Genomic DNA, 114,491 nt, shown 5'->3' on the forward strand with positions numbered 1-114,491 from the left:
TACTCAGCCGCGTTGTTCGTCGTAGGACTCCGCGGCCCGGGCCGCGCCCGCGGCGGCGTCGGCGGCCTCGGCCCAGCCGATCCAGCGACCCGCGCCGCAGGCGGGTTCGGCGTACCCGTCGGTGGTGCGCACGATCCGCACACCGGGGCGTTCGAGCCAGCGCGCGATCACCGCGACCTCGTCCGGGGACGCGCCCAGCAGGGGCGGTAGCCGGAGATCGGTGCCGGTGAAAGGTAATTCGTCCGTGGTCGGCTCCCCCGCCTCCGGCCCGGTGGGGCGCACGGTCTGCGCGACAGCGACGATCTGCTCGACCACCGGCATCGGCGGGACGCCGCGCGCGGCCGTGCCCGCCCCGGCGAGGCGGCCGTGCCGGATGACGGCGAATTCCCAGCCGCCGGCGCCGTCGGGATGCGCGGCGATCAGTTCGGCCGGACGGGCCACCGCGGCCAGCCGCTGGGTGCGGCGCAGCGCGCGGACGAGAGCCGCGGTCCGGTCGCGCAGCCGGGCCGCGGATTCGTACTGTTCGTTCGCCGCGTAGTCCTCGATCCGGGCCAGAAGGGCGCGGACCGCGGCGTCGTCGGCTCCGGTGAACAGGGCGCGCGCGGCCGCGGGGGCCGCCGCGTAGGCCGCCGCGGCCCGCGGTTCGGGGGCCGCGGCCGGGCACCCGCCGACGGCCTCCGGCGCACAGGTGTGCAGGGCCGTCCGGGACAGGCGGGTGGTACAGGTGCGCAGACCGCAGTACTCGGCGAGCGTGGCGGCGATCTCGGCGGCCGCGGCGCGGGCGTGGAACGGTCCCACCGCCGGGCCGCCGGGGTCACGCACCAGGGTCAGCCGCGGGAATGCCTCGGCGGTGAGCGCGATCCACCAGGCCCGCTTCGGGAATTTGGACCGCCGGTTGTAGGGCGGGGCATGCGCGGCGAGCAGCCGCAGCTCCCGCACACCGGCTTCCAGCCCGTGCGCGCACACCACGTGGTCGACCCGGGTGGCCAATCGCACCATCTCCCGGATCCGGCCCCGGGTCTCCGAACCGGTGAAATAACTGCGTACCCGCCGACGCAGATTCACCGCCGTGCCTACGTAGAGGACTTCATCCGACGGTCCGCGGAACAGGTACACACCGGGCGCGGCGGGCAGGTCGACGGCGAGGGCGCGTTTGGCTCGCTGCCCGGCAGTGACCTCGGGCAGGTAGTCGATCAGTTCGGTGAGGCTGTGGACCCCCTGGTTCCCCACCCGGCCGATCAGCGCGTGCAATACATCCACTGTGGCGCGGGCGTCGTCGAGCGCGCGATGGGTCGGGGTAGTGCTCGCGCCGAGCACCTGGGCCAGCACCCCGAGCCGGACCGACGGCGCCTCGTCGCGGCCGAGCACCCGCCGCGCGAGCCGGACCGTGCACACCACCTGGGCGCGCGGCCACGGGGTGTCGCAGCGGGCGGCGGCGGCTTTCAGGAAGCCCATATCGAATCGGGCGTTGTGCGCGACGAAGACCGCCCCGGCGGCGAACTCGAGGAACCCGGGCAGGACCGCGTCGATAGGTGGCGCGGCCCGTACCATCGCGGTGGTGATGCCGGTGACCTGCACGACTGCCGGCGGTATGGACCGGCCGGGGTCGACCAGGGTCGCGAATTCACCGAGCACTTCGCCCCCGCGCACTTTGACCGCGCCGATCTCGGTGATCGCGTCGTCGGCCGGACTGGTGCCGGTGGTTTCCAGGTCCACCACCACGAAGGTCGTGTCGTAGAGCGGAGTGTCGAGTTGGTCGAACGCCAGTTGCCGGGCAGGCAGCGGGGCGGGTTCGGACACGGCGGCAGGTTACCGACCGGGTACGACAGAGTTCGCGATACCGGTTCGTTGTGCGTGATCTTCAGCGGGCATCGAATCCATCCGTATTCCCCATCCCGCACCGTCCACCACGAAACTGTGCGCCAGTTCACATTCAATGCTCGTTTGCTATTCAATTGCTCTATTCGGCACAAAATGGTCGAGGCATCCAAAACAGAGAGGTCGCTGCGGAGCAAACCGGAACGGGCGTCCCAGCGCGGCCACTGCCCCGGCACGGACATCCGCCCGCTCGAACTGGGAAAAATAGCCCATCGCGCCCCCGCCGCCCCCTCCGCGAGAGACGACCACACACCCCTGTCTCATCCCCACGTAACCTCGGCGCAATTCGCCGAGTCCCTGTGATTTCGCTCGCACAATTTGCCGAGCGAAAGCTGCGCGCCGCACGTTTATCGAGCCCAAGGGCTTTACAAATGACCGTGATCAGTTCGTAATCTTTTCGAGACCTCGCGGAGTTCGGCGCACCACCGGCGGTGCGACCGGGCGGGGAGATCGGAAGGACCGCATCATGGCGTTCAACACCGTCAAGCGACAGGCACGGCGCGTAGCCGTAACCGGAGCCGTCGGCGCTGCCACCCTGGGCGCATTCCTGCTCCCCGCCGCACCGGCCGCCGCCCAGCCGGTGACCATCGACGGCTTCGGCACCTTCGAGGTGCCCAACGAAATCCCGATCCCGGCGGGCATCCCCGGCGTGCAGGTGCCCGGCGCCGCCGTCGCACCGCCCTTCATCACCCCCACCAAGACCGCGGGCCGGCTGGCGCTCGACGCCGCGCTTTCCAAGGTCGGCGCCCCCTACGTCTACGGCGCGGCCGGCCCGAACGCCTTCGACTGCTCCGGTCTCGTGCAGTGGTCCTACAGACAGGCCGGGCGCGAACTACCGCGCACCAGCGACGCGCAGCTGGCCTCGGGCGCGCCGGTCTCCATGAACGACCTGCAGCCCGGCGACGTGGTGTCGTTCTACGGTGGCGGACATTCCGGCCTGTACGCGGGCGACGGCAACGTCGTGCACGCCTCCACCGCCGGCTCCCCGGTCGCCGTCGCGCCCATCTCCTCCATGCCGGTCGCCGGCGCGCGGCGCTACTGAGCGGCATCCGCGGGGTCTCCGGCGCGACCTTCCCGGTTCCGGCCGCAGGCCGGACGACCGTACCGGGTCGTACTGGACACCCCGCGGACCCGTCCGTAATCTAATCGAGACCTTTACGGGCTACTTCGCACAGGGCGTCATACGGAGAGCGGGGCACGGCAGGCTGTGGCAGGACACGAACAGCGGCAACGACGTCGACGGGATCGGCGTCGCGGGCCCGGCCACAGGCGAGACCGGCATCCGGGGCGTACCGCGCTGGCGGCCGGCCTCCTGGCCGCGGCCCTCTACGGCGGCGGTCCGGCCGGAGCCGATCCGGCCCCCGCCCCGACCTCCGCGAGCGAAGCCGTCCAGCAGATGATCGACCTGTCCCGGCAGGCCGAGCAGCTCAATCAGCAGGCCCTCACCGCACAGGCCGACCTCGATGCGAAACTGGCCGTCCAGCGCGACGCCGACGCCAAGGTCGCCGCCGCCGGCGCCGCGGTCGACGCCGCGCGCAACGAGGTGGCCCGCTATCGGCCGATGATCGACCGCACCGCGATCGCGGCCTATCAAGGCGCGCGTACCAACCGGTTGTTCTCGGTTCTGGTCAGCGACTCCCCACAGCAGCTGCTGGACCAGATGTCCACGCTGGACGTGGTCGCCACCCAGACCTCCGACCAGTTGAAGCAGTACAAGCGCGCCACCGACGCCGCGACCGCCGCCCAATCCGCGGCCCGCGCCGCCGCCGATACCGCCCGCGCCGCCACCGATCAAGCGAACAGCGTGCGTGACGACGTCGGACGCAAACAGACCGATCTGCAGAACGCGGTGGCGCGGGTCATCGAAGTCTGGGGCAGTTTGTCGACCGCGGACCGGACCGCGCTGGCCGGTTCCCCCTTCCCACCCGGCTTCGATCGCGACAGCCTGCTGCGCGACCTGGTACCCGGCAGCGGCACCAGCGCCCTGGCCGCCGGACTCACCCGCGTCGGCGACCCCTATGTCTGGGGCGCCACCGGACCCGACCAGTTCGACTGCTCCGGGCTGGTGCAGTGGGCGTTCAGGCAGGTCGGCAAGGAGGTGCCGCGCACCAGTTCGGCGCAGGCCGCCTACGGCACCCCCGTGGACCGCGACGAACTACAACCCGGCGACGTCGTCTTCTTCTACGACGACATCTCCCACGTCGGCATCTACGCCGGAAACGGCCTCATGCTGCACGCGTCGACATTCGGCGTCCCGGTGGCCGTGGCCCCCATGGATTCCACGCCCTATCACTCCGCCCGGCGCTACTGACACCCGGAGCGACCCGGCCGACAGCGCGCCAATACTGTGAGTCGTATGGCTCGAACTCTGCTGGTTACCAATGATTTCCCGCCGCGGCCGGGAGGTATCCAGTCGTATCTGCAGGCGCTGGCCGGGCAGCTGCCCCCGGACGATCTGGTCGTCTACGCACCTCGGTGGCGCGGGGACAGCCACACCCGATTCGACGCGAACCAGCCCTTCCAGGTCGTTCGCCACCCCACCACCCTCATGCTGCCCACCCCCGCGGTGCTGCGCCGCGCCCGGAAGGTACTGCGCGCCGAGGGCTGTGAATCGGTATGGTTCGGCGCGGCCGCGCCGCTGGCCCTGCTCGCCGCGCCGCTACGGCGCGCCGGCGCCCATCGCATCCTGGCCAGCACCCACGGCCACGAGGTCGGCTGGTCGATGCTGCCGGCCGCCCGGCAGGCGCTGCGGGTCATCGGGGACCACACCGATGTCGTCACCTATGTCAGCAAATACACGCGCCGCCGGTTCGCCGCCGCGTTCGGACCCGACGCCGCCCTCGAATACCTGCCGCCCGGCGTGGACACCGAAACCTTCCGTCCTGATCCGGCCGCCCGCGCCGAACTGCGGAAACGCTACGGTCTCGGCGACCGGCCCACGGTGCTCTGCCTGTCCCGGCTGGTCCCGCGCAAAGGTCAGGACGTACTGCTGGTCGCCATGCACCGGATCAAGGAACGCATCCCGGGCGCGGTCCTCGTGATCGCCGGCAGCGGCCCCTACGAAGACCGGCTGCGCGGCTTCGCCGACGCCCTCGGCCTCGCCGACGACGTGGTGTTCACCGGCCGGGTACCCGCGGCCGAACTGGCCGCCCACCACACCTTGGCCGACGTATTCGCGATGCCCGCCCGAACCCGCGGCGCCGGCCTCGATGTGGAAGGTCTCGGCATCGTCTACCTGGAGGCCTCCGCCACCGGCGTCCCCGTGGTGGCCGGAACCTCGGGCGGTGCCCCGGAAACGGTGCTGGACGGGAAGACCGGGCGCGTGGTGGACGGCCGCCGCGCCGACCACGTCGCCGACGCGATCGCCGATATCCTCGCCGACCGCGACGCGGCCGCCGAAATGGGCACTGCCGGAAGGGCCTTCGTCGAACGCCGATGGCGCTGGGACACCCTCGGCGCCCGCCTCCGGCAGCTCGTGTAATTTCGGCGCCACAGGCGGCGCCATATACACAGCTCGCCATCTACTACGCTCACCCGGGTGAGCAGTATCCAGGTCGCGGACCAAACCTTCCTCGCCGCTCCCGGCGCCGCGGTGGCGGCTGCGCTGGCAGGCCCGGGACACTGGCGGCGCTGGTGGCCCGATCTCGAACTGGAGGTCCGGGAAGATCGCGGCGACAAGGGAATTCGCTGGTCGGTGTCGGGCGCGCTGTCCGGCACCATGGAGGTGTGGCTGGAACCGTCGCTGGACGGTGTGATCCTGCACTACTTCCTGCACGCCGAGCCGCCGCATCCGCTGCCGCCGCGCAAACTGGCCGCCGCCAACCGGGCTCGCCGGGTGGCGGGCAAGGTGATGTCGTTCGACATCAAGGACCGTCTCGAGGACGATCGCCCGGCCGGAGTCGCTCCACACGAGAACTGACGGATTTCGTACCGTACCGCCGAAAGGAACCCCTGAACCCCTATGGCCGACCGGACCCAGAGATCGATCGTCATCGCGGCACCCGCGCGGCAGGTGATGTCAGTTATCGCCGATCTGGCGTCCTACCCCGAGTGGGTATCGGCGGCCAAATCGGTGGAAGTCCTGGAGACCGGGCCCGACGGCCGGGCGCGTACCGCGCGCTTCGTGCTGGACGCGGGCGTGGTCAAGGACACCTACGTGCTGTCCTACACCTGGCAGCCGGACGATCTGGCCGTGAGCTGGACGCTGGTGAGCGGTGAACTGCAGAAGGCGCAGGAGGGCCGCTACGAACTCGTCGAGCAGCCCGGCGGCGGCACCGAGGTGCGATACGAGCTGACCGTGGATCTGACGATCCCGATGATCGGCATGTTCAAGCGCAAGGCGGAGAAGGTGATCACCGATACCGCGCTCAAGGAACTGAAGAAACGGGTCGAAGGCTGACCGGGCCGCAGCGCTCGGGAGACGATGCCCGCGGCGGTGGCCGGCCCGCACGCGGCGCCCGGTCGCGCACGCGGGTCGAATTGTTCGTCGGCAAGGGCGGTGTCGGCAAGACGACACTGGCGTGTGCGCGCGCCATGAGTTGCGCCCGGGCGGGTCAGCGAATTCTGGTGGCTTCACTCGACCAGGCGCATTCACTCGGTGACGCGCTGGGCTTCCGGTTCGCGCACGATCCGGGCGCCGTCCCCGGGATCACCCAGGTCGTTCCGGGCCTCGAGGTGATCGAACTCGATTCGCTGGCGCTGCTCGAGGAGCGTTTCGGCGCGCTCACCGAACTGCTGCGGACGGATCCGGGTCACGATCACGGTTTCGATCTGGCGGCGCTGGATCCGGCCGAACTCACCGGCCTGCCGGGTGTCCAGGAGCTGCTGATGCTGGTGGAGATCGCCCAGTACGTGGCCGACGACGAATGGGACGCGATCGTCCTGGACTGCCCGCCGACGGCCGATATGCTGCGCATCGTCACCATGCCCGAGACGGTGCTCGGGTATCTGGACCGGGTCTGGCCGCCGCATCATCGGATGATGAGTTCGATCGGTACCGATATCCGCCGGGCCGTCCTGGCGGCGACCGTGCAGCGGGTCGTCACCGCGGTCGGCGAGGTCCGGGATCTGCTCGCCGACTCCGACCGCACCAGTGCCCGGCTGGTCACCCTGGCCGAACGGGTCGCGGTCGCCGAATCGGCCCGGGTGCGTTCGGCCACGGCGCTGCTCGGGTTGCGGCTGGACGCGGTGGTGGTGAACAAGGTGCTCGCCTCGGTACCGCCGCCGGGGCCGGAGCCTCAGCATCCCGCCGTGCGCTGGTATCTGAACCGCTGCGCCGAACAGTGGGATGTGATCTCCGGGTTGCAGCGGTCGATGCCGGAGGTCCCGGTACTCGTCGCGGGACATACCGGCGCCGAACCGGTGGGGCTGGGCCCGCTGGCGGCGCTGTCGTGCGTGGTCGCGGAGTCGGATGTGACGCCCGGGAGCGGATACGACGGTGTCCGGCTCGACAGCGGGGGCGCGATACGCGACGATCCGGATTCGGCGCCGATACCGGGAGACGGCACCGCGCACGCCACGCACGCCGTACGCCTGGAATCCGGGGCGGGGTTGCAGTCGGTGTACGCGATGCGAATCCATCTGCCGATCGCCGATCCGGCGACACTGCGCCTGGGACGAGTGGAGGACGATTTGATCGTGGGAGCGGACGGCGTCCGCCGCCGGCTACGCCTGGCGCCCGTCCTACGCCGCTGCACCGTCAGCACCGCCGAGCTGGATAACGGATACCTCGTCATCCGTTTCCGCCCCGACCCGCAGGAGTGGCCGAAGTGACCGGAACCCGCTACCGCCAGCCCGAGGGCGTCGCCGAATTCGCCGACGAACTGCGGCTGCTCGCCCAAGCCGTGCTGGAACGCGTCGAACCGGTCCTGCGCGAGGCCGCGGCCGAGGGGCAACCCGAGTGGAACAACTGCACCTGGTGCCCACTCTGCGCCGCGGCCGCGCTGGTCCGCGGCGAACATCACGAGGTGCTGGCCACGGTGGCCGCGCACGGCACCGCGATCGTCACGGTCCTGCGTGAGGCCCTGGCCGGGGTACCGGTGGAACCGGTGGTGGCGCATCGGCACGGGCCGGAAAGCGGCACCGCGCACAAGGATTCCCGCCCCGCCGCTACCGGAGCCGACGAGGCGCCCGGCGAGGCCGACGGAGCCGATGATCCCGGCGCGGTGGCCGGCGGCACCGACGCCGCGAACCCGCCCGGCGGCCGCTCCGCGAATGCCGGAAAAGCGCGCTATGTCGGTATACCCGTGAACATCAAGCAGTGACCGGTTTTCGCTCCGGCGCCCCGCTGACCGTCGGTATCGATATCGGCGGCACCAATATCCGCGCGTCGGTGGTCGACGCCGCGGGCGAGGTCCTGGACACGGTGCAGTACCCGACCCCGCATTCGGCGGTCGCGCTGGAGGCCGCGCTCGACCGCGCGGTCCGCGAACTCGCCGACCGGCATACGCTCGACGCCGTCGGACTGGCGGTCGCCGGTTTCATCTCCCAGGACCGCACCACTGTGCGCTTCGCCCCGCATCTGCCGTGGCGGGACGCGCCCGTGGCGAAACGGCTCACCGACCGCCTCGGCCTGCCCGTGCTGCTCGAACACGATGCCAACGCGGCGATGTGGGCCGAGTACCGGTTCGGCGCCGCCGCCGGCGGCCACAATGTGGTGCTGGTGGCGATCGGTACCGGAATCGGTGCCGCGTTACTGGTCGACGGCACCCTGTATCGGGGCACCTACGGCGTGGCCCCCGAACTCGGGCATCTACAGATCGTCCCCGGGGGGCGCGACTGCGGATGCGGGAAACGGGGCTGCTGGGAGCGGTACTGCAGCGGGACCGCTCTCGCCGAAACCGCTATCGAACTGCTGGCCACCGAAACCGCGCCCTCGGCGCTGGCCCGGGAGCTCGTGGCCGACCCCGGCGCGGTCACCGGCCGCCGCATCGCCGACGCGGCCCACGACGACGACCCGCTCGCCGTCCGGGTGATGGCCGATTTCGCCCGGTGGCTCGGGCTGGGACTGGCCTTCGTCGGCGATATCTTCGACCCCGACCTGGTCGTCATCGCCGGTGGGGTGAGCAGTTCGGCGCCGCTGTTCCTCGACGAGGCCCGCGAAGAATACGCGGCGGCGGTCACCGGCCACGGTCACCGGCCGCTGGCCCGGATCCGGACCACCCAGCTGGGCGAGGCGGCGGGCATGATCGGCGCCGCCGAACTCGCCCGCGCCGCGCTCGACGCCGGAGCCCGAGACCGGGGCACCGGCTCGGGACATCCGGTTTGCCCGGAAAAGGGTCTCGGCACGTTCACGTAACCGATACGCGCTGGTGAAATCTCGGCAGCGAGTGTGAGTGACATTGTTCGCGGGGCTTGGATGTGATCTGCGACCGGCGGTAGAGTCGGCTGGCAGAGGCATCCCCCAAATTCCATCCCGGTTCTCGGAGTAAGGACGTCATGTTCTACTGGCTGCTTAAGTTTGTGCTGCTGGGTCCGTTCATCCATCTCTACAACCGACCCGAGGTGGAGGGCGTGGAAAACATTCCGGCCGAGGGCGCGGCCATCATGGCGGGGAACCACCTCTCGTTCGCGGATTGGCTATTCGCCCCGCTATCGAGTCCGCGCCGGATCAGCTATCTCGCGAAGGCCGAATACTTCAACACCCCTGGCCTCAAGGGGCGGTTCCAGAAGTTCTTCTTCAGCGCCTCCGGCCAGTACCCGATCGACCGCAGCGGTGCCGATGCCGCCGAGGACGCGCTCCTCGCGGCACGCGCACTGCTCGACCAGGGCCGTCTGGTCGGTCTGTACCCGGAGGGCACCCGCTCCCCCGACGGCCGGTTGTACAAGGGCAAGACGGGGATGGCCCGGCTGGCCCTGGAAACCGGAGTCCCGGTGATCCCGGTGGCGGTGATCGGCACCGACGAGGTGAGCCCGCCCGGACCGTTCCGGTGGAAGCGGCGCAAGGTGACGGTGAAGTTCGGTAAACCGATCGATTTCTCCCGCTACGAGGGTATGGGCGGTAACCGGTTCGTCGAGCGTGCGGTCACCGACGAGGTCATGTACGAGCTGATGCGGATGTCGGGCCAGGAATACGTGGACGTCTACGCTTCCAGCTTGAAGAAGAACGTCCCCTCGGGCCCTTCCTCCCACCTCCCGCGCATTCCGGAGTCCGCCGCGAGCTGAGCGCGACGCGTACCATTGATCGGATGACGGTTCGCGCCAAAATCTGCGGTATCCGATCCCGATCGGACCTGGAAACGGTGGTGACCGCCGGTGCGGACGCCGTCGGATTCATCTGCGGGACAACCCATTACAGCGAAGACGCGTTGACGGCCGAGGTGGCCGCGGAATTGTCCGCGGCCACCCCGTCGTTCGTGAACCGCGTCCTGGTCACCCATCTCGAGGAGGCCGGCGCCATCCTCGACCTGGCCGACCGGGTCGGCGCGGACACCATCCAGGTGCACGGTCTGGTCGATCGCGCGACACTGCGGGCCGTCCACACCGCGGCACACGGGCGCACCATCGTGCGCGCGGTCCACGTGACCGGCGCGGACGCGGTGGCCCGGGCCCGGGAGATCGCGGCGGACTCCGACGCGGTGCTGCTCGACTCCCGGACCGCCGACCGTCTGGGCGGGACCGGCCGCACCCACGACTGGTCGGTCAGCGCCCGGATCGTCCACGAACTCGCCCGGATGGGGCGGCCGGTGATCCTGGCCGGGGGCTTGAGCGCCGAGAATGTGGAGCAGGCGATCGCCGCGGTGCACCCGTTCGGTGTGGATGTGAACAGCGGGGTCGAAACCGAGACCGGGGACAAAGATTTCACGGCCTGCCAGGCCTTCGTCAAGACGGCACACGAAAGCGATCGGGGCCGGCCAGTTCCAGTCCCACCGCGCCGAGTACCAGAGCTCCAGCGAGCAGGGTCGCGGCGCTGACAGCGGAGCCCACGACCGCCGCCCCGATCACCGTCGCCACCACCGCCTCGTTGAGCCCCACCAGTCCCGCGACCACTTCGTCCAGGTCGCGCAGCGCCAGCCAGTAGCAGGCGAACCCCGGGCCCAGGAGCACCGCGCCGATCCCCGCGAGGGCGAGCGCCTCGCTCGGCGCCGGTCCCGCTCCGGTGAGCGCGGCGAAGCCGAGCAGCGGGGCGCCCAGCACCGATGCGGTGAGCAGCTGCAGTCCGGCCGCGGCACCGCTGGACCGGCCCGCCGATTCCCGCGCCACCAGCGTGATCAGCCCGGCCACACAGGCGGCGCTGGCGACCGCCAGGACACAGCCGACCAGCGCCGATCTCCAGCCGGTCTCCGCCGGTTGATGCGCGGCGACCAGCCAGATCGCCGCGCCCACGGCCACCAGTTCCGCCGCGACGGCGACCGTGATCGCCCGCCCACCCCGCACGATCTGCGTGATGATCATCAGCACCGGGGCAGTGAGGTGCAGCGCCACCACCACGGGCAGCGGCCCGATATGCAGCGCGGCGACGTAGCACACGAGATTCAGTACCTCGAGGACGCCGAGCCGCAGGAACAGGCCGGGTGAGTCGCGCAGATCCCGCCACGGGTCGGTGCCGCGCACCGTCGCGAAGGCCAGCAGGGCCACCGCACCACCCGCCGCGACCGGCGCCGCCGCGAACCCCTCGGCGCCCACCCCCGCGATTCCCGCGCTGGAGGCGCCCCACAGGCTGGTCGCCACGACCAGCAGGGTCAGGCCGCGACCGGTGCTCTTCATGACAGCAGGAAGGTCACCACGGGCAGGATCACCGCGGTGAACGCCGCGAATACCACCGCCGCGGTTCGCGCCTTGGGCACCGACGGTAGCCGGGTCGCGATCCCGGTGTAGGTACCCAGCGCCACGAACAACGTTCCCCACACGACCAGCGACCGGCTCACCACGACACCGAGTTCGTCGGCGAACAGCACGGCCAGCATCGCGATGGTGACGCCGGCGGGCAGCGCCGCGGCCAGGGTCATCGCACCGGCATAGTTGTTCATCAGCACGACGTTTCCCTGGTACCCCACCACCTCCTGCGCGTCTCTGGGATGCACGCCCTGTTCCCGGCAGATCATGTCGAACACCGTGGCGGGGTTGACCCGCTCGTTGACCACGCGGCGCACCGCGGTCATCGCCTCCAGTCCCTGCACCGTCGCGTACGAGGTCACGAAACCTTCGGTGGAGGTGCGGAAACCGCCACGGGCCGCCGCCAGGTCCTGCGTCTCCTGTAGTTCCAGGAGTTCCACCAGGCCGCGACGCACCCCGGGGTCGAAAACCGTCCGCTCGTCGGCGGTGACCACCGCGCAAACCGCCAGATGCAGGCTCAGATGCCGCCAGGTGTCGGCGACCTCGCCGCGGCGGAACGGTTCCTCCTCCACGCGTGCCTCGCCCCGCCGCAGTCCCTCCAGCATCCGCTCGACGGTCAGTGCCCGGACCCGGTCGACCCGTTTCCCGCCCACCACAGCGATTTCCGGCCGGGACAGCAGCAACGCGGCGTGCGCACAGGCGTATATCGGCTGAATGCGGGGATCGTCCTCCAGCAGTAGCGAAACCACGAGGGAGGTGCCGTGCAGCAATGCCTCGGCGACCGATTCGTCGGTGGCGGCCAGACCCGCGAGCGCGTGCAGCGCGGCGGTGGTGGCGGTCAGCGATACCGGTCCCACCGGGCCGGACAACCGCCAGCCCCGCGTCTGCGGGTCACGTTCGGACTGCAGTGCGCGCAGACATCCCACCACCGCCGGATCGGTGGGTGCGACACCCAGGCAGCTCAGCGCCCGCAAGCGCCACGACAGGTCGATCGGGGACCGGAATTCCCAGGCCCCGCTCTCGGTGTCCACCACATCGCGTCGCACCAGGGCGCGCACCTCGTCGGCGCGCGGCACCGGACGGCCCGCGGCGGTGAGAGCGACCACCGCCTCGGCGGTGTTCTGCGGATTCGGTGGAACATCGGAGACCCAGCCCCAGCCGACGCCGCCGTGCCGGTCCCCGAGCTGGCCCCGATGCAGCCAGTCCACGGCCCACCCGATCCGCTGATCGATATTGGACACGCCGACCTCCCTCCCATCCATCGAGCCGTATTCCACAGGCGCTCAAGGACTTCGACCACCCTACCGCCAAGGCAGCGCGCGGACGGACGTTTACGTCTACGCTGTGCACCGAGGCACGGCGGCGGGAGACGTGCGGGCGGGGCCGGAGGGAGAATTTCGATGTTCAGGACATTGCTGGGCGCACTGGGCGCGCATACCGCCGAGGTGGAGACCGAGTTGTCCACCCCCGGAGTGCAGCCGGGGCAGGCGGTGCACGGGATCATCCGGATGCGCTGTCACGATCGGCCGATCCGAGTGAAAGGCGTCGCGGTGGAATTGATCACCCGGGCCGAACGCGAATACGACGACGGCGAGGCGCTGGTGGATATGGCGTTCGCCCGGCAGCCGGTGTTCGGCCCGTTCGAACTGCTGCCCGGGTATCCACTGGAAGGCCGGTTCGAACTGCTCGCTCCGTGGGAGACGCCCATCACCTTCTACAACGGCCGGCATCTGCACGGGACCGCCGTCGCCGTCCGCACCCGGGTGGACGTGGACGGCGGCCACGACGCCACCGATACCGACCCCATCGGCGTGGGTGCGCTGCCGCCTCAGCACGTCGTGCTGGCGGCGGTGGAAGCCTGGGGGTTCGGCCTGCGGCACGCCGATGTGGAGGCCGGCCGGGTGGACCGGATCCCGCATTCGCTGCCGTTCTTCCAGGAGATCGAATTCGGCCCGTCACCGCGCTTCCCGCGCCTGAACCAGCTCGAGGTGACCTTCCTGGCCGACCCGCACGGTATGTACGTCGTCATCGAAGCCGACAAACGCGCCGCGCTCTTCGCACCCGGCCGCGATGTCATGGACGCGATCCGAGTCGATTTCGCCACATTCGAGCACGTGGACTGGGTGGAAGTGATCGGCCGGCGACTCCACGCCATGGCTTGAGCCCCACCCCACCGACCAGCCGCACCGCCCCGGCCCCGACGCCGCCCCGGCGCCGAGTTCGGCGAGGCCCACAAAGGGTCGAGGCCCGTCCCGCCGTTCAGGCCTCGAAAGCGCATGAGCCGAAGGCTCGAGTCTCGAGGCCTGAACGGCGGGACCGAGGGGGCCTCGACCCCGCGGCGCCGCAGGCGCCGCAAATAAACACAGCAAAACCCAGTATCGCCACGGCAGCCCAGCTGTGGTTAGCTTTCGTGCCATGAGCACGCCGCACATCGTTTCTCCTACCGAGTACCTGCCTCGCGACACCGCGGATGTCGTTCGCACCGTGCGGAATTCCCGGGACCGCTCCAGGCCGCTCACCGTTCATGGGGGCGATCCCGCCACCGACGGCCTCACCCTGCCCGACCAGCAGACCGTGGTGTCGCTGCGCCGGATGAACGCGATCGTCGATCTGAATCTCGGCCGTCGCACGGTGCGGGTGCAGGCGGGGGCGCGCCTGTCCGATATCGACCGGCGGCTCGGCGCGCACGGTCTGGGTCTGCCCGTGGTCGGCGATCATCGGGATATCACCGCGGGCGGGTTCGCCTCGGTGGGCGGGGTGAGCACCGCCTCGCACCGGCACGGCCTGTTCATCGATCAGATCGTCGACCTCGAGTACGTGGATACCGACGGCCGGATCGGCACCTGCGGGCGCACCCACCACACCGAGCGGTTCCATCGCATCCTGGGGGCCGGCGGCCGGGCGGGCATCATCACCGCGCTCACCCTCGACACCGTGCAGGTCGACAAGGAAAACACCTGGCTGTCCACCGATTCGCACCGCTTCCTGGATTTCGACAGTTTCGTCGACTACGCCTACGCCGAGGTCACCCGTCCCCGGGATGCCGTGCTGCAGGTGGGCCGCTGGGTGGATACCGCCCCGCTCAAGGTGTCCCGTCCGGTGATCGCGGGTCAGGTACAACTGGGCACGGTGCGGTTCGGCCAGTGGTCCAGCCTCTACCCCACCGCGCCCACCCGCTCACTGCGGGCTCGTCGCGAGGTCGGCAGCCGGGCCCGGAAATCGCTGGGCGCCATCGCCTCGGCGACGCCCGGTAAGGCCGGTATGCCGGTCCGCAACGCCGCCGCGGGTGCGGTGATGTTCACCCCCAAGATCCTCACCCTGCGCGACGCGGAGTACCTCGCCGATACGGTGATCAGTTCCTCCGAGCGCGGCCCGGCCTACCGGGTGGGCGTATTCGCCCCGCTGTCCAACTACACATCGGTGTTCTACCGGCTGCACGATCTGTTCAACGGCCATCGGGAACGCACCGGCTGCTTCACCGTGATCTCGGCCATGACCTACGGGGTGCGCTCGCCGTATCTGCGGGCCGAATCCGCCGCCAACAACCTGCCCGCCACCGACCACGGGCTGATCACCTTCACCTGCCGGCTCCGCCCGCACGCCCTGCCGTCGGAACAGCTGCGCGATATCGTCACCGGTATCGAGGAGATCTGCCGCTCGGAGAACAGCATCCGCTACGAATCCGTCTACTGAGCTGTGTCTATTTGCGCGCCTCCGGCGCGCGGGTCGGCCATCCGGAATGGGCAGAAGGTGGATGCTGTCGTGCGCCTCGACCAGCCTGGGTAGGTTCACGACTCTGTAAGTGCTCAATGGTCGCCACCCTCTGGACGGTCGGCCGCACACGCTCAGTCGCTGCGCTCCTTCGCTCCGTCGGTCCAGAATCGGGGGCGGGCCCCGACCACTGAGGTAGACCATCCGGAAAAGACAGAAGGTGCATGCTGTCATGCACCTCGACCAGCCCAGGTGGGTTCACGACACTGTGAGTGCTCAATGGTCACCGATCCATGGACTGTCGACTGCACGCGCTCCAGAACCGGGGCGGGCCTGACCATGGACCGCTGACCACCCGGAGTAGGCGGAAGGTGTTACGGGCGTGTGTCGGCCGAGCACGGGCGGACCGACACACCGTCAGTACTCACCGGTCGTCGCTCTACGAACGGCAGACGCCCCGCCCACGGACCCCGCCCCTCCGGGTAACACCTGAGGGGCGTGCCGACGTACGTCTTGGTCGGCGTGGGCGGGCTCACTTCACTGTAAGTGCTCAATGGTCGCCGATCTATGGATGGCCGACTGCACACCGCGGGAGACCGCCATCCATGAGACGAGAAAACCCCGCTGCCCGGAAGGTCAGCAGGGTTTTCGTCGTGGCGGGTACCGGCGCCGGCAGCGCCGCCACCGGCTCAGTGCTTCTCGGGGCCCAGGTAGTACTCGAAGACCAGGCCGCCGGCGGCGGTCAGGACCAGGATCACGCCGAGCGCGAGCAGCCACGGCTCGAAGAAGGCGAAGCCCAGGGCCGTCACCGAGGCGGCACCGGCCAGCAGGATGGGCCAGAAGCTGCCGGGCGAGAAGAAGCCCAGGTCTCCGGCGCCGTCCACGATCTCGGCGTCTTCGTAGTCCTCCGGGCGCAGGTCGAGCCGGCGGGCGACGAAGCGGAAGTAGGTACCGATGATCAGCGACAGACCGGCGGTCAGCACGATCGCCGTGGTGCCGGCCCATTCGATACCGGTCCGCGACTGGGCGGTGAAGAAGCCGTAGATGACGCCCACGAGAATGAAGAACACCGTGAGCAGTTCGAACAGCCGTGCTTCGATCCTCATCTCAGATCAGTCCTCACTTGCTTTCGGTGGTGTCGGTCTTGACCGTGCGATCGGTATTGAACGGCTGGGTCGAGGTGGCCACCGGCGACTCACCGATGGACTCGAGCGCGGCGGCATTGGTCATACCCGATTCCCGCGCCTGGATGTAGCGCTGGAACTTGTCCGGCGAGACCGCGCGAACCTCGAAGTTCATCATCGAGTGGAAAGTGCCGCACATCTCCGCGCAGCGCCCCACGAAGGCGCCTTCCCGGTCGATCTCGCTGATCTGGAAGACATTGTCGGAGTTGTTCTCCTTCGGGTTCGGCATGACGTCCCGCTTGAAGAGGAACTCCGGAACCCAGAACGCGTGGATGACGTCCGCGGCGGCGAGCTGGAACTCGATCACCTTGCCGGTCGGGAGCACGAGGACGGGGACCTCGGTGCTGCTGCCGATCGTTTCGATCTTGTTGTAGTGCAGGTAGGACAGGATGTCGTTCTCGGGACGGCCGTGCACCGGGCCGGGCTGTTCGTGGCCGTGCTCGTTGACGCGCTCGGCGTACTCCTGCAACTGCTCCTGGTTCGCGTCCTCCCGGACGGTGTCGACACCGTTGTAGGTGAACCCGTTCTTCAGGTCGACCTCGCGGTAGCCGAACTTCCAGTTCCACTGGAACGCGGTGACGTCGACGACCACGTCCGGGTTGTCGACCTTCTCGTGCACGTAGTTCTGCACGACCACGGTGAAGTAGAACAGCACCGCGATGATGACGAACGGGATCGCGGTGTAGGTCAGTTCGAGCGGCACATTGTAGCCGGTCTGCCGGGGGAACTCCGGCGAATCCTTCTTCTTGCGGTGGAAGACCACGGTCCAGAAGGTCAGGCCCCAGACGAGCACACCCATGATGAGGGCGGCGACCACCGACCAGGTCCACAGTTCCCGCATCCGATGCGCCTGCGGGGTGACACCCGAGGGCCAGCCGAACCGCAACCACACGTTGTCGATCGAGCAGCCGGATACGAGCATGGTAGTGATCCCGAGGGACACCACCAGTCCGGCCCGCCGCAGGACACGACCCTGCCACCGGGCAGGCCGTGCCCCGATCTCGTCGCTCGCCTTGTGCGCCACGCTCAACGCCTTCCTGGTCGCCACACATTCCGACACCGCATCCCCGTGGCGGGACCCGCCGCCGGGGATACTGACAAACAGCTCGTCCGGGCTTCCCGGGCGGCTCCGCGCACCGCGCGACACCACCCGGAACAGTCCGAGTACTACGCAGCGTAGACCAAACACGCGCCCGGTACGCCGTCGGGTCGGCTTCGACACTCCGTACAGTGGCGCACGGGGCGGACGGAGGTGTATCGCACGGGGAATCGATGCGTGCGGCATACTCGGACACTAGATTTCGCCCGCCGCGCCGGCTCCCCCGGGCGCGGATCCCCGACCAGTGGAAACGAGGTTAGCGCCGCAGTGTGTGGACTGCTCGGATTTCTGACATCCGATACCGCAGCGCCGGAAACGGTGCAGCGGGTATACGACGCGCTGCACTGTGTGCGGCACCGCGGGCCGGACGAGCGCGGCACCTGGCACGACGACCAGCTGATCTTCGGTTTCAACCGGTTGTCGATCATCGATATCGAGCATTCGCACCAGCCGCTGCGCTGGGGTCCGGCCGATGACCGGCAGCGCTACGCGCTGACCTTCAACGGCGAGATCTACAACTATCTGGAACTGCGCGAAGAACTCGCCCGTGAGCACGCGGCCGAATTCGGTGCCGAGCCCATGTTCGCGACCGAGGGCGACGGCGAGGCCATCGTCGCGGCCTTCCACTACTGGGGCCCGGCGGCGGTCCGGCGGCTGCGCGGCATGTTCGCCTTCGCGATCTGGGACACCCACACCCGGGAGCTGTTCGTCGCACGCGACCCGTTCGGTATCAAACCGCTGTTCCTGGCCACCGGTCCGGGCGGTACGGCGTTCGGCAGCGAGAAGAAGAGCCTGCTGGAACTGCTGCCCGATCTCGGCCTCGACGAATCCCTCGACCACCGGGCGCTCGAGCACTACACGGTGCTGCAGTACGTCCCGGAGCCGGAGACGCTGCACGCCGGTATCCGCCGGCTGGAGTCGGGCAGCTACGCGGTGGTACGGCCGGGGGCGCAGCCGGAGATCACCCGCTATTTCGTCCCCGGATTCGGCGTACGCCCCTTCGCCGCCGGGTCCGAACAGGCCCGCTACCGGGAGATCGCCGCGGCGCTCGAGGATTCGGTCGCCAAACATATGCGGGCCGATGTCACCGTCGGCTCCTTCCTGTCCGGTGGTATCGACTCCACCGCCATCGCGGCGCTGGCCATGCGGCACAACCCGAAACTGATCACCTTCACCACCGGCTTCGAGCGGGAGGGCTATTCCGAGGTCGATGTGGCCGCGGAGAGCGCGGCCGCGATCGGGGCCCGGCATATCGTCAAGGTCGTCTCTCCGGCGGAGTTCGCCGCCGCCATTCCCGAGATCGTGTGGTATCTCGACGACCCGGTGGCCGATCCGGCGCTGGTGCCGCTGTACTTCGTCGCCAAAGAGGCACGTAAACACGTCAAGGTGGTGCTGTCCGGCGAGGGCGCCGACGAACTGTTCGGCGGCTACACCATCTACCGGGAGCCGTTGTCGCTGGCACCGTTCGAGAAGCTGCCCCGCGGGCTGCGCCGGCTGGCCGGAAAGGTCTCCGACCTCATCCCGGACGGCACCCGGGGCAAAAGTCTGCTGCACCGGGGGTCTTTGCCCCTCGAGCAGCGGTATTACGGCAATGCGCGCAGTTTCAGCGACGCCCAGCTGCGGTCGGTGCTGCGGGAATTCCGCCCGGAGTGGACCCATCAGGACGTCACCGCCGCGATCTACGGCCGATCGGCCGGCTGGGACCCGGTCGCCCGGATGCAGCATCTGGATCTGTTCACCTGGTTGCGCGGCGACATCCTGGTCAAGGCCGACAAGATGACCATGGCGAACTCGCTGGAACTGCGGGTGCCGTTCCTGGACTCCGAGGTCTTCCGGGTGGCCGAGCAGATCCCGCTGGAGCAGAAGATCACCAAGGACACCACCAAGTACGCGCTGCGGCAGGCACTCGAGGGCATCGTCCCCGGTCATGTGCTGCACCGCGCGAAGCTCGGCTTCCCGGTGCCACTGCGGCACTGGCTGCGCGGGACCGAACTCTACGACTGGGCCCGGCAGCAGATCGCCGAATCGCAGACCGATCACCTGCTGGACAAGGCCGCGATCACCGCCATGCTCGACGCGCACCGAGCCGGGGATTCCGATCACAGCCGTCGCCTGTGGACACTGCTGGTGTTCATGATCTGGCACGGGATCTTCGTGGAGGAGCGGATCAAGCCGGAGATCTCCGAGCCCACCTATCCGGTCCAGGTCTAGCCCTACCGACACCGAGGGCCCCGCTCACCGAGGTGAGCGGGGCCCTCGTTCGTTGGCACCGGCGGTTCAGCGCAGCAGTGACTCCAGTTCGGCGGCCGCGTCCGCGCCGTAGGCCTCGCCGAGCCGTTTGAGCGCGGCATCGGCGTCCAGCGTCCATTCCTGGGTGCCGACCGTCTCCAGCACCAGTACCGCGACCAGCGAGCCCAGCTGCGCCGCGCGTTCGAGGCTCAGGCCGGCGGCGTGGGCGGTGAGGAACCCGGCCCGGAACGCGTCACCGACACCGGTCGGATCGACCTTGGCGTATTCCGGCACGGCCTCGACGCGTACCTGGCTGCCGTCGGTGTCGACCACCAGCACGCCGTCCTTGCCGAGGGTGGTGACCCGCACACCCACCCGGGCGGCGATCTCGTCCTCGGTGAGGCCCGTTTTCTGCTTGAGCAGGCCCCATTCGTACTCGTTGGTGAACAGATAGGCGCTGCCCTCGATGAGCTGTACGGCCTGGTCGCCGTCCAGACGCGCCAGCTGCTGGGACGGATCGGCAGCGAAAGGAACGCCCAGTTCCCGGCATTCGGCGGTATGCCGCAACATCGCCTCGGGATCGTTCGCGCCGACCAGGACCAGGTCGAGTTTCCGTTCCTCGGCCAGCGCCGTGAGCGAGATATCGCCCGCTTCGCTCATCGCGCCGGGATAGAACGAGGCGAGTTGAGCCATGTCCTCATCGGTGGTGCAGACGAACCGGGCGGTGTGCGCGGACTCGGATACCCGGACCACCGAGCAGTCGACACCGTGGGACTCCAGCCACTGCCGGTATTCGTCGAAATCACGCCCCACCGAACCGATGAGCAACGGCGACTGCTTCAGTAGACCCATGGCGTAGGCGATGTTGCCGGCGACGCCGCCGCGGCGGATCACCAGGTCGTCGACGAGGAAACTCAGCGAGACATGCTCGAGCTGATCGGGCAGCAGTACATCGGCGAAACGGCCGGAGAAACGCATGAGGTGGTCGGTCGCGATGGATGCGGATACAGCTATGGACACGTAGGTGGGCCCCTTCGGAATCAGCGCGAACAAGAAAGTGAACGGGGCCTTGCCCCCAGGCTCACCGTATCAATTCGCCGGGGCTACGACTACGTGTCGTAACCGGCCTCGTGACAAATAAATGGTCACGTAACCCGGGTGTATCAAGAATGCCGGGCCGGCGCTGTCACCGGCCCGGAAGCATTCAGTTGAAGGAGTCGCCGCAGGCGCAGGAGCCGGTGGCGTTGGGGTTGTCGATGGTGAAGCCCTGCTTCTCGATCGTGTCGACGAAGTCGATCGCGGCGCCCTGGACGTACGGCGCGCTCATCCGGTCGACGGTCAGGGTGACGCCGCCGAATTCGGCGGTCAGATCGCCGTCGAGGGTGCGATCGTCGAAGAAGAGCTGGTAACGCAGACCCGCGCAGCCGCCCGGCTGCACCGCGATCCGCAGCGCGAGGTCGTCCCGGCCCTCCTGATCGAGCAGCGCCTTGGCCTTACCCGCGGCAGCATCGGTCAGCTGCACACCGTGGGTGGTGGTGGCGGTGTCGTTCTGCACACTCATGAACTCTCCTATGGACAGCGTGGTCGGTCCGTGAACAGCGCACGGTTCCGGGTGTCACAACACCCTCGGACGGGCTGCTATTCCCCATCTTGCCATCTCCGGGGCCCGAAGCCACACCGCCCGTGCCGCATCTGACGCCGCCTCCGGGTGAGCCGGGCCACGACCGGCGCGGCGGGTGATCGGCCACACCCCGGCTACCGCCCCGTTCACTGCCGGGAAGGGTGACCGATTAGCCTGGTTACCGTGAAGTTGTTCCGACGCGGTGAGCCCAGTGGTACCGACGTGCCCGCTGACGGCTCGCGGGCCGCGACCGCCACCGCGAGCGCCACCGAGGCCGATGCGGCCCCGGCCAAGGCCGCGCCCACGGCAGGCAAGGGCCGGCCCACCCCGAGTCGGCGCGAAGCCGAGGGCAGGCGCCGCGGCCCGGTCGCCCCGCCTCCCATGACATCGAAGGAAGCGCGCGCCCGGCGCAAGGAGACCCGCGGTTCCAAGGAGGACCGCAAGGCGGCCTCCGCCGAGCGTCGCGCCGCCGCCCAGGACCGTCGCGCCCGGATGCTGGCGGGTGAGGACAAGTACCTGCTGCCCCGCGATCAGGGCCCGGTGCGCGCGTTCGTCCGCGATATCGTCGACGGCCGCCGCAATCTGGTCGGCCTGTTCATGCCGATGGCGCTGCTGCTGATCCTGTCCATGTTCGCGGCTCCCGCGTGGCAGTCGATCGTCACGCTGGCCATGCTGGTCATGATGGTCTTCATGATCGCCGAGGGTTTCCTGCTCGGCCGGGTCGTCAACCGCCGGGTGCGGGAACGTTTCCCGAAATCCACCGATACCGGGTTCCGGCTCGGCTGGTACGCGTTCGTGCGCGCCTCCCAGATGCGCAAGATGCGCGCGCCCAAGCCGCGGGTCTCCCCCGGCGACGCGATCTGATCCACGGGTGCCCGAACCCGTCTCTCCTCCTGGACAGCGCACCCTCGTGCTCGGGGGTGCGCGCTCGGGTAAATCCGCGTTCGCCGAATCCCTCGTCGCCGGCGGCACGGTGCGCTACCTGGCCACCGCGATCCCCGACCCCGCGGATACCGATTTCGCCGCCCGGATCGCCGCGCACCGGGCCCGCCGTCCCGTGGAGTGGACGGTGATCGACGCCGCCGACCCGGCGGCCGAACTGCGCACCGCTCATCCCGGCGCCACTCTGGTCGACGATATCGGCACCTGGCTGACCGCCCGGCTCGACGCCCGCGCGGGCTGGGATGCCCCGCGTGGCACGATCGGCCCGGATACCGATGTTCTCGTCGACGCCGTCGCCGGCTATCGCGACCGGCTGGTGCTCGTCACCCCGGAGGTGGGACTGGGCGTGATCCCCGCGACCCGGTCGGGGCGGTTGTTCCGCGACGAGATCGGCACCTTGAATCAGCGGCTCGCCCAGGTCTGCGACGAAGCCTTTCTCGTGGTCGCCGGGCTGCCCCTGCGCCTGAAATGAGCCCCGGGCGGTCGGGCATCACCCACCCTCTCGCGGCCGTCCGGCCCGGGCGCCGCTCCCTTGTCGGAGTGCGCTGCTTGAATCGTGCGGTGCAGACCATGCCGCGCGCCGAAATCTGGGCAGCGATCCATCGCGAACGAGCCGCCCTGGCCGACGAACTCACCTGCCTGACCCCACAGCAATGGTCGGCTCCCTCCCTGTGCGGCCGGTGGTCGGTGCAGGAGGTCGTCGCTCATCTCACCGCGGCCGCGAGCACCGGGCGGCTGCGCTGGATCCGCAGCATGCTCGGCGCACGCTTCGACGCCGACCTGCACAATCAGCGCCGTATGCGGGAACATCTGGGCACCGGCCCGGCCGAGACACTCGAGCGGTTCCGCGCGACGGTGACGAACACCACGGCACCATCCGGGCACACTCCGGCGTGGCTCGGTGAGGTCGTCGTGCACGGCAGCGATATCCGGTACCCGCTCGGACTGGCCGGAACCCCCGCACTGTCCGCGGTGACCGAGGTCGCCCGTTTCTTCGCCGCGCGCGATTTCACGGTCTCCGGCCGCACCGCCACCGCGGGCCTGCACCTGCAGGCCACCGACGGGCCGTTCGACACCGGCACCGGACCCTCGGTGCGGGGCAGCACGCTCGCCCTGGTCATGGCGATGGCCGGGCGCGCCGAGTACTGCGCCGAACTCAGCGGTCCGGGGGTGGCCACCCTGCGCGAACGGATCGGCGGCTGACCCTCGCCGCGTACCCGGGACCGCCGGCCCCGGCCCCGGGCAGGTGACGGTCGGCCGGGTACCTCACGACCGGCGCCGCGCACCGGGCAATATTGTCCGGGAGGTGGACACGCCCGCCGAGACAGATCCCGGCGCGGTGCCGCCGCGACAGCACCCGATCGGAAGGCTCGAACAGTGACAGAGGGATTCGCACCCGTCGCCCCGCCGGATGCCGGTGCCCGCGCGGCCGCCGAGCAACGGCAGGCGTCGCTGACCAAACCGCCGGGGTCGCTGGGGCGGCTGGAAGAACTGGGCAACTGGGTGGCGTCCTGTCAGGGTGTCTGCCCGCCGAAACAGTTCGAGCAGGCGCGGGTGGTGGTGTTCGCCGGTGACCACGGGGTGGCGCGGCACGGCGTCTCGGCGTTTCCCAGCGAGGTCACGGCGCAGATGGTCGCCAACTTCCGGGCGGGCGGGGCCGCGGTGAACGCTTTGGCCGGGATCGCCGGTGCCACCGTGCGGGTGGTGGATATCGCGGTGGACTCCGACACCGATCCCACGGTGAGTACCCACAAGGTGCGCCGGTCCAGCGGCGCGATCGACCGCGCGGACGCGCTCACCGCCGATGAGGTCGCCGCCGCGCTCGCCGCCGGCGCGACCATCGCCGACGAGGAGATCGACGCCGGGGCCGACCTGCTGATCGCCGGGGATATGGGCATCGGTAACACCACCCCCGCGACCGCGCTCATCGCCACCCTCACCGGTATCGAACCGGTGCGGGCGGTCGGCCGGGGCACGGGTATCGACGATCACGGGTGGATGCGCAAGGTGGCCGCCGTCCGCGACGCCATGTGGCGGGCCCGTCCCGTCGCCCGGGACAGTGTCGAATTGCTACGGGTCGCCGGTGGCGCCGATATCGCCGCCATGACCGGCTTCCTGGCCCGCGCCGCCGCCCGGCGGACCCCGGTCCTGCTCGACGGGCTCATCGTCACCGCGGCCGCGCTGATCGCCGAGGATCTGGCGGCGGGCGCGGTGCACTGGTGGGTGGCCGCCCACCAGTCCACCGAGCCCGCGCACGCCGAAGCGCTGAGCAAACTGAAACTCACCCCGGTACTGGATCTGGACATGCGGCTCGGTGAGGGGTCCGGCGCGCTCACCGCGCTACCCGTCCTGCGCGCCGCTGTCGCCGTGCTCGCGGAGATGGCGACCTTCGCCGACGCCGGAGTCAGTACCGCGGACGCCGAACCGGCCACCGTCGACCTGCAGAAATGACCGCCGCGACGAGCCGAGCGCGATGCTGACCCCGCTGCGTCTCACCTTCTCCTGGCTCACGGTGCTGCCGGTGCGCGGGCCCGGCGAAGTGGACCGCCGTGCGGCGGGCCGGGCCATCGCGCTGGCACCGGTCGCCGGAATCGGGCTCGGGCTGGTCGCGGCGGCGCTGCTGTGGGTGCTGGCGCCCGCGGGGGTCGCCGCCGGATTCGTCGCGGTCGCGGCCCTGGCACTGCTGACCCGGGGTATGCATCTGGACGGGCTGGCCGACACGTTCGACGGTCTCGGGGTCTACGGACCGCCCGAACGCGCGCGCGAGGTGATGAAGAGCGGGGGCGCCGGGCCGTTCGGGGTGGCCGCGATCGTGCTGGCCGCCGGCGTCCAGGCGGGCGCGTTCACCACACTGGCGGCCACCGGTCATTGGGCGGCGGTCGTCGCGGCGGTGGGTTTGGGCCGCGTCGCGGTGGTCGCCGCCTGCCGCCGCGGGATCGACCCGGCGCCCGGCGCCTGGTTCGGCGCGATGGTCGCCGGAACCCAGCCCCGTTCCGCGATTCTCGGCTGGGCCGCCGCGGGAACGGCGGCGGCGGTCTTCGCGATACCGGAACTGCCATGGGCCGGGCCGCTGGTCGCGCTGGTCGCGCTGGCCGCCACGATCCATCTGGTGAGCCACGCCGTCCGCCGGATCGGTGGGCTCTCGGGTGATCTCCTCGGCACGGCGGTGGAACTCACCACCGCACTGGCGGCCCTGGGTTTCGCGCTGGCCGCGAACTCTGTCTGAGCCACCGGAACTCCGTCCGGCCCACAAAGCCCGGTCCCGTCCGATGCCGCCAGGCCTCAATAGTGCGAACGCAGCGTCTCACCGGTCCACCCCGCCCCATAGGGTGGGGGTATGTCAGCCGAGCGCTTCTACTTCCGTCAACTCCTGGCCGGCCGTGATTTCGCCGTCGGGGATCCGATCGCCACGCAGATGCGCAATTTCGCCTATCTGGTCGGTGACCGGGACACCGGTGACTGTGTCGTCGTCGATCCCGCCTACGCGGCCGGCGATCTGGCCGATATCGCCGAGAACGACGGACTGAAACTGTCCGGGGTACTGGTCACCCACCACCACCCGGACCATATCGGCGGCACCATGATGGGGTTCACCCTGCGCGGAGTGCGGGAACTGCTCGAGCAGGCCACGGTTCCGGTGCACGTGAACGATCAGGAGAAGACCTGGGTCGCCGATGTCACCGGTATCGCCCCCAGCGAGCTCACCGGCCACGGACACGGCGACAAGCTGAGCGTCGGCGCCTTCGACATCGAGTTCTTACACACCCCGGGTCACACCCCGGGCAGCCAGTGCTTCCTGGTCGACGACAAACTGATCGCCGGCGACACCCTGTTCATCGACGGCTGCGGGCGTACCGATTTCCCCGGCGGCGACTCCGACACCATGTTCCGCAGCCTGCGCTACCTGGCGGATATGCCGATCAATCCGGAGGTCTACCCGGGGCACTGGTACTCCCAGGACCCGCACGCCTCCCTGGACTCGATCCGCGACAACAACTATGTGCTGCGGCCGCGGACGCTCGGCGAATGGCACGCCCTCATGCCGGGCTGAGCGGCGAAGACCCCGGGCACCGGGCCCCGCGCTCGGTACCCGGGCGAGCTGCGGCTCCGGCGGACGGTCAGAGCACCCGCATCCACTGGTGCACATCGGCGAAGGTACCGCGCTGGATACCGGTGAGCGTGTCGCGCAGCGCCATGGTCACCTCACCCGGTTCACCTCCGCCGATGGTGAATTCACCGTCGGGTCCGAACACGGAACCGACCGGGGTGATCACGGCCGCGGTACCGCAGGCGAAAACCTCGGTGATCTCGCCGGATTCCGCACCGGCCCGCCAGTCCTCGACGGAGATCTTGCGCTCGGTCACCGGATAGCCGGAATCCGCCGCCAGGGTCAGCAGTGAATCCCGGGTGATACCCGGCAGCAGCGACCCGGACAGTTCCGGGGTGACCAGCCGCGCATCCGATCCGGAGCCGTAGACGAAGAACAGGTTGTTGGTGCCCATCTCCTCGACATAGCGGCGTTCGACCGCGTCCAGCCACACCACCTGATCGCAGCCCTTGGCGCCGGCCTCGGCCTGCGCCAGCAGCGAGGCCGCATAGTTACCGGCCACCTTGGCCTCACCGGTGCCGCCGGGCGCGGCCCGGACGTACTCCGTCGACAGCCACACCCGCACCGGTTTCACACCGCGCGGGAAGTAGGCGCCGGCCGGGGAGCCGAGCAGCAGGTATTTGTACGCGGAGGCAGGCTTGACGCCCAGCCCGGCTTCGGTGGCGAACATGAACGGCCGCAGATAGAGCGACTCCTCGCCGCCCGCGGCGGGCACCCACTCCGCGTCGACGTCGAGCAGCTGGCGCACCGATTCGATGAACAGCTCCTCGGGGAGTTCGGCCATCGCCATCCGGCGTGCGGACCGGCGGAACCGGGCCGCGTTGGCGTCGATCCGGAAACAGGCCACCTGCCCGTCCGGCTGGCGGTAGGCCTTGAGCCCTTCGAAGATCGCCTGGCCGTAGTGGAACACCATGGTGGCGGGATCCAGGGTCAGGGCGCCGTAGGGTTCCACGACCGCATTGGTCCAGCCGTCGGCCTCGGTGTAATCGATGGTGACCATATGGTCGGTGAAATAGCGGCCGAAACCGGGGGCCGACAGAATCTCCTGTACCCGCTGCGCCGGGGTGGGCGCAGGATGAGGGATACGGGTGAACTGTGCAGCAGCGGTCATGACCAGCAGTCTATGTCCTGGGTCCGCGCCGAATCCGCGGTGGTCGGTCTCGCGCGCCGGGCCGGTCCGCACCGGCCGCGCCACAGCCGGTCACAGTGCCGGCCCGACCGTCTCAGCTGGTGTGCGCTTCGACGAACGGAGGCCGCACCACCGTGCAGCGCAGCGACCGGCCGCGGACGTCCACCGCGACCTCGGTGCCGACCTGCACCGTCGGATCCAGCAGCGCCAGCGCGATCCCGGCCTGCTTGGTCGGCGAGAAGGTGCCGGAGGTGGTCACCCCGACCTTCGCGCCGTCCAGCAGCACGTCCTGGTTCTCCCGCGGGATCCCGCGGTCGAGTGCTTCCAGGCCGAGCAGGGTGCGGCGCGGGCCGGCCGCCCGTTCCGCTTCCAGCGCGGCCTTGCCCCAGAAATCCGGTTTGGCCCAGCCCACCGCCCACGACGCGCGCGCCTGCACCGGCGTGATCTCGGGGGACAGTTCGTGCCCGTGCAGCGGATAGCCCATCTCGGTACGCAGGGTGTCGCGGGCGCCGAGCCCGGCGACCTGACCGCCGGCCGTCCGCACCTGCTCCACCAGGGCCCGGAACAGTGCCTCGGCGCCGTCCCAGCGCGGCAGCAGTTCGTAACCGTGTTCACCGGTGTAGCCGGTCCGGCACACGCGCACCGGCTGCCCGGACCAGTCCGCGTCGGCGAATGCCATATAGGACAGGTCCACCGGGAGTCCCAGCGCGGTGAGCACCTCCGCCGACCGCGGGCCCTGGACGGCGAAGACACCGTAGGCGCGGTGTTCCCCCGTCACCGTGATCGCCGGCGGCGCGGCCGCCGCCAATTTCTGCACCACCGCGGCGGTATTGGCCGCGTTCGGCACCAGGAAGATCTCGTCGTCGCGCACGAAATAGGCGATCAGATCGTCGACCACGCCACCGTCGGAGTTGCAGCACAGCGTGTACTGCGCCCGGCCCGGTCCGATCCGCCCCAGATCATTGGTCAGCGCCGAGTTCACGAATTCGGCGGCCCCCGCCCCGCGCACGGTCGCCTTCCCGAGATGACTCACGTCGAACAGTCCCACCGACTCCCGCACCGCGGTGTGCTCGGCCACCGTGCCCGCATACGAGACCGGCATCTCCCAGCCGCCGAACGGGGCGAATTTCGCCCCGAGTCCGACATGTACTCCGTGGACAGGGCCCTGCTGCAGCTCGGCGTCACTCACCGGGCGAGCTTAGCCCGGCCCCGGCCGGGACCGGGCTCCCACCGAGCCGGATTCGGTCGGCGGCAGCCGCGCCGGGACCGGCGGGTCAGGCCTCGAACCACATGGGGATCAGCGTGGGCCCCTCCTCCGGCAGCGTGTGCGTTTCGCCGGTGCGGACGAAACCCTGCCGGGTGTAGAGCCGCGCGGAACGTTCGGTGCTGGCCTCCAGATACGCCGGGAGCCCCGCGGCGCTGAACTGCCGGGTCCGTTCGGTGAGGATGGCCGCGCCCGCACCCCGGCCCCGGTACTCCGGCACCGTGATGATCAGCTCCAGGTAGCTGTGCGGGAACCTGCGCGGATGCTCACGGGCCAGGAATTCGGTCACATAGGCCGAGCGCTGCAACGGACGCAGTTCCGGCGCCCGGTCCGCATGCCCCCGCGCGGTGGCGGCATCGGCGATCAGCCGGTCGGCCGAGGTGAGCTGCTGCCAGAACGAGATCGCCCAGATCTCGTCGTCGCCACCGGCCACCCAGACCTCGTCGTCCCGCAGGCCCCGGTCGATGATCAGCGGAACCCACTCGTCGAGGAACTGATCCATCGGATGATCGCGCATGATCCACTCGGTGACCGCCTCGTCGACGGTCGCCTGTCGAAACGCCTTCGTCAGCGGTTCGAGATCACTCGTTCCGGCGCGCCGCACGGTCAATTCTGTTGCCATACCGCCTCCTGTGAATGGTGTTACCAACAGCGAACGTATGTCCTCCATCTGCGGAAAACCACTATTTCGTCACGATTTTTCGTGTGATGGAATAGCGCTGTGACAGCGTGTGCGATATGCGGTGGAGTCCTGCGGCAACCGGACCGCGGCCGTCGGCGGCAGTACTGTTCCCGCTCCTGTCAGGCCCGCGCCTACCGGGCCCGGCGCCGGGCACCCGCCGCGCCGCCGCGGCCGCGGCCCCAGCGGTTGTCCAAACTCGTGATCGCCCACGCGGCGGTCGCCCTGGCCGACCGCGCGGGCACCGACGGCCTGACCATGCGCCGGCTGGCCGGCGAGCTGGGGGTGGCCACCGCCGCGCTGTACCGGTACTTCGACGACCGGGCGCAACTACTCGTCGCGATGACCGATCTCGTGCTCGCCGAAACCCCGCCCCCGCCGCCGCATCTGGTCGACCGGCGGGCCCGGATCAGGTACGAGGCGCAGCAGGAATGGCAGATCTACCGGCGGCATCCGTGGATCCTCACGGTGCTGGCGCGGATCCGCCCGCCACTGGGCCTTTCCCTGTTCGACACTCTGGAACGGACGCTGAGCGCGCTCGACGCACCGGACATGTCCAGGACACAGCTGATCTCGACGTATCTGAGTTACTCGGCGCTGGTGCAGGGACTCGCCCTGGTGTGGACCGCCGAACGGTCGGACCGGATCGGTGGCCCGGAAGCGGCCGCCGAAGTACCGGCCGAGGTGGCCGCACTCGTCGACCCGGTCACGCGCCCGGCCCTGTACAAGGCGTTCGGCCCCACCGGGCCCCCGCCCGACCTCGATTTCGACGAACTGCTCACCGACGCGGTGGACATGCTGCTCGACGGCGTCGCGGTACGCCGTGCGGGGTCCACCGAATAGCCTGGGGCCATGACCGCAGTCGCAGATCGTCCGCTCGGACCGGAATTGGCACGTACCCAGACCATCGAACCCGGCACCGATGTCCTCGTCGTCGGCCTGGCCACCACCGACGACGGTCCCGTCCTCGTCCCCGGGGACCTCTTCGGCGATGTGCTCGACACCGACGTGCGCACCCGGTTGCTCGACCAGCTGACCGCGGTCGGCGCCACGGGCAAGGCCGAACAGCTGGTCCGGGTTCCGGCTCCCGCCGGTTTGGACGACGTCGCCAGTGTGCTGGCCGTCGGGCTCGGCGGCGCGGCGGATATCGACGCCGAGCAGATCCGCCGTAGCGCCGGGGTGGCCGCCCGCTCCCTGACCGGGGTCGCGCGCGCGGTCACCACCCTGTCCGGCCTGGATATCGGCGCCGCCGTGGAGGGTTTCTACCTCGGCGCCTATTCCTTCACCGAGTTCCGCTCCGCGAAATCCGCGCCGAAGCCGGAGGCCGCGTCACTGGCCCGCGTCGAACTGCTCGTCCCGGAACCCGAATTCGGCGGCGACGCGCTGCTGCGCGCCGAGCTCAGCGCCGAAGCCGTGGCGACCGCCCGTGATTTCGTCAACACCCCGCCGAGCCATCTGTACCCGGCCGAATTCGCCCGCCGTACCGCCTTGCTGGCCGAAGGCGCCGGCCTCGAGGTCGAGGTACTCGACGAGAAAGCCCTGGAAGACGGCGGTTACGGCGGAGTGCTGGGGGTCGGCAAGGGTTCGTCGCGTCCGCCGCGCCTGGTCCGGCTCACCTATCGGGGCGGCGAGAAGAAGGTTGCGCTGGTCGGTAAGGGCATCACCTTCGACACCGGCGGTATCTCCATCAAACCGGCCGCGAACATGGAGAACATGACCTCGGATATGGCCGGCGCGGCCGCGGTCGTGGCGACCACGCTGCTCGCTGCGCGGCTGAGTCTGCCGGTCACCGTGATCGCCACCGTCCCGATGGCGGAGAACATGCCGTCGAGTACCGCCCAGCGGCCCGGTGATGTGCTCACCCAGTACGGCGGCACCACCATCGAGGTCACCAATACCGATGCCGAGGGCCGGCTCATCCTGGCCGACGCCATGGTCCGCGCCGGTGAGGACGACCCGGACTACCTCATCGATGTCGCCACTCTCACCGGTGCCCAGATGGTGGCGCTGGGCACCCGCACCCCGGGTGTGATGGGTACCGACGAATTCCGCGACCGGGTGGCCCGGATCTCACAGGGTGTCGGTGAACACGGCTGGCCGATGCCGCTGCCCGAGGAGTTGCGCGCCGATCTGGACTCCAAGGTCGCCGATATGGTCAACGCGACGTCGCATCGGTGGGGCGGCATGCTCGTCGCGGGCACGTACCTGAAGGAGTTCGTGCCCGAGGGCGTGGAATGGGCCCATATCGATATCGCGGGCCCGGCCTACAACACCGGTGGGCCCTTCGGCTACATCGGCAAAGGCGGCACCGGTGTCCCGGTCCGCACCCTCATCGCGGTGCTGGAGGACATCGCCGCCGAATAGCGGCCCGCGGTTTGCCGGGCGGCCGTCCGGTCGCCCCAGCAACCGGAACGGGGTGGGGCGTCGCGCCGCCGAGTCGCGGCGGCGCGACCCCGGCGATTTCCGCCGGCGGATCGGCGGTGCTGCATGCGCGACGGTGTGCCGCCCGGCGGCCGGGCTCACCGGCCCTGTTCGCGCCGGTTACCCACGATCGGCGTCGGCAGCCGAACCGGCCGCGAGATCCGGCAGGACGCGCTGTTCCGGGCGGCTCCGGACATGCGGGCCGGTGCGGTGGCACGCCTGCCGGGTGCCTGCCCGGCAGGCGTTCACGGCTCGCCGAGTTCGCGCTCGGTGGCACGTCTGCGCTCGATCCGCCTGCGCGCGTCGTAATCGCGCATACGCTGCGGATATCCGGTCCGCTCGACGTCGTACACCGGGATCGACAGATCCCGCGCGAGGCGGCGGGCGCCGCCTTCGCCGACGACCCGCCGGGTCCATTCACCATCTGCGGCAACCAACACCACCGTGACATCCGTCACAGTGGTCTTCGGTTCGACGAAGCCCTCGACCCCGCCATGCGTGCGGACCCACTCGCGCAGGTAGCGGGTCTCCGCGCCCCGACCTCCGGAAACTCCGCTGCGCCCGGCCGTGACACGACGAAAACGGTCCAGCAAACCCATTGCCCCCGACCTCCTGCCGACCACCCGAATCCCGCCGCATCCGGCGGTGATTCCATGGTGCCAGCTACCAAAATTGGATGCCCTCCGGTAAACGCGTCGCGCGGCGAATGCAAGGATGGTGGACGGAACAACAACCACACGGATCTCCGGCGCCGCGCAGAATGAACGCCGGCTGGAACACCGCCGCGACCCGCGACAGGATCCACCGGAACGAACTGTTGTAGACCCGTCGAGCAGTTAGAGGAGTCAACGGACATGGCCTTCTCCGTCCAGATGCCCGCTCTTGGTGAGAGCGTCACCGAGGGAACGGTGACACGGTGGCTGAAGCAGGAAGGAGACACGGTCGAGGTCGACGAGCCGCTGCTCGAGGTCTCCACCGACAAGGTCGACACCGAGATCCCGTCCCCCGCGGCGGGTGTGTTGACGAAGATCGTCGCCAATGAGGACGACGTCGTCGAGGTGGGTGGCGAACTGGGTGTCATCGGTGACGCCGGCGAGGCCGCCGAGCCCGCCCCGGCTCCCGAACCGGCCGCCGCCGAACCCGCGTCCGCTCCCGCCGAGCAGACCCAGCAGGCCTCCACCGCACCGGAACCGGAGCCCGCCCAGGCCCAGGCGCCCGCCGCCGCCTCCGCCGCCGCCGGTACCTCGGTGAAGATGCCGGAGCTCGGCGAATCGGTCACCGAGGGCACCGTGACCCGGTGGCTGAAGGCGATCGGCGACGAGGTCGCGGTCGACGAGCCGCTGCTCGAGGTCTCCACCGACAAGGTCGACACCGAGATCCCGTCCCCCGTTGCGGGCACCCTGCTGGAGATCACCGCGCAGGAAGACGACGTGGTCGAGGTCGGCGGTCAGCTCGGTGTGATCGGCTCCGGCGCTCCCGCGAGCGGTTCGGCCCCCGCCCCCGCCCCTGCCCCTGCCCCCGAGCCCGAACCGGCTCCCGCGCCCGCTCCGGAACCGGCTCCCGCGCCGGCCCCGGAACCGGCACCGGCGCCTGCCCCCGCGCCCGCGGCTGCCGCTCCGGCCCCCGCCGCCCAGGCTCCCGCGCCGGCTGCCTCCGGTAACGGCGCCACCCCGTACGTCACCCCGCTGGTCCGCAAACTGGCCGAGGAGAACGGCGTCGACCTGGCGTCGGTCACCGGTTCCGGTGTCGGCGGCCGGATCCGCAAGCAGGACGTGCTCGCCGCCGCCGAGGCCAAGCAGGCTCCGGCCGCCGCGGCTCCGGCGGCCGCCGCTCCCGCCGCCGCGGCACCGGCCAAGGCGGCCGCCGCCCCCAGCCCCGCGCTGGCGGCCCTGCGCGGAACCACCAAGAAGGCCAACCGGATCCGCCAGATCACCGCGACCAAGACCCTGGAGTCGCTGCAGACCACCGCGCAGCTCACCCAGGTACACGAGGCCGACGTCACCAAGATCGCCGCGTTGCGCAAGCAGGCCAAGGCCGAATTCGCCAAGCGCGAGGGCGTGAACCTGACCTTCCTGCCGTTCTTCGCCAAAGCCGTGGTGGAGGCGCTCGGGGTGCACCCGAACGTCAATGCCAGCTACGACGCGAACAGCAAGGAGATCACCTACCACGCGTCGGTGCACCTGGGTATCGCGGTGGACACCGAACAGGGTCTGCTCTCCCCGGTGATCCACAACGCCAGCGACCTGTCGCTGGCCGGTCTGGCCCGGGCCATCGCCGATATCGCCAACCGGGCCCGCACCGGCGGGCTGAAGCCGGACGAGCTGGCCGGTGGCACCTTCACCATCACCAATATCGGCAGCCAGGGCGCCCTGTTCGACACCCCGATCCTGGTCCCGCCTCAGGCGGCGATGCTGGGCACGGGTGCCATCGTGAAGCGCCCGACCGTGGTCACCGACGAGTCCGGTAGCGAGTTCATCGGCGTCCGCTCGATGTGCTACCTGCCGCTGACCTACGATCACCGCCTCGTCGACGGTGCGGATGCCGGCCGGTTCCTCACGACCATCCGGCACCGCCTGGAAGAGGCGGCGTTCGAGGCCGATCTCGGCCTGTAAGGGGCGACGACGATGTCGGTTGTGGTGGCCGGTTCGTCCGGACTGATCGGAACCGCGCTCGTCGCGGCGTTGCGCCGCGACGGAGAGCAGGTGATCCGGCTGGTCCGGCGACCGGCCGCCGCGCCCGACGAGCGTCGCTGGGATCCCGCACAGGGGGAGCTCGATCCGCGGATCCTGGACGGCGTCGACGCGGTGGTGAACCTGTGCGGGGCCGGTATCGGCGGCAAACGCTGGACCGGCGCGTACAAACAACTGCTCCGCGACAGCCGGATCACCCCGACCGATGTCCTCGCGACGGCGGTGGCGCGGGCCGGCGTCCCGACACTGGTCAATGCCAGCGGAGTCCACTACTACGGGGACACCGGTGTGCGCGCGGTGGACGAGAGCGGCCCCCTGGGAACCGGTTTCCTGCCCACGCTGTGTCACGACTGGGAAGCCGCGACCCACGCCGCCACCGAGGCCGGGACCCGCACGGTGCTGCTCCGCAGCGCGGTCGTACTCACCGGCGCCGGTGGCATGCTGCCGCAACTGCGCACACTGTTCCTGCTGGGTCTGGGCGGCCGGCTGGGCAGCGGACGCCAGTATCAGCCGTGGATCTCGCTCGACGACGAGATCGGCGCGATCCGGCATGCGCTCACCAACGGATCGGTACGCGGTCCGCTCAATGCCGTGGGTCCCGCTCCGGTCACCAATGCCGCCTTCACCCGCGCGCTCGGTAAGGCCCTGAATCGGCCGACACCGCTGTTCGTCCCGGGTATCGCGCTGCGCCTGGTGATCGGCGAGTTCGCGGAGGAAGCGATCCTGCACAGTCCGCGGGCCCTGCCGCGGGTGCTCGAGGAAACCGGGTACGAGTTCCGCCATGCCACCGTCGGTGCGGCACTGGCCGCCGCGGTGGGCCGATGACCGCCGGCGCCACCTCGGTCCGGGAGGCACGGACCGAGGATCTTCCCGCGATCCTGGAGATCCACAACCGCGCCATCGCCGAGACCACGGCCATCTGGGACGACGAACCCGTGGCACTCGACGAGCGCATCGCCTGGTTCCGCAACCGCACCGAACACGGCCGTCCCGTACTGGTCGCCGAGGTCGGCGGCGAACTCGCCGGGTACGCCAGTTACGGGCCGTGGCGGCCCAAATCCGGCTATCGCCACACCGTGGAGAATTCGGTCTATATCGCCGACCGGTTCCAGCGACGCGGGATCGGTGCCACCCTGCTGGCCGAGCTGATCGCCCGCGCCGAGAAGGCCGGTGATATCCACGCCATGGTCGCGGCCATCGAATCGAGCAATACCGGTTCGATCGCCCTGCACGAACGATTCGGTTTCCGTACGGTGGGCGTACTTCCGGAGGTCGGCCGCAAGTTCGGCCGCTGGATGGATCTGACGCTGATGCAGCTCACCCTGGAGATGAGCGTAACGTCATGAAGGTGAACAACACCCGCACCGCAACCCGGTCGGCTCGCCACGACAGCACCCCCGTCGACGTGCGCGAACTGGGTCTCATCGACTATCAGCAGGCGTGGGATCTGCAGCGTGAACTCGCCGCCCTCCGGGCGGACGGCGCCGGCACCGACACGTTGCTCCTGCTCGAACACCCCTCCGTCTACACCGCGGGCCGCCGTACCGAGGAGGCCGATCGGCCCACCGACGGCAGCCCCGTGATCGATGTGGACCGGGGCGGCAAGATCACCTGGCACGGTCCGGGACAGCTGGTCGGCTACCCCATCATCCGGCTCGCCGAACCGATCGATGTGGTCGACTACGTCCGGCGCCTCGAACAGGCCCTGATCCGGACCGTCACCGATCTCGGCGTCGAATGTGGACGGGTCCCCGGCCGCTCCGGCGTCTGGTTGCCCGCGTCCGGGTTGCTGCCCGAGCGCAAGATCGCCTCGATCGGGATCCGGGTGCAGCGCGGGGTCACCCTGCACGGCATCTCGCTGAACTGCAATGCCGATCTCGGCGCGTTCGGCGCCATCGTCGCCTGCGGGATCCGTGATGTCGGTTCGACCAGCCTGAGCCAGGAACTCGGCCGCGAGGTCACCGTCGCCGAGGTCACACCGCGTATCGCCGAGATCATTCCGGCCGCACTCGACGGTGATATCCCGGTCACCGAGCACGATATCCCGCGGGCCGCCACCCCGGCCGTCGCGGACCCCGCCGCCGCCACCGCGGCACGCGATCCGAAAGGTGCCACCGCATGACCTCCGCCCAAGCCCCCGCCGGCCGCAAACTGCTGCGCATCGAGGCCCGCAACGCCGAGACCCCGATCGAGCGCAAACCCGGCTGGATCCGCACCCGCGCCACCATGGGCCCGGAATACACCGAGCTCAAGGGCCTGGTGAAACGCGAGGGCCTGCACACGGTCTGCGAGGAAGCGGGCTGCCCCAATATCTTCGAATGCTGGGAGGACCGCGAGGCCACCTTCCTCATCGGCGGCGAACAGTGCACCCGGCGTTGCGACTTCTGCCAGATCGACACCGGCAAGCCTTCGCCGCTGGACCGTGACGAACCCCGCCGGGTCGCCGAGAGCGTCCAGGCCATGGGCTTGCGTTACTCCACCATCACCGGCGTCGCCCGCGACGACCTCGAGGACGGCGGCGCCTGGCTCTACGCCGAAACGGTGCGCGCCATCAAGAAACTCAACCCGGCCACCGGCGTCGAATTGCTCATCCCCGATTTCAACGCGAAACCGGATCAGCTCGCCGAGGTCTTCTCCTCCCGCCCGGAGGTCCTGGCCCACAACCTGGAGACCGTGCCCCGGGTGTTCAAGCGGATCCGCCCCGCCTTCCGCTACGAACGGTCCCTCGAGGTACTCACCGCGGCCCGCGCCGACGGCCTGGTCACCAAGTCCAATCTGATCCTCGGTATGGGCGAAACCCCCGACGAGGTCACCCAGGCCATGCGCGACCTGCACGAGGCGGGCTGCGACATCCTGACCATCACCCAGTACCTGCGCCCCTCGCCGCGCCACCACCCGGTGGACCGCTGGGTGAAACCCGAGGAGTTCGTGGAACATTCGAAGGTCGCCGAGGAGATCGGTTTCGCCGGAGTGATGGCCGGGCCGCTGGTCCGCTCCTCCTACCGCGCGGGCCGGTTGTACGCCCAGGCCATGGCCCACCACGGCCGCCCCATCCCGGAAGCCATGGCGCATCTCGCCGCCGAGGGCACCGCGACCCAGGAGGCCAGCGCCGTGCTGGAACGGTTCGGGTCCCGGGTCTGAGAATCCCGCTCCGATTCGCCGGTACCGCCGGCGGATCGGAGCCCGCTCCGCGAACTGCCCTACCCACGATGGAGAGTCCGGGCCCGGCTCGCCGGATCGGGCCGTGATCTCTCGTGGAACCGGCGAGTCCGCCCGGGCCGACGAGGCACCGACAGGACGAAGCGCCTCCGCCGCACACGCCCCCGGGTCCGGATGGTCATGATGGCCATTTTCGCTCATACCCTGCAGCGCATCACCACCGTCCCTCGACACTCGGTCGAGAAACCGAACCGGGAACACCGCATGCAGTACAATGAAGGCATTGAAGTCAATGACGCTGTTGACGGCAAGCGAAGGCGGGTGAGCATCTATGGCGAGACTGACAGTCCGGGATCTTCCCGATGACGTGCGTGAGGCGCTCCGCGTCCGAGCGGCCCAGCACGGACGCAGCACCGAAGCCGAGGTCCGGGCGATCCTCATCGAAACCGTCTCACCCACACCGCAGGTCGGCCTCGGCACTCTGCTGAGCGATATCGGCAAGGAAATCGAACTCACCGATGACGAGGTCGACGCACTCGCCCTCCGAGACCGCCGACCTACCGACCCGCTGGAGTTCGGGTGATCATCCTCGACACCAATGTCATCTCCGAACCGTTACGCAAAGCACCCGAGGCCGGAGTGGTCGAGTGGATCGACGCGCAGCCCCTTCACACCTTGTACCTGTCGGCTGTCACCGTGGCCGAGCTGCGTTTCGGGATTGCCGCCATGCCCGCGGGACGCCGCAGAGACCTCCTGAAAACCAGATTCGAGACTCGTGTATTGCCGTTGTTCACAGGCCGTGTGCTCGCCTTCGATCTAGCCGCTTCAGCCGCTTACGCCGAGGTCATGGCCGCCGCCCGCGCGGCCGGGAAGGCGATTGCCACCGCCGACGGCCTGATCGCGGCTACAGCCGAGGCCGTGAGCATGTCCGTGGCCACCCGGGATACAGCTCCCTTCCGAGCCGCTGGAGTGCGCGTAATCGACCCATGGGGGTAGTCACGCTCCGCACGACAGCACGGCCCCCGCGACGATCGACGAGAAGATCGGTTCCACCAGGGCAGTCGGCTCGCCCCCGGCCGCCAGATTCACAGCCCACTCCGGTGAGAAACGGGGTTCCGGTAGAACTCGCCGAAAAAACAACGGATATGGTGTAGTCCCTGGTCAGGGATGGGTGCGGCGTTGAAGGTTCCCGCTGGCTACTGGTTGTCTGGACGCTGGAGGACTTGGGCCTGAAGGCGGTCGCGGAGGTCGGATTCCTCGGGCGTGAGCGGGTCGCCGGGGCGGCGGATGCGGGCCGGATCGCCATGCCATTGTGGACCCGCGAAACGCCACCATCGGTTTGTCCGCGAGCATCTGGGCGGGAGGTACGAGGCCGCGAATGCCACCTCAGCGACCTAGGGTTATCGTCCAGCTATTTAACTGGCGTGTAATGGGCCATCCACGTGTCGGTAAGTGTGGCACGACTATCGGGCCACCTTGTATACCTCATTACCACCCCACTGGACCGAACAACGCTTCCTTCTTGAAGAAGTTCCTGCCAAAAACTCAGTTGAACCCCACCCGGCAGCGATATTGACATGGTCGTCTTGAAATAGGACGCCAAATCGAATCCAGAAAAATCCGGAAGATTAAGCTCTCTTACATACTGGATGGCGTTGATCTCGGCGGCCACCCTAGCCTGTTCGGCCTGTTCGAATTCAGGATCGAAAACCGGGGAATACCCGCCGCCCTTGAATCCGACCATGCTGCCAGCGGTCGATACTGCTGACCGGCGTTGAAGACGATCAGCAAGGGCAATTGTCTCCGGATGAAACTTCAGAATGCCCCCGCCATTGAGATCCAGCAAGGGGTTTGGAACGAACTCGGGCTCTCCAAAGACATTCTTCTTTCGCGGTACCATAACACTGGATTTCTCTAACTGCATACCAGTGTGCGAAGCTACCAAAATTTCCATTACGCGGCCGTCGTCTGCATAGTGCTTCTCTCGGATATCAATATCGAATCCATCTTGCCAGGGAGTTCCGGTAGGTCGGATCCAGAGAACCACATTCGGTCTCGCTGACGATGAGGATGGGTAATCGGCCCAGCTCCCGCTCATCTGTTTAGGATCGATCGAATCGAGTTCGAGATGGCGCTTGTCGACCTTCGGCGTACTACCAAAGGGCGGGTAGGGGACGGTGCGCACGACTTCGTAGCGGACACGCCCTGAGAAAGTTCCACAACTGGTTCCTGGCCTTAACCCAGATTGAGGAAACGACAGTGAGTACTTCTCACTGTAGAAATAGCCTTGAGGCGTAGGGGCGGTCGCGTTGTACGGGAGCTTGTCCAACGAGTCGGGAGAGATGCTCACATCCTCGTCATATACGAGACCCACACAATTCGGCGGATCCTTGAATATATCTTCGACGACCTTGTCCAGCCCAAAACCGGTAAGACCGAAGAATACGGCTAGGGCAATTTCCGCCCCTTTAGTTGCGCCATGAACAAGTGCTCCCGCGGCGACCTCGGCTCCGATTATTGTCAGCTGGGCAACCAGTCGCTCAACCTCTTTGTCTTCCAAGTTTCGAACATTGTTGAGAAGTACCCTCACCCGAAGGTCGCCGTCTTGCTCCGGAACAGGCACATCGAAGTTCCAAGGTGATCCATCCCCAGTTGTACGCGATCGGATGTCTATAGTCTGACCTGGACCACAGTATCCAATGTCGCCTGATTTTGAAGCTAGGATAATTCGTTCGTAACCCTCAGGTCCTATTACAATATGTTCTATATTCACTGTCATGAGAAGGCGGTCCCAATAGGGTCGCTGCATTCCACAGGACGCGACGTTGACGGATTCGATTGCGAAGCTGTAGTTCGACACAGATCCTCCCACGGGTTTCGCTCTTCATGGCTCTACCTCGGTTTGCTGTGATTCGCGCTCCGGCCGGTGCGGCATAGCGACCATTGGTGCAGCTGCCAACCAGCGGTTTGACATCTGCGTGACCGGTTCCCACTTGAATGCCGACATCGAGCCTCCTCGGAGGAACTGAATACCTTGCAGCTCGCCAGTGACAGCAGATAGACAAGACCGTTCGGTTCCAGTCTGATCATCCTCGCATGCAGGGACGGTGTCACGGGTGATTTGCGTACCTAACAGCAATTCAGCGGCAACCGTCGCCGCCAAGTCTCGGGCGACAGCGCCGCCACTGTGAACTGGTCTGTCCGGCTCGATCCGGCCGACGCCGAGAGCTGGGACGATCTCCTGCACGCTCTCCGTCGCGAGACCGGCCGGCGCACGCTCACCAAAGCCACGCTCTTCCGGGCCCTGATCGACACTGCCGAGGACGCCGCCGCGCGGCGCCGGCTTATCGAGATCCTCACCGCCTGAGTACTGCCGCGCGGGCTCCGCCCGCTTGCCACCGGAGGCGCTGTTCCCGGTACGCCGTCGATAGTCGGTGTCACCGGTCATGATGGTGCGTATGGACCGCACACAGCCGTTCCGGTTCGGGCCCGGCTCCTACCCGTGCCAGAATCCGCGGTGCCACATCGCCTACCACCCGATCCCGACGTGCCCCTACCAGCTGCCCGAGCCGTCCCGTCCGGTCAACCCGCGCGCCCTCGATGGCCGGCGCCGGATAGAGCAGTTGGAACGGGAAGGGCGTCTGCCGCATGTGGAGCCGTTCCCGATGTGGTGGATCTACCTGATACCACCGGCGCTCGTGGTCCTGCTCCTGCTCATGCTGTTCTGACCCGCTCCGCTCAGGGCTTCCGGTCCTCGTTCTGGGTCAGCGCGTGGGCGGGGCACCACTGGCGGGTTTCGACGTAGCCGCCGCGGTTGCCGGTCGGGATGGCCATATGCACGTATCCGATCCACCCGCCGGTCACGGACCTGGCCCAGGCATAGAGCAGGCCGGGCACGGTGGCGGTGGTGTCCAGGCCGGCGGTCTTGGTGCGCATCGAGATGGCGTCGCGGCGGAAACCTGGCTCGGGTGCGAGGACGACGTTCAGATCCACCAGGACCGGGGTCGGCGGGTCCAGGACACGCCGCAGGGGCGCGGAGAACTCGTCGTTCCAGGATTCGAACATACTTGCGAGTAAACTCCTGTCCGTGATCGAAGTCGGCGACCAGGTCCGTATCGGTGAGTCCGGTGCGTTGATCTTCGTGGTGCACGAGGTCGATCCCGACGAGGGCCGGGCGGTTATCGAGTCGGTAGACGACTCCGCCGCTGGTCGGTACCCCTTTTCCATGCCGCTGGGCGCCCTGGTCCGGGTGGACTCCACCGGCTGACGGCGTCTCTACGACTGGCCGGTGTCGGAGGGGCGTGCGATCCTCACGGCGTAGCTGACCTGGCCGGAGGAGAGAGATGGCCGAAACCGAGGAACGGCCCACCGTGAAGCTGGTCGCGGTCTGCCGCCGTTGTCATGGCTGGCTGTTGTCGCCGCGCTCAATCGCCGAAGGGATCGGGCCGACCTGCGCGGTCCGTGAGCGGGCCGAGCAGCGGGCGGCTGCGGCTCCGCCGCCGCTGGCTTTGTTCGACGTCGCGGCGTGAGACCCTCCGGGGTTCACCGGTAGCGCTGCTGGGCTGAATGACTGGACCTGTATCCGGCTGGGTGTCACAGGCCGTATCCGTGGCTGCGGCTGGGCCCGGAATTGGGGGACGGGCCGCTGCGGTGCATCCGTATATCGACGGCCCGGCCGGCCTGGGCGCGGGCCGACCCGCCGAACATGTCATCGATATCCCAGTAGGGGTGGGGTTCGGACGCTTCGGGTGGGTGTGAGAGCGCGTCGCGGAACGCGACATGCCAGGCCTCGGGGTCGTGCGCGTCTTCGTGGGTGCTGCCGGGGGCGTCGTCGCGGAGGGCCTCTTCCATGCGGCGCTGCGGTTCGGGCATGTCGATGCGGCGTTGTTTCTCGTCGAGCATCTGTTGCATGCGGGCGCGGAGCTGCTGGTCGGCCTGTTCGTGGTGGGCTACCCGCTGTTTCTCGCTGGCTACTCTCTCCAGGCGCGAGGCCCGTTCAGTCTCGTAGTTCTCGATGAACGTCTGGGCTTTGGTGAGTCTGGTATCCCAGTTGTAGGAGGCGCCCGCGGTCTTCTCGGCCTTGGTCTTTGCTTTGCGTGCTGCGTCTTTGGCCTTCTCGAATCCGGCCTGGGTTTTTTCGTAGCGGGCCAGGCTTTCGTCGTGCGCGGCCTGGCGGTCGGCTTTGAGCCACCACTGCCAGCGCTTGACCTCACCGAGCAGTTCTCGGGCTGTCCACCACTGTCGGTGGTCGGCTTGTGCGACCTGCTCCCACTTCTCCCGGGTGCTTTCGGCTTTGCGGGCGGCGGTGATGTCTGCGATTTTCGCTTTCTCGCGGTCATGGATCTTGTCGAGGTCGCCGACGGAGGTCTGGGCGGAGGCGAGGTCTTTGTTGGCCCGCCACCGATCCCGGTTGCTCTTGCGCCACTTCTCGTAGAGCTGGAGCCCCTTGATGCCGAGCAGGAACTCGGGGGTGGCGCGCAGCGGGTCGGCCTGGAGATACCGGCGGAGATGTTCTCGGTCACCGGGTTCGCCGCGGGTGTCGGTGAGCCGCCAGTGCAGGGCGGCCGCCGGCTGTTCGTAGGGCAACGGTCGCAGGGCGGCCGCGGCCCGGACGTCGGTGGCGGTGTCGTGGCCGGTGTCCTGGGCTTGGGACAGCTCGGCGGCCAGCACCGGCCAGTACGGGTCGCCGAGTAGGCGTTCGTCGACCTCACGCGCCAGCGGCGCCCACCGGCGGGTGTGGGTGTCGAGGCTGCCGATCTTCTCGGCGACCGTGGTGTCGAGGCGTTGCTGGGCGGTGCGTTCGGCGGTGGGGTAGCAGGGCGGTCCGGTGGGGCGGCGGTCGCTGTCGGGTACGGCGTGGGCGTAACGCCAGATGGCCAGTTCGGCGAGCAGGTCGGGCCCGACTCCACCGATCGCGGCCGCCCACGTCGGCGCGCTGTCCGGGGTCCAGGCGCGGGCGGCGCGGTCGATGTCCTTGACCGCGTGCGCGATCGTGAACCACTGGCCTTGCAGGTATTCGCCGTAGGTCGGTTCGGTGCGCAGCTGGTCCGGGAGTGCGGGCAGCCAGTCGATCGGTCCGCCGCCGGTGGGCCGGCCGATCCGCCAGTCCAGCACGGCGGCTTTGTCGTCGGCGGTGTCGAGCTCGCGAGCGTTGACGGCGGTGGTGAGTTCAGCGATCGGGTCGCGGCCGTCCAGGGCGACCAGGTGCAGGGTTTGGCGCAACACCGGCCAGGCTTCTTCGTCGGTGATCCCGGGCACCAGCCGTTCGGCGGCCGCGGTGAGCCGGGCGCGGCGCTCATCGCCCAGGACCGCAACAGCGGTGAGGCCGAGGGCATCGAGGTAGGCGTCGACCGCATGCGCGAACTGCCGGCGTGGGTCACTCGCTTCGCGGGCAGTGGTGGTCGCCGAGGTTTGTGTGCCGTCGCGAGACAGGATCTCGGTCATCAGGTCCAGCGCGGTCGGCGGATGCAGGGCCCGCCAGGCGTGGGCGTTGTCGAGGTCGTCGACGGGCTCGGCGGTCGCCAGGTACAGGTGGGAGCCGTTGCGGGCCCGGGTGGCCAGCACGTAGAGCTGGGCGCGGGATTCCCGGCCGGTGAGTACTCCGTGGCAGGTGTCGACGGTGAGGCCTTGGGCGGTGTCGATGGTGGTGGCGTAGCCGAGGTCGACGTGTTCGGCGACGTAGTCGGCGGGCAGGGTGACGTGTTTCCCGGATCCCAGGTGGGCGGCGGTGATCCGGCCGTCGTTGTGGACGGTGCGGACCTGCCAGCGGTAGCCGTTGCGGACGTGGTCGGTGCGCGAGATCCACAGCGAGTAGTTGTTGCGGCGGGTGGTGATGATGTCGCCGGCCGAGGCGGCCAGGCCGTCACCGAGCCGGACTTCGGGCCCGGCCGGTCCGCCGGTTCGGGTGAGTCGTTCGTCGCGGGCCAGGGCGTTGAGCTGGCCGACCAGGTCGCGGGTCGGGGCGAGCAGGATGCTGTCGCGACCTTGGGCGGTATCGGCGCGCCAGCCCCGCCAGGCCGAGGAGACGGCGTCGCCGAGGGCGCCGACATGGATCCGGTTGTGGTCGGCGTAGTAGGCGATAGCGGCCGGATCGCCCTCGCGCAGCGCGAGGCTGGCAGCCTGCTCACCGGGATCGGAAAAGCGCACGACACGGGTGAGGGTGGGGGCCCCGGCGTGGTGGACGATATCGCGGATCACGCCGCCGGCGGCCACCGACGCCAGCTGCCGATCATCGCCGACCGCGCGGATACTGGCACCACGTTCCAGCAGCCACGACACTGCCGAGTCCAGGGCCAGGGTGGGGGTTTTCGCGGCCTCGTCGAGGACCACCATCGTGTCGGGCCCGATCGAGCGCACCCACTCGGGCAGTTCGGATTCGGCCCGGTCGGTGCGGGTGAGGGTGAGCAGCATATCGACGGTGGCGCAGTGGTGGCCGAGCTCGTCTTGCAGGTTCGCCGCGGCCGCGCCGGTCGGGGCCAGACCGACCACAGTGCCTCCGTCGCCGGTCCAGGCCCGGGCCAGGGTGGCGACCGCAGTGGTTTTACCGGTACCGGCGGGCGCGATCGCGACCTGCAGCCGAGCCCCGGATCCGGCGAGCTCGCGGACCATGGCCTGTTGTTCGGGGTTGAGTTCGGCGCCGTCGTGGTTGGCCGCGAACTCCACCAGGGCGGCATCTACTGCGGTCGTAGGGAGGGTGCGGCCGCCGGTGCGCAGGCTCGCCGCGATCAACCTTTGTTCCGCGGCGACGATTGCGGGGCTGGTGAAGAGCTGGGCCTTGGTTGTGGTGTAAACGGAGGTGCCGTCGCTGCGGGCCAGTACCCCGGGCGCGGTCTCCGGGTCCGGGGTGCCGCGCGGGATCGACAGCGGCGGCGCGAGCGCGGCCGCCAGGACCGCATCGACGGTGGTGGCCCACTCGTCCGGATCGACCAGACCTCGGAGCTGGCGTTCGGTCTCCGCACGTACGTGGTTGAGTTCCCAGGTCGCCCGGGTTTCGGCAACTACCGCCACGACCTGGGCGGCGACTGCGCCCGGGTCCACGGGATCGCGGTCGGGTGCCGGGCGATTCAGCGCCTCGGCCAGCATCGTCTGGACCGTCTCGGGGCCCAGGACCTGGGCGGCGTCGGCACGCCACTGCTGGCGCTCCTCGGCGCGGGTGCGGGCTTCGGGCTTGTGACCTCGGGTTTTCAACGTGGCCTCTTGGGCCAGGTCGTAGAGATTGTCCGGGGTGGGCTCGCGGCCGTGATCGGCGATGAACTGCGCGGTGCGGCGGGTGAGTTCGGCGTCGATCGCCGCTGACCGTTTCGACCATTCCTCGGTCAGTCGCAGGTCCACACCCTCGACTTCGCGGACCGGGCGTTTCCCTCGGCGGGCGGTGCGTTCGGTGAACTGCATCCCGAGCCGAATCTCGAGATGGTGTTCGAGTCGCGTGTTGTACATCTCGGAGGCGGCGACCTTGAACCGGTACATCGCGCGGCCGTCGATGCACCCCCATTGCCCGTCGAAGCGTTTGACCAGGTTCGAGATGACGACGTGGGTGTGCAGCAGTGGGTCGCCGGCGCGGGAGGAGCGGTGGTCGAACAGGGTGGCCATCAGCCCGAGCACTTCGACCTGGCGCACGCTGTGGCGACCCACCCGGGTCCGCAGCACATCACGCTCGATGAAGGCGATCACGTCACGGATCGCGGCGTGGTGGGCGGCCTCGATCTCGGCGGCGACCTCGCGGGATGCCAGCGCCCACACCGCTGCCACGCTTTTCACCGGCGTGAATGTGAGGTCGAACCCGGACACCGTTTTGCGTGAGGGCCGCGAAGCACGCGCTACCCAGCCCGACAGTTCCTGCGCGTTCAGTGGCGCCCGACCGGTTTCCACGGTGAACATCTCCACGGCGACCTCGGTGGCGATCCTGGCCCGCTGCACCGCCGGGACCGGGGCGTACTCGACTCGGCCCTGCTCGGCGTTGTAGGCGGCGTAAGCGCGGGTGCACTCCTGGCGGTAGGAGTAGTCGGCCTCGGTGTGGACGCTGAACGGCCGGCCCAACCGGGCCATCCGGATCGCTGAGAGCTTCGCCGCCCTGTACGAGATGCCCTCGGCCATCAGCGCTTCGATCTGGGCGGCGATCACCGCGTCGGCGTTCGGGTGCAGGCCGTGCCCGAACAGGGCCCGCATCTGCGATTCGGTCACCCGCTCGCCCTCGGCGATACCGACCTCGCTCAAGCCCGATCCGATCCAGCGGCCGGGAGCCTCACCGCGCTCGCTGTAATAGCTCGAAAGATCCTGTGTTGCGCCGCGATCGTCGATGTCGTTGGTCGCGATGTTGCGAAGGTAATAGCGGAACCCGTCTCCGGTACCGAGTTTCGCTAACGACATCACTTCACCGAAAGTACGCCCGAAATCGGAGGTTTCGCCGTGATCTTTTCGTGACCTGGGAGCACCAGGTGTGCTGGAAAAGTTATAGAGAGGATGAATTAGAGGAGGTAGGTGGCTGTGAGAGAGGTTGATGGGAGGGAGATTTGAAGTGAGGGGAAGGGCAGGGAAAGGAAAAGGATGGCATACAGGAAGTGTGGAATTAGGGATAGGTGAGAGGTAGCTCCCTCCTCCCCGGACCCACCGATATTGCCGGCCTCGGCTTTTCGGCGGCAAGGGCCGCAGGCCCGCGGCAGTACCTCCCCCACCGAGCCGGGCCGGGAGCGGAGGCGCGGCACCTGTCGGTGGGCCGATGCACCATCGAGGGATGAGCGAGCACGACGCCGTCAACACCGCCAACGCGAACGCGGCCCGCGCCGCCGGGTGGCCGGAGACAGGGTCGCCCAAACAGGTCGAGTGGGCGATCACCATCCGGGCGGACAAGATCCGCGAGATGCAGAACTCCAACATGAAGGGGATCGACCACGACTGGTACCGGGAGATCATGCTCCGCGAGACCTCCGCCGGCGCCTGGATCGACAGTCTCCGCCAGCCCTGGCAGGCCCGGTTCATTGGCAGCCTCACCCATGAGGAGCTGGAAGGGCTGAAAGCCAAAGCCGTGCAGGACGCTGCGCCGGCGGAGTGAGTCGCCGAACTTCTGGCACGGTGCCCCGGCAACGAGAAGGTGGCGCGGACCTACGCGGTCTGCGCCACCTTCGCTGTGTTCAGTTGGTCGGTGTAGCCGATCCGGTAGCCGGGGCTACCCCTTTCCGGACTTGTTCTTCGTCGGGTCCACCAGCTTCCAGCCCTGGCCCGGCTTCGACGTCGGCGGCAGCTTCTTGCCCTTCACCCCGGTGGATTCTTTGCCGGTATGACCGCCGCGCGGGCCGACCTCTTCGTACTGCCCTGAGTTCGGAGCGGTATTACCGGGCTTCAATGGTTTCTTGGCAGGCACGATGGCCCTCCTTGTGCATGCTGAATGCCGCCCACCGCACATGCGATGAGCAACGAGGAGATGGCGCGATATGCCGCCCAGGGCCCGAAGGCTGGGCGGCATACGCGAGTTCAGGGGACTACCGCGGCTTCACCGGGCGAATGGTGATCTTGCGCACCGGCCCGGGCAGCGTGATCGTCTTCTTCTGACCCGGTCGGATCGTGATTCGACGCGTGCTCACCCTCTTACCTCCTTCCCGCCGATTCCGTGCCGGCGGGCTTCCCAATCCCTACTGGGCAAGCCCATCTGCGGTACGTTGGCGGGGCACCCCATCACAAGTGCATTGCCAACGAGCCTCACGCCGGAGCCCCCGATGTGAGGCTCGTTCTGTTCAAACGCTTCGACGAGATGAAGACTACCCCTTGGGGGTCGAATCGCCGAGCGCCACCACAACTTGTGTTTCACGCGTCGAATGCGCTACGAAACGCAAGTTTTCGAGATCACTCGACCGCGTGCGCCGAACGGACTTCAGTCACCGCAGCGATCTCCCCACCGGATCTGCGGGCGCCCTCGGGACCAGGCCTCGGCGACACGCCGATTCCGGCACAGAACCCCATCGGATCACCGCGTTACTCTGGGGCCGAACACTATTTGCGCCGCTGGCCGCGGGCCGGGCTCTTGAGACCATCCACCCGATTCGGTTCCGGAGGCCCCGCCATGCTGGCATCACGCTATCCAGCTCCACCCAAAGTCCGAGGTGGCAGGCTGTTTCATCCCCTTCACCTATCTTCTGCGGCCATGCACACGAAAGATCGCCGCAGCATCGCGGTTTCCCCTGCCTGCACCCGGAACGGATGGGGGCAGGCATGAATCTCTCTCCTGTGGTGATCGCACTGGTCGCCGCCACCGTCATACTGTCCAGCTGCATAGCCGGTCTCGGCGCGGTCATCCTGGCGCAGCGCCGGAACCTGGGCGGCACAGTCGCCATCGGCGCGGGGTTCGCGGCGGCGGCCACGGCGCTGCTCGTCGGGTGCTCGGTGGTCGGGATGATCGTCGACCTGTCCTGAGGATCATCCGCTTCGGTGTATGCGACCCTGAAATACGAGAACCGGCCGGGTAACGGCCGGCCGGTTCTCTTTCATTCGGGGATATCAGGCGTCCAGCATCCAGAACCAGGGTGCCTGCTCGTAGCGCAGCCGGTCACGCGGGCGCCCGCTGTCCACCAGGATGTCGTCGACCTGGCGGCTCAGCGCGAGGTCACCGGGTTCTGACCACATCGCGGTGGGTTCGACGGAGAACCGTCCGTCCAGCCCGAACCACAGGCAGACATCCATGTACGGGTAGAGGCCGTGAGCGTCCAGGAGCTGGTAGGCGGCGGTGATGCTGTTACCGCTGGCGCCCATGTTGGCCTCCAGCATGCCTTGGTCCCAGGTCAGATGGTCGGGGTCTGCGGTGATCAGCGTGGGCCAGTCGATCGGGTGATCAGTGCGGGCCCAGTTCGGCCACGGGCCTTCGGGGAGTTCCAGCGGTACGCCGGCCAGCGCGGCCGCCAGCGGGCCCGGCATCTCCAGCAGCAGTTCCACCGGCAGCAGGAACTCGGCGCCGTGCCCGCACGATCCGCCGCCCTCGGCACCGCCGAACGCGGCGACTCGCAGGGCGTCGGCCCACATCACCGTCTCCTGGCCGAAGTAGGACCGGCACTCGTCCCAGTCGCTCTGCGCGATATCCAGCACCTCCGGGTCGGCGGTGCGGAGGTTGTTTTCCCAGTTGATCACTGGTCTTCCTTTCTTCGGTTTCCCGGCGCCCGGTCGAGCGCCGGCGGTTCTACGGGTCGCGCTACAGCAGCGCGTACTGCTCCTGCTCCTGGCCGAGGTATCGCCACTCGATCCGGGTGACGGTGCTCTCCGGGGTGCAGCCCTTGTGACTGCCGCAGAAGAATTCGATGAACTCGGCCGGGCTCATCTCCGGGAACCCCTCGGCCAGGACCTCATCGGCAGTGATCTCGTCGAGGCGTTCCCGACGGACCGCGAGCACCCGCACATCCACGATCCGCACCAGCGGCTCACCGCGGCGACGGCCCATGACCTTGCGGCATAGGGTCAGCCGGTCTCCCGGCTGGAGGACGTGCCACCCCATCCGCCGGGTGACGGTTTTGCTTCATGCTCGGACCTGGGGTTCGGTCAGCGCTACTGACATGAGCCGTGCCATGGGCTCACTCCTTCTCTTCCATCTCGATCTGGGTCTGTTCTGCGTCCTGGGCGAGGTAGCGGTACAAGGTGGCCCGCGAGACCCCGAATGCCTCGGCGACCTGCTCGATGGGCTGCTCCTCGCGCAGCGCGGCCCGGGCCATGGCGAGTTGGGCCGGGCTGAGCTTGCGCGGCCGGCCGGGCTGTTTGCCCTGGGCGGCAGCGACTTCACGCGCGTGAGCGGCCCGTTCCCGCATGAAGACGCGCTCCATATGGGCGAACAGCGCCAGCATCGCGACGCTGAGTTCGGCCATGCCTGAGGTGTCGGTGGTGTCGATCGGCAGCGGGTCCCGCAGGGTCTTCACCCCGATCCCGCGCTCGGACAGGTCGTGGATGACGTTGAGACACTCGCGCAGGTTGCGGCCGAGCCGGTCGAGGTTGGTAGCGACGATCGTGTCGCCCTCCCGCGCGTACTTCAGCATCTTCTTGAATTCGGGCCGGTCGACCGTGGCGCCGGTCTTCTTGTCGGCGTAGACCCGGTCGGCGTCGATCCCGTGTTCGGCGAGTGCGACGAGCTGGCGTTCGAGGTCCTGGTGGGTGGTGGAGACGCGGGCGTAGCCGAGATCCATCTATGCGACCACCTGTCCATTCTGGGCGTGCACGCTGTCGAGTGCTCGCGCGAACAGCAGTTCCTCTTTGTGCCGCAGCGCCACCCCGCGTTGTGCGGTGTGGACTGGTCCGCGACGCCCGTGCACGAGCACTCCGGCCTGGTGGAGGTGGGCGTGTATGACCCAGATCCCGGCGAGGTTGAATTCGGCGAGCGTCAGGGTCCGCGGCCGGCGGGGCCCGGTGGCGATCCAGAGACCGGCGCCATATCCGGCCAGTGCGTCGAGGGTTTCCAGCGCGGTCGCGGCGCGGGTGGCGGTGGAGACGAATCCGACGATCGAGACGGCCGGGCGCGGTGGTGGTGCGCCGAGATCGGCGGTCCATGCCTCCCAGAGAGCGAGGGTGGACCGGTCGAGCTCCGGACGCTGGCCCGCGGTCACGCGGTCGGCCCAGATGTGGGCATCGATGGTGACCATCGGGTGCACCGTGTAGTCGCTGACCTTCGTCCTGGGAAGTACGACGCCGTTCCATCCGGCCGCGCGAACTGCGTCGCGGACGTGGTCGGGTACGCCGGTCGGAGCCGAATTGCTTGTCATACCTGCCTCGCTCACCTCGAAACTGTCTCATAATTTTACCATGTGACGAGATTTTGAGACGGAATTTCGAGATAAGAATATGCGACTAGTTGACGTGGGATTACCCTCCGGCACCGGCGGTCTCGGCCGGGTGTCTCGAAACCTTCACACAGCTCATGTCAGGTTTTTTGCAGGCATAGGCGCCCGTGCCCGAAGCTGCACCCCGCGTGCGGCGACCGCGGAGATCGGCGAAGGCGTTACGAGTAGGTACCAGATTGACCGGCACGTGAAAACTGCCATCGGACCAGCGGGTTCACGATGCTCGGGTGTGGGTTTGGCGTGGGATGGTCCGCCTGATAGCCTGTCTCATCAGGAGGATCTGTGTCCTCAACCAGCCTCAGTCTGCGGACTGAGGCTTTTTGTTTCCCACAATCGAACCAACATCTGAAGCCCTCGGCGCCGTGCCGGGGGCTTTCGTCGTTTTCGGAGGTCTCTTGTACAGCAGCATCGTTCATGCCCTTAGTTCGACCGCGGCAGCCGGTGTATGGCCGGCAGTCCTCTTTCTCGCCGCCATCACGCTGGTGACGGTTACTGCCTTGTTCCGGGCACCACGAAGCGAGGCTTCGAGTATCTTCGCGGCGTTCGCGGCCGCGTTCGGGTTCCGGCGTCTCGGGAGGCAGGGCGAGGAGGCAGGTCCCAGCGGGGATCACACCCCTTTGGCCACGGAATCTTCCATGCAGTCGATGGAGTCGGGAGAGACCGAATGAGCGAGCGCTTCGCGAATCGCGGTCCAGTGGAAAGGGCGATCACCTCGTCGGAGGCTGCGCAACAGTTCTTCCGACTCTTCACCGACAATTTCGAACGTGAATTTCGTTCTCCAGAGACGCAGAACGAAATCGAACGCCTACGCCAAGCGGCTGGGAAGTGGCGTCAAGACCACATCGCACGGAACTTCCGGAGCATCGTGTGGGGGATCATCCTGGCGATACTGAGCCGCAGAGGAGAGCTGAGTTCGATGCTCGCTGAGCTGGACTCCGCCGCGCGTGATCGAATGCTCCAGCGGATCGGGGACTTCGCCGCGGATATCGCTGAGCCCACCATCGGGATAGAGTCGATGCCGATCACCTGGTGCGAGCACCATGGCTACACCTCTTCACTTGGGCGTCGACGCTGCCAGGAATGCCCGTGTGAGCTGCCTGTTCGGTACAGTCTCGATCGGTCGGACACTGAGATCTGGACCGAGATCATCTACCGCCGACGCATATACCCGCAGGCGCCGGGTCGACGTCCCAAGTACTGCAGCAATGCCTGCCGACAACGCGCATACCGGCAGCGGCTGCGGGTCGCCAAGATCCAGCAGGCCAGGAAGTGAATGTGGTTCGGGTCGTACCAAAGCCCGGGCCCCAGTAACCCGAGTCTGTCAGCCTTTTGTGGTCATCTCCGGAAGGTACTTGTACAGGGTGGTCCGCGAGACTCCGAGCAGCCGCGCGATCGAGGACACCGACTCGTCGGGCCGGGTCAGCAGCGCGCGGGCTTGCCGGATCTGCTCCTCGCTCATGGCCGGTGGCCGGCCGAGGCGCTGTCCGCGGGCCCGGGCGGCGGCGAGGCCTTCGTGGGTGCCCTCGACGATGAGCTCGCGGATGAACTCGGCCAGCGCAGCGAAGACATGGAACACCAACCGGCCACCGGGGGTGGTGGTGTCGAGGGCTTCATGCAGGGACCGGAACCCAATACCGCGGCGGCGCAGGTCGGCCACGATCGAGATCAGGTCCTGCAGGGAGCGGCCGAGGCGGTCGAGCGATTTATTGGACAGTTGGAATGCTTCGGTAGGGCGGATGACGAGTCGCGGGACCGGGCACAACTGGTAGAAAGGCTCGGTGCCACCCGAATTCACCGCGCCGTATGGCCTGGAATGGTCGTCTGAGCTGGCAAGAACTGTCGTGCGGGTTCTGAGTGGCCTGGTCGATACCCATGGTGACAATCCGATCCAGGCTCCCTACCATTTCGCTGTAGTCAGCCGCATCCTCGCAGGCAGTGCAGATACCGAGTTGGTCGAGAACGCCGACACCGTCGCTGCCGCACTGAAACTGGGGAAAATTCAGTGGGCTCGCCTGGTCGGACGGATAGGGGGCGTGGCCCTGCGAGCCGTTTCCCCGGTCGTCTCCGATGAAGAGCGGACCGCACTGCTGCGTTTGCTGGAGGTGTGGTCGCATACCCCCATGGCCGACCGGACCGCCCGGTTGCGCCGCGGGGCGACGAGAACTTCGACCACCTCCATCCGGACCGGGACCGGCGCAGTAGTGGTTCTCGGCCTGGCTTACTCCGGTGGCGCGCCCCGGCCGTTCGTGGACCGGGCATTCGGTCCTGACGACCCGCCGATCCTCGGCGAGGTCGACCACGTCGCCGAGGCGCCCCTGGTATGGGGCGATGCCGATCAACTCGCCCGGCTGATCGCATCGGTTCGGGAGAACGGACCGATCCGCTGGGATCGGAAGGCGGTGGATTTCCTCGCCGAAGCCATCGGCGTACCCCGGGGGACCGCGGCGCTGTTGCTGGCGGGGGCCCTCATCCGTTCCACCGGTGGCGGCGAATTCCCGACCGTGCACCAGCGCAAACGCCTCGGGCTCACTGTCGGCGAGGTCGAATCCGCGGCAGCGAAGGAATTCCGTGGACTCGACTGTGACACTCGGCTGGACCTACTCGCGACAGCTCTGCCCGAGGACCCGGAAATTCTGTGGGAGTCCGATGGTCTTCACCGCGTCGCCGAACGGATAGTGCCGGTCTGGCATCAGAGGTTCGGACGCAGGCCCGCGGTGCCGGTGACCACTCTCACGGCCGTCGACTCACTGCACTGGAACACCCCGGCCGGCGAGCTGTCCTCCTGGCTGGCCGAGCCGCACAACGAATCATTGCTGACCGATGATCTACCTACCTGGGTGAACGATTACGGGAACGGATGCAACCCACGTGCTGAATGGGTGCGCTTCACAGCGATAGTCGAGTCCGTCACGGCCGGCCTGCGCTTGGCCTACGCCGAGCTCCCCGCCGGTGACCCGGTGCGCGATGGCGTTCCACAGGCCCGGGACCTGCTCCTGCGCCGTCTGGACAATCCCGGCCTGCTGCTGCGCAGCCCGGCCCGCCACCTGGATTCGGACACCGTAACCGGCAGATTCGGCACCACTCCCTATCTTCGCCTGGCCGAACACGACGCCGATTTCGTCGACGACGGGCTCACCATCATTCGAATCGACAGAGCGGGAAAGCCCGAACTGTTCTTCCGGCCTGCTGAACTCGACAAAGACGAGCGAACCGATCACCTCGACCGCACCGTAACCGACCACCTCGATACCGATCTGGCCCGAGTCCGCCGACTGCGAAGTGACGCGGCCCAAGCCCTGGCGCAACGCATCCGCGCCAACGCTCTACCCCAAGGAGACTACGAAACCAACCCTGCGGCTTCCGCACCTGATCTGGTACGGGAGGCCGCCGACGAGCTCGGCTCGACCACCGACGCCGCCGCGCTCTATCTGCAACTTCTGGCCCTTAGCGAACCCACCGATCACAATGTCCGCACTTGGAACCACTGGAGCCGGACCCGGCACAAGAAAGCCGGCACCGAACTCCTGGACCGGAAGCTGGTGGTGCACGGCTCACGAACCCGCGCCAACCGCACGCTGTTCCTACCGGGCGAGTGGATCGAATACGACTGGCTCGGCTCCGGCTCCCCTCGCGAAAAGTTCAAGGATAACCTGACCGCCGCCGCCGAAACCGCCGATCGCCCCGTCGGTTTCGACTGGTGGCTGCTGCCGGCCCGCTTCGCCTTCGCCTGGAACAACCGCCCGACATCCTGACCGAGCTACCTGGCGGCCTCACCAACCGGTCAGAAGAGATCCCCGATAAAACCACATCCCTTCCCCGATGCGCAGAGGTGAGGTGCCTGCACACCGGGGAAGCTCGACGAAGGGCCCACCGGTTCGAACCAGATCGCGACGAAAGCCTGTGCGCACCGGATGTCCCTGAAACGCGCTGCGCAGCCCTGTCTATATAAGGGCTATTTCTGGACGGTGAATGCGGATTGATGATCGCTGACCAGCGAGAATTCCCTTCGGGGTGTCCATTAATGCATCGTTTTACGACACCAGGTCGACCAGCTCAGCAGCGGCCGTTCAGCTGGGGCTCAGTAGATAGTGAATACGAACGAATACCAGTCTCCGGAGATACTTTCGAACTGTTGGGTGCCACTCCCCAGTGGCTCGGCGCCAGGTGAGTAGACCCAGCCGGAAACCGTGGAGCCCACATATCCGTCGGCGTCGTAGAAGTAGACGCGTTCATCGGGCGCGCGGTGAACCAAACTGATTTCGAGCCCGGCGAGACTCAAGTCCTGTCGGGTATGTGGCCTATCCTCGCGCAGCATCTCGATCGCGACCTTGTCCATCTCCGGGCGTGCGGAATCGAAGCCCGCCGGCTGAAAGACCGAACCGGCGACCAGCCCCGCGAGCACAATCACCGGCACCACGGCGATCTTCCAGGACCACCGATGCTCCCTGCCGAGCAGATACAACGTCTTGATTGCCCACACCAGCAGGGAAACACCCAGGAGAAGCCCGCCGGCCAACAGGGCAACAAGCTGGTCGGGCCCGGTCAGATTCTGAACGAACGGAGCCCAGTCGAGGTGGACGCACATCAGAACCGCAACACCGAGAGCTGTCCCCGCCAAGACCACGGAACCCGGGGCGGTGGCAGTGCCACGTTCGACCTCGGTATGCCCGAGCTGCGCACCTGATGTTTCGATCGGGGGCCTCCTCACCTCTACGACCGTGACCTCACGCCCGATTCGCGTTCGGCGTCTTCAACCGCACTTTACGGCGGGATAAGCCCACTGACCGGACCGCTACAGGGCAGAGCGTTCGCCCGGCCCCTCACCCCCCGGGTGCTGCTGCGTGCAGCACTCGCTCAACCTCTCACCGACCTGCGCCCGCATCCCGACCTCGACACCACCTGACCACACGAGCTGGACGTGTCTCAAAACCTTGGTAATGAGACGCCCCGCCACGCCCAAACTCAGGCATGTGCTGGTGTCGATACCGTCGTCGGCATGAGTGAGGCAGGTTTCGACGATCTCGAGTTCGCGCGCCAGCAGCTGCATCTCGCTGTTGCAGAGCTCTCCGGTGCCGAGATGACACCCCAAGATCGGATTCAGCTGGGACTCCTGGCCGCGCAGGTCGCCCTCGGCGATCGCTTATCTGCGCTGCTCCCCGGTGACGTGACCGCCGACGCCTCTCCCACGGAACATCTGTCGGCCGACGATGGACTGGCGGTCGTCGATGAGTTGGCGCTCGCCGCTGGGAAGGCCTCCGACGATGTGCAGTGGACTCCCGCGCTGTGCGAGCGGATCCTGCGGACCTCGACACCTGCCGGCCATCGACTGGTACAGGCCCTGATCGCCGAAGGTGGCTCTGCTTCTATCGCCCGGCTCACCGAGCTGACCGGCGACACGACGTTGCGGGCGGCCACGCAGTCTCTCAACATGGCGGCCCGCAGGGAAGGCGTCGCTCACGCACTGCCGGAGAGGCGGGTGGTCCAGGCTCACCGCTACCCGAACCCGCTCACCTCCAACGTGACCGCCTACTCACTCCCGCCCGAAACGATCCCATCGTTCACCACCGCGGTGAAGCTTCTCGGCGAGCTGCACCGCCGACTCTATGAGCCGCCTACCCCATAGCCACCCAGACGCGGTGATCTCGTTCAGTCCAGGTAGCCGAGCATGCTGAACTGTGCGATCCAGCGCTGGCGTTCCTCTCGGTTCAACAGCTTGCGGACCGCGAGCAGCTGGGCTTCGTCTGCGTCCGGGTCTGCGTGCACCGCGAGCTCGCAGGGGTCCGACCCCTCGTCGTCGGTGAAGAACCAGTGGTCGATCTCTCGCACCGTCAGATACAGCGGTGTCCGGCCGGCGGCGAAATGGAGCCGGTCACCAACACGCGGCAGGGCCAATGCATCGACCAGGAAGTGAATCGACTCGCCTGTGGGCACTCCCTCATCGTTCTTGGCTGCTATGTAAAGGATGTATCGCACGGGATGGGTTGGTGTAGTGCCGATTTCGGTGTCCGCCTGCCTGCTGGTCTTCATGAGTGCTCATCCTGGCCCCGCCGGGTGTCAGGGCTGGGCGTCTTTGGGTCCTTTGCCGTCTCGTATCCGGGAGATGTACTCCCGGGAGAAGTCGGCGTCGAGAGCGGCGCGGATGGGGGTTCCGGTAGTAATCGCCGAAAATCCAACGAAGTTCGTGTGGTCGCTGGTCAGTGGCCATAGAAACGGGGCGGCGGGGTAGCGGTACGGAATGAGCCGCGATACCCCGATGGTCTCCGGCGGTTCATTCCTGCTCGTCGACGACGGCGCGGGCGCGATCGGTGTCGTGGAACTTCCCGACGTACTTCTCCTGGTCGGCGATCTTGCGCTTGTACCAGTCCAGGGCGCCCTGTTTGGTCACGCCGAGCGCGTCGCCGATGACGGTCCAGGAGTCCCCGGCCTCGCGGGCCTCCTGCATCACCGACCAGCGTCGCCCAGTCAGGAACTCGACCAGCCGCCGGTTGGCCTCCAGCGCCTGTGCCGGGGTGAGGGCAGCGACCGAGTCGATATCGCGCTGCAGGGCTGCACGGCTGGCGTCGGGGTCGTCGAGATTCAGGGTGCCGGCGTCGAGCTGGGCCAGGGTCTCGCGGAGCAGTCGGAGGTGACCGTAGGTGTTCCACGCCGCGTACAGCGGGCGTTCGTCGCCGTGACGCAGGACTGCGGCGATGTCGGTGCCGACGGGCAGATGGCCGCGGGCGTCGGTCTCGAAGTACTGAAATCCCATACGACAAGTTTACTTGACATGACCAGTTTTCTTGACGTTTTCGACAAGAAAACTTACCGAACAACCGTGTGATTCCGGGCGGTTCCCGGCCGCCGATAAACGACCGTTACCGGCGGCCAGAACCGGGAGCCAACCGCCGACGCTGACCAGAGAATTCGCCGTATCCGTTGATTTTTCGGCGGTTACTACCGAGACCCCGAAACAGGACAGCGGATCAGCGATGAGTCCGGCACTGCCCACCCGTCCTGAACGGTGACACCACCGGAAACTCGAGGGAGACTCACCATGCTCATCGTCGCCGGACATCTCATCGTCGATCCGCCCGCCCGTGCCGCCTACCTCGACGGTTGTATCGGGGTGGTCGATCGGGCCCGCTCGGCACCCGGCTGCCTGGATTTCGCGTTGAGCGCCGATCTCACCGATCCGGCGCGCATCAACGTCTTCGAGCGCTGGACGGACCGGAAATCGGTGGAAGCGTTCCGCGGCTCGGGGACCGGCGACGAGCAGAATGCGGCGATCCGCAACGCTTCGGTGGTCGAATACGAGATCGGCGAGATCCGTTCGCTGACCTGACCGCCTGGCTAGAACCCGAGGCGCTGCAGTAACGCCGGGATCTTCGACGCCGACATGAGCGCCTTGAACTGCCAGCTGTCGTCGCGCGGGAGGATTCCGCCGCGCTGGGTGACATCGAAGGCGTCGTAGAGGGTTTCGCCCTCCTCCATCAGCCCTTCGGCGTTGAAGTGGTAGCGGTCGACCGCGGGACATTGGATGAAGCGGCCGTTGCCGTAGAGCACGGGGGCGCTGCTGTCGTAGGGGTAGAGGCGCAGGGGGCCGTCCCAGTGACCGCTGCCTATGTAGCGGATGACGACCCGCACGCGCCCCTCGGGGGTCACGTCGAGGTAGACCTGGCCGGGCAGTGGGTCGTAGCGCCAATCCGGGATGGCGTCGAAGAAGGCGAAATTGTATTTCACGAATTCGTCGATCCCGACGATGGTGCGGCCGAAGGTGGTGACATCGGTGTAGCGGACGTCGGGCGCGTAGAGCTCGTGATTGATGCTCATATCCCGCACCAGGAAACTCCACCAGTACTTCTTCGCCCACTCCATGAGCCAGGACAGGTCCTGGCCGAGTGCGCGGTAGAGCTCCAGTTTCCGGCCGAATTCGACGAACCACTCCTGGGTGGTGGCCTGCAGTTCCGGTTCCGGGATGACCCGGATGGGCACCGCGCGGTTCGCGTCGAGGTATTCGGGGGCCGGCCGGGCGAGGCGGGGACGGCGCAGGGCTTGCTGGAACTGTTCGTCACTGAACACGGCACGAGCCTTTCGACGAATGCGACCCGGGGTCGCGGTCGAGCTTCAACTTGAATCGTATGATTCATGTTGAATCAAATGATGTCAATCAATCCCGGTAGACCGTTGCGAGGATGAATCGTGAACGCACCCAAGCTGTGGCGCGGCCGGACGCTGGACGCCAGATCCGCGGAACGTCGCGAGCAACTCGTGGACGTCGGTGTCGAGTTGCTCGGTACCGACGGCTCGGCCGCGGTCACCATGCGGGCGGTGACCCGCCTGGCGAATCTGAGCCCCCGCTATTTCTACGAGAGTTTCGCGGACCGCCGGGCCCTGATCGTCGCCGTCTACGACCGCCTGGAAACCGAGCTGCTCACCCGGTTGAGCACGGTGGACCCCAGTGGGGACCTGCACACCACGGTCCGTGCGGCACTACAGATCTGCGCCGCCTACTTCGAGGAGGACCCGCGCCGGGCCCGGGTCCTGCTGCGTGAGCCCCTCACCGACGACACTTTGCGCCGCCACAGCGCCGACCGGCTACCCGCGTTCCTGCGCAGCGTGGTGCCGGCACTCGGCACCGCGGCCGGTGCGCTGATACCGGACAGCGAGGAAGCGCTCGCGGTCGCCGGTACGGCGCTCGGCGGCGCTCTGGTGGCTCTCTACCTCGACTGGATCGACGGACGTCTCCCGGTGGAACGCGATCGCCTGGTCGACCACGCCACGGCTGTCGTGCTCGCCCTCGCCGCCATCGGCCGGTAGCGGGAACCACCTGTTCCGGTGGGAACCCGGCAGGCCGGACGTGGCCGCCGCGCCTGTTCACCAGTCGTGTTCGCGCACGAGCTCCACTTTCGCCTGTGCCAGCAGCCCCGCCTGCAGTGACTCGCAATGCACCCACCAGTCCGGGTGGGCCGCGGGGTCACGGACGGCGGCGTGCAGGCCCTCGGCATGGGCGACGATCCTGGCCCGCAACGCGTCCGAGCAGATGATCTCGACCCGCTTCTCGGCCAGCCAGACACTTTCGATCAGCCGCTTCAGATCCTCCGGCACGCCGCCCCGCTCGCGCACATCGAGCTCCGATTGCAGCCGCTGCGCCGTCTCCAGATAGCCGAGAATCGCGGACTTCAGTTCTTCCCGGTGCGCGAGGCGGTTCTCGGCCAGTAGTTCGAGCTTCGACTGCCGCGCCGAACTCCGTTGCACGAGTAGCGTTGCCGAGGCACCGAGCGCGGCACCCAGTAGGGGCATCAGACTTGTGAGCAACGTCGAAACCACACCCGGCGACATGGCTTCATCCTTCACCATCGGCAGCCCTGCTGCCGCCGACCCGATACCGCTCACGGGCCGACCGCGACGACGTCGTAGGCGGTACCCGGGGTCGGCGCTGTGCCGAACCGGGCATTGGGCAGGTAGAGGCGCTCACCGAAAGCCGCCACCGTCGTCGGGACATCGAAACGCGGGTCACGCAGGCGGCGCTCGACCGTGCCACGGGTGCCCGTGAGGTCGAACCTCACCTCGGCGATCGAGCCGATCCGGTTCTGCACCACAAGTAACCTGCCGTCGCGCCACAGCAGTCCGTCACCGTAGGGCACCGATTCGGCACCGAGGTCGACCGCCTGCGCCGCACCCGTCGCCGGGTCGACGCGGTAGAGCCGCCCGGTCGCCGACTGCACCACGATCAGCCCGGCGCCGCCCGGTGCGCCGACGATCCCGTTGGCGTTGATCGCGTCCGGCGAGAACTCGATATCACCGGTCAGCCGTAGCGTCACCGCCGCCTCGGGCCGCGGCAACCCACCCGAGGGACCGAGGGGCAGGTGGTACAGCACAGGCGTATGCGAATCGGTGAACCACGCGCCCGCAGCGGTGAGCGCCACATCGTTGACGAACGGATCGGCCGAGCCGAACCGGTAGCGCGCCAGTACTTCACCCGTCCCGGTATCGATCACGCGAGCGTCACCCCCGGTGCCACCGGCGACGAACAGCCGGCCGTGCGGGTCGAGCGCGAGCCCGAGCGCCGGGGTACCCGGTCCTGGACTCAGTACCGCGCCACGACCGGTCCGGAGATCGACCCGGTAGATCGTGCCGTCTACGCGTGATCCGAGGTAGGCGACCGGCGCCGAGCCGATCGCGATACCTTCCGGCGCGAACCCGGCGGGTAGTCCTATCGTGTCCGGAAAGTACTGCGGCTGTGCGCAGCCGGGCACGAGGAGTGCCGCGCCGAGCACCACGAGAGCGATCACGATACCGAGAACCTGCCGCATCCCGAATCTCCGCTTCAGTAGCCGACCGTGAAATGCCGTACCCCTCCGGAACACTCGAGTTCGTCGACGATCGCGACGGCGAGATCCTCGGCCGAGATCCGAGAGTTTCCGGCAGCATCGACCAGGAGCGTGGTGGTCCCGCGCCGGTATTTTCCCGTGCGCGATGCCGGCTCGAGGACGGCGGGCGGACTCAGATAGACCCAATCGGCCGGATGGGCGCGGCACGCCTCCAACTGCGCGACACCGGCACCCGCTATCGCCCGGATCGGCTCGGGTACGTATTCGGGGCTGTCCACCACGAGCCGTTCGGGATGCGCCGGGTTACGCAAGGGCGCCGCACCGCCCACGACAAGGACGCGCGTTCCGTGTGCGGCCGCCGCGTCGAGCACCGCGACGGTGCTCGCGGCCACCGTATGCTCCTGCCCGGGAACCGGCCGGGTGGCGACCACCACGGCATCCGCACCGGCCGACAACTCGATCATCCGGGAGTGGTCGTGCGCGTCGCCCTGGACCGCGACCACCCCGGGCGGCAGGAGGACCGGCCGCGCGTTCCGGAAGACGGCCACCGGTTCGTGTCCGCGGTGGGCGGCTTCGGCGACGACCCGGGATCCGACCATCCCGGCGGCTCCGACGACAACGATCTTCATCGCGATATCTCCTTCGTGGCGAGGGTGACAGGGTTGCCGCGCCGCCGCGCCGGCGCGGGTAGCTGGCCCGCGACGATCGCCGCCAGCGAGAGCCCGAATCCCCCGAGCTGGATCGGGCCGAGGGTCTGACCGAGCAGTACGGCACCGAGCACGGCGGCGACGAGCGGCGAGAGCAGCGTGAGGATCGCCACGGAGTTCACCGGGAGGGTGGTGACTCCGCGGAACCACAGCACGTAGGCGATGAGCCCGCCGAACAGGCCGAGCCAGAGATATCCGAGAGCAGCGGACAGGCCGATCGGCGGCGGCGGGCCTTCGACCAGGACCGTGAGCGGCGCCAGGAACAATCCGCCCGCCGTGAGCTGCCAGCCGGCGAAAGCGGTCGGACCCACCCCGGCGGGCCGGCCCCAGCGTTTGGTGAGCGTCAGACCCAGGGCCATCGAGGCCGCACCGCCCAGACCGGCGGCGACCCCGACGGGGTCGAAGGCCGCGGCCGGCCCGAGCACCACCAGACCGACGCCCGCCAATCCGATCACGCCCCAGGCCATTCGCCATCCTGAAGGACTTTCGTGCAGTACGGCCACCGCCAGCACCGCGACGACCAGCGGTTGCGCGGCCGCCAGGGTGGCGGCGACGCCGCCGGGCAGCCGTTCGGCCGCAATGAACAGCAGTGGGAACAGTAGGCCGATATTGAGTACGCCGAGTACCGCGGCTCTGCCCCACCACGCGCCACGCGGCAGGGTCCGGGTGAGAGCGAGCGCGATCAGTCCGGCCGGTAGTGCGCGCAGCAGGCCCGCGAACAGCGGATGCCCCGGCGGGAGCAGTTCGGTCGTGACGATATAGGTCGTGCCCCAGGCGACCGGCGCGAATGCGGTGAGCGTGGCCCGGGGCAGATCACTCCCGCGGGGGACCCCGTCCCCCGCGGGGCTCCTCAGTGCAGCTGGACTCTTCACCCTCGAAGTCTCGCTCCGCGGCTATTGATGAGTCCAACACATGTTTGTCACTCGAACGATCTCGATACAAGATTGATCCATGGAGCTGCAACAGCTGCGCTACGTGCTCGCCGTCGCCGAAACGCACAACTTCACCCGGGCCGCCCAGCGCTGCCTGGTCGTCCAATCCGCACTCAGCCACCAGATCGCGCGCCTGGAACGCGAACTCGGCGCGAAACTGTTCGAGCGCACCAGCCGCCGGGTCCGGCTGACACCCGCGGGCGTTGCGTTCCTACCGGCCGCGCGCCAATGCCTGGACGCCGCCGAACGCGCCGCGGCCGCGGCCGCCGCCGCCGTGGGTGAGGTGCGCGGCCGGCTCGCTGTCGGCCTGATCCCCTCGGTCACCGCGGTCGACCTCCCCGCCGCGCTGCGCGTTTTCCGCGGCCGCTACCCCCGTGTCCGCATCAGCCTCCGGGTCGGCGCGAGCGACGAGCTCACCGATCAGGTCCGCGAAGGCGCCCTCGATATCGCCTTCCTCGGACTCCCGACCACGGCACGACCGCGGGGTGTCACAGCGCACGAACTCGCCCGTGATCGCCTTGTCGCCGTGGTCGCCCCCGAGCATCCGCTCGCCCGCGAAGCCTCGGTCGACCTGCTGCGCCTGTCCGCCGAGACCTTCGTCGACCTTCCGGCCGGGACCGCCGGGCGCGCGCAATCCGATCAGGCCTTCGCCGCCGCCGGAATCGATCGTGACGTCGCCTTCGAGGTGTCCTCCGCCGAATACATCGCCCGCCTCGTCGAACAGGACCTGGGCGTGGCCATGCTGCCTTCCGCCTACGTTCCGCAGCTCACCGGCGTGGTCACCGTCGAGGTCTCCGACGCCCCCGCCCGGGTGGAGTACATCGTCTGGAGCAGCTTCTCCCGAACCCCCGCGGCCTCGGCGTTTCTCACCGTTCTCGACATTCCCGTCCCGTCGGACGCCGGGGCATGACCATCAGACCAGGTGCTTGCGCAGCACTTCCTGATGGGTCGGGCGGGCGTCTTCCAGCCGTGCGCGCCCTTCCGCGGTGAGTGCCAGGAAGTTCGCGCGGCGATCGAAATCACAGGCCGCCCGCTCCACCAGCCCGGCCTTCTCCAGCCGGGTCACCGTTCGTGAGAGCGCGCTCTGACTCAGGTACATCTCGGCCTCGATGTCCTTCATCTTGACCTTGTCCGCCTGCTCCACACCGCAGCGCCCGCCCAGGACCTGCAGCAATTCGAATTCGCTGAGCCCGAGCCGATGCCGCGCCTGCAGCGCGTTCTCGAGTTCGCACGAGGTGACGTGGTAGCGGCGCAGCGTTTCGGACCACTTCGCGCAGACATCGTTGTCGGAGTCGTGGTACATGACCCGAGATTAGCATGTCAAGTCATTTTATGCCCACGCATTACATGACTCAGCATTACATGCGTTGACATTCAATGCTCGTGCATTTAAGTTCTCTCGGGTGACCCTCACCGCATCAACCCCGCAGAACCTCGCCGCCACAACGGCTACCGCACCGGCCGCCGACCGCTGGGGACCGAAGCTGTGGGCGATCCTGTTCGTCGCCGGACTGGCGATGTTCCTCGACGCGCTCGACGTCTCCATGGTCGGCGTGGCACTCCCCTCCATCGGCCACGACCTCGGCCTCGACACCTCCGCCCTGCAGTGGATCGTCAACGGCTACATCCTCGGATACGGCGGCCTGTTGCTCCTCGGCGGCCGCGCCGCCGACCTGCTAGGCCGCCGCCAGGTCTTCCTGACCGCCCTGGTGGTCTTCGGTATCGCCTCGCTCGTCGGCGGACTCGTCGACGCCGGCTGGCTACTGATCGCCACCCGGATCGTCAAGGGCATCGCCGCCGCCTTCACCGCCCCGGCCGCTCTCTCGATCATCACCACGACGTTCAAAGAGGGCCCGGATCGCAACCGGGCGCTGTCGATCTTCACCATCTTCGGCGCCACCGGATACGCCTCCGGCCTGATCGTCTCGGGCCTGCTCACCGGTATCGACTGGCGGCTCACCTTCTACATGCCCGTGGTGGTCGTCGCCGCGGTCATCGTCGCCGCCTACATCGTGGTACCGCGCACCATCGAAAAAGAGGAGGGCCGTATCGATTTCACCGGAGCCACCCTGCTGACCGGCGGAATGCTCGCCGCAGTCTACACCATCGTCACCGCCCCGGAGACCGGTTTCACGGCCACCGTCGTCGCGACCACCATCCTGGCGGTCGGACTGCTCGGCGCGTTCTTCGTGACGGAGAAACGGGTGAGCCACCCGCTGGTGCGGCTGAGCATCTTCCGGGTGAAGTCGATCGTGCGGGCCAACCTCGCGGCGCTGGCCATCTTCGGCTCCTACCTCAGCTTCCAGACCATCGTCTCGCTGTACCTGCAGAACACCCTGCAGTGGGAGCCGTTGCAGATGGCACTCGCGATGGCGCCCACCGGCATCATCGTCGCCATCCTGTCCCCGATGGCCGGTAATCTCATCGACCGCTTCGGCACCGGCCCGATGATCCTCGCCGCGCTCACCTCGTTCGTCGGCGGCTACCTCTGGTTCCTCGCCCGCGGTGGCAGCCCCGACCCCGCCTACGCGGTCGACTACCTGCCCGCGTTCCTGCTGCTCGGCCTCGGTTTCGCGCTCGGCTTCTCCGCGGTCATGTCACAGGCCACCGAAGGTATCGCCGACCACGAGCAGGGCCTGGCCTCCGGCCTGGTGCAGACCTCGTTCCAGATCGGCGGTGCGGTGGTCCTCGCCGTCGCCACAGGCCTGATCAGCGGTGCGGCCACGGGCGGCATCGACGGTTACCGGCCGGGGCTCTACCTGGTCACCGCGGTCGCGGTGGTCGGCCTGCTGGCCTCGGCCACGGCGCTGCTGGCACGCAAACAGCCGGTCGCCGAACTCGCGTAACGGTTTCCGATCGAGAACGGGGTCGCCGGTTCGGCGGCCCCGTTCTCGGCACTCGAATCAGAAAGGCCGCTGGGTGCGGATGATTTCGGCCAGGTAGGCGTAGTCGTCGGCCCGGCCGCTGGACGCACGGAAAACCAGGCCGAGGGTGCGCCCCGGCGCCGGATTCGCGAAACGCGCGGTATCGAGTGCGCCGCGGCCGGTCTCGGCCGCGACCGCCATTTCCGGGATGAGAGTGATCCCGAGTCCCCCGGCCACACACTGGACCACCGTGGACAGCGAAGCCGCACGGGTGTCCCCGGCCCCGCCCGGGTGGACGTCCGTGGAACGGCACAGTTCCAGGGTCTGGTCCCGCAGGCAGTGACCCTCGTCGAGAAGCAGCATCGGTAGCGCGTCCAGCGCCGCGGGTTCGATATCGGTTCGACCGGCCAGCGCGTGGCCGGCCGGGACCACCAGGACGAATTCCTCGGTATAGAGCGGTATTTCGACCAGTCCCGCGGCTTCGGCGGGCAGGGCGAGTACCGCGACGTCGAGCACTCCGGCGCGCAGCTCGTCGATCAGGCGGGCCGTTTTGTCCTCGATCACCTGCGGGGTCAGCGCGGGGAGTTTGCGATGCAGGGTGGGCAGCAGGGCCGGGAGGATGTAAGGGGCCGCGGTGGGGATCATCCCGATGCGGAGCACACCGGCGAGGATGTCCCCGGTCGCCGAGGCCAGGAAACGGTCGGCGGCTTCCAGCGTGGCCGTGGCGGCGGGGAGCAGCCGGGCGCCGGCCGCGGTCACCAGGACGCGCCGGGTGCTGCGTTCGATGAGCTGCAGTCCGAGCCCGCTTTCCAGTGCGGCCAATGCCTGCGACAACGTGGGCTGGCTCACCTCGAGGCGCGCCGCGGCGGTGCCGAAGTGCCGGTATTCGGCGACCGCTACGAACGCACGCAGCTGTGACAGGGTGGGCTGATAAGACTGATCGGGCACGCCTATCAGTCTAGTGCGACTCATCACTTTTGCCTTTTGCCGGTCATTCGGCAAGATTACTTACGAGCTTTCGCCTGACCGGCTGGAAATCGACCAGGCCGGTACCACTGTGACGAGAAGGAGTTTCGGGCATGCCCCTGCTGACCATCGGCGACCAGTTCCCCGCCTACGATCTCACCGCGGTGATCGGTGGTGACTTGTCCAAGGTCGACGCTCAGCAGCCGGACGACTATTTCACCCGGGTCACCAGCGCCGATCACGCGGGCAAGTGGCGGATCGTGTTCTTCTGGCCGAAGGACTTCACCTTCGTGTGCCCGACCGAGATCGCCGCGTTCGGCAAGCTGAACGAGGAGTTCGCCGATCGTGACGCCCAGGTCCTCGGCGCGTCCGTGGACAACGAGTTCGTGCACTTCCAGTGGCGGGCCCAGCACGAGGACCTGAAGACGCTGCCCTTCCCCATCCTGTCCGACCTCAAGCGTGAACTGGCCACCGCCACCGGCGTTCTCAATGCCGACGGCGTCGCCGACCGCGCCACCTTCATCGTCGACCCGAACAACGAGATCCAGTTCGTGTCGGTGACCGCCGGTTCGGTGGGCCGCAATGTCGACGAGGTGCTGCGCGTGCTCGACGCGCTGCAGTCCGACGAACTGTGCGCCTGCAACTGGAAGAAGGGCGACCCGACCATCGACGCGCGCGAACTGCTGGCCGCGAGCGTCTGAGAGCGGAAGGAGAACCGGTGAGTATCGACAATCTGAAGAGCTCGCTACCCGAATACGCCAAGGACCTCAAGCTCAACCTGTCGTCCATCTCGCGGACGACGGTGCTCAACGAGCAGCAGCTGTGGGGCACTCTGCTGGCCGCGGCCGCCGCGACCCGTTCCACGGCGACCCTGCGGGAGATCGCCGAGGAGGCGGCCGAGGTGCTGTCCGCCGAGGCCTACAACGCCGCACTGGGCGCCGCCTCGATCATGGGTATGAACAATGTGTTCTACCGCGGCAAGGCGTTCCTGGACGGTAAGTACGACGATCTGCGGGCCGGTCTGCGCATGCAGATCATCGGCGCCCCCGGTGTCGACAAGGCCGATTTCGAACTCTGGTCGTTCGCGGTGTCCTCGATCAACGGCTGCCAGCACTGCCTGGAAGCCCATGAGCACACGCTGCGTGAGGCGGGTGTATCGCGGGAGGTGATCTTCGAAGCGCTGCGCGCCGCGGCGATCGTGGCCGGGGTCGGGCAGGCCGTGCAGGCCACCGAGGCACTGGCGACCGCTTCGGTCTAGATTCACCGGTTCGCCTCGGCAGGGCGCACCGATCGACCCGATACCGGGGCGGCGCGGAATTCTCCGTGCCGCCCCGGTGCCGTAGGTGCCGCCGGCAGCTGCACCGAGACCGGAAAATCCGCTCCCGCGACTCAGAACAGCCGCAGGTTTCCGATATAGACCTTGCCGCCGATCGCCACGGGTTCGTACTCGCTGGAGATCTTCCAGACCTCCCCGCCGTCGTTCCAGACCTCCAGCGTTCTGCCGGTACCGGGTCCGTCCGTGGCGACAGCGATCCGGCTTCCGTCGGTGCCGAGTTCGGCGCCGTCCGGCAGATACCCGGGGATGACGTAGTCACCGGTGTACGCGTCGACGACCCGGCCCGTATCCGCGGTCGCGATCAGGTTCCCGATACCGTGCAGCGGCAGCGGTTCGGCATAAGTGCCGGATCCGTACGAGTCGTTCTGCCACAGAATGGTTCCGCTACGCGGGCCGATCCCCGCGTAGGTCGTCTTGTTCTCGTCCGTCTGGATCGCAGTCGGCACCGATGTCTCCGCCGAGACTTCGTCGGTGCGGTACGGGCGCGCGCTCGGCCGCCAGCCCTTCGGCAGTTCCGCCGTCCTGGCGCCGTTCCGGTCGTAGATACCCGCCGGTGCCGGACCTTCGGCGACGACGAACCCGTCGATGAAGACATTCCAGTCGTCCGTTTCGATCGCCTCGACGCTGTCGCGACGGAAGATCTCCGCACCGTTCTCGAGCTGGACCACCCGGAACTCCCATTTCGACAACGGTTGGGACGGGTCGGGGGCGGAGGTGATCACCGCCAGCCGGACCAGCCCGAAGGTCTCGATCGAATGCCGGGGGTCGCCCGAGGGCCGGGCCGCGGACCCGCCGACCCCCGGGATCGGCGGAAGTTCCCGGCCGTCCACCCCGATCGAGCGCAATACGGGTGAGTGCGGCCGATCGGGCCGGTCCACGAAGACGAAGCGTTCACCGGCGGCGATCAGCTCATCGATCCGGCCCGCGGCGGTGACAGTGCCGCTGACCCGGTTCGCTGCGAGATCCACGATCACCACCTGATCGGTGGCTTCCGACGAACGTTCGAGCCGGCACGCCGCCGCCGAACGCCCTTCGCTGACGACACACCGGCCGAGCCTGCGCTGGGTCGTATCCAGTACCAGCGGTTCGGCGCCGTTCCGGAGCCGGCCGGTGCCCGCATCGATCACGTCCAGGTAGTCGACCGTGCCGCCATCGCCGAGATAGTAGCTGCGGCCACGCAGGACGATCTCGGAATCGCCGCCGAGCAATTCGGCGGGGCTCGGATAGGACTCCGGCGGGCCCGGGATCTCCTGCATGGTCCAGATCGGAGTATCCGGCCGCCGTTCGAGGGACGGCAGAATCGGCGTCACCGGCCGGCGGGGCAGCTGCGCCGCTTCTTCGGCACCGGCCTGGTCCGCGAACGCCCGGAAGCCCAGGACACCGACGACGACCAGCACGACGACCGCCAGCACTGCCCCGACGACCATCGGTACGGTGCGGCCACCGGTCGACGGCGCGTTGTCCGGCCCCGGCGATATCGGCGGGGGTGGAAGGTAACCGATATGGTCCGGGCGAATGACAGTGGCCGCGTACCGATCCGCCGATGCGGGGCCGGGCCCGCCCGGTCCGGCCGGTGGCCGGATGTGCGCGACGGTCACGGCGAGCGCCTCCCCGAGGGCGTTCGCGAACTCTTTACTGCTGGGGAAGCGCTCCCCCGGGCTCTTCGCCATCGCCCGTGCGATCACCGCGTCGACCTGCGGTGAGAGCTCGGGCCGTGGTGTGCGCACACTCGGGACCGGCTGCTGTGCGTGTGCCATGATCACCGCGACGGGGTTGGTGCCCGGGAAGGGCTTCGCGCCGGTGAGTAGATGAAAGGCGGTGGCGGCCAGCGAATACTGGTCCGATCTCGGGTCGACCGGGAGCCCCTGCATCTGTTCCGGCGAAGCGTAGGAGACAGTGCCGACGGTCAGGCCGGTTCCGGTGAGGTCGGAGGTTTCCGGGCCCATCCGGGCGATCCCGAAATCGGTCAGCAGATGGTGTCCGGTCCGCCCCAGCAGGATGTTCGCCGGTTTCACATCGCGATGGACCAGTCCCCGCGCACCCGCGTAGTCGAGCGCGTCGGCGACCTCGGTGACGGCCCGGGTCACCTCGGCGCCGGACAACCCGGCCGGGGCGGCGGTGAGCCTCGCCGACAGATCGATACCGTCGATCAGTTCCAGGGCGATCCAGAGCCGCCCGTCGAATTCGCCACGGTCGTGGACGCTGACGATCCCGGGATGCGACAGCGATGCGGCGAGATCGGCCTCGCGTTCGAAGCGGCGCCGGTAGGAATCGTCGCGGGTGAATTCCGCGGCCAGCACCTTGATCGCATCCGAACGTGGCAGCCGGGGGTGCCGGGCGACATAGACCTCACCCATACCTCCGGCGCCGAGAAGACGCTCGATCGTATATCCGGCGAACACCGCCCCCGGCGCCAATGCGGCCACTGTCCGATCCCTCCGATACCGATGCCCAGCCGATCACACCGTATCGGAAGGGCATCGGAAACACTGCGGCGAAGGCCCCACCCGCGCAACAATCCGGGCGCCTCGGATCGACGTCCCGCGACATCCGCCGGCTTCGACGTGACAGTGCAGGTGCGAGTCGGACTGGTCGAAAACCGGCGGCGGAGCGCAGGTCGTCTACGGCAGCGGCACGCACGAACTGCCGGTGTTCAGCCCCGGCCCGCGCACATCGACTTCGATGTACTTCGCCGAGGTGTACTGCCCCGGAGTGAACTGCTGGGCGGTGATGTTCTGACGCCCGGTGTATTTCGGCGTCCATTCGAACGTCGCCGTCCCGTTCTCCGGGTGATAGACGGCCTGGCCCAGCCGCTCTCCGTTACCCGGAACCGAACCACCGCTGTTGATGATGGTGACCTCCCCCGCCTCGGACGGCGGCGCGTCGACTGTCGCCGTGACCGTATAGGCACAACCGGTCCGCAGCCCCTCCGGCCCGGCGGCGACATCCACTCCCGTTACGGCCGCTCCCGCGCCCGGTGCCGCGTACGCTGCCGCAACGCCCAGAGCGCTCAGCACCGCGGCGAAGCCGAAATGTCGGATATTGCTGTGCATATCGAACCTTTCGTGATCTTCGGTAGGACCCTCCGACCCTCCCACACCCGGCCGATATCTGCCGGCTGGGCGCTCGACGCGCAGCTCATGCTCCGAGATCGACGGTGGCGCGAAAATCGCTCGGCCGGATACCTCGATGTCGTTTGAACGCGGCACTGAAACCGAACGCGTCCGCATAGCCCACAGCCTTCGCCACCTGCGCCACCGTCAGACTGCGATCGGCGAGCAGTTCCTCCGCCTCGTCCATCCGGCATTCGGTGAGATACGCCAGCGGCGACTGCCCCATGACCTCGGCGAACCGCCGCGCGAACAATGCCCGCGACACCCCCGCTTCCGAAGCCAGCGACGCGACCGTCCACCCGGCGGCGGGCTTTCCGTGCATGGCCTCCAACGCCGGCCCCACCACCGGATCGGCCGGCCCGCGATACCAGCCCGGCGCCCCCGCGTCCTGCCCGTCGAACCAATCACGCAGCGTGCACACCAGCCCCCAGTCCAGCAACCGGTCCATCAACGCCTGCGCACCGGCCGGCCGTCGGACCGCGTCCCTGGCCACCGACTCCATCCACGCGCACACCTCGATATCGTCGGATACCACCAGAACCGGGGGCACCGCGCGCAGCAGGCGTTCGTGACGCCGGCCCGAGGCCCGGTAGGCCCCGACTATCAGCGCGGTCTCGCCGGCCGGGTCGTCACCCCAGCGGCCGTCGTCCAGCGCGGCATCGCATTTCACGTCCGGCGCGAAACAGGCGATCTCGTATTGCTCATGGGGCAGGTCGACCGTGGCCGCGTGGTCGGCGACGAGAAACGGTTCCGGGCCGCGCACGACCGCCGTGTCCCCGGCCACGATCCGCCGCTCGATCCCACCGGGCAGCAGCAGCGTGCCACCGCCGCGCAGCACGGTGATCATGGTCAGCGGTGCCCGGTCGGCGAACCGGATACTCCACGGGGCTTCCAGCACCGCGTTGGTGAGTACGGCGCCTTCGGCACGGATACCGCTCAACAGTGTGCTCAATGGGTCCACCCCGCCAAGGGTAGACGAACTCCTATCAGATGTAGATCATTACCCATAGATCGTCCACCGGATGCGGTGTGGAATCAGATCAGACCGCACAACCGAGTATCCGGAGAGAGCCGGATCGAGATGGAGGATCCCGTGTCGCACACCACGCCCGACGACGCCACGACCACCCGTACCGCCCTCGTCGTCGTCGCCCACCCGCGCCGCGACTCGCTCACCGCCCATATCGCCGAGCTGGCCGCCCAGCGGCTCACCGCGGCCGGCTACCGCATCGACCTGCTCGACCTGCACGCCGAGAACTTCGATCCCCGGATGAACGCCGCCGACCTTCCGGAATGGGGAAACCGGGAGAAGACCTACTCTCCGGAGGTCGAGAACCATATGCGGCGCGTCCTCGCCGCCGATGTCATCGTCGCGGTGTTCCCGGTGTACTGGGTGCAGGTCCCGGCGATCCTCAAAGGCTGGATCGACCGCGTGTGGAACTACGGATTCGCCTACGGCCGCAGCAAACCCCGGCTCGCCGGCAAACGGATGCTGTGGCTCGGCCTGGCCGGCGCGGCGGACGACGACGGGGTCGTCGACATCATGCAGCAATCCCTCGGCATGCAGCTCAACGACGGTATCGCGTACTACTGCGGCCTGGCCGAATCGTCGGTGGGGCTACTGCCCGGCGCGGAGGAGAAACGACAGCGGGTGGACGCCGACGGCAATCTGCTGCTCGACGAGGCACTCACCGGCTCGATTCGCGACGCCCACTACGCGGCGTTGGAAGACCGGGCACAGCGCTTCGTCGACGATTTCCTGGCCCGCGACCGAGTACCCGCCTGACCGGAGCCGCCCGGTGCGTGCCCGCGCTCACCCGCCGGGCGCGCGGCCCGGGTGCCGCCGGGAGTTGCCTACGCCCGGTTGCGGCCACCCGCCGAGTCGACCGAGCGCACTGGCCGCGATTAGTTACAAAGAATTCTTTGCATGCATTGATCCTTGGGCGGCGAACGCCACCACCGTTCGTTCCCCTTGGCCAGCTCCGGTGCCTCCTCGATGAATCCGTGTTGGGCGAGCTGTCGCAGGTGGTAGCTGGTGGCTCCGGTGTTCTCCCCGAGCGGGGCGCCGAGCGCGGTGGAGGTGGCCGGGCCGTTTTCGGCGAGGGCGCGCAGGATGCGCTGGCGGAGCGGGTGCGCCAGCGGAATACCGCCCGCACACGCACAAGACGACACCACCGCGGTGGACATCACATTCACTCGCGGCGACGGCACCACGACGACCGGCACCGTCCATGCGCCGGCCGGCGCCACCGGACGGCCGGGCGTCGTCCTCGTCCACGGGTCGGGCAAGGGCCGCAGTGCCCACTACGACCTCACCGCCGATGCTTTCGCCCGCGCGGGCATCGTGGCGCTCGCCTACGGAAAGCGGACCGAGGGATACACGCCGGCGCACCGCGACTATTCGCTACTCGCCGACGACGCGCTGGCAGGTCTTGCCGCATTGCGGAGCCGACCGGAAGTCGACCCCGCCCGGGTGGGTCTGTGGGGGTTGTCCGAGGGCGGGTGGGTCGCGCCCGCTCGCCGCTTCGCGGTCGGCCGACGCGGCATTCCTGATCACGATCGGCGCGAACTCGGGCCCGCCGGCCGCGCAGCAGGCATGGGCGAACGAGACCAGGTTCGGCGCGGCGGGCGTGCGTGATCAATGGTGGACACGTAGGCACGCAACGGGATCTCGCCGCCCGCCTCCACCATCCGCCGGGCGAGGCGGTCGGGATCGGCCGACAGCACGGAGAGAAGTCGTCCGCGACCGCCGAGCCGCAGCGGGTCGTGATCGAATTCGTCGGCGCCCTCTGCGAGCCCCCCTGGTTCGGCGGTGAACCGCACCCCACGTGATGCCACGCGAGGCACAGTCCTCCGCGCTCACCTCTGGTGTTCTCGGCTACGTCTGATGAAATGCGCTCAGAACGGCTGGCCCTGCAAGAGCGCGAAAGCGCCCGCTATGAAGAACAAAGGGATGAAGAGGGCGGTGGCGACAGGATCGCCGTTGAGGTAGCCCTGGCGAATACCTTCCAAAGCTGCTGCGGAACCCGAATTCATATCAGCTGACCCTTTCGCTGTGTCGTGACTCGACAGCGCCCACCGTACCGACGCGCCCGAAACCACCCTTACCACCAGCGACCAGACCTGCTCACAACTCCACCACGAGCTCGTCTCAGACCGTTTTTATCGCTCCGCCATCGGCCAGATAGTCGGCGCCCGTCAGGTTTCCGGAGACAGGCGAGGCCAAGAAGGTGACCAGCGCCGCGGTCTCGCGCGGCTCGGTGAGCCGGCCGGTGGTGATACCCATCCGACCAGGTGCCTGCGCGAGGAACTCCTCGAGCGTTTCGCCGTTCCGGGCGGCGACGTCGGCGGCGTAACCGTCGGGGGCCGACCAGTTACGGGTGCGGGTGGGTCCCGGGGAGACGGTGAGTACGCGCAGCCCTTGGCCGCCGAACTCCTCGGCAAGTGCCTTGGTGAGGTTGTTCAGCGCGGCTTTCGCGGTGCCGTAGTCGACCGGGTGGTAGGCGGCACGGGCGCCGATCGACGAGATATTGATGATCACGCCGCGCTGCCGGAGCAGGCCGGGCAGGGCGCGGCGAGTGACCCGGACGGTGCTGAACAGGTTGAGTTCGTAGGTGCGCTGCCACGCGTCGTCGGCGATGTCGAGGAAGCCGCCGGCGTCGGCACTTCCGGGGACGACACCGCCGACATTGTTGATCAGGAGATCGATCTCGCCGAGGATCGCGCTCGCTCGTTCGATCAAACGGGCGGCACCGTCCGGTGCCGCCAGGTCGACAGGCACCGCGGTGACAGCGCCGTCGAGCTCGCGGAGTTCGGCGGTGACGGTACGCGCCGCAGCCACCACACGTACGCCTTCGGCGCTCAGTGCCCGGACGATTTCCAGGCCTATCCCCTTACTGGCCCCGGTGACGACGGCCGTCTTCCCGCCAAGTTGCAGATCCACGACACAACCTTTCTTGAACTACAGTTACAGAATAAGAGCAGGGAGCAGAGCCCGGTCACCGCACGCGGGCCAGGGGTGGATTACAGAGCGCGCAGTGCCGTGTCGACCAGTCCGGCGAGCCGATCGGGGCGGGGATCGGCCTTGGCGAGCACCCGCATCCCGTTGATGGTGGTGAGCAGGAAATTCGCCGCGTCGTGGGGATCCAGGTCCGCGCCGAACTCACCGGCGCGTTGCCCCTCTTCGATGGCGCCCCGGAAGGCGTCGTGCTGCCGGTCGAAGATACGCCGCACGAGCGGGCCGGCCGTTTCGTCGTCGCCGAGTTCGACGGCGGTATTCGTGGCCAGGCAACCACGCTGGTCGGAGTCGGTACAGGCCGCGTCGAGCACCATGGCGAGGGCGGCGCGCACCCGCTCCCGCGGCGAGCCCGGCCCGTCGAGCAGATCGATCAACCGCACCGTTTCCGTCGCCTGATAGCGGCGTAACGCCCGCTCGAAGAGATCACGTTTACCAGCGAACGCGTTGTAGAGACTGCCCCGGCCGATACCGATCGCGTCGACGAGGTCCTGCGGGGTGGTGCGGGCGTACCCCTTGCGCCAGAACACCTCCATCGCCTTCGCGACCGCGTCGTCCGGGTCGAAGCTCTTCGTCCGTGCCACGGAGCCGACAGTAGAGATTTTGTAATCAGGAGTCAAATATTTTGCGGATGCAACGAAGGTCGGCCGAGACGATCGCCTGGACCGATGTAGCGGGCTCCTCGAACTGACATCATGGGAGTCGTGAACGAGCGGGGAGAACCGGTCCTGTACGCCATCGTCACCGGCTCGCCGCCCGCCCGCGACGTCACCCGGCTCGTCGACCTGGCGCGGGCCGACGGCTGGGATGTGTGCGTGGTCGCCTCACCGGACGGCCGCGGCTTCATAGACGTCGACATGCTCGAAGAGCGGACCGGACACCCGGTCCGTAGCCACTACAAGAAACCCGGCACACCCGACGTCCTACCGCCGGCCGACGCCATGATCGCGGCACCCCTCACCTGCAACTCCATGGCGAAATGGGCTGCCGGGATCTCGGATACGCTGCCGCTCGGGTTACTGGTCGAAGCGGTGGGCAAGGGGCTGCCGGTGGTGGCGGTACCGTTCTCCAACCGAGCGCAGATGAGCTTTCCGGCAGTGCAGGTGGCGAGGCGAAACCTCTCCGATTGGGGGGTTATGGTGCTGGCCGGCGACGAGCAGCACGAACCGGGGACCGGCGAGAACTACCTGGATCTGTTTCCATGGGAAGCCGCCTGGCGTGCGGTGCTCGACCATCCACGTCGCACGGCCGCGGGCGGCTGATCGCCGAAATCCGTTCGCTCGCCGCTGCTCGCCCCGGCAGTCGGAACCGGGGCGAGCGGCGAACTCCCACCCATTCGGCCACCGTCGGAAGGTGGACCGTTTCGGCAGCGCGGGAGCGGCAGCAGGGTGGCAGCCGTCTCCGCCGCGACCGCGTCAGCCGACGGGGCCGGTCCCGAGTGCTTCCACCGCGGCCCGGGCGGCCGCGGCGACAAGAGCATTGTCCGGTTTCGCATCCTGCTCGGATTTGGTGGTGAGCACCGCGATGACGAGCGGGGCCCGTCCCGGCGGCCAGGCCACGGCGACGTCGAGCGCGGACCCGTAGGCCGGGGACCCGGTCTTGTTGCCGACCTTCCATTCGGCGGGCAGCCCCGCTCGGATGCGGTTACCGCCGGTCGCGCTGGCGACGAGCCACGCGGACAATTGCGCGCGTTCGGGCTCCGCGAGGCTGTCACCGACGACCAGTGCGCGATAGTCGGCGGCCAGCGCGGCGGGAGTGGTGGTGTCGCGTTCGTCGCCGGGGATCGCGGTATTCAGCTCGGTTTCCCAGCGGTCCAGTCGCGAGGTGTTGTCACCGAGGGTGCGGAGGAACGCGGTGAAGCCCGCGGGTCCGTCGAGCAGTTTCAGGATCTGATTTCCGGCCGTGTTGTCGGACACCGTGATGGCCGCCTCACACAGGGCCGCCACCGTCATCCCGGTATCGACATGCTGCTCGGTGACCGGCGAGTTCTCGACGAGATCGGTGCGCGGATACTGGATCACCCGGTCGAAGAACCCCGAGGACAGCGGATGCTTGTGCAGCAGGGCACCGCACGCGAGCCCTTTGAACGTGGAAGCCATCGGGAACCGCTCACCGTCACGGTAGGCAACGCTGCGGCCGTCGGCGGTGTCGAGCGCGAAGACCCCCAGCCGCGCGCCGTGTGCCGTTTCCAGGTCGGCGAACTGCTGTGTCGTCACGACTTGGCCGGTAGCGCCCGCAGGTGCGGTCGCGACGGTGGTGCCGGGGCCGGCATCACATGCGGTAGCCGCCGAGAGCGCTGCCACCGCCAGTGCGGCGGCGGCGAGTCGACGGCGATCGAACGAGAAGAGTTGAACGAGTGCGGAGAAATTCACCCCCGCAGCACATCACCACAACCTGGAGCGAGGCCAATACACAACTCCCCCGCGGACAGGTTGGACTTGATATCGCCGCAGGTCACCCGGGCCGAACGCGTCGTTACAGGCACTGCCGACCACGCTCGGCTGGTAGCGGAGCGCCACGGCACGCCCGTCACGTTCACATCGGGACCGAGGCAAAACCGTATTCCCGCAGCATCCGGCCTTCTCTCGCATCCGCCCACGCGGTGGCCACGAAATCGAGCGTGTCCCCGGGCAGAGCGTCCGGGTCGGCCCAGACGAGTTCGCTGCACTTCCACGGTTCGCGGATCTCCGGTGTGCCCTGCCACGACTGGGCGGCGAAGAAGATGTCGACCCGAGGTTCGCCGGCCCAGCGGAACATGGTGCCGCTCGGGCGTAGATCATCTGGAGCAAGGGTGATTCCGAGCTCCTCGGCAACCTCACGGACCACGGACTCGGTAAGCGCCCGACCGCGGTCGACATGGGCGGCCGGCAACCCGAGCCGCCCGTCGGCGTAACCGCGACCGGCGCGTCGCAACAACAGGATTCGGCCGTCCTCGATGAGAAAGAGGTGGGCCGCCACCGGGTAGCGGTCGTGCTTGGTATCGAACACATATCCCGACATGGGCCTCCTCGTTCCGAAGTTTCCGCAGCGGAGGGCTGGGGTCGTGTGGCAGGTCGGCGTACACCGTAACGCCCCTGCGACCCGGTTCGGATGCGGCGCCGAAGGTGTTTCATCCGGCGGGCAGCCACCGGGTGGCGACGCACTCGACGAATCGGCCCCTACCGAACGAGCATCCAGCAGTCTCGGGTCCAGGCGTTCATGTCGCCCTACCGCCCCGCGGAGCCAACGAGCCCTCGGCCGATACGCCGTCCCTGCGCCCACCGCTGACCAGCACTCGTATGCCCGGACCGATCCCCGGGACTCCTGTCGTTTGCATCCAGAAGCGGGGCACGAAAAACTGGCGGCACGACCGTATGTGGAGAGATGTGAGGAAAACAGCTGAGCGACAGTGACTTCCGTGACCGGCGCCGCATCGGCGCTGCGCACCGCAGAGGGCGAGCCGCGCCCTTCGAAGACCATGTCGCCCCGGCCCTCCGCCCGAATGGTTCCGTCGCGGGTTCGGCGACACACAGTGCAACGGAGAGGTATTCGATGACCGTATCTACGCAGGACCGATTGAAGCAGCACGGGCTGGAAGTGGACTTCCTCCCCGACATAGAGGAGATCTTCCCCATCCGGCTTCGCGATCCCGGCGAGTTGGCCAGACGTACACTCGCCCTGCACGCACTGCTCGGTGTCATCTTCCATCCGGACCCGAGAGAAATCTCGGAATGGATGAAGGCAGAAGATTTCTTGCAAGAATTGACCGAGCGAGAAAAATGGGCCTTCGCGCTGACCGACCTGCCCGAAGAAGAAATGCGGTGGCAGCAGTCGGCTATGCAGTCGAACCTGCTGACCTGGCGAGCCGAGTCCCTGTATGTCCTGCTCTGGGCCTCGGGAAGAGTTCCGAGTCTCGTCGATCCCAGCGAAAGAATGGACGGTTCGCTGGTCGCCGACCATCTACCGGCGCTGGGCCAACCCTTGCAGCCGTTCATCCGAGACGCCGGCCTGCGCCCCAGCCAGGAGATACTCACAGAACTGCACTACTACTTCTTCCTGAATCACTTCATGGAAGATATATACGAGCAAACCGGAGAAATAATCGGCGACCTGGACCCCATGCTGACGGCGGAACGATTCCATGCGTTGCATTGGATTACCTGCGCCGGCCAGTCGGAATGGGATGCCGACGAACAGTAGTCCCGCACCGGCCCGGTCGACGGCGGGGCCGGTTGCCCGGTGCCGAGAACAAACGGCAGCGCGTAGGCGCCGACGGCAGCCGCCCCGACGAAAGCTCAGCGACCGCCTCGGCCTTCCCGTCCCGCTCGAACACGATGCCAGCGCGGCGATGTGGGCCGAACACCGGTGCCCCTGACCGGGCCCGCCCGCGACGCCCACTGCACGGCACCGGAGGGGCGGGCGATTCACTACGGCGACGATTCCGTCGCCGCCGACGGGGTCCCGGCCTGATTCCTCTCATGAATACCGGGCTGGTCGGCGCAGGAGGTGATCTGATCCACGAGGTCGCGCAGCGGGGCCAGGAGATCGGTCAGTTCGGCACCGTTGAGCGTGTAGAACCGAAGGGTGCCGCGCCGTTCCACGGTGAGCAGTCGCGCAGCCCGCAGGATTTTCAGGTGATGCGAGACGGCCGGCTGGGAGAGCCCGAGTTGCGCGGCGATTTCCCCCACGCTCGCTTCCCCGTCCGCTTTCAGCAGCAGGGCGATGATCGCCTGCCGCCGGTCGTCTCCGAGCGCGGTGAACAGTGGCTGACATTCGGTGAATGTGCCCAGCACGCTTTCCACGGTGGGGGTCACGCCGTCTCCCGAGCGGAGAGCCGGTTCCGCAGATCACGCAGGCGGGTCACCGGCAACGCCCGGGTTTCGCCTTCGGCGATCCAACCATCGAGCATCAGCCTGGTCTGATCGGCCACCTTGGTGAAATGGGCTTCCAGGTAGCGGTCCAGGTCGAACGGGGGCAGCACCCGCAACAGCCGCAGTACCGACCGGGCCACCCACTTCGGCGCGCGAACCCGGCGGCCCCCGGCTTGCGCAGCGACCACCGCCGAGGCTTCCCCACCGGCCTCGACCGCCGGTCCTATGTCGGAGAGCAACGCGGGCAGCGACCAGCCCGCCGCCTCCAGCGCAGCGATATAGGGCACCATCAGCGCGGCGACGTGTTCGCCGGTACCGGCCCGGGCGGAACGGCGGGCACGCAGGCCACCGGCGCGCAACGCGCTCGCCACCGCCGCCCGAGCCGGGTCACCGAGCACCTGCAATGCCGAACCGGGTGGCACCCAGTACGCGATCCCCGGCGCCGGTACCTCACCGGTCAACGGCGCGGCATAGGCGAACAGGGACGGCACCACCTGCACGATCTGCTCGGCCGGCCACACCCGCTCCAGCACGGCCCGATCGTGCACATCCTGCCCGATGGTGACCGCACTCGCGTCACCGACGGCGTCCCGCAAGCCGGGCAGCCACGACCCGCGCAGCGCGGTCGAGGACACACACAACCAGACCATGTCCCAAGGCCCGTCCGGGGGCTCGGTGTGTACGCCCTCGGGGCGCAGTTGCTCGGCGACCGGTCCGCCGAACCGGCGCAGCCGATACAGCGTGCGCCCGGGGCCGCCCCAACCCGCCCGCTCGGGCTTGACCAGATAGGTCACGTCCGCCCCACCGCGTGCGAGCCGCAGCCCGAAAACCTGGCCGAGCGCACCGTCGCCCACCACAAGGATCCGCATCCATCCTCCATCCAAATATTTAAATGGAAGAATATATGATCCCGGCTCCCTTACTTCCCAAGAGACGACGAGCGCCCTCGCGATGGCTCCGAGGCCGGACTGAACGTGTGCCCGCGCTCGTACGAGTGAGCCGAGGAAGTCATCGAGGTCCTGGGAACCGCCCGGCCCACAGTTCTAGACCATCCACCTCGCACAGCCGGTCGCGATCGGTCGCGAGAGCCCGTTCATTTGCCACCGACGATGACTCCTCACCGCCGGATGTTCTCGATCAGCTCCGCCAGCTCCCGGACGCGGCGATCCCCGCCGCCATACCGCGCGTCCATCTGGCCCTGCAATCGCATCAGCCGGTCCACCGCCTCATCTCGCCGGCCCGTATGGAGAACGCACTCGGCGAGCCGGCGTTGGCAGTACATGACCTGATCGTCGTAGGGACCGCGTTCAGCGGTGAGGTCATCGATCAGGGCCCGGTAGAGATCACCGGCCTCGCCCCAGTCCTCCGAGTCGAATCGCAATCCGGCCAGTTCGATCCGCGCGTCCACCACATCGGCATCCCGCGGCCCCAGAATCGGGATCGCCTCGCCGACAACCGTTTTCAAGTGCCTGATCGCGGGGTGGTAGCGGGACTCGTCCGCCAACCGGCGCGCCCGGTCGATTGCTCGGTGGAGATCGCCACGACTCACGTCTCCAGTAGGTACCGGAGCAGCCGAGGCACTGGGACGCGGCTCGACCGGAAGGATCACCGCCGAGTGGTCGTCACCGGGGACGGCGGCAGCGACCGCGACCGCGTACATACGGGCGGGACTGTTCACGTCGTTGACGAGGTCCCCGAGCGGTGTGGCATGGCGCATCAGCACGGTGTGGACCGTGCTCGCCCCGGCCGGGCGGCTCTCCGGCTTCTTCTCCAGCATGCACATGATCAGCCCGGCCATATCGGCGGGAGTTCCGGGCCGCTCGACCCGGATGTCCGGCGCCGCTCTGGATACCTGCTGTGACCACACCGTGTACGCGTTGTCGCCGGTGACCACCCGGTCGCCGGTGAGCAATTCGTGCAGGATCAGGCCGAGGGCGTAGAGGTCGGTCTGCGGTGACACGTCACGGGATTCGATCTGTTCGGGCGCCATATACGCGGGAGTCCCGATCGTCTGGCCGGTGGTGGTGTACCGGCTCAGCCCCGCGTCGAGCGCGACGGCCAGACCGAAATCGAGCACCTTCACCGTGCCGTTGTCGCAGAGCATAAGGTTCGAGGGTTTGAGGTCACGGTGGTAGATGCGGTGCCGGTGGGTGGCGGCGAGTACCGCGGCGACCTGCGCGCCGAAAGATGCCACCACGCCGATCGACAGCGGCCCTCGGCGCACGAGCAGGTTTTCGATGGTGACACCTTCCACGAACTCCATGACGAGGAAGGGACGCGCGGCGGCACCCTCGCTGATCCCGGTGTCGAAAATGGCCGGCGTGCCCGGATGACTCACCGTCGCCATCAGTTCCGCTTCGCGTAGGAACCGCTTGGTCCACTCGGGATCGGAATCGAGGCCGGTGTGGGTGATCTTCACGGCGACCCGGCGTTTGAGGTTCCGGTCGAAACCCTCGTACACCTGCCCCATACCGCCGGCACCGACCTGACGGATGAGTTCGTAACGGCCCCCCACGACCTCCACAGGCCACCTCCGTGCAATTCGAATGCGGAAACTTACTCGCCGGGCGAGAGCGGACGCAACAGACCGGCCGCCAATCCCCGATAGCCCAGGCGCACCACTCGCTCGATCTCGGCGCGACGCTGTTGCCATTCCGTTTCGAGCGTACGGAGGTCGGCGAAGGCCGCCGCGTACCGGCATTGTTCCGGAGGTGGAAGGCGCGGCACGCCCACCTGGTGGAGGTCGATATTGCCACCGGGCACCTCGTCGAGGGCGGCCCGCAACACGCCCGCCAGGAATTCCGGTTCGAGTACGTCGGCATCCGTGCGAACGAGGTCGATCCCAGGTCCGAGCAGAACACCATCTCCGGTACACACCTGCACCACCGCCTCATCACGCACGACCGCGATATCGCCGGGCCGAATGAGCACCGCGCCCGCTACCTCGGCGGTACCACGTCGTGAGGGAGGACGGCACAACCGGACATCTTTGGCGGTCAGCATCGGCTTATCACCGTCGGCGGCCAGGACGGTGGGTGGCGACTGCCGGAATTCGACCATCCCCGCCTCGGCGAGCTCCCCCAGGGAGACCATGCCGTATAACTCCGCGACCGGGCCCAGCGGCGGGGGCGGGTCCATGGGCTTCGCGAGCAATTCCGCGCGGAGCGCCGAATACCTTTCGGCCGCTCCGGTGTCCGGGCCGCCGGCCGGGGTGAGGTCGATGCGCTCGTCGAGTCGGTCGACGATCCGCACCGCGTACGGTGCCGCGACCGGGTGCAGCGGGTCGTCCGTGAACATCTCCCACACGGCGGCCACCAGGTCCGGGTCTCCCCCGCCATCGATCAGCAGGAGATGCTGCGGCCGTTCTCCGTTCGGCTCCATCAACAGCCAGAGGTCACGTTCGTCCAGCCCGGTCACCAGCGCGCGCAGGGTCCCGTCGCGCAGCAGCGCGCGCCGCAACGGTCGCGCCCGCCGGCTCACCGCGGCAGCGGCCGGCATGAGCACGCCCACCGCACCGGAGGCCGAAGTCATGGTGAGACATTGCCGTATCCATGCGGCGGCGCCGTCCCCCGTTTCCCATCGCGGATCTCCGTCGTCACCGAAATACCGGGCGTCGTAGACCTCGGCATCGAAGGCCTGTGCGGCCAGTTCGTGCCACATGAAATTCCCCCTCTCTTCTGCGCGATCCGGCCAACCGGAACCGGCCCTCCGCACCGACCGCAACCGCCGGGACAACGGTCGGCATTGCGTCATCTCATTCCTCGTCCAGCGGTACCAGGACCCCGGTGGTCAGCCCGGTGAACACTTGGTCGGCGAGCGCGTCCGCGGCCGACGCCGCGCGGAGCACCGCGAGCCGCAGTTGGAAGAATCGCCGGAACAATATCCCGTACTGCTGCTGTTCGGACGCCGAGACGACCGGAATACGCAGTCTGCTCGGATCGAAGCGCACGGTGGATGTCCGGGTGGCCGAGACACCGTCGGCGCCCGAGAGAAATCCGGCGAGGAACCAGGGATCGAGCAGCTCTCGGTCGACGCGAAGCGTGTGCAGGTGGGGACCGCGCACAGCCCCGGCATCTTCCGGGCCCGCCACCCGGATATTCCGGCCGTTGCCGTGCTCCCCGCGAACCGCCGGGATCAGGACATCGCCGAGTTCGATCGCGACCCGATCCCCCGGATTCGCCGAACTCGTCGTCGCCGAGGCCGCCCGGCCGGTCGCCACGTCGGCGGCGGTCAACACTTTTCGATCGCCCCCGGTGGCCGGTGTATCGGCCGGCGGGTGGGCACGGATCCACTCCAGCTGCCCGTGTTTCGCGAGGTCGGCGACAGTGACCCGACGCCAGGTCTTCCCCCGTGTCTCCGTCCAACCGGCCAGTTCCGCGCGCGCTGCCGCGAACTCCTCCTCGGCCGCACCGAGCCGGGCCACCGCGGCGTCGACCCGGTCGGCGACGCCGTCGGAGTCGACCGGCGCATGGACATAGAGTGCGGGGGTCAGGTCGACGGCATCGTCGAGCACATCGATACAGCTCACCGCCGCTGCGGCGGTCGAGACCTCGGCGGGGTCCTGTCCTTTGTCGAAGGCGCGCCAGGCGCCGGCCACCGACTCGGTGACGACATCCCACGCGATCCGGTCTTCACCGCTTCCCGCGGGCAGCCGCGTCGTATCGACGAACAGCATCGTGTCGGCCGCGCGCGCGTCCGGCTCGGGCCGGCGCAGCACCCAGATCTGCAACCCCACATGCCGCGGCGGCGCCGCCCCGGGGGCGAGCCCGATCACCGCGCGGAGCACCCCGAAACGAACCAGGTTGGTGCGAATCCTGCGCCCGGAGGGCCGCGACGCCACCGCCGGCGGAAGCAACACCACAGCCGTGCCTCCGGGCCGCAGATGCGCCACCGCGTGCTGCACCCAGGCCAGTTCGGATTCGAGCCGGGGCGGGAGCCCGAATTCCCATCGGGTGTCGAAAGCGAGTCCGGTGACGCCCCAATCCCGGTCGCCGTAGGGCGGGTTCGTCAGGACCGCGTCCACCTGGAGCTCGGGAAACGAGTCGGCCTGCAAGCTGTCGCCGAGCCGGATATCGGGGTCGAGTCCGGTTTCGGCGGTCACCGCCAATCGAGCCCGCTCCACCTGCACCGGCGTGACGTCCTGTCCGTAGAGTTCGACAGCGCCCCGGCTCGCCGCCGCCGTCAGCAATCCCCCACCGCCGCAGGCCGGGTCCAGCACACTACGGATCCCGGCGGCCGGGCCACACGCGAGTTCGGCCATCAGCGCCGCGAGCCGTTCGGGCGTCGGATACACACCGGTAGTGGGTTTGTCCTCCATGGCCCGCTCCGCCAGGGCGTCGACCGCGGCCCGCGGGCCCGCGGATCGTCGCACCTGGTCCAGCAGGGTCACCGCGCGGCGGGCGAAATCGACAGGTACGGCCTCGGATTTCCCGGCGACCCACCCGGCATCGGCTCGGCGCAGCGCACGCATGAGGTGGGCGACATCCTCGGGTGTCGCGTCCGCGCGGATCAGGGTCCGCAGCTCGGCCACCGGTGACACCGCCGGTGTGATGCCGTGTCCGGACAGCCACGCCTGGACCTCGGCCAGATCGAACAGGGGCCGGGCATCGCTGCCGCCCACCGCCTTGGGGAAATCGTCGTGCCGGCGCCGCCAGTTGCTGACCGTCGCGCGGGTGACACCGGCCAGCCGGGAGAGTTCTGCCGCGCTGACCATGCCGGGCTCGGGCATACCACTCCTCTCCGATATTCCGTCCACACTCCCGCAACATTGAGCAAAATGCAACTCCATAAAACATGTTGACATTGCTTTCACGCTTCTCATACGTTCAACACATTCACGGCTGGGTTGCTGCCACAGCCTGCTGCTCAACAGATCTCGGGAGGAAACCATGCTCACCACCACACGCACCCTCGGCGCTCTCCTCGTGCTCGGCGCCGCGGCCGCACTCGGCGCCGCGTCACCCACCGCCGCGGCCGCACCCGCCAGCGGGTCCGCCGGCGGTTCGTCCGCTGCCGGGTGCGGCCCGAGAACGGACGCCGACATGATCTTCCTGAGCAGATCTCATTTCGACGAGGAGTCCTGTTCCGTGCAGGACGCCGCAATCCGGCTCGCACACAGCGATTGCCAGTGGCTCGATGCCCACGGCGGTTCCGCGCACAATCGGATCGCGCTCGCCGAGGACCACCGCGGCACAGTCGAGTATCCGTATACCTTCGTGGCCGCGGCGGTCGACGCCTACTGCCCGCAGCACCAGCACTGAACAGGACCCGTGATGACTCACCAGAGCCCAGCGGCCGTCTCGGGCGGTACCCGCGCAACCCGCAGTGGCGCCGGACCGTGCACCACCGCGATATCGGCCTCCGGTTCGCGCCGCCGCGCACGTCCCGGCCCGGCCGCCATGCCCCCGCGGTCCACCGTGCAGGCTCCCGGCTGCCGGAGCCGGTGGACGGCCGTGAACGAATCATCGTTCACGCACGAACGAGCGGCTCTGGCTCGAATCCGCACGGCACTGCCGGAGACCGGATGGTGGCGGGCCTGGTCCAACTTCAGCTTCGCGACCGCGCGCGGCGACTTGTACGAAATCGACCTGCTGATCGCGGCTCCGAGCGGGCTGCACACGGTCGAACTCAAAGCGTGGCGCGGTCACCTCACCGCCACCGCATCGGGCTGGATCCAGACCAACGAATCCGGCACGGAGATAGCGCACGGCTTCCCGCTCCGGCTGGCCGCCGACAAGAGCGCGGCACTCGCTCGCCTCTTCGCGGCGGTGGGAGAAGACTTCTTCATCCGTCGTCTGTTGTGTCTGACCGACGACCGCCTGCATGTCGAGCTACCGGCGCGCGACCGCAGATTCACCGTGTCCGTCGACGAACTCGTGGTCCGGCTGACCCGTCCCACCCACGATGCGCGCCAACGGATGACACCCCGGCGAATCGACCAGCTCGAGCGAGCGTTGGAGTCGACCGGAATCACCGCGACCGAGGAGCTACCTCCCCCACAATGAACTCCTAGGGGACCCTCGGCAGACTGCGCAGAGAAATCGGAAACGAACAGCGGTCCGCGAGCGGTACTAAGTTGATTCGTTCGATCGTAGACACAGCAGGAGCACTCTCGATGACCCTCGCGCAACCGAGTGACGACCTCAACGTCGCGCCCGGCTCCATAGTCGTGGTCCGCGACGAAGAATGGCTGGTCACCGCCCGCGAACAAGGGTCCGACGGCTGGCTGCTGCGGGTGCGCGGTCTGTCGGAGCTCGTGGCCGACACCACCGCGACCTTCTACAACTCCCTCGACGAGATCCAGGTCCTGGACCCCGCCGAAGCCGAGGTCGTCCCCGACGGCTCTTCCGGCTACCGCGACGCCCGCCTGTGGCTCGAGGCGCTGCTGCGCAAGACCCCGTTCCCCTACGGCGACCAGACCCTCACCGTCTCCACCCGCATGCTCGCCGATTCCCTCGGCTACCAGCGCGCCGCGGTCGCCAAGGCCCTCGACCCTCGCCTCATCCGCCCGCGGATCCTGCTCGCCGACGCGGTAGGTCTGGGCAAGACTCTCGAAATCGGCATGATCCTGTCCGAGCTCGTGCAGCGTGGTCGCGGCGAACGCATCCTCATCGTCACGCCCCGCCATGTCCTCGAGCAGATGCAGCACGAGCTGTGGTGCCGTTTCGCCCTGCCGTTCGTGCGACTCGATTCCGCCGGCATCCAGAAGGTGCGCCAGAAGCTCCCCGCCACCCGCAACCCCTTCACCTACTACAAGCGCGCGATCATCTCGATCGACACCCTCAAAAGCCCCCGCTACAAAGCGCATCTGGAGCGCCAGCACTGGGACGCGGTGGTGATCGACGAATCCCACAACCTCACCAATATCGGCACCCAGAACAACGAACTCGCCCGGGTGCTCGCCCCGAACACCGAAGCACTGATCCTCGCGTCGGCGACCCCGCACAACGGCCGCGAGGAATCCTTCGCCGAACTCCTACGCCTCCTCGACCCCACCGCGGTCGCCGCCGACGGCTCGTTCAGCAAGGACGACGTCTCCGCCCTGCTGATCCGCCGCCACCGCCATCACGACGAGGTCGCCGCGGAGGTCGGCAGCGATTGGGCCGAACGCGCCGAACCCGTGCACAGCCTTGTCCAGCCCTCGCCCGCCGAGGACGCGGTCGCCCGCGAACTCGCCCAGGTCTGGCTGCATCCGAGCACCGGCGCCTCCCCGTACTCCGGCGAAGCCAAATCCCTGTTCCCCTGGACCCTGGCGAAAGCGTTCCTTTCCTCCCCCGCCGCGCTGCGCGAATCGATCGAGCAGCGCCGCCGGAAGCTGACGGAAAAAGGCGGACCGCACACCCCCGAGCAGCGCACCGAACTCACCGCCCTCGACACCCTCGCCGACCTCAACGACAAGGCCTTCACCGAATCGGCCGGTAAACAGGCCGCACTCGTGCAACGCCTGCGAGAGATCGGCGTCGGCCCGAAGTCCGATATGCGCGCGGTCGTCTTCGCCGAACGCATCGCCACCCTCAAGTGGCTCACCGAAACCCTCCCTGACGCACTGGGTCTGAAACCGGAGAACATCGCCATGCTGCACGGCGGCCTCTCCGATATCGAACAGCAGCAGATCGTCGACAGCTTCAAACTCGAGACCTCCCCCATCCGCGTCCTCGTCACCGGCGATGTCGCCTCCGAGGGCGTGAACCTGCACGCCCAGTGCCATCACCTCATCCACTACGACATCCCCTGGTCCCTGATCCGCATCGAGCAGCGCAACGGCCGTATCGACCGCTACGGCCAGCGCCGCCCACCCGTGATCTCGTCGCTGATCCTGGAACCGTCGGATCCCGAATTCTCCGGCGACCTCCGCGTCCTGTCCCGCCTGCTGGAGAAGGAGAACCAGGCCCACACCACCCTCGGCGACGTCGCCTCCCTGATGGGCAAACACAGTGTCGGCGAAGAAGAGTCCGCGATCCGCGACGTCCTGGCCCGCAAAACCACCCTCGACGACCAGGTCCGCAGCATCGACGAAGTACTCGACGGCGACGATATCGACGCTTTCTTCGCCCAGATGGACCTCGAAGCCGACGAAGCACCCGAACTACCCGAACAGCCCCGCCAGAGCCTGTATCCCGACGACATCTCCTTCCTCGACGAAGCCCTGCGCGCCGCCTTCAACGACGTCCCCCACGCCGACCCGGCAGCCGGCGGCGTCGGCTGGACCGTCCACCGCGACCACGGCATCGCCGAACTCGTCCCCCCGAAAGACCTGCGCCAGCGCCTCATCCAGCTCCCGCAGAACTACCTTCAGCACGGCCGCGTCCTCGAACGCCTCAAACTCGCCACCTCCACCCAGGTCGGCGACGCCCAGCTCCGCGCGGCCAAACAGGGCAAGGGCATCGACAACACCACCTGGCCCGAAGCCCACTTCCTCGGCCCCCTGCACCCCGTCCTCGATTGGGCCAGCGACCGCGCCCTCGGCGCCCTGGGCCGCAATCAGATCTTCGCCATCCGCGGCACCCTCGACACCCCCACCGTCCTGCTGATGGGCACCCTCATGAACCGCCGCGGCCAGCTCGTCTCCCGCGTCTTCTCCACCGTCGTCTTCCCGAACCCGGACAGCCCGTCCTTCGCCCTGGTCACCACCCACTCCGATCTCGACTTCCTGCTCACCGACACCGGTCTGCGCCCCGGCACCGCCAACCCCGGCGCCCTTCCCGACCCCCAGCGGTTACGCGAGCTGATCCCGATCGCCGTAGACAAGGCCGGCGAGTCGATGAAACTCGTTCTCGACCAGCAGGAAGCCACCGCCACCGAACGCCTCGCCGCCTGGCGCCGCCGCGCCGACCGCTGGTATTCCGCCGCCGAACAACTCGACCTGTTCGGCAGCCAGAAAAGCAAAGTCGACAAACTGTCCCGCCGGATCGCCGAAGAGCAGCGCCTCGCCGAATCCCTCGCCCCCACCCAGCAACTGGTGCGTCCCCTGCTGGTGATCGTCCCCGAACAGGAGCAGTAACCGTGGCTTCCTTCGATTCCATCGTCGTCGGCGAGGACTGGATCAGCGAACACTACTTCACCACCGATTCGGTGAAGGAGTCGTTCCACGGCAATGTGATGGAGCTCCGCAAAGGCTGGGACGCCGAAGCCAAGGAGAGCCGCGACACCGTCCGCAGCCGCTTCCTCACCGCCGCCCGCGACCTGCACACCGCCCTCGCCGCCCTCACCGAAAACCCCGACGCCGCCCCCAAAGCCCACGCCCACCTCCGCACGGTCTTCGGCTACCCCGGCGAACTCACCGACTTCACCGCCGAACGCGCCGGCTCCGACCTCCTCATCCCCGCCGCCCAACTCGCCGGCACCCCCGACATCCTGTTCCTCCAAGCAAACCCGGCCGCCACCCTCGAAGACCTCCTCGACCCCGACACCGGCCACCTCATCACCCCCGCCACCGAAGACGGCAAACCCATCGAATCCCTCTCGAAAGCCGTCTCCGCCGCCTTCCGCTCCGACACCCCACCCGCCTTCATCGTCGTCCAAGCCGGCCAATGGCACCTCCTCGCCGAAGCCGAACGCTGGGCCGAAGGCCGCTACCTCGCCGTCGACCTCCTCGTGGTCGCCGAACGCAAACACGAAGCCCGCGGCGGAGAGGTCGACCGGACGGCCGCGATCTTCGGCGCGCAATCCCTGAAACCGGACGCCGACGGCAATATCTGGTGGGCCGGGGTGCTGGAAGATTCGGTCAAGCACACGGTCGGAGTGTCCAAGGACCTGCGCGAAGGTATTCGGCTCTCCATCGAAATCATCGCCAACGAGGTGGTCCGGCGGCGCCGCGAACGCGGGCTGACGATGGACGGTGTCGACGCGAACGAACTCGCCAAACACTCGCTGCGGTTCCTGTATCGGATCCTGTTCCTGCTGTATGCGGAAGCGTCCCCGGAAATGCAGGTCCTGCCCACCGGCGCCGCAGAATACGAGGAGGGTTACGGTCTCGACCGGCTCCGCGAACTCACCCTCACCGAACTGGTCTCCCACCGCGCCCGCACCGGGACGCATCTGTACGAGTCGCTGAAGAAACTCTTCGACCTGGTCGACCAGGGGCACACGCCAACGGTCCGCGAGAACATCACCGACGATCCCGCGCCCGGCCTCCAGTTCAACCCCCTCCGCGCTGACCTGTTCTCGCCGATAGCCACAGCACTCATCGACGAGGTCGGGCTCGGCAACGAGGCGACCCAGCAGGTGCTCGAACACCTCCTGCTCACCAAGGAGAGCAAGTCCCGCAAGGGCGCCGACCGGGGGTTCATCAGCTACGCGGAACTCGGCATCAACCAGCTCGGCGCGGTCTACGAGGGCCTGATGTCCTACACCGGGTTCTTCGCCGAAGAAGATCTGTACGAGGTCGCCAAGAACGGCGACCCCGAAAAGGGTTCCTGGGTGGTGCCGGTGGACCGCGCCGACCACCTCGCGGAATCCGATTTCGTCCGCGCCGAAGACCCCAACACCCACGAGCTGAAACCGGTCGTCCACCGCAAGGGCACCTTCGTCTTCCGCCTCGCCGGCCGCGAACGCCAGCAGTCGGCGTCGTACTACACCCCCGAAGTACTGACCAAGTTCGTCGTCTCGCAGGCACTCGAAGAACTGCTCGACCAGAACGGCACTCGCACCACTCCCGAAGAAATCCTCCAGCTCACGATCTGCGAGCCCGCCCTCGGATCAGGCGCGTTCGCCATCGAAGCCGTCCGGCAGCTCGCCGCCGAATACCTGACCCGCAAGCAGCACGACCTCGACAAACGAATCGAACCCGACCGATACCCGGTGGAATTGCAGAAGGTGAAGGCGCATATCGCCCTGCACCAGGTGTACGGGGTGGACCTGAACGCCACCGCCGTCGAACTCGCCGAAATCTCCCTCTGGCTCGACACCATGGTCGCCGGCCTCCAAGCCCCCTGGTTCGGCCTGCACCTGCGGCGCGGCAACTCCCTCATCGGCGCCCGGCGGGCGGTCTACCAGCCGACTCATCTCGCGAAGAAAGCATGGCTGAAAACGGTCCCCAAAGATATCCCGCTGGGACAGGAGATCGGCGCGGGCATCCACCACTTCCTACTCCCCGCCGACGGCTGGGGAGCGATCGTGGACACCGCCGAAGCCAAAACTTACGCACCGGATAAGCGAGAAGAACTCCGACTGTGGCGCAATGACATTCGCAAATCACCGTCGAAGGACATCACTCGTCGACTGACAGCCCTGGCGCAGCGTGTGGAAATACTCTGGGAGCTGACACTGCGGCGACTCACCATCGCCGAAGAATCCATCCGCCGCGATCTGCACCTGTGGGGCGGAGTACCTGTCGAACCCGGCCCCGGAGTCAGACGGGAACAGATCGAAGCAATCCTGTACGACGAGAACGGGGCCTACCGCCGACTGCGCCGAGCGATGGACGCTTGGTGCGCGCTCTGGTCCTGGCCGGTGACGATTGATGTGGCAGCACCGGACTGGGGTCAGTGGGTCGGCGGGCTCGAAGCAGTGCTCGGCGTCGCGCCGAAAGCCGGGAAGTTTGAGAAGTACGGGCAGACCAGTATCGCCGGGGACCTAAGCTGGTACGAACTGGATTCCGCGGAGGACACCGATCGTACGTTCGCGCAAGCGAAGCCGATCAACGCGGCAGTCCAGGAGTTTCCGTGGTTGGGCGTGGCGGCGGAAATTGCCCAAGCACAAGGATTTCACCATTGGGAACTGGACTTCGCTGCGGTGTTCGCACGTGGCGGATTCGATCTACAGGTGGGTAACCCGCCGTGGGTGCGACCGGACTGGGATGAGGCTGCTGTGCTGGCAGACTTCGATCCATGGTGGCAGTTGGCGGATAAGCCATCGGAAGCCGCCAAGCGGGAGAAACGAACCGCGACGTTAGCTGTCCTCTCCGTGCGTACGGCATTTCTTAACGAGCGTGCGAGCCAGACGGGACAGAGCGAGCATTTCGGATCTGGAATCGATCGGCCAGTCCTCGGAGGTCTGCAGCCAGACATGTACCGATGCTTCATGGAACGCACCTGGCGTTCCATAGGAGCGAACGGGATCGTCTCACTTATCCATCCGGAGAGTCATTTCACCGAGACGCGGGCGACTAAGCTTCGACGGGCAAGCTATCGGCGTTTGAAGCGTCATTGGCAGTTTCGCAACGAACTGAATTTGTTCTCCGAGGTGGACCATAACAAGCAATACGGTGTGCACGTATACGGTGTCGACTCCGAGGTGAAGTTTCTGCAGGCTTCAGCCCTGTACCACCCCGACGTCCCAGTTCGATCACTACGCCACGACGGAGACGGCCCCACCCCTGGTGTGAAAGATCCTGAGGGGCGATGGGATATGCGGCCGCATGCTGAACGCATCATCGAGGTCACCGAGACTGAACTTACCGACTGGGCGGCCCTGATCGACGAACCAGGAACTCGTGCTACTGAGGCACGAATGTTGTACCCGGTCAACCGCGCCAGTGTTGAAGTGCTAGAGAAGATCATCGCCTCACCTCGACTGACAGACACCGGCTTCCATTGGACCGCAGGATGGCACGAATCGGCCGACCGCAAACTCGGCTACTTCGAATCAGGCTCTACCGTCCCCGAAAGTTGGAACGATGTAATCCTTCAGGGTCCACACTTCACGACCGCCACTCCGATCTATCAACAGGGCAACCCGTCGATGCGGAGCCAAAACGATTATTCCCGGATTGACCTAGACGGCATTTCGGAAACCTTCATCCCAAGGACCAACTACCAGCGTGCACGGCGCTTCGAGGATTACATCGCAGCATACCCCCGCTGGGAAACAGAATCGAGCACATGCTTTTTTCGGCTGGCTTGGCGCGAGATGTGCAATAGCGGGCACGTTCGCACGCTCCAGTCTGCCCTGCTACCACCCGGCCCAACCCATGTGAACGCAGTCCAAAGCCTCAGCTTCACCGGCGACAATCGAAAACTCGCGGTCCTGGCCGGTGTCAGCCATTCCCTAGTAGCCGACTTTGTGATCAAGGTTATCGGCAACTCCCACATCAAGGCCTCTATCTGGCTCCAACTCCCGTGCCCAGTCGGCCACCTTCTAACAGACCAACTGATACTGCGCACCCTTCGTCTTAACTGCCAGGTATCCGCATTCGCCGACCTGTGGAGCGAGCTGTATCAAGAGTCCTGGCAAGGGGATTCGTGGACCCCCAAGGCCTCGGCGCCAACTGACACCACCCTCGCCACCTCCGGACCCATTTGGACGTCCGAAACCCCCCTCCGCCGTGCCGCCGACCGCCGCCAGGCCCTGATCGAAATCGACGCAATCGTCGCCGTCATGCTCGGCATCACCGCCGACGAACTCCTGACGATCTACCGAACCCAGTTCCCCGTCCTCCAGAAGTACGAACGCGAAGCCCTCTACGACGCCAACGGCCGCCAACTCCCCACAAAACTCGCCTCCGAATACCGCAAAAAGGCCGGCCTCCCCACCTCCGACCTAACCGTCGACGGCATAACCTACGAGGAACCAATCAGAGGCGTCGACCGCGAACACGACATGCAATTAGCTCACGCACACTTTTCGAAACTATATACAGGGCACCGCCAACGTAGGTCAACAGCAGCCCACCGCTAACACGAGTCCAGAGACCGCCAGATCACCCTACCTCGGCATCGACCCCAACTACCCAGTGACCTTCACTAGAATCGAATACGTGGTTACAGCAAGGCAAGGATAACGAACCAGTGGCTTCCATTGACCCACGGGAAAGACCCAATACACGTCGCCTATACTTTGCAAGCCTTTTCGCAGCAGCCGTCGCGCTCATCCTTGTGCGATTCCTCCTCTTTCCGAATAAGTCAAACTTATCCACGATCGAATCGACAACTGCGCAACTCCTGGACGGCCTGATCTCCGCCACAATCGCCGCGGCAGCAGTCGGCGTCGGATACGTCCTTTTCGTATTGCAGGATGACAAAATAAAAGTTGAGCACCTTCCAGCTCGCGAGATTCGCGAGGAACTCGACCGAGCAGCACGCTCATCCCGCGAATGGAGAATAAAGGCTCGCACAGCAAGCTATTTCACTCGATGCCTGCTCCCGGTTCTGCTCAATAAGAACGGTTCAATCCAGGTCAAAATACAAATGCTAGATCCTCAAATTGACTCACTGATGAACCAATACGCAGCATTCCGCTCATCCCATCCTGACGCGGCGCTGTGGTCATCGGACCGCGTAAGGCACGAAATCTGCAGTTCAATCCTACTCCTCGCCATATACGCAAACCGATACCCGCGACTCGACGTCGACATACGCCTCAGTTCAGCTTTCTGGGTTCTAAGCATCGACTGCACCGAAGATCGTATATACATTTGCGGTCAGAACAAAGGCGATGCCGCCCTTGTTTTCCGCAAAGGTACCGAGTTTTTCGAGCATTTCATGGACGATTTCGATGCCACGTTTGCATTATCCAGAACGATCAGACCGCAAATCAACGGCTTCACACTGGAAAATCTAAATAGAGAACTTACCCTTGCAAATCGCATCGCCGTAACCAACATGTACAACGCACTAGGTTTCAGCACTCTTTCCGACGCAGATATCGACGAGATCGTTCAAACTGCAAGGAGTAAACACCATTACAACTAATGAACCAAACCTCTCGGACTGGCTTTCCGCTCAGACGTGGCCCGACTGCAAGGCAATGATCGTCGCACATCAAGGCGACAGCTACATTCACCCCTACGGTTTCGCAGTATTCCGGACTGCAGTTGACCTCTTTCAAGGTTGGCAAATTCGAGTCCATATTTGGCTCAAGCGAGAACTTCACCTGCCATGCGATATCAGGGAATCGCTTATACATAGCCACGGATGGGACCTCCACTCTTCTGTAGTCGTCGGTTCGCTCAGTGAGGTAACTTTCGACGTCTCATTCGAAGCTTCTTCCAGCTTACAGATATTCGAGGTTAAGAGTAGTTACGGCGTCGGCGAGAGCACGTTGAGCGCGACTGGAGAAAGGATAGACGTAAAAGCTACCTCTCACCTCGAACGACATAGGAGCGATCCAGTTTACCGAATTCCCGCCACACAATTCCACTCAACTGTGCGCCATTCAAGAGAACTAGCCGTCTCAGTTGTCGCGACCCAATTGAATTCAGGAGCACCGTCCTACGTAGTGGCGCCAACTGGACGTGAAATTATTCAGAATCGACGCATCGAAATAACTGATGCCGACTCGATCATACGCACCGCGGATTCGAGATATAGACTAGAAACCGGTAATTCTGATACCTGGGCCTCGTTCATCTTCATTCAGCGAGCGGATGAATCTGTCCTTATGCTTAAAACTATTCGAAATCCTCGGCTCTGGATGCCCGTGGGCGGTCGGAATGATCCCGAAGACATTGATCCTGCCGACACCGCCCTGCGCGAGCTGACTGAAGAGGTTTCAGTACGAGCATCAGCAAAGTCCCTGGAGCACCTAGAAGTGACCAATCGTGATGTCGGCACTGGCAATATCCACTTCTGGCGCCTGAAGGTGGAGAATATAGAGAGTCTTACTATTCCAAGAGATGAAATAGCGGATGCTCAGTGGTTCTCCCTAAATGAGTTGGACCGAATTGAATTGTTCCCGGCTACTCGACGGGCACTGTTGAAACTTCGGCATAACTAGAGATCTTCTTGACACGAATCCTGCGCCTTGACGGGACACTAAACACCTAACCACGTCTGGGTAAGCACCAAAAATTGAACGAAACCCGATGCAACTGACCCAATCAATTATCACGCAGAACGGAGTATCCGATGAATTTCTCCGGCTGCACGACCAGTGTCATCAACATCCACAATCTTCGCGGCCCAGAAGACCGGCGACCACTCCGTTCGGCGGGTCGGCCGAAGGTGCTGGAATCGCCGAAGCACCAAATGACCAATGTCGCAGGACCGACGATCAAGGATGCGCCGGCTGCCCATCGGCTGGGGTCGCTCCGGACGCCTCCGCGATCCGGTCGATGTCCCCCGCGAGGTTGAAGTCCAGCTCGGTCAACTTTCGCCCGACATCGTGAGTCGTGATCCGAAACTCGATCCGCTGCCATTTGATCAGCATGTCGGGATGGTGGCTCACCTCGCGTGCCTTTGCCGCGACATAAACCGCTAGATGCACACATTCGTGGTAAGTGTGCGCGAAGGTTCGGGTGATTTCGTCGCCGTCACGTTCCCAGCCGGGCAGGGTTTCGAGACGGGCGGCGATCTGGCTGTCGTCCATCGGGACGGGCAATGCGGTCATGCTGCGGCCCCTACGAGAGCGCGCAGCTCACGCCCTGCTGAGGTATGGATCCATGCTTCGGCATGGCGAGCAACCCCTTTGAGCTCGCTGCGGAGCCTGGCCGATCCGGTAATTCTCACGGCCTCCGCCGCTTCCGCAGCTGCCCAAACGGCGCGGTCAGGGTCCGGAACCCTGGAGAGCACAGCCGACTGCCGTGCCCGGAACACCGCATTGTCGCGGCGCGCCGACTCCGGCATGGATTCCATGATTTCGTCCCACAGGGCAGCGGCATCGCTCGCGTCCTGTGCACAGCCGGTGCGTCCGTAACAGGTTGCCCGCTGCACTTCCAGATAGTGCAGAGTACGGCGACAGGAATTTCCCCACGGATGTGCGTCGTCAATTCGGTCGATGAGAGGAGCAGCCTCATCGAGCAGGCAGTCCGCTCTGGTCCGATCCCCGAGCATGGCGTGGCCCTGCGCCTCGTACTGAAGCGCCATCACGCGGACCTTCGGCGAAAGCTTCGTCCCGACCGCTAGAGCTGCACGCGCGTAGTCGACGACAGTACGGCCGTCGTTGTCGTCCAGCGCGAGCATAGCCATATTCGAAAGCGCATAGGAGGTGAGCTGGGGATTGCCGCAGCGGTGCGCGAGAGACAGCGTGGTGCCCCTCCATTTCGCAGAGGCCGCGCGATTTCCTGCATCCTGGTACAGCCAGCCGAGCAGCGCGGCATACGCGGTACCGATTTCGAGCAGCCCCCGCCGCACCGGCTCGTCAGCGGTACCGGCGAGCCGGGCAATCAGTTCCGTCTGAGCCTGCACAGTGGGGATGAGACAGAGCGGCCCGAGGTACATGTCCGCGATGTAGTGACCGGAGAGTTGGGTGCGGAAATAGTCCACGAGTTCGGGGGCCACCCGAGCACTACTCAGCAGGTCCGACACGTCGCTCGGCGGCGACATCATGCCCGGCTTCGGGACTTCCACAGCGAGCGCCGGCAGTCCCAGAATGGTGGCCCCAAAGTCACGTCGCCTCACTTCATCGACTTTCTGCGGATCCCGCAAAAGTGTGGTACTTCCCAGCGAGGATACTTCCACGCCAGCGTTCTCCGGAGCGCGGTCCTGCTCGCGCCGAGCGGCCTCGAAGCGCGCCTGCTGCTCGTCGTCGAGTCTCCTGCGGGCGGTATCCATGCACTCGGAGTACTTCGCACCCAAGGTGATGTCCGCGCCCTTACGCTCCCATTTGCCGACCGACTCGATCGAACAACCGATCCGGTCGGCGAACTGAACCTGCGTATCCCGCAAGGCCGTACGCAGCGCGGCGACCTCGAGCCCAGTCCACTTGATAATTGTCATCTTTCGGCGTTCTCCCCTCCGCTGCAATACCGCCAGGGTACGGCCTCCGTACGGGTTCAGTGTGTCCTTCTGCCGCAAGAACACAGCAATGCTGGAACCGATCATTACCGCAGTCCGCAGAGGCGCACGCTCGACTTTCGCCCCGACAGAACCCGGAGCCGACCGCTATGCCCGTTCCTTCAACCGAAACCAGCGTCCGCGAGCCGGCCTGCGTAGACCAGATCCCTTCCGGTACCGCCCCGGTCGACGACCACCTGCGTCAGGAACTACCGAAACTCCCCACCAGGCGCGCGCACAACCAGTCGATGGCAGCCACCCTCCGACTCTGGCACACCCGCAACCGCGACCTCCTCGAGCGCGTCGCCGCCGGCCTCCGCCACCTCGACCACCCGGCAGCCTGCAAAGAGCACCGACCCCATCCGCGGGCGCACGCCATCCACCTGATGACCGACCACACCAAACACAACTGCCCCCGGTTCCGGCTCGCGGCACAGTACATCGAGGCCCAACAGTGACCGCCGGACCGAGGGCATACGGCTCGGTCTCGGTACGTCCATATCGAATCGTGGAGGGGCAAGCACTGTGACGAAACCGGACCCACCGACACGGGCGGTTGCCCTCCTGCACAGCACCCACGACCCGGCCACCTATGAAGCACTGACGCGGAAACACCGGCTGAACGTCGTCCACACCGTCCACACGGATACCGCCGCCGTCCTGGCCGCGCTGATCGCCGTCCGGCACGCCCTGGAGCACGCCGCGGACGCGGTCGTAATCCCCCACCTCGGCGCCCTCGAGCCTCGGACCCCGTGGGGGGTGGTCACCCAAGCCGCCGACCTGATCACCGGAAAACAGGAGTATCCCCTGAGGTCGGCAATCACCACACAGCACAGGACCGAACAGTGATCACCCTCGGATTCGCCATCGCAATCGGCCTGCCACTCGCCGTACTGATCCTGGCGGTGACGCTGCCCGAACGCCGAGACAAGCCGTGAACCCTCCTCGTTCCGAGAAGGCAGGTCACCGGACTTCGCCGGGAAACACAACCGAACCACAGCCGAACGCACCCACAGGTGCACGAACAGTCGCGCTGAGAATACGTGCGAAGCGTCGGCCGCAGCGGCGACGATATCGCTCGCAGTGCTTACGCCCGCCCCACAGCCCATGGACCGTCCCGTGGGGCGTTTGTGGCGTGAACTCACCGGGGGACAAAGTGGCCACAACGATCGGGAGCTGGAAGTTGCTGGTTACCAGAGCTGGGCTGGAATCAGGACCGTCCAGACCTGCCCCGGGCCATTCGGTCCGTACACCACGCGATGGGACGCAACCGCTATAACGTGACAGGTTTCTGCTAATTTCGTGCTGTGGTCGATGAAGAGGGAAGCCCGAACTCAACCGACTCCATTACGGTCGTGCCTGACGAGGTCCGGGGAGTCGGACAGTTCGTGGCGGATATCGCCCGAAACTTGCGGGCGGGTCTGGATACGGCCGCCACAGAGGTCGATGCGCTGCTCGCAGATGGGTGGCGCGGGACGCATCCGACGAGTTCGGTGGCGGTTGGACCGAACTACGCGACGGCGGCATCAAAATCCTCCAGGCTCTGGAGGGGATGGCCGCCGAACTCGGCGTTCAAGCTGGGAGTTACGAGACCACTGACAACTCCAATTCCCAGCAGTTTCCGAGTCTGAACCTATGAGTACCGAGTTCACCGTCGACGTGCAACGCCTCGACGATCTCGTAGCCCGTCTGTCCAACCTGTCCGGCTATCTCACCGAGCAACTCGACCTGATCGACGACAAGGTCGCCACCCTCGACGGAGCTTGGGAAACCGTCGCTGCCAATGCCTACCGCGACGCTCACCGCCTTTGGTCGACCGGCGCCCGTGAATTCGCCACCGGCCTGGCCGATATCAGCGACGCTGCCCGCGCCGCGCACACCCGCTACACCACAGCCGCCGAGGTCAATCGGAAGATGTTGCAGGGTGGGTGAGCCATGACCTGGGTAATCGACTCCGGCATGTACTACGCCGCCGCAGACAAATGCCACCTGCTGGCCGGAGACATCAGCCTCGCGCTGGGGCCGCTGCACAGCACACTGGTACACGAATGTGGTGGGATGGCCGGCGACCACGAGTCATCCGCGGCTTGGACCATCGGCTACGACAAACACGCAGCCGAGATCATCACCCTCGCCGCCACCTTGGCCAACGCCCTGCAACGCTACGGCGATGTGCTGGCCGCCAACGGATACAACTGGTGGCACTCCAACCGTGCCACCGCCAGCGGCCCTGCGCCCGACCGCCCGACCGCCTCAGAACCCCTCTACGACTCCGGGATGGCGCTGCCCACTTCCGCCAAAGGCGACAACGGACCCGGCCTGGACGAAGGCCCGATCACCGGACTTCTCAAAGAGGTCGGCAGGATCCCGAACGGTGATGTCACCGCACTCGGCAAGGCCAAGGATGCCTGGCAGGCGTTCGCCGATCACGCCACCGTCACCGGCGCAGCCACCCGGATCAAAGGCATCAATGCCGCCTTCACCGGCAGCACCGACCCCAACATCACCGAGATCGAGAACAAGCTGGCCACCCTCACCCAGGCCGCCGAACTCCTGGCCCAGGCGTCCAAGGCCCTGGCCACACCAGTGGGCGAGCACCGGAACGCACTCCAGCAGATGCGCGATGAGATCCAGGCCGCGGTCACCGACGCCGGCAAAGAGATGGCCGTCGCCATCGGTGTCACCGTCGCCCTCGTCGGAGTCGCAGCCTTCCTCAGCGCCGGACTCGCCGCACCCGCAGCGGCCGGCGGCGGGGTCGCCGTCACCGCCCAGATCGTCACCACCACCGCCAACGTCATCAAGAACACGGTTACCATCAGCCGTCTGCTGGTCATCTTCGGCTCGGTAGTCGTCGCCGGAACCGCCTCCGGCGCCTTCACCGCTATCCCCGACATCACCAACAATGCAATCAACGCTACGTTGGCCTCCATCGCGGCGATGACGGTCCACACCGTCGAAGGAGACGAAGCGGCGGACAGCAGCGAGGACGACGCAGGCACTACCGCTGCCTCTGCACCGGGAAATGCTGCCGAAGTCGAGTCGATCGTCAACTCTCGGACTGTCCCGGGTAAGACCGAGCCCCATCGACAGATGGGTACCGACGAAGAGATTCGTGACCTCTACCGAGAGCTGACGAAGAATGGCGAAGTAATGGATGTAGGAAAGTACCCAGGCGAGGGAATGCGCCTGCCCGATGGAACAGAAATCCGCATGAGAGAGGGGAGTAAATCGGGCGGTGTTACGCTCGATATCAAGTATCCAGGAGCTCCGGAACCCGTGAAAGTGCATCTGCCGAAGAAATGAACGAAAAACTCGAGCACTTCCTGCTGTACGAACTGTCGGACGATTGGGCACCGATCGCAACGTTCGACGGGATGGTCGCGCGAATCACTCCTGACCACTACTCGCGTGAGAACGTCTTGGGCATACTCCGCGAACTCGCCACCAGAGGATTCATTCGATTCGGCGCGTTCCCGGGGGGAAATCGGACATGGGAACCCTGGGATGCATCCATAGAGGAGTCCATCCACCGGATTTCATACGGATACAACGACGTTCCGGGTTACTTGAAAATATCTGACGAGGAGATCGGCTCAAACGAAGTATTCCGGGCAGATCTGCTCGACGCAGGCGAAGAGCGCCTCGCACAACTGGGCAACCCTTATGAGAAGTACGGGGATCCGTGGAAAAACACGCACCGCCGTATCCACGACTGAACAGGGCTTCGCGAGCGCGAAGCCGATGATCACCTACCCGATGAACGCTCGAGCGAAAGCTCGTGAGCAGCGGTCGGCGGAGTTGATCAGCACGCATCCGGAGCTGTCCGGGGACCGCCGGGCCGTACACCGGCGAGCAGAGTTCGAGTGGACGCCAGGGACACCCCGGTCGGCGTAGAGCACTGGTGGGGGCCGCGCGGTCCCGGTCACCAGAGCTGCGCTGGAATCAGGACTGTCCAGACCTGCCCCGGCGCGAGAGGGATGGCTGTAGCGTCACCGGGGGTTTGTCGGTCGAGAACACAGCCGCCAACCGGCTCAAACCACCCTCGACCGGCTCGACATCGACCACATCGGCGGCTCCCAACCCTACCGGCGGCGGCCGTGCCTGCGAACTGTTGTCTATCTTCGCGACCAGCACGGGCACCCCTACCCATTCCACCGCCACCGTGCCCGGCCGACTCCCCGGCCGGGCACGCTGTACCGACGGCAGCTGCGTCGGCGTGGTCGAGCTCCTGGCCGCACAGTCACGCCGACCACCACGGCAGGAGCCGACGAACCGCCTTCCGTCCCGAGGTGATGTGTGGGGGTTGCGACATCAGGGAATCCTTGCCCCGAATACACCACCCGAACGCCACCCACCGGTCGTCGTCATCGGTGAACACATACTCTTCGGCGCCCCCGAGGATGATCGCTTCGACCGCCGCGGCCGCCTGGGACGGCTTGTCCTCGAATTGGATTTCGTAGTCGGCGATGGCGCGGACGCACCAGCCCGTTTCGATGCGCACCGCGGCGTCGCCCATATCCACTAGTGTGATGTGTGGATTGGCCCCGCGCACTTCGGCTTCCGTGGACGAGGATCCGCTCGAGAGCACCAGGGTGCCGGAATTCGAAAACGTCTGGATGGCGTAACGCTCGGCAATGGCAAACACCTCCGAGCAGAACATCTCCCATTCCGTCCCACTCACCCCGGCCTCCCAGCCCACTCGCAATCCTGCCCCGCCTCGACACTACTTACCGCACGGATTCACCACCGTGTCCGAGTACTTCCACGCCGAGGATTGCGAGGGTACTCCCCCGTACACGCCGCCCCCGCGAGCAGCCGTCCGGTACTCCCCCTCCGCGCAGGTGGTGGCACCTTGAGCAACGAGTTTGGTCCCCGCGGCGGGTTTGGTGACCTCGTTGTGGCCGCCGGCGACCCGCTTCCAGCTCCCACCCTCCTTGCGCTGGAGTTCGACATCGATGTACAGCGAGTCGATGGCCGCCGTGCACTTGATACTGCCCTTTCCGACGATGTCGGTCGGTGTGCCCTTGGAATTGTGCGGATTCATGGCCTTCACGGCTTCCACTTGGCAGGCCGCGTTGCCCGGCCCGGGCGCCGCGTCAGCGGCGGGCAATGCCACACACGTGGTCATCAAGACCGCCAGCACGCCACCCCCGACCGCCCCGATGTTTCTCGCGTACTTCGTCATTCGCTTACCCCCAGTTGACGGAATCTTTGGTACTTCATCTGGTTGGACGTCGAAGCACCCCGATCGGGTTCCATCGTTCCGCGATTCCTTCAACCGTCCTCCGCCATCGCCCGAACCCGCCCCAGCACATCGGAATACCGCCGCAGATACGCACCCCCGTTGAGATCGATTGCCACCGCTCTTACGGCCATGAGATCGACAGAAGCCTCCTGACGACTACACAGGCCGGAACAGCCGGCCCGGTCACATGCCGAGGATCGACGAGAAAGAACGAAAGCAGTGGATCTCGAGAAGCCCACCGGGGGACCGATCTCGCAATCCGGGCTCGGTTCCCGTGGCGGTTCACGCCGTGGTCGATACCCTGTGACCCGCTCCGCAGTCGGCTAGCATCCGAGGGGGTGCCCGCCCGGGAACGAACGGGGTCAGCGGGCGACGTACCCGCCCGACCCGCCGAGTCGGCCGATAACGGAGGAGTATGTGTGGGGGCCCTACTGCCGACCCTGCAGGCAGATCGCCTGCGTGAAGGACTGACCGACTACCTCGCCACCACCTTCGCGCTCACCGATCCGGATACCCAGGCCGCGCTCACCGATTTCGTCGGTCACCCCCGGGACGGCATGTTCAAAGGCCCATACGTCCGGTTACGGCTCCCGTTCGCACCGGCTCGCGGCAACTGGGGCATGCATCTGGATTGGTTGCCGGACAAGTTCCTTCCCTACGGGCACCAGGCCAAGGCGTTCGAGCGGCTGTCGACCAAGTTCCAGCAGCGCCCGCAGCCGACCCTCGTCACCACCGGCACCGGTTCCGGTAAGACCGAATCGTTCCTCATCCCGATTCTCGATCACGTCGTCCGCGCCAAGAAGCAGGGTGTCGCGGGTATGAAGGCGCTGATCATCTACCCGATGAACGCACTGGCCAACGATCAGGAGCAGCGGCTCGCGAAGCTGATCAGCGCTCATCCGGAGTTGTCGGGTGTCACCGCCGGCCTCTACACCGGTGAGCAGAGCTCGGGTGGGCGGACCCTGGTGTCGGCCGAGGGGCTGATCACCGACCGCCGGCTCATGCACGATTCGCCGCCGGACATCCTGCTCACCAACTACAAGATGCTGGACCATCTGCTGCTGCGTCCCGATCGGGCGGCGATGTGGCGGCAGTCGGCGGAATCGCTGCAGTATGTCGTGCTCGACGAGTTCCACACCTACGACGGCGCGCAGGGCACCGATGTCGCCATGCTGCTGCGCCGGCTCGGGCTGGCGGTGAAGTCGTACTGGTCGGAGTCGTCGCCGGCGACCGAGGAGGATCGGGCCCGGCCGCTGGGCCGCATCACGCCGGTCGCCACCTCCGCCACGCTCGGCGGTAAGGGCGAACCCACCGCCATGCTCGAGTTCGCGCACACCGTCTTCGGTGAGGTGTTCCCCGTGGACTCACTCGTCGGGGAGACCCGGCTCGAACTCGACGAATGGCTCGCCGACCGGGACTCGGGTCTCGATCGGCGGTACGCACCGATCGCGCCCTCCGCGGAACAGGCGGTCAAGGCTCTCGACGAACTCGCCCGCAACTCCCCCACGAATGCGAATCTCACCGCGGCCGTCCTGGCGACCCTGTTCGAGCGTTCCGGCGAGCACCTGACGTTCGACGAACTGGCAGCCGAACTGCGCCGCCTCGGCGAGGCCGAGCAGCTGAGCCTTCTCAAGAAGCACCACTGGTTCGTCCGGCTACTGACACGTTCCACAGCGGCGGTATCCCTCGCCGAACTGGCGGCCGTGACTCTCACCGCCTCGTCGGCCGAACGTGACAACCGGCGGGCCCGCGCCACCCGGCAGCGGTACCTCGACTATGTCTTCGCCGCGCTCTCCCATCTGCGGGCCGAAATCGGGCGTTCCGCGCTGAATGTGGATGTGCACCTGTGGGTTCGGGAGCTGTCGCGAATAGACCGGGCGCTGTCCGCGTCGGCCGCTTTTCGCTGGGCCGACGACGGTGAGGTGGAAGCGTCCGGGAGCGAATACGCCTCCGCGCTGTTCTGCCGGCACTGCGGCCGTTCCGGTTGGGGAGTTCGGCTGGCCCCGACCGGATACGCGCTCGACCCCGACCAATCCTCCGTGCGGGCGCTGCATATTTCGGGCGGTGCGCGGATTCGCGCATTGATCTCCGCTCCGGTCGAAGCACAGCTCGATCCCCCGGTGCCGGATCTGCGCTGGCTGCGGATCGAAGACCGCGAGATCAGTGACGAGGCGCCGGACCCGGAAAGCCCGGAAGTGCTGGAGGGGCGGGTATTGCCCGTCCTCGTCCTGCACGGGCAGGCGGCCGACGACAACTCCGCGAAAGATGTGTGTCCGGCATGCAATACGGAAGACGGAATCCGGTTCCTCGGTAGCGCGGTCGCGACCCAGCTCTCGGTGGCGCTGTCGAATATGTTCGGTGATGCCGAGCTGGACGCCGACGAGAAGAAGGCGCTCATGTTCACCGACAGCGTGCAGGACGCGGCCCACCGGGCCGGTTTCGTCCAGGCGCGCTCGCATACCTTGAGCTTGCGGTCCACGTTGCGCAACGCATTGGGCGAGAAAGCGTCCCGCGCCGGGACGCTCACGCTCACCGAACTGTGTGAGGCCGTGCTCGACCGCGCGGGCGACGATCCGGTGCGCCGCTATCACCTGCTCGCCCCCGATATCGTCGAACGCGACGAGTTCGGTGCCTTCTGGAAGCTGGAGGCGTCCGCGGCAAAGCGGCGCGACGCCAGCGAGAAGGTCCGGCGCCGGGTGCAGTTCGATATCGATCTCGAATTCGGGCTGCAGTCCCGGCTCGGCCGCACCCTCGAACTCACCGGCAGCGTCGTCGCCGAGGTGGACCTCGGTTCGGCGGACCGGGTGCTCCGGCTGGGCACCCGCGCCCTGAACGACACCGAATACCAGCTGACGCTCACGGAACCGGACCCCGCGGCCGTGACGCGTTGGGTCCGAGGCACGGCCGAACGGATGCGGACCCAAGGCGCGATCGGGCACGTCTGGCTCGACCGATACGTGCAGCGGGACGCCAATCGCCGCTGGGTGTGGGGCGGGCGCCCGGTGGGCGAAGGGATGCCCGCGTTCCCCAAAGGCCGTCCGGCACCCGCCTTCCCGGCACTCGGGGCCCGGGCCGTCCCCGAAGGGTTCGACGCGATCACCGCGCCTTCATCGTGGTATGCGCAGTGGGCGTCCCGGTGTCTGGACGTCGCGCCGTTCGAAGGCGGGTTCCTGGCCCGCTCGCTGTTCGCAGTGCTCGCCGACGAACGCATCCTCACCACCGTCACCACCGAGAAATCGCTGACCGCCTATCAGCTGAGCGAGCACGGGATCCGTATCGGCGTACCGGCGCCCGAGGATCTCGAAGCGGGCCGGCACCTGCTGGTCTGCGGGGTCTGCCGGACACAGAACCCGGGCACCGCGGTCGTCGTCGACCAACTCGACGGCGCCCCCTGCCTACTCAGCCGTTGCCCCGGTACGCTGCACCGCGCCCCGAAACCCGACAACTTCTACCGCGGTCTCTACGACCGCTCGGAGATGAAGCGGGTCGTGGCGCGCGAACACACCTCGCTGCTGCCGACTCCGCTACGCCTGGAATACGAAACCAAGTTCAAACAACGCAGTATCGACCCCACGGCACCGAACGTCCTCGTCGCGACCCCCACTCTCGAGATGGGTATCGATATCGGTGACCTGTCCACGGTCATGCTCGGCTCGCTGCCCCGCACGGTCGCCTCCTACCTGCAGCGCGTGGGTCGCGCCGGGCGTCTCACCGGTAATTCGCTCATCCTGGCGTTCGTCCGGGGACGCGGCGAACATCTGCCGAAACTGTACGATCCGACCTCGGTCATCTCGGGGGAAGTGCGCCCGCCGGCCACCTTCCTCACCGCCGAGGAAATCCTGCAGCGCCAGTACATCGCGCACGTCGTCGACCGGTCGGCCCGGCGGGCCGGCGCCCAGGACCCGATCGACGCCCGAGCGGTACTCGGCAGCTTCGACGAGGGCAGCTGGATGGCAGATCTCATCGAGACCGCCGACCTGAAAGCCGACGAACTCATCGATGGTTTCCTGGCCCAGTTCGGCGAATTCCTCGACGGCACACCTCGCACAGCCCTGCGCACCTGGGCCACTCCGGATGAACTCGGCGAACCCAGCGCCCTGGCCACCCAACTGCGCGAAGCAGTGCATCGGTGGAATCGTGACGTCAGCGAACTCACCGAACGGCGCGCGGCCGTCGACGCCGCGATTCCGGAGTTCGAGCAGCGTGCCAACTCCCCTGCCGCCACCGACGACGACCGCCGCGACCTACGCTCTGCCCGGGGCACCCTGCGCCTGCTCGGCAAACATCTCTACGACCTCACCCGCGAACACTGGGTGGGTGTCCTCGAGCGCTACGGCGTGCTGCCCAATTACACCCTCCTGGACGATTCGGTGACCCTGGATGTGGGGATCACCTGGTTCGACCCGGAAAACAACCAGTACCAGGGTGATACCGAGAGCTACCGGCGCGGCGCCCGGGTCGCGTTGACCGAACTGGCGCCGGGCTCCACCTTCTACGCGCAGGGCCTGGCCGTGAAGATCGACGCGGTTGATCTGGGCGCGGGAGAAGCCGATATCCAGCTGTGGCGGATATGCCCGCAGTGCGGTTGGGTGGGAACGAGCACCGCGACGGAAACAGCGGCACCACCCACTCACTGTCCGCGCTGCCACACCCCGGCCATTGCCGATATCAGTCAGCAACTGCGGGTGGTGGAGATGTCGAAGGTCTCGGCGGAGGTCCGCCGGGACGAGGCGGCCATCACCGATGCCCGCGACGAGCGCCGACGCGAAATGTACGCGGTCGTCACCGCGGCCGATATCGACCCGGACAATATCGCGCGCCGCTGGTTCGCCACCGAATACGATTTCGGCGCCGAATACCTGCGCCGGATCGATATCCGCTGGCTCAACCTCGGCAAACGCACCTCGCAGGGTGGCCGGCGCACCATTGCCGGATCGGAGATCACCACGGGACTGTTCCGGGTCTGCTCCGGCTGCGGACAACTCGACCGGATCGCCGGGCGCAACGATCCGCACGAGCACCGCAGCTGGTGCAAATACCGCAAGGCCGCCGACGAGAACCACGTCCGCGATATCGCATTGGCCCGGACGCTCCGGACTCAGGCGGTGCTCCTGCACGTTCCGGCATTCCTGCGCTACGACTCGTTCGCCTACCCGAGTTTGAGTGCCGCCATCCTGCTCGGTCTGCGGCAGGTGATCGGGGGTTCGCCGGAACATCTGGATGTCGTCACGATCACCGACGCCCTCTACGACCGGAACCAACAGGCACTGCTGATCCACGACACCGTCCCCGGCGGGACCGGTTACCTCGCCGAATTCGCCGTGCCGCGGAAAGTCTGGTCGGCGTTGCACGCCGCCCGGGAAGTTGTGCGGAATTGCTCCTGCGTGGACGAAGCGCGCCTGGCCTGCCACAACTGCCTGCTACCGTTCGCCGCACCGCACGAGCTCGACAAGGTCTCCCGCAGGACCGCCGCGAAGATCCTCGATTCGATCCTGGGCGCCGAGGAGGCGACTCTGATATGGGAGCGCTGGTCGCAGTCGATCGTCGAACAGACACCGGCCAAACCCGCTGTCAGCAATGAATCACCGTTGGAGCGTGAGTTCTATCTCGCATTCCTCGAGCGGCTGCGCACCCTCGGGGCGACCATCAAAGAGACCCCGGGCACCTACGCCAACAAGGCGACGATCACCGTCCCGGGAAAAAAGATCCGTACCTGGACTCTGACACCACAGGTACAGATGGGCAACAGCGTGCCCGATTTCGAGTTGAAGACCAGTGACCCGGAGATCCCGGTGATCGCCGTATTCGCCGACGGCCACGCCTACCACGCCACGCCGGACAACAACCGAGTCGCCGACGACGCGCGCAAACGCGCGATCCTACGGTCGGGCGGGGTGCTGGTCTGGTCGTTCGGCCACGAGGATCTTCAGCGATTCACAGGGAAGAAAAAGCAGATCGCACCGCCGTGGCATACGGAGAAACTCGCCCGGCTGACCATGAAACAGGGCAATCTCCGGCCGGCACTGTTCGAACTGGTCACCGCCGACCCCATCACCCAGTTGCTCAGGTTCCTGGTCGACCCCGACCCAGACGATTGGTCCGCTGTGGGCCGCTGGGTACCGCTGATGTTCATGCGCGACAGCCGGCACAAAGGTAACGGAGACGACCTGGCCGACTGGGCACTGAACCTCCTCGACGACAAAGACGCCCGAATCCCCACGGGCGACCATGCGTGCTGGTCCTATACCGACGGCCCACTGACCGTCACCGCGGCCCTGCGACCGGACACCCGCACATGTACCGCCGTCCTGGTACTCGACGACCGCGACGAACAACTCGCTCTCGAGGGGGGCACCGGGTGGCGGGAATGGCTGCGGCTGTCGAACTGGTTCGGCTTATCCGAGACCCACCTCGTCACCAGCCGGCGGTTGCTGACCGAGGCAACCCCCACGCCCGGAACATCGGCCGAGGTCGACACCACCGATCTGAGCCCGCAGTGGCAGGCCCTGTACGCGGACAGCATCTCCGAACAGGAACGCACCCTCATCCGCGCACTCGCGGCGGCGGGTACCCCGCTGCCCGTCCAAGGCTTCGAAACCGACGACGGAGAGGTCATCGATATCGCCTGGTCCGGCGCCCGGGTCGGCGTGCTGTTCGACGATGTGACGGAGGCCGCCGATACGATTGCCGACCAAGGCTGGACGGTTTGTGTACCGGAAATCGCACCGATCCTGGCTGCCCTGACCGCGAACGGAGTGATGTGATGGCGAATATCGTCATGGCCAACCAGAGCAAATCGCTTCGCGGACTCGATGGGTCGATCGTGCCGCGGGTCTTCGGTTTCCTCGAGAAGCTGCAGTCCGACGATACCTCGCCGGGCCTGCACATCGAGCCGATGAAGGGCGCGGTGGACCGGCGCGTACGCACCGGACGAGTCGACCTGAACCATCGTGCGGTCTTGTTCCGGGTGGACCCCCAGGAGGGCGGGACCACCTACGTCTATATGGGAACTTGGCCGCACGACGAGGCGAATTCCATCGCCGAGCGCGCTGTGCTGCGGGTCAATCCGGTGAACGGGATCCTCGAGGGCATCCTCACCGAACCCACCGCGGTGCCCGCAGCGGCGTCCCAGCCGTCACCGGCCGTCCACGAAGAGCCCGACCACGGATTCCTGGCCGACGTAGGCTTCACGCTCGCCGACCTCACCGGCCGACTCGGTATCGATCCGGTGGTCGCCGAACGCGCACTGCTCGCCACCGACGACTACGCGCTCAACGATATCGCCGCCGATATCGGGGGTTGGCAGGCCGATGCGCTGCTCGAACTGGCCTGCGGTACCGCGATCGACGAGATCCGGGAGAAGTATCTATTCACCGACGCACCGATCGACACCACCGCGGACGAAGACGACCGCATCATGGCAGCACTCGATCGTCCCGCCTCCAGAATCCAGTTCACCTATATCGACGGCAACGAGGAGCTGCGCCGCGTCATCGAAGGCGGCGATTTCGCCGCCTGGCGGGTCTTCCTGCACCCCGAGCAACGCACCTACGTCGAGAAGAGCTACAACGGGCCGTTCCGTCTGTCCGGGGGTGCGGGGACCGGCAAAACCGTCGTGGCCATTCACCGCGCCCGAAACCTGCTGCGGCGCAACCCCGAAGCTCGGGTCGTTCTGACGACCTTCAACAAAACGCTCGCCAAGAACCTCGAAAGCGATCTGCGGGCACTCGATCCCGATATCGAGATCGCCGCGACGCTCGGCCGGCCCGGGATCTACGTCGAAGGTATCGACAAACTCGCCAGCGATATCGTCAAACAAGCCGGTGATATCGGCCCGTCGACGGAGGCGGTGCTCGGCACCCGGACCGAAATTCCGACCGCCCGTACCAAACAGGACCGCGTATGGCGGGAGGTCGTGGACTCGGTGGGAAGTGGCCTCGACCCACGTCTGGCCACACCCTGGTTCCTGGATACCGAGTACACCTCGGTCGTCCTCGCCAACAAGATCACCACGCTGGAGCAGTACGCACGGGTCGCGCGCCCCGGCAGGGGTGTCCGGCTGTCCCGACCCCAGCGAATCGCGGTGTGGAAGCTCATCGAAGCCTATCGGCGCCGGAGCCGGATGGACGACACCGTCGGCTTCCCCGAAGTGCTGGCCGTAGCCGCGGAGCATCTGCACCGACAGGCGGAGAACGGAGCAGCACATCTCGCCGATCACGTCCTTGTCGACGAAGCACAAGACTTGCACGCGACCCACTGGCGGATGCTGCGGGCCCTGGTCGCCGAGGGCACCGACGACCTGTTCATCGCCGAGGATTCGCACCAGCGCATCTACGGGCAACCTGTTGTCCTGGGCCGCCTGGGTATAAAGATCGTCGGCCGTTCCCGGCGTCTGACTCTCAACTATCGGACGACCGCGCAGAACCTGCGTCTCGCAATGAGCATCCTCGAAGGCGCGGAATACCACAACCTGGAAGAGGCCCCGGAATCCACGCTCGACTACCGGTCGGCTCGCAACGGGCCGAAACCCGAGCTACGGCAATACGGCTCCGCCGCCGACGAGCTACGGGCGGTGGCCGACCAGATCAAGAGCTGGCTACCCGATACCGAGGACAGCGCGACCATCGCCGTCCTGACCCGAAGTGTCACCGACCGCAACCAAATGGTGCGCGGGCTCGCCGAACGCGGGATTGATGCCCGCACACTCGATGACAACCTGCCTGTTCCCGGCCATGTGCAGGTGCTGACGATGCACCGTTCGAAGGGGATGGAATTCTCCCGAGTGATCCTCGCCGGGGTCGACGAGGCCCGGGTGCCATCCCGCACCGGCCTCAACGGGGTGCCGGAGGAAGAACGCGCGGAGGCGAATCTCCGCGAACGCTCCCTGCTGTACGTAGCGGCGAGCCGTGCCCGGGACCGGCTGGTCGTGACCTGGAGCGGCGGAAGATCCGAGCTGCTGGACCGTTACGGGCGGTAATCAGCGGCGATCGAGGTCCGGTCTACGGCACTCGACCGAAGCGTCGGCCACCTCGAAAGTTCGAGCTGGACGACTTCCCCTGCTGACGGCCACGTCGAACGTCGGCCGTGGGCAGGAAGGTCGAAACTTCGTGCCCCGCGCGGGTGTGCGATCGGCTCGTGGCGTCGATCGCAGAGTCGGCTTCCAGGCAGCGCGCAGCCGACCCGTGTGTACGCGTTTCCGGACAGCCTCGCTTGGCAAGCAACCGTAGCGTCGATCAACCTCCGAGAAATTCTGATTGACAATGTTTTCACTGACGCTTACCGTTCTATTTGCTTCCCCGCAACCAGCACCTTGTCTCCCCGCGCTGAAAACTCTGTGCTGCAACGGGAAACCGGCCTGGACGCACAGGTCCGGGCTGGACTCAGCAGCCGCGAGAAGAGTTACCGGACCACCACGGGCCGCCGCGTCGACTTGTGATCAACGCTGCCATCAGTGCCCACGACCCGATCGATTTGTCCCGCCGAAGGCGGTGGCAAGGACCAAGGAGATCCAATCCCCATGAGAATCAGAAAGTTCACTGCCGCTGCCGCGCTGGCGGTTGCCGCCTTGGGCGTCATCGAGAGTTCGGCAGTCGCCGCTCCGCAACCGGCCACCGATACCGCGAACGCCGTACCCGAGAGCAGCCGGGGAGTCGACCAGGGTATCGGCTACCTGGTTCATCGCGATGGAAAGACCCTTGCTGCCGAAATCACCGGGGGCACCTTCGATATCACCGAAGACGGGATCCACGTCGTCTCCGGAGACGGAACGCTCGTCGCCGATATTCCACAAGCCTTTCGAGTCGGCGAGCACGT

Annotated in this window: 110 protein-coding genes (1 of these 110 running past the window's edge); 61 read left to right on the forward strand and 49 right to left on the reverse strand. The window is 67.2% G+C overall.

Features of this window, described 5'->3' with window-relative positions:
* Nucleotides 1-3 precede the first annotated feature (3 nt).
* Nucleotides 4-1,800 carry a DEDD exonuclease domain-containing protein gene (locus NF4_RS12745; RefSeq protein WP_084533090.1) on the reverse strand — a complete coding sequence of 599 codons (1,797 nt, stop codon included), beginning with the start codon at nt 1,798-1,800 and terminating at the stop codon, nt 4-6.
* 544 nt (nt 1,801-2,344) lie between these two features.
* On the opposite strand from NF4_RS12745, the gene NF4_RS12750 reads away from it, so the two are divergent.
* From NF4_RS12750 to NF4_RS12795, 10 genes are all read left to right on the forward strand, one after another.
* Nucleotides 2,345-2,920 (forward strand): C40 family peptidase, encoded by a 576-nt coding sequence (locus NF4_RS12750; protein WP_063127571.1) that lies wholly within the window; start codon nt 2,345-2,347, stop codon nt 2,918-2,920.
* 165 nt (nt 2,921-3,085) lie between these two features.
* Entirely contained in the window at nt 3,086-4,189 is a 1,104-nt protein-coding gene (locus NF4_RS12755; RefSeq protein ID WP_439956752.1) for an NlpC/P60 family protein, read from the forward strand.
* A 45-nt stretch (nt 4,190-4,234) separates the two neighbouring features.
* Complete coding sequence (locus NF4_RS12760) at nt 4,235-5,359, forward strand: glycosyltransferase family 4 protein (RefSeq protein ID WP_063127572.1); 1,125 nt, start codon at nt 4,235-4,237, stop codon at nt 5,357-5,359.
* 57 nt (nt 5,360-5,416) lie between these two features.
* Nucleotides 5,417-5,797 (forward strand): hypothetical protein, encoded by a 381-nt coding sequence (locus NF4_RS12765; protein WP_063127573.1) that lies wholly within the window; start codon nt 5,417-5,419, stop codon nt 5,795-5,797.
* Nucleotides 5,798-5,839: 42 nt separating this feature from the next.
* A complete protein-coding gene (locus tag NF4_RS12770; RefSeq protein ID WP_063127574.1) occupies nt 5,840-6,277 on the forward strand; it encodes an SRPBCC family protein in 438 nt (145 codons plus the stop codon).
* An 80-nt stretch (nt 6,278-6,357) separates the two neighbouring features.
* Nucleotides 6,358-7,650 carry an ArsA family ATPase gene (locus NF4_RS12775; RefSeq protein ID WP_084533091.1) on the forward strand — a complete coding sequence of 431 codons (1,293 nt, stop codon included), beginning with the start codon at nt 6,358-6,360 and terminating at the stop codon, nt 7,648-7,650.
* Entirely contained in the window at nt 7,647-8,141 is a 495-nt protein-coding gene (locus NF4_RS39240) for a hypothetical protein (RefSeq protein ID WP_232330441.1), read from the forward strand. Before NF4_RS12775 ends, NF4_RS39240 begins: the two co-directional genes overlap by 4 nt.
* Entirely contained in the window at nt 8,138-9,175 is a 1,038-nt protein-coding gene (locus tag NF4_RS12785; protein WP_063127575.1) for an ROK family protein, read from the forward strand. The genes NF4_RS39240 and NF4_RS12785 overlap by 4 nt, the downstream gene beginning before the upstream one ends.
* Nucleotides 9,176-9,315: 140 nt before the next feature.
* Nucleotides 9,316-10,041, forward strand: coding sequence for a lysophospholipid acyltransferase family protein (locus tag NF4_RS12790; RefSeq protein WP_063127576.1), 726 nt, complete (start codon nt 9,316-9,318; stop codon nt 10,039-10,041).
* Between the two features lie 23 nt (nt 10,042-10,064).
* The gene (locus tag NF4_RS12795; protein ID WP_063814571.1) at nt 10,065-10,790 is read left to right on the forward strand and encodes a phosphoribosylanthranilate isomerase; all 726 of its coding nucleotides are present in this window, start codon (nt 10,065-10,067) and stop codon (nt 10,788-10,790) included.
* Here the strand turns inward: NF4_RS12795 and NF4_RS12800 are convergent.
* Together NF4_RS12800 and NF4_RS12805 are read right to left on the reverse strand one after the other, a co-directional pair.
* Nucleotides 10,699-11,583, reverse strand: a complete 885-nt coding sequence (locus tag NF4_RS12800) for a DMT family transporter (RefSeq protein ID WP_063127577.1) — start codon at nt 11,581-11,583, stop codon at nt 10,699-10,701. The two genes, NF4_RS12795 and NF4_RS12800, sit on opposite strands and share 92 nt — an antisense overlap.
* Nucleotides 11,580-12,893, reverse strand: coding sequence for a hypothetical protein (locus NF4_RS12805; protein WP_157120258.1), 1,314 nt, complete (start codon nt 12,891-12,893; stop codon nt 11,580-11,582). The genes NF4_RS12800 and NF4_RS12805 overlap by 4 nt, the downstream gene beginning before the upstream one ends.
* Before the next feature lie 159 nt (nt 12,894-13,052).
* On the opposite strand from NF4_RS12805, the gene NF4_RS12810 reads away from it, so the two are divergent.
* Together NF4_RS12810 and NF4_RS12815 are read left to right on the forward strand one after the other, a co-directional pair.
* Entirely contained in the window at nt 13,053-13,814 is a 762-nt protein-coding gene (locus NF4_RS12810; RefSeq protein WP_063127579.1) for a sporulation protein, read from the forward strand.
* A 253-nt stretch (nt 13,815-14,067) separates the two neighbouring features.
* On the forward strand, nt 14,068-15,345 hold the full coding sequence (locus NF4_RS12815) for an FAD-binding oxidoreductase (protein ID WP_063127580.1): 1,278 nt from the start codon (nt 14,068-14,070) through the stop codon (nt 15,343-15,345).
* 707 nt (nt 15,346-16,052) lie between these two features.
* Here NF4_RS12815 and NF4_RS12820 read toward each other — a convergent pair.
* The gene (locus NF4_RS12820) at nt 16,053-16,469 is read right to left on the reverse strand and encodes a cytochrome c oxidase subunit 4 (protein ID WP_039823681.1); all 417 of its coding nucleotides are present in this window, start codon (nt 16,467-16,469) and stop codon (nt 16,053-16,055) included.
* A gap of 13 nt (nt 16,470-16,482) precedes the next feature.
* Nucleotides 16,483-17,469, reverse strand: a complete 987-nt coding sequence (gene ctaC, locus NF4_RS12825) for an aa3-type cytochrome oxidase subunit II (RefSeq protein ID WP_084533115.1) — start codon at nt 17,467-17,469, stop codon at nt 16,483-16,485.
* 444 nt (nt 17,470-17,913) lie between these two features.
* Here ctaC and asnB point away from each other — a divergent pair, with 444 nt between their 5' ends.
* Nucleotides 17,914-19,857 (forward strand): asparagine synthase (glutamine-hydrolyzing), encoded by a 1,944-nt coding sequence (asnB, locus tag NF4_RS12830; RefSeq protein ID WP_063127581.1) that lies wholly within the window; start codon nt 17,914-17,916, stop codon nt 19,855-19,857.
* A gap of 66 nt (nt 19,858-19,923) precedes the next feature.
* On the opposite strand, the gene NF4_RS12835 is transcribed toward asnB, so the two are convergent.
* Nucleotides 19,924-20,895, reverse strand: a complete 972-nt coding sequence (locus NF4_RS12835; protein WP_063127796.1) for a carbohydrate kinase family protein — start codon at nt 20,893-20,895, stop codon at nt 19,924-19,926.
* Between the two features lie 184 nt (nt 20,896-21,079).
* On the reverse strand, nt 21,080-21,436 hold the full coding sequence (locus NF4_RS12840; RefSeq protein WP_030523898.1) for a HesB/IscA family protein: 357 nt from the start codon (nt 21,434-21,436) through the stop codon (nt 21,080-21,082).
* A 243-nt stretch (nt 21,437-21,679) separates the two neighbouring features.
* Between NF4_RS12840 and NF4_RS12845 the strand changes: the two genes are divergently transcribed.
* The 6 genes from NF4_RS12845 to NF4_RS12870 all read left to right on the forward strand — a co-directional run bounded on the left by NF4_RS12845 (nt 21,680) and on the right by NF4_RS12870 (nt 26,489).
* The gene (locus NF4_RS12845) at nt 21,680-22,360 is read left to right on the forward strand and encodes a DUF3043 domain-containing protein (RefSeq protein ID WP_063127582.1); all 681 of its coding nucleotides are present in this window, start codon (nt 21,680-21,682) and stop codon (nt 22,358-22,360) included.
* Between the two features lie 7 nt (nt 22,361-22,367).
* The gene (locus tag NF4_RS12850) at nt 22,368-22,910 is read left to right on the forward strand and encodes a bifunctional adenosylcobinamide kinase/adenosylcobinamide-phosphate guanylyltransferase (protein ID WP_063127583.1); all 543 of its coding nucleotides are present in this window, start codon (nt 22,368-22,370) and stop codon (nt 22,908-22,910) included.
* A 98-nt stretch (nt 22,911-23,008) separates the two neighbouring features.
* On the forward strand, nt 23,009-23,641 hold the full coding sequence (locus NF4_RS12855; protein ID WP_063127797.1) for a maleylpyruvate isomerase family mycothiol-dependent enzyme: 633 nt from the start codon (nt 23,009-23,011) through the stop codon (nt 23,639-23,641).
* A gap of 174 nt (nt 23,642-23,815) precedes the next feature.
* The gene (gene cobT, locus NF4_RS12860) at nt 23,816-24,889 is read left to right on the forward strand and encodes a nicotinate-nucleotide--dimethylbenzimidazole phosphoribosyltransferase (protein WP_063127584.1); all 1,074 of its coding nucleotides are present in this window, start codon (nt 23,816-23,818) and stop codon (nt 24,887-24,889) included.
* Between the two features lie 22 nt (nt 24,890-24,911).
* Nucleotides 24,912-25,664 carry an adenosylcobinamide-GDP ribazoletransferase gene (locus NF4_RS12865; RefSeq protein ID WP_063127585.1) on the forward strand — a complete coding sequence of 251 codons (753 nt, stop codon included), beginning with the start codon at nt 24,912-24,914 and terminating at the stop codon, nt 25,662-25,664.
* Nucleotides 25,665-25,775: 111 nt separating this feature from the next.
* On the forward strand, nt 25,776-26,489 hold the full coding sequence (locus NF4_RS12870) for an MBL fold metallo-hydrolase (RefSeq protein WP_063127586.1): 714 nt from the start codon (nt 25,776-25,778) through the stop codon (nt 26,487-26,489).
* Nucleotides 26,490-26,556: 67 nt separating this feature from the next.
* On the opposite strand, the gene NF4_RS12875 is transcribed toward NF4_RS12870, so the two are convergent.
* From NF4_RS12875 to NF4_RS12885, 3 genes are all read right to left on the reverse strand, one after another.
* A complete protein-coding gene (locus NF4_RS12875) occupies nt 26,557-27,657 on the reverse strand; it encodes a branched-chain amino acid aminotransferase (RefSeq protein ID WP_063127798.1) in 1,101 nt (366 codons plus the stop codon).
* A gap of 112 nt (nt 27,658-27,769) precedes the next feature.
* Nucleotides 27,770-28,864: a glycine cleavage system aminomethyltransferase GcvT gene (gene gcvT / locus NF4_RS12880; protein ID WP_063127587.1), complete on the reverse strand. Its 1,095-nt coding sequence runs from the start codon at nt 28,862-28,864 to the stop codon at nt 27,770-27,772.
* Nucleotides 28,865-28,949: 85 nt separating this feature from the next.
* Nucleotides 28,950-29,561, reverse strand: coding sequence for a GNAT family N-acetyltransferase (locus NF4_RS12885; RefSeq protein ID WP_063127588.1), 612 nt, complete (start codon nt 29,559-29,561; stop codon nt 28,950-28,952).
* 99 nt (nt 29,562-29,660) lie between these two features.
* Between NF4_RS12885 and NF4_RS12890 the strand changes: the two genes are divergently transcribed.
* Nucleotides 29,661-30,461, forward strand: coding sequence for a TetR/AcrR family transcriptional regulator (locus tag NF4_RS12890; RefSeq protein WP_063127589.1), 801 nt, complete (start codon nt 29,661-29,663; stop codon nt 30,459-30,461).
* A gap of 9 nt (nt 30,462-30,470) precedes the next feature.
* The gene (locus tag NF4_RS12895) at nt 30,471-31,982 is read left to right on the forward strand and encodes a leucyl aminopeptidase (RefSeq protein WP_063127590.1); all 1,512 of its coding nucleotides are present in this window, start codon (nt 30,471-30,473) and stop codon (nt 31,980-31,982) included.
* A gap of 302 nt (nt 31,983-32,284) precedes the next feature.
* Here the strand turns inward: NF4_RS12895 and NF4_RS12900 are convergent, their stop codons facing one another.
* On the reverse strand, nt 32,285-32,638 hold the full coding sequence (locus NF4_RS12900; protein WP_063127591.1) for a hypothetical protein: 354 nt from the start codon (nt 32,636-32,638) through the stop codon (nt 32,285-32,287).
* A gap of 255 nt (nt 32,639-32,893) precedes the next feature.
* Between NF4_RS12900 and sucB the strand changes: the two genes are divergently transcribed.
* The 7 genes from sucB (at nt 32,894) to NF4_RS12935 (ending at nt 38,884) form a co-directional block, all read left to right on the forward strand.
* Nucleotides 32,894-34,651, forward strand: a complete 1,758-nt coding sequence (gene sucB / locus NF4_RS12905; protein WP_063127592.1) for a 2-oxoglutarate dehydrogenase, E2 component, dihydrolipoamide succinyltransferase — start codon at nt 32,894-32,896, stop codon at nt 34,649-34,651.
* A gap of 12 nt (nt 34,652-34,663) precedes the next feature.
* Nucleotides 34,664-35,554, forward strand: coding sequence for a TIGR01777 family oxidoreductase (locus NF4_RS12910; RefSeq protein WP_063127593.1), 891 nt, complete (start codon nt 34,664-34,666; stop codon nt 35,552-35,554).
* On the forward strand, nt 35,551-36,075 hold the full coding sequence (locus tag NF4_RS12915; RefSeq protein ID WP_063127594.1) for a GNAT family N-acetyltransferase: 525 nt from the start codon (nt 35,551-35,553) through the stop codon (nt 36,073-36,075). The genes NF4_RS12910 and NF4_RS12915 overlap by 4 nt, the downstream gene beginning before the upstream one ends.
* Entirely contained in the window at nt 36,072-36,851 is a 780-nt protein-coding gene (gene lipB, locus NF4_RS12920; protein ID WP_063127595.1) for a lipoyl(octanoyl) transferase LipB, read from the forward strand. Before NF4_RS12915 ends, lipB begins: the two co-directional genes overlap by 4 nt.
* Nucleotides 36,848-37,870 (forward strand): lipoyl synthase, encoded by a 1,023-nt coding sequence (lipA, locus tag NF4_RS12925; RefSeq protein ID WP_030523915.1) that lies wholly within the window; start codon nt 36,848-36,850, stop codon nt 37,868-37,870. Before lipB ends, lipA begins: the two co-directional genes overlap by 4 nt.
* A 349-nt stretch (nt 37,871-38,219) precedes the next feature.
* A complete protein-coding gene (locus NF4_RS12930; protein ID WP_063127596.1) occupies nt 38,220-38,471 on the forward strand; it encodes a FitA-like ribbon-helix-helix domain-containing protein in 252 nt (83 codons plus the stop codon).
* On the forward strand, nt 38,468-38,884 hold the full coding sequence (locus tag NF4_RS12935) for a type II toxin-antitoxin system VapC family toxin (RefSeq protein WP_063127597.1): 417 nt from the start codon (nt 38,468-38,470) through the stop codon (nt 38,882-38,884). The genes NF4_RS12930 and NF4_RS12935 overlap by 4 nt, the downstream gene beginning before the upstream one ends.
* A 415-nt stretch (nt 38,885-39,299) precedes the next feature.
* On the opposite strand, the gene NF4_RS37740 is transcribed toward NF4_RS12935, so the two are convergent.
* Complete coding sequence (locus tag NF4_RS37740; RefSeq protein WP_157120260.1) at nt 39,300-40,748, reverse strand: hypothetical protein; 1,449 nt, start codon at nt 40,746-40,748, stop codon at nt 39,300-39,302.
* A 327-nt stretch (nt 40,749-41,075) separates the two neighbouring features.
* On the opposite strand from NF4_RS37740, the gene NF4_RS12940 reads away from it, so the two are divergent.
* Nucleotides 41,076-41,255 carry a hypothetical protein gene (locus NF4_RS12940; protein WP_063127598.1) on the forward strand — a complete coding sequence of 60 codons (180 nt, stop codon included), beginning with the start codon at nt 41,076-41,078 and terminating at the stop codon, nt 41,253-41,255.
* 91 nt (nt 41,256-41,346) lie between these two features.
* A complete protein-coding gene (locus tag NF4_RS12945) occupies nt 41,347-41,616 on the forward strand; it encodes a hypothetical protein (protein ID WP_157120262.1) in 270 nt (89 codons plus the stop codon).
* A 10-nt stretch (nt 41,617-41,626) separates the two neighbouring features.
* Here NF4_RS12945 and NF4_RS12950 read toward each other — a convergent pair whose 3' ends face one another.
* Nucleotides 41,627-41,953, reverse strand: coding sequence for a hypothetical protein (locus NF4_RS12950; RefSeq protein WP_063127599.1), 327 nt, complete (start codon nt 41,951-41,953; stop codon nt 41,627-41,629).
* A gap of 22 nt (nt 41,954-41,975) precedes the next feature.
* On the opposite strand from NF4_RS12950, the gene NF4_RS12955 reads away from it, so the two are divergent.
* Together NF4_RS12955 and NF4_RS12960 are read left to right on the forward strand one after the other, a co-directional pair.
* Nucleotides 41,976-42,155 carry a hypothetical protein gene (locus NF4_RS12955; protein WP_063127600.1) on the forward strand — a complete coding sequence of 60 codons (180 nt, stop codon included), beginning with the start codon at nt 41,976-41,978 and terminating at the stop codon, nt 42,153-42,155.
* 76 nt (nt 42,156-42,231) lie between these two features.
* Nucleotides 42,232-42,417, forward strand: coding sequence for a DUF6011 domain-containing protein (locus NF4_RS12960; RefSeq protein ID WP_063127601.1), 186 nt, complete (start codon nt 42,232-42,234; stop codon nt 42,415-42,417).
* 64 nt (nt 42,418-42,481) lie between these two features.
* Here the strand turns inward: NF4_RS12960 and mobF are convergent, their stop codons facing one another.
* Nucleotides 42,482-47,254 (reverse strand): MobF family relaxase, encoded by a 4,773-nt coding sequence (mobF, locus tag NF4_RS12965; RefSeq protein WP_063127602.1) that lies wholly within the window; start codon nt 47,252-47,254, stop codon nt 42,482-42,484.
* A gap of 364 nt (nt 47,255-47,618) precedes the next feature.
* Here mobF and NF4_RS38585 point away from each other — a divergent pair, with 364 nt between their 5' ends.
* The gene (locus tag NF4_RS38585; protein ID WP_063127603.1) at nt 47,619-47,936 is read left to right on the forward strand and encodes a hypothetical protein; all 318 of its coding nucleotides are present in this window, start codon (nt 47,619-47,621) and stop codon (nt 47,934-47,936) included.
* 114 nt (nt 47,937-48,050) lie between these two features.
* Here NF4_RS38585 and NF4_RS36495 read toward each other — a convergent pair whose 3' ends face one another.
* Nucleotides 48,051-48,245: a YjzC family protein gene (locus NF4_RS36495; protein ID WP_157120264.1), complete on the reverse strand. Its 195-nt coding sequence runs from the start codon at nt 48,243-48,245 to the stop codon at nt 48,051-48,053.
* An 845-nt stretch (nt 48,246-49,090) separates the two neighbouring features.
* On the opposite strand from NF4_RS36495, the gene NF4_RS12975 reads away from it, so the two are divergent.
* Nucleotides 49,091-49,291, forward strand: coding sequence for a hypothetical protein (locus tag NF4_RS12975; RefSeq protein ID WP_157120266.1), 201 nt, complete (start codon nt 49,091-49,093; stop codon nt 49,289-49,291).
* Nucleotides 49,292-49,375: 84 nt separating this feature from the next.
* Here NF4_RS12975 and NF4_RS12980 read toward each other — a convergent pair whose 3' ends face one another.
* The 4 genes from NF4_RS12980 to NF4_RS12995 all read right to left on the reverse strand — a co-directional run bounded on the left by NF4_RS12980 (nt 49,376) and on the right by NF4_RS12995 (nt 51,612).
* Complete coding sequence (locus NF4_RS12980; protein WP_063127605.1) at nt 49,376-49,999, reverse strand: hypothetical protein; 624 nt, start codon at nt 49,997-49,999, stop codon at nt 49,376-49,378.
* A gap of 61 nt (nt 50,000-50,060) precedes the next feature.
* The gene (locus tag NF4_RS12985; protein ID WP_063127606.1) at nt 50,061-50,306 is read right to left on the reverse strand and encodes an ASCH domain-containing protein; all 246 of its coding nucleotides are present in this window, start codon (nt 50,304-50,306) and stop codon (nt 50,061-50,063) included.
* Nucleotides 50,307-50,436: 130 nt separating this feature from the next.
* On the reverse strand, nt 50,437-51,039 hold the full coding sequence (locus NF4_RS12990) for a recombinase family protein (protein ID WP_063127607.1): 603 nt from the start codon (nt 51,037-51,039) through the stop codon (nt 50,437-50,439).
* On the reverse strand, nt 51,040-51,612 hold the full coding sequence (locus NF4_RS12995; RefSeq protein WP_063127608.1) for a hypothetical protein: 573 nt from the start codon (nt 51,610-51,612) through the stop codon (nt 51,040-51,042).
* Nucleotides 51,613-52,354: 742 nt separating this feature from the next.
* Here NF4_RS12995 and NF4_RS13005 point away from each other — a divergent pair.
* Entirely contained in the window at nt 52,355-52,963 is a 609-nt protein-coding gene (locus NF4_RS13005) for a hypothetical protein (protein ID WP_157120270.1), read from the forward strand.
* Between the two features lie 48 nt (nt 52,964-53,011).
* Here NF4_RS13005 and NF4_RS13010 read toward each other — a convergent pair whose 3' ends face one another.
* Complete coding sequence (locus NF4_RS13010; RefSeq protein ID WP_084533093.1) at nt 53,012-53,485, reverse strand: recombinase family protein; 474 nt, start codon at nt 53,483-53,485, stop codon at nt 53,012-53,014.
* A 46-nt stretch (nt 53,486-53,531) separates the two neighbouring features.
* Between NF4_RS13010 and NF4_RS13015 the strand changes: the two genes are divergently transcribed.
* Complete coding sequence (locus tag NF4_RS13015; RefSeq protein ID WP_063127611.1) at nt 53,532-55,442, forward strand: hypothetical protein; 1,911 nt, start codon at nt 53,532-53,534, stop codon at nt 55,440-55,442.
* Between the two features lie 326 nt (nt 55,443-55,768).
* Here the strand turns inward: NF4_RS13015 and NF4_RS13020 are convergent, their stop codons facing one another.
* Nucleotides 55,769-56,398 (reverse strand): hypothetical protein, encoded by a 630-nt coding sequence (locus tag NF4_RS13020; protein ID WP_157120272.1) that lies wholly within the window; start codon nt 56,396-56,398, stop codon nt 55,769-55,771.
* Between the two features lie 288 nt (nt 56,399-56,686).
* On the opposite strand from NF4_RS13020, the gene NF4_RS13030 reads away from it, so the two are divergent.
* Nucleotides 56,687-57,313 carry a hypothetical protein gene (locus tag NF4_RS13030; RefSeq protein ID WP_157120274.1) on the forward strand — a complete coding sequence of 209 codons (627 nt, stop codon included), beginning with the start codon at nt 56,687-56,689 and terminating at the stop codon, nt 57,311-57,313.
* Between the two features lie 23 nt (nt 57,314-57,336).
* Here the strand turns inward: NF4_RS13030 and NF4_RS13035 are convergent, their stop codons facing one another.
* Entirely contained in the window at nt 57,337-57,621 is a 285-nt protein-coding gene (locus NF4_RS13035; RefSeq protein WP_063127615.1) for a hypothetical protein, read from the reverse strand.
* 337 nt (nt 57,622-57,958) lie between these two features.
* Nucleotides 57,959-58,438, reverse strand: a complete 480-nt coding sequence (locus tag NF4_RS13040; protein ID WP_063127616.1) for a hypothetical protein — start codon at nt 58,436-58,438, stop codon at nt 57,959-57,961.
* Between the two features lie 285 nt (nt 58,439-58,723).
* Between NF4_RS13040 and NF4_RS13045 the strand changes: the two genes are divergently transcribed.
* Nucleotides 58,724-59,011, forward strand: a complete 288-nt coding sequence (locus tag NF4_RS13045) for a putative quinol monooxygenase (protein ID WP_063127617.1) — start codon at nt 58,724-58,726, stop codon at nt 59,009-59,011.
* Between the two features lie 8 nt (nt 59,012-59,019).
* Here the strand turns inward: NF4_RS13045 and NF4_RS13050 are convergent, their stop codons facing one another.
* Nucleotides 59,020-59,748: a nuclear transport factor 2 family protein gene (locus NF4_RS13050; protein ID WP_063127618.1), complete on the reverse strand. Its 729-nt coding sequence runs from the start codon at nt 59,746-59,748 to the stop codon at nt 59,020-59,022.
* Nucleotides 59,749-59,868: 120 nt separating this feature from the next.
* Between NF4_RS13050 and NF4_RS13055 the strand changes: the two genes are divergently transcribed.
* The gene (locus tag NF4_RS13055) at nt 59,869-60,486 is read left to right on the forward strand and encodes a TetR/AcrR family transcriptional regulator (RefSeq protein WP_063127619.1); all 618 of its coding nucleotides are present in this window, start codon (nt 59,869-59,871) and stop codon (nt 60,484-60,486) included.
* Between the two features lie 57 nt (nt 60,487-60,543).
* Here NF4_RS13055 and NF4_RS13060 read toward each other — a convergent pair whose 3' ends face one another.
* From NF4_RS13060 to NF4_RS13075, 4 genes are read right to left on the reverse strand one after another with little or no spacing between them, the layout of a single operon-like run.
* Nucleotides 60,544-61,008 carry a hypothetical protein gene (locus NF4_RS13060; RefSeq protein ID WP_157120276.1) on the reverse strand — a complete coding sequence of 155 codons (465 nt, stop codon included), beginning with the start codon at nt 61,006-61,008 and terminating at the stop codon, nt 60,544-60,546.
* Nucleotides 61,009-61,058: 50 nt separating this feature from the next.
* Nucleotides 61,059-61,982 (reverse strand): SMP-30/gluconolactonase/LRE family protein, encoded by a 924-nt coding sequence (locus tag NF4_RS13065; RefSeq protein ID WP_198165324.1) that lies wholly within the window; start codon nt 61,980-61,982, stop codon nt 61,059-61,061.
* A gap of 14 nt (nt 61,983-61,996) precedes the next feature.
* A complete protein-coding gene (locus NF4_RS13070; RefSeq protein WP_063127621.1) occupies nt 61,997-62,629 on the reverse strand; it encodes an NAD(P)-dependent oxidoreductase in 633 nt (210 codons plus the stop codon).
* The gene (locus NF4_RS13075) at nt 62,626-63,579 is read right to left on the reverse strand and encodes an EamA family transporter (RefSeq protein WP_369690927.1); all 954 of its coding nucleotides are present in this window, start codon (nt 63,577-63,579) and stop codon (nt 62,626-62,628) included. The genes NF4_RS13070 and NF4_RS13075 overlap by 4 nt, the downstream gene beginning before the upstream one ends.
* Before the next feature lie 79 nt (nt 63,580-63,658).
* On the opposite strand from NF4_RS13075, the gene NF4_RS13080 reads away from it, so the two are divergent.
* Nucleotides 63,659-64,549 (forward strand): LysR family transcriptional regulator, encoded by an 891-nt coding sequence (locus NF4_RS13080; RefSeq protein WP_063127622.1) that lies wholly within the window; start codon nt 63,659-63,661, stop codon nt 64,547-64,549.
* Nucleotides 64,550-64,552: 3 nt separating this feature from the next.
* Here NF4_RS13080 and NF4_RS13085 read toward each other — a convergent pair whose 3' ends face one another.
* Nucleotides 64,553-64,942 carry a MarR family winged helix-turn-helix transcriptional regulator gene (locus tag NF4_RS13085; protein ID WP_063127623.1) on the reverse strand — a complete coding sequence of 130 codons (390 nt, stop codon included), beginning with the start codon at nt 64,940-64,942 and terminating at the stop codon, nt 64,553-64,555.
* A gap of 100 nt (nt 64,943-65,042) precedes the next feature.
* Here NF4_RS13085 and NF4_RS13090 point away from each other — a divergent pair, with 100 nt between their 5' ends.
* Nucleotides 65,043-66,485 (forward strand): MFS transporter, encoded by a 1,443-nt coding sequence (locus NF4_RS13090; RefSeq protein ID WP_063127624.1) that lies wholly within the window; start codon nt 65,043-65,045, stop codon nt 66,483-66,485.
* 57 nt (nt 66,486-66,542) lie between these two features.
* On the opposite strand, the gene NF4_RS13095 is transcribed toward NF4_RS13090, so the two are convergent.
* Nucleotides 66,543-67,451 carry a hydrogen peroxide-inducible genes activator gene (locus NF4_RS13095; RefSeq protein ID WP_063127625.1) on the reverse strand — a complete coding sequence of 303 codons (909 nt, stop codon included), beginning with the start codon at nt 67,449-67,451 and terminating at the stop codon, nt 66,543-66,545.
* A 131-nt stretch (nt 67,452-67,582) separates the two neighbouring features.
* Between NF4_RS13095 and NF4_RS13100 the strand changes: the two genes are divergently transcribed.
* Together NF4_RS13100 and ahpD are read left to right on the forward strand one after the other, a co-directional pair.
* Nucleotides 67,583-68,170, forward strand: a complete 588-nt coding sequence (locus tag NF4_RS13100; RefSeq protein WP_063127626.1) for a peroxiredoxin — start codon at nt 67,583-67,585, stop codon at nt 68,168-68,170.
* A gap of 17 nt (nt 68,171-68,187) precedes the next feature.
* Complete coding sequence (ahpD, locus tag NF4_RS13105; protein WP_063127627.1) at nt 68,188-68,727, forward strand: alkylhydroperoxidase, AhpD family; 540 nt, start codon at nt 68,188-68,190, stop codon at nt 68,725-68,727.
* Between the two features lie 131 nt (nt 68,728-68,858).
* Here ahpD and NF4_RS13110 read toward each other — a convergent pair whose 3' ends face one another.
* The 3 genes from NF4_RS13110 to NF4_RS13120 all read right to left on the reverse strand — a co-directional run bounded on the left by NF4_RS13110 (nt 68,859) and on the right by NF4_RS13120 (nt 72,879).
* The gene (locus tag NF4_RS13110; RefSeq protein ID WP_063127628.1) at nt 68,859-71,231 is read right to left on the reverse strand and encodes a serine/threonine-protein kinase; all 2,373 of its coding nucleotides are present in this window, start codon (nt 71,229-71,231) and stop codon (nt 68,859-68,861) included.
* 195 nt (nt 71,232-71,426) lie between these two features.
* Nucleotides 71,427-71,858 carry a hypothetical protein gene (locus NF4_RS13115; protein ID WP_063127629.1) on the reverse strand — a complete coding sequence of 144 codons (432 nt, stop codon included), beginning with the start codon at nt 71,856-71,858 and terminating at the stop codon, nt 71,427-71,429.
* Nucleotides 71,859-71,943: 85 nt separating this feature from the next.
* Nucleotides 71,944-72,879: an AraC family transcriptional regulator gene (locus NF4_RS13120; protein WP_063127630.1), complete on the reverse strand. Its 936-nt coding sequence runs from the start codon at nt 72,877-72,879 to the stop codon at nt 71,944-71,946.
* Between the two features lie 132 nt (nt 72,880-73,011).
* Between NF4_RS13120 and NF4_RS13125 the strand changes: the two genes are divergently transcribed.
* Nucleotides 73,012-73,704 carry an NAD(P)H oxidoreductase gene (locus NF4_RS13125; protein ID WP_232330442.1) on the forward strand — a complete coding sequence of 231 codons (693 nt, stop codon included), beginning with the start codon at nt 73,012-73,014 and terminating at the stop codon, nt 73,702-73,704.
* A gap of 119 nt (nt 73,705-73,823) precedes the next feature.
* Here NF4_RS13125 and NF4_RS36500 read toward each other — a convergent pair whose 3' ends face one another.
* Nucleotides 73,824-74,105, reverse strand: coding sequence for a winged helix-turn-helix domain-containing protein (locus NF4_RS36500; RefSeq protein ID WP_084533117.1), 282 nt, complete (start codon nt 74,103-74,105; stop codon nt 73,824-73,826).
* On the opposite strand from NF4_RS36500, the gene NF4_RS37745 reads away from it, so the two are divergent.
* Complete coding sequence (locus tag NF4_RS37745; RefSeq protein WP_157120278.1) at nt 74,098-74,556, forward strand: alpha/beta hydrolase family protein; 459 nt, start codon at nt 74,098-74,100, stop codon at nt 74,554-74,556. The genes NF4_RS36500 and NF4_RS37745 overlap by 8 nt on opposite strands.
* Nucleotides 74,557-74,816: 260 nt before the next feature.
* On the opposite strand, the gene NF4_RS38590 is transcribed toward NF4_RS37745, so the two are convergent.
* The 3 genes from NF4_RS38590 to NF4_RS13145 form a co-directional block, all read right to left on the reverse strand.
* Nucleotides 74,817-74,954: a hypothetical protein gene (locus NF4_RS38590; RefSeq protein ID WP_189094189.1), complete on the reverse strand. Its 138-nt coding sequence runs from the start codon at nt 74,952-74,954 to the stop codon at nt 74,817-74,819.
* A gap of 115 nt (nt 74,955-75,069) precedes the next feature.
* Nucleotides 75,070-75,861 (reverse strand): SDR family NAD(P)-dependent oxidoreductase, encoded by a 792-nt coding sequence (locus NF4_RS13140; RefSeq protein ID WP_063127633.1) that lies wholly within the window; start codon nt 75,859-75,861, stop codon nt 75,070-75,072.
* 80 nt (nt 75,862-75,941) lie between these two features.
* Nucleotides 75,942-76,517, reverse strand: a complete 576-nt coding sequence (locus NF4_RS13145; RefSeq protein ID WP_063127634.1) for a TetR/AcrR family transcriptional regulator — start codon at nt 76,515-76,517, stop codon at nt 75,942-75,944.
* Nucleotides 76,518-76,637: 120 nt separating this feature from the next.
* Here NF4_RS13145 and NF4_RS13150 point away from each other — a divergent pair, with 120 nt between their 5' ends.
* Nucleotides 76,638-77,195, forward strand: a complete 558-nt coding sequence (locus NF4_RS13150) for a flavoprotein (protein WP_198165325.1) — start codon at nt 76,638-76,640, stop codon at nt 77,193-77,195.
* Between the two features lie 153 nt (nt 77,196-77,348).
* Here NF4_RS13150 and bla read toward each other — a convergent pair whose 3' ends face one another.
* Complete coding sequence (gene bla / locus NF4_RS13155) at nt 77,349-78,305, reverse strand: class A beta-lactamase (protein ID WP_063127636.1); 957 nt, start codon at nt 78,303-78,305, stop codon at nt 77,349-77,351.
* Between the two features lie 163 nt (nt 78,306-78,468).
* Nucleotides 78,469-78,933: an NUDIX domain-containing protein gene (locus tag NF4_RS13160; RefSeq protein ID WP_063127637.1), complete on the reverse strand. Its 465-nt coding sequence runs from the start codon at nt 78,931-78,933 to the stop codon at nt 78,469-78,471.
* Nucleotides 78,934-79,464: 531 nt separating this feature from the next.
* Here NF4_RS13160 and NF4_RS13165 point away from each other — a divergent pair.
* Nucleotides 79,465-80,112, forward strand: a complete 648-nt coding sequence (locus NF4_RS13165; protein ID WP_084533095.1) for a DUF4272 domain-containing protein — start codon at nt 79,465-79,467, stop codon at nt 80,110-80,112.
* Between the two features lie 227 nt (nt 80,113-80,339).
* On the opposite strand, the gene NF4_RS13170 is transcribed toward NF4_RS13165, so the two are convergent.
* The 5 genes from NF4_RS13170 to NF4_RS13190 all read right to left on the reverse strand — a co-directional run bounded on the left by NF4_RS13170 (nt 80,340) and on the right by NF4_RS13190 (nt 86,511).
* Nucleotides 80,340-80,726, reverse strand: coding sequence for an ArsR/SmtB family transcription factor (locus tag NF4_RS13170; RefSeq protein WP_063814572.1), 387 nt, complete (start codon nt 80,724-80,726; stop codon nt 80,340-80,342).
* On the reverse strand, nt 80,723-81,652 hold the full coding sequence (locus NF4_RS13175; RefSeq protein WP_063127639.1) for a ketopantoate reductase family protein: 930 nt from the start codon (nt 81,650-81,652) through the stop codon (nt 80,723-80,725). Before NF4_RS13175 ends, NF4_RS13170 begins: the two co-directional genes overlap by 4 nt.
* 248 nt (nt 81,653-81,900) lie before the next feature.
* Nucleotides 81,901-83,307, reverse strand: a complete 1,407-nt coding sequence (locus NF4_RS13180; protein WP_232330444.1) for a serine/threonine-protein kinase — start codon at nt 83,305-83,307, stop codon at nt 81,901-81,903.
* Between the two features lie 32 nt (nt 83,308-83,339).
* Nucleotides 83,340-84,443, reverse strand: coding sequence for a hypothetical protein (locus NF4_RS13185; RefSeq protein WP_063127640.1), 1,104 nt, complete (start codon nt 84,441-84,443; stop codon nt 83,340-83,342).
* Between the two features lie 94 nt (nt 84,444-84,537).
* Nucleotides 84,538-86,511 carry an N-6 DNA methylase gene (locus tag NF4_RS13190; protein ID WP_063127641.1) on the reverse strand — a complete coding sequence of 658 codons (1,974 nt, stop codon included), beginning with the start codon at nt 86,509-86,511 and terminating at the stop codon, nt 84,538-84,540.
* A 160-nt stretch (nt 86,512-86,671) separates the two neighbouring features.
* Here NF4_RS13190 and NF4_RS13195 point away from each other — a divergent pair, with 160 nt between their 5' ends.
* The 6 genes from NF4_RS13195 (at nt 86,672) to NF4_RS39245 (ending at nt 97,436) form a co-directional block, all read left to right on the forward strand.
* A complete protein-coding gene (locus NF4_RS13195) occupies nt 86,672-87,043 on the forward strand; it encodes a DUF732 domain-containing protein (RefSeq protein ID WP_063127642.1) in 372 nt (123 codons plus the stop codon).
* Nucleotides 87,044-87,235: 192 nt separating this feature from the next.
* Nucleotides 87,236-87,787, forward strand: coding sequence for a nuclease-related domain-containing protein (locus NF4_RS13200; RefSeq protein WP_198165326.1), 552 nt, complete (start codon nt 87,236-87,238; stop codon nt 87,785-87,787).
* A 110-nt stretch (nt 87,788-87,897) separates the two neighbouring features.
* Nucleotides 87,898-90,783, forward strand: a complete 2,886-nt coding sequence (locus NF4_RS13205; RefSeq protein ID WP_063127644.1) for a helicase-related protein — start codon at nt 87,898-87,900, stop codon at nt 90,781-90,783.
* Nucleotides 90,784-90,785: 2 nt separating this feature from the next.
* Complete coding sequence (locus NF4_RS38595; RefSeq protein WP_063127645.1) at nt 90,786-95,399, forward strand: Eco57I restriction-modification methylase domain-containing protein; 4,614 nt, start codon at nt 90,786-90,788, stop codon at nt 95,397-95,399.
* 110 nt (nt 95,400-95,509) lie between these two features.
* Nucleotides 95,510-96,412 (forward strand): hypothetical protein, encoded by a 903-nt coding sequence (locus NF4_RS37755; protein WP_157120280.1) that lies wholly within the window; start codon nt 95,510-95,512, stop codon nt 96,410-96,412.
* A gap of 55 nt (nt 96,413-96,467) precedes the next feature.
* Nucleotides 96,468-97,436, forward strand: coding sequence for an NUDIX hydrolase (locus NF4_RS39245; protein WP_084533098.1), 969 nt, complete (start codon nt 96,468-96,470; stop codon nt 97,434-97,436).
* Nucleotides 97,437-97,712: 276 nt separating this feature from the next.
* Here NF4_RS39245 and NF4_RS13215 read toward each other — a convergent pair whose 3' ends face one another.
* The gene (locus tag NF4_RS13215; RefSeq protein WP_063127646.1) at nt 97,713-98,048 is read right to left on the reverse strand and encodes a 4a-hydroxytetrahydrobiopterin dehydratase; all 336 of its coding nucleotides are present in this window, start codon (nt 98,046-98,048) and stop codon (nt 97,713-97,715) included.
* Nucleotides 98,045-99,376 (reverse strand): helix-turn-helix domain-containing protein, encoded by a 1,332-nt coding sequence (locus tag NF4_RS13220; RefSeq protein ID WP_157120282.1) that lies wholly within the window; start codon nt 99,374-99,376, stop codon nt 98,045-98,047. The genes NF4_RS13215 and NF4_RS13220 overlap by 4 nt, the downstream gene beginning before the upstream one ends.
* A 167-nt stretch (nt 99,377-99,543) precedes the next feature.
* Here NF4_RS13220 and NF4_RS13225 point away from each other — a divergent pair, with 167 nt between their 5' ends.
* The 5 genes from NF4_RS13225 (at nt 99,544) to NF4_RS13245 (ending at nt 103,149) form a co-directional block, all read left to right on the forward strand.
* Complete coding sequence (locus tag NF4_RS13225) at nt 99,544-99,891, forward strand: hypothetical protein (protein ID WP_063127648.1); 348 nt, start codon at nt 99,544-99,546, stop codon at nt 99,889-99,891.
* Between the two features lie 67 nt (nt 99,892-99,958).
* Nucleotides 99,959-100,282 carry a hypothetical protein gene (locus NF4_RS13230; RefSeq protein ID WP_063127649.1) on the forward strand — a complete coding sequence of 108 codons (324 nt, stop codon included), beginning with the start codon at nt 99,959-99,961 and terminating at the stop codon, nt 100,280-100,282.
* A gap of 786 nt (nt 100,283-101,068) precedes the next feature.
* Nucleotides 101,069-101,365 carry a WXG100 family type VII secretion target gene (locus NF4_RS13235; RefSeq protein ID WP_063127650.1) on the forward strand — a complete coding sequence of 99 codons (297 nt, stop codon included), beginning with the start codon at nt 101,069-101,071 and terminating at the stop codon, nt 101,363-101,365.
* A 3-nt stretch (nt 101,366-101,368) separates the two neighbouring features.
* Nucleotides 101,369-102,736 (forward strand): hypothetical protein, encoded by a 1,368-nt coding sequence (locus NF4_RS13240; RefSeq protein WP_063127651.1) that lies wholly within the window; start codon nt 101,369-101,371, stop codon nt 102,734-102,736.
* Nucleotides 102,733-103,149 carry a hypothetical protein gene (locus NF4_RS13245; protein ID WP_063127652.1) on the forward strand — a complete coding sequence of 139 codons (417 nt, stop codon included), beginning with the start codon at nt 102,733-102,735 and terminating at the stop codon, nt 103,147-103,149. The genes NF4_RS13240 and NF4_RS13245 overlap by 4 nt, the downstream gene beginning before the upstream one ends.
* Before the next feature lie 226 nt (nt 103,150-103,375).
* On the opposite strand, the gene NF4_RS40030 is transcribed toward NF4_RS13245, so the two are convergent.
* The 3 genes from NF4_RS40030 to NF4_RS13255 all read right to left on the reverse strand — a co-directional run bounded on the left by NF4_RS40030 (nt 103,376) and on the right by NF4_RS13255 (nt 104,618).
* Nucleotides 103,376-103,594: a DUF3048 domain-containing protein gene (locus NF4_RS40030; protein WP_369690928.1), complete on the reverse strand. Its 219-nt coding sequence runs from the start codon at nt 103,592-103,594 to the stop codon at nt 103,376-103,378.
* 79 nt (nt 103,595-103,673) lie between these two features.
* A complete protein-coding gene (locus NF4_RS13250) occupies nt 103,674-104,132 on the reverse strand; it encodes a hypothetical protein (protein WP_063127653.1) in 459 nt (152 codons plus the stop codon).
* A gap of 24 nt (nt 104,133-104,156) precedes the next feature.
* Nucleotides 104,157-104,618: a hypothetical protein gene (locus tag NF4_RS13255; protein WP_063127654.1), complete on the reverse strand. Its 462-nt coding sequence runs from the start codon at nt 104,616-104,618 to the stop codon at nt 104,157-104,159.
* Nucleotides 104,619-105,097: 479 nt separating this feature from the next.
* Between NF4_RS13255 and NF4_RS13260 the strand changes: the two genes are divergently transcribed.
* From NF4_RS13260 to NF4_RS13270, 3 genes are all read left to right on the forward strand, one after another.
* Nucleotides 105,098-111,442, forward strand: a complete 6,345-nt coding sequence (locus NF4_RS13260) for a DEAD/DEAH box helicase (RefSeq protein WP_063127655.1) — start codon at nt 105,098-105,100, stop codon at nt 111,440-111,442.
* The gene (locus tag NF4_RS13265) at nt 111,442-113,655 is read left to right on the forward strand and encodes a 3'-5' exonuclease (protein ID WP_063127656.1); all 2,214 of its coding nucleotides are present in this window, start codon (nt 111,442-111,444) and stop codon (nt 113,653-113,655) included. Before NF4_RS13260 ends, NF4_RS13265 begins: the two co-directional genes overlap by 1 nt.
* A gap of 540 nt (nt 113,656-114,195) precedes the next feature.
* Nucleotides 114,196-114,491, forward strand: partial view of a DUF8020 domain-containing protein gene (locus NF4_RS13270; protein ID WP_063127657.1) — the beginning only. It continues 358 nt past the right edge of the window; 296 of the gene's 654 nt are visible here — the first part of the coding sequence; the start codon lies at nt 114,196-114,198; its stop codon lies off the right edge, out of view.

The sequence above is a fragment of the Nocardia fusca NBRC 14340 genome (assembly GCF_001618425.1).
Classification (GTDB): domain Bacteria; phylum Actinomycetota; class Actinomycetes; order Mycobacteriales; family Mycobacteriaceae; genus Nocardia; species Nocardia fusca.

What these genes read in the sequence shown, in the direction of transcription:
- NF4_RS12750 (WP_063127571.1), top strand. Translation starts at nt 2,345, where the DNA reads ATGGCGTTCAACACCGTCAAGCGACAGGCACGGCGCGTAGCCGTAACC.
- NF4_RS12760 (WP_063127572.1), top strand. Translation starts at nt 4,235, where the DNA reads ATGGCTCGAACTCTGCTGGTTACCAATGATTTCCCGCCGCGGCCGGGA.
- NF4_RS12770 (WP_063127574.1), top strand. Translation starts at nt 5,840, where the DNA reads ATGGCCGACCGGACCCAGAGATCGATCGTCATCGCGGCACCCGCGCGG.
- NF4_RS12790 (WP_063127576.1), top strand. Translation starts at nt 9,316, where the DNA reads ATGTTCTACTGGCTGCTTAAGTTTGTGCTGCTGGGTCCGTTCATCCAT.
- NF4_RS12795 (WP_063814571.1), top strand. Translation starts at nt 10,065, where the DNA reads ATGACGGTTCGCGCCAAAATCTGCGGTATCCGATCCCGATCGGACCTG.
- NF4_RS12800 (WP_063127577.1), bottom strand. Translation starts at nt 11,583, where the DNA reads ATGAAGAGCACCGGTCGCGGCCTGACCCTGCTGGTCGTGGCGACCAGC.
- NF4_RS12810 (WP_063127579.1), top strand. Translation starts at nt 13,053, where the DNA reads ATGTTCAGGACATTGCTGGGCGCACTGGGCGCGCATACCGCCGAGGTG.
- NF4_RS12815 (WP_063127580.1), top strand. Translation starts at nt 14,068, where the DNA reads ATGAGCACGCCGCACATCGTTTCTCCTACCGAGTACCTGCCTCGCGAC.
- NF4_RS12820 (WP_039823681.1), bottom strand. Translation starts at nt 16,469, where the DNA reads ATGAGGATCGAAGCACGGCTGTTCGAACTGCTCACGGTGTTCTTCATT.
- ctaC (WP_084533115.1), bottom strand. Translation starts at nt 17,469, where the DNA reads ATGCTCGTATCCGGCTGCTCGATCGACAACGTGTGGTTGCGGTTCGGC.
- NF4_RS12840 (WP_030523898.1), bottom strand. Translation starts at nt 21,436, where the DNA reads ATGAGTGTGCAGAACGACACCGCCACCACCACCCACGGTGTGCAGCTG.
- NF4_RS12855 (WP_063127797.1), top strand. Translation starts at nt 23,009, where the DNA reads ATGCCGCGCGCCGAAATCTGGGCAGCGATCCATCGCGAACGAGCCGCC.
- NF4_RS12865 (WP_063127585.1), top strand. Translation starts at nt 24,912, where the DNA reads ATGCTGACCCCGCTGCGTCTCACCTTCTCCTGGCTCACGGTGCTGCCG.
- NF4_RS12870 (WP_063127586.1), top strand. Translation starts at nt 25,776, where the DNA reads ATGTCAGCCGAGCGCTTCTACTTCCGTCAACTCCTGGCCGGCCGTGAT.
- NF4_RS12875 (WP_063127798.1), bottom strand. Translation starts at nt 27,657, where the DNA reads ATGACCGCTGCTGCACAGTTCACCCGTATCCCTCATCCTGCGCCCACC.
- NF4_RS12885 (WP_063127588.1), bottom strand. Translation starts at nt 29,561, where the DNA reads ATGGCAACAGAATTGACCGTGCGGCGCGCCGGAACGAGTGATCTCGAA.
- NF4_RS12895 (WP_063127590.1), top strand. Translation starts at nt 30,471, where the DNA reads ATGACCGCAGTCGCAGATCGTCCGCTCGGACCGGAATTGGCACGTACC.
- NF4_RS12900 (WP_063127591.1), bottom strand. Translation starts at nt 32,638, where the DNA reads ATGGGTTTGCTGGACCGTTTTCGTCGTGTCACGGCCGGGCGCAGCGGA.
- sucB (WP_063127592.1), top strand. Translation starts at nt 32,894, where the DNA reads ATGGCCTTCTCCGTCCAGATGCCCGCTCTTGGTGAGAGCGTCACCGAG.
- NF4_RS12910 (WP_063127593.1), top strand. Translation starts at nt 34,664, where the DNA reads ATGTCGGTTGTGGTGGCCGGTTCGTCCGGACTGATCGGAACCGCGCTC.
- NF4_RS12915 (WP_063127594.1), top strand. Translation starts at nt 35,551, where the DNA reads ATGACCGCCGGCGCCACCTCGGTCCGGGAGGCACGGACCGAGGATCTT.
- lipB (WP_063127595.1), top strand. Translation starts at nt 36,072, where the DNA reads ATGAAGGTGAACAACACCCGCACCGCAACCCGGTCGGCTCGCCACGAC.
- lipA (WP_030523915.1), top strand. Translation starts at nt 36,848, where the DNA reads ATGACCTCCGCCCAAGCCCCCGCCGGCCGCAAACTGCTGCGCATCGAG.
- NF4_RS12930 (WP_063127596.1), top strand. Translation starts at nt 38,220, where the DNA reads ATGGCGAGACTGACAGTCCGGGATCTTCCCGATGACGTGCGTGAGGCG.
- NF4_RS12945 (WP_157120262.1), top strand. Translation starts at nt 41,347, where the DNA reads ATGGACCGCACACAGCCGTTCCGGTTCGGGCCCGGCTCCTACCCGTGC.
- NF4_RS12950 (WP_063127599.1), bottom strand. Translation starts at nt 41,953, where the DNA reads ATGTTCGAATCCTGGAACGACGAGTTCTCCGCGCCCCTGCGGCGTGTC.
- NF4_RS12960 (WP_063127601.1), top strand. Translation starts at nt 42,232, where the DNA reads ATGGCCGAAACCGAGGAACGGCCCACCGTGAAGCTGGTCGCGGTCTGC.
- mobF (WP_063127602.1), bottom strand. Translation starts at nt 47,254, where the DNA reads ATGTCGTTAGCGAAACTCGGTACCGGAGACGGGTTCCGCTATTACCTT.
- NF4_RS38585 (WP_063127603.1), top strand. Translation starts at nt 47,619, where the DNA reads ATGAGCGAGCACGACGCCGTCAACACCGCCAACGCGAACGCGGCCCGC.
- NF4_RS12975 (WP_157120266.1), top strand. Translation starts at nt 49,091, where the DNA reads ATGAATCTCTCTCCTGTGGTGATCGCACTGGTCGCCGCCACCGTCATA.
- NF4_RS12985 (WP_063127606.1), bottom strand. Translation starts at nt 50,306, where the DNA reads ATGGGCCGTCGCCGCGGTGAGCCGCTGGTGCGGATCGTGGATGTGCGG.
- NF4_RS12990 (WP_063127607.1), bottom strand. Translation starts at nt 51,039, where the DNA reads ATGGATCTCGGCTACGCCCGCGTCTCCACCACCCACCAGGACCTCGAA.
- NF4_RS12995 (WP_063127608.1), bottom strand. Translation starts at nt 51,612, where the DNA reads ATGACAAGCAATTCGGCTCCGACCGGCGTACCCGACCACGTCCGCGAC.
- NF4_RS13005 (WP_157120270.1), top strand. Translation starts at nt 52,355, where the DNA reads ATGAGCGAGCGCTTCGCGAATCGCGGTCCAGTGGAAAGGGCGATCACC.
- NF4_RS13030 (WP_157120274.1), top strand. Translation starts at nt 56,687, where the DNA reads ATGAGTGAGGCAGGTTTCGACGATCTCGAGTTCGCGCGCCAGCAGCTG.
- NF4_RS13040 (WP_063127616.1), bottom strand. Translation starts at nt 58,438, where the DNA reads ATGGGATTTCAGTACTTCGAGACCGACGCCCGCGGCCATCTGCCCGTC.
- NF4_RS13045 (WP_063127617.1), top strand. Translation starts at nt 58,724, where the DNA reads ATGCTCATCGTCGCCGGACATCTCATCGTCGATCCGCCCGCCCGTGCC.
- NF4_RS13060 (WP_157120276.1), bottom strand. Translation starts at nt 61,008, where the DNA reads ATGTCGCCGGGTGTGGTTTCGACGTTGCTCACAAGTCTGATGCCCCTA.
- NF4_RS13065 (WP_198165324.1), bottom strand. Translation starts at nt 61,982, where the DNA reads ATGCGGCAGGTTCTCGGTATCGTGATCGCTCTCGTGGTGCTCGGCGCG.
- NF4_RS13070 (WP_063127621.1), bottom strand. Translation starts at nt 62,629, where the DNA reads ATGAAGATCGTTGTCGTCGGAGCCGCCGGGATGGTCGGATCCCGGGTC.
- NF4_RS13080 (WP_063127622.1), top strand. Translation starts at nt 63,659, where the DNA reads ATGGAGCTGCAACAGCTGCGCTACGTGCTCGCCGTCGCCGAAACGCAC.
- NF4_RS13085 (WP_063127623.1), bottom strand. Translation starts at nt 64,942, where the DNA reads ATGTACCACGACTCCGACAACGATGTCTGCGCGAAGTGGTCCGAAACG.
- NF4_RS13100 (WP_063127626.1), top strand. Translation starts at nt 67,583, where the DNA reads ATGCCCCTGCTGACCATCGGCGACCAGTTCCCCGCCTACGATCTCACC.
- NF4_RS13115 (WP_063127629.1), bottom strand. Translation starts at nt 71,858, where the DNA reads ATGCACAGCAATATCCGACATTTCGGCTTCGCCGCGGTGCTGAGCGCT.
- NF4_RS36500 (WP_084533117.1), bottom strand. Translation starts at nt 74,105, where the DNA reads ATGTCCACCGCGGTGGTGTCGTCTTGTGCGTGTGCGGGCGGTATTCCG.
- NF4_RS38590 (WP_189094189.1), bottom strand. Translation starts at nt 74,954, where the DNA reads ATGAATTCGGGTTCCGCAGCAGCTTTGGAAGGTATTCGCCAGGGCTAC.
- NF4_RS13160 (WP_063127637.1), bottom strand. Translation starts at nt 78,933, where the DNA reads ATGTCGGGATATGTGTTCGATACCAAGCACGACCGCTACCCGGTGGCG.
- NF4_RS13165 (WP_084533095.1), top strand. Translation starts at nt 79,465, where the DNA reads ATGACCGTATCTACGCAGGACCGATTGAAGCAGCACGGGCTGGAAGTG.
- NF4_RS13175 (WP_063127639.1), bottom strand. Translation starts at nt 81,652, where the DNA reads ATGCGGATCCTTGTGGTGGGCGACGGTGCGCTCGGCCAGGTTTTCGGG.
- NF4_RS13185 (WP_063127640.1), bottom strand. Translation starts at nt 84,443, where the DNA reads ATGTGGCACGAACTGGCCGCACAGGCCTTCGATGCCGAGGTCTACGAC.
- NF4_RS13190 (WP_063127641.1), bottom strand. Translation starts at nt 86,511, where the DNA reads ATGCCCGAGCCCGGCATGGTCAGCGCGGCAGAACTCTCCCGGCTGGCC.
- NF4_RS13195 (WP_063127642.1), top strand. Translation starts at nt 86,672, where the DNA reads ATGCTCACCACCACACGCACCCTCGGCGCTCTCCTCGTGCTCGGCGCC.
- NF4_RS13205 (WP_063127644.1), top strand. Translation starts at nt 87,898, where the DNA reads ATGACCCTCGCGCAACCGAGTGACGACCTCAACGTCGCGCCCGGCTCC.
- NF4_RS39245 (WP_084533098.1), top strand. Translation starts at nt 96,468, where the DNA reads ATGATCGTCGCACATCAAGGCGACAGCTACATTCACCCCTACGGTTTC.
- NF4_RS13215 (WP_063127646.1), bottom strand. Translation starts at nt 98,048, where the DNA reads ATGACCGCATTGCCCGTCCCGATGGACGACAGCCAGATCGCCGCCCGT.
- NF4_RS13220 (WP_157120282.1), bottom strand. Translation starts at nt 99,376, where the DNA reads ATGACAATTATCAAGTGGACTGGGCTCGAGGTCGCCGCGCTGCGTACG.
- NF4_RS13225 (WP_063127648.1), top strand. Translation starts at nt 99,544, where the DNA reads ATGCCCGTTCCTTCAACCGAAACCAGCGTCCGCGAGCCGGCCTGCGTA.
- NF4_RS13235 (WP_063127650.1), top strand. Translation starts at nt 101,069, where the DNA reads ATGAGTACCGAGTTCACCGTCGACGTGCAACGCCTCGACGATCTCGTA.
- NF4_RS13240 (WP_063127651.1), top strand. Translation starts at nt 101,369, where the DNA reads ATGACCTGGGTAATCGACTCCGGCATGTACTACGCCGCCGCAGACAAA.
- NF4_RS13245 (WP_063127652.1), top strand. Translation starts at nt 102,733, where the DNA reads ATGAACGAAAAACTCGAGCACTTCCTGCTGTACGAACTGTCGGACGAT.
- NF4_RS13255 (WP_063127654.1), bottom strand. Translation starts at nt 104,618, where the DNA reads ATGACGAAGTACGCGAGAAACATCGGGGCGGTCGGGGGTGGCGTGCTG.
- NF4_RS13265 (WP_063127656.1), top strand. Translation starts at nt 111,442, where the DNA reads ATGGCGAATATCGTCATGGCCAACCAGAGCAAATCGCTTCGCGGACTC.